Below are 115,343 nucleotides of genomic sequence, written 5' to 3' on the forward strand. Positions count from 1 at the left end.
ACAGCTTGTCGCCGATAAAGAAGGCTGGAGTTTACTGAAGCTAAAGTCTAATGATGGTAAAAAAGGTTACTATGTGAATACTTTTGGTAAAGACGAAGCTTTGCATAAAAAAGGAAGAGATTGGAGTAATGAGTATATCATTATGCTGTTGTCTATGTTTCACGTATCAACGCCGACAATGATTTATAAACATTGGTTAAATGCTTCACTTTATCATTTGATGAACTCGGAAACTGTGCGATATAGTGACTATAAAAATTATTTGGAGAAAATAGCGAAGCAGTTGATTTGCTTTAGATTCCTGAATACGGATAAAGAAAGTAAATTAGATTATAATAAACTGATATATCAATCTGAGGAAATAAATGAAAATTATCCGATTATTGAATATGAAAATTCACAACTAAGTTATAAGACTATCGAAAATAATCTAATTTTTAATTTTTTAGATTATACGATATGGAATAAATTAGACGTAGGCGATGTAGGAGTTAATTTTGAGTTTTCTTTCAGAAGTTCTGTTGAACATTATTTCCCACAAAATCCTATAGGTGGAAACCCTTTGGAAGATGAGAAAGCATTGCACTCATTCGGAAATTTATGCTTAATTAGTCATCAGAAAAACTCAAAACTTAATCATCATTTACCGTCTGCAAAAAAGAATTACTATTCTAAATTGAACAGTAAAAGTGGATTAGCTTATGATAGTTTAAAACAATATGTGATGATGAATGATTATGATGCAGATACTTGGGATGAAGTGAGTATTAAAGACCATCACAAAAAGATGGTTGATAAACTAAATGAATTTATCCAAAATTAAAACAGACAAAAAATGAATTTTCACGATAAACTCGTACTCAACAAATATATGCTGTCGCTTTTTGGGATAGACAGCATCGGCAAAAAAATCATTGGTAAAAAAGGCGTTGAGATTTTTACAGATTTAAAACTTTCTGTGAACGAAGGCTATACCGAAGAAGGAAACACCTTTTATCTGCAAACGCTTATCAGTCATTTGTATGGTTCTGAGCAGTTAACGCCTACAATGTTGCAGACCTATGATGAAAATATTGTACGCTATACCAAACAAATTTCAGAAAGCAGAGAAAAAGTAATCACCTGGAAATATTTTCAGTATCTGTCGCTTTTGTTCACAGAAGTGTATCTCGATAAGTATTTTCAGAATAAAGTAAAATTGCTGGCAGACTTAAATGAATATGTTGCTGAATTTAATTCGAAACTGACGCTCACTGGTACCAGTAAGAAAAAAGATAAAGATGTTTTTACAGCTTCCAAATTTACCTTGGAAAGTCTCAATAAACTGGCATTTTGGAATGCTACAGGTTCTGGGAAAACCCTGTTGATGCAGATTAACATCAAGCAATATTTGCATTACGCCAATCATTACAACCAGCAGCATCAAAACAAAGTGTTGCTCATTACGCCCAACGAAGGTTTAAGCAAACAACATTTGGAAGAATTTGCAAAGTCAGATATTCGGGCTAACAATTTCAGTAAAAACAGTACCGGAATGTTTTCGGGCAAAGAAGTAGAAGTCTTGGAAATTACAAAACTGGCGGAAAACAGTGGCGAAAAAACGGTAGCTGTTGACAGTTTCGAGACTGATAATCTCGTCTTGATTGATGAAGGACACGGTGGAATGAGTGGAGACAGCTGGAAGAAGTATAGAGATAAACTAAGCCAGACAGGTTTTGCCTTTGAGTATTCAGCTACTTTTGGGCAGGCTATCAATGCTGCATCTGGTGCGAAAAAGACAGAGTTCACACAAGAATACGCCAAGAGTATTCTGTTTGATTATTCGTATAAATATTTTTATGAAGATGGATATGGTAAAGATTACCGCATCCTCAATTTAAAAGGCGATGATGAACGTTACCGAAAATTGTATTTGACTGCAAATCTAGTTTCATTTTTTCAGCAACAATTATTGTTCAAAGAACAGAAAACAGCATTACGGGATTTTTTATTGCACAAACCATTGTGGGTTTTTGTAGGAGGAAAAGTAAATGCCGTTCGGAAAGAAGGTGGCAAAGAAGTTTCAGATGTTTTGGAAATCATTTATTTTCTTACCGATTTTTTGAAGAATTCAACGGTCTCGATTCAACAGATTGATGAGGTGGTGAATAACAAAGCTGGATTGGTAGATAAAAACGGCTATCCTATTTTTGAAACATCTTTCAGCTATTTGTTGGAACAAAAATTGGATGTGCGTACCATTTTCAACCAAATCAATGAGTTGGTTTTTAATAATACAACGATTGGCGCTAATTTGTATCTGGACAATCTGAAAGGTGCAGATGGCGAATTGGGTTTACGTGTTGGTGACAGTGACTACTTCGGTGTCATCAACGTCGGCGACGAAAAAACATTGTATCAATTAGCCATTACCAATAGTGTTTTGGGGACAGAGAAAGACTTTTCAGATTCTTTATTCAAGAAAATTAATGAAGATACTTCACCCATCAATTTGTTAATTGGCTCTAAGAAATTCTCAGAAGGCTGGTCTTCGTGGCGAGTATCATCAATGGGATTGATGAATGTGGGCAAAAGTGAAGGCTCGCAAATTATTCAGTTATTTGGCCGAGGCGTGAGATTAAAAGGTTATCAGTTCTCTCTGAAACGTTCTGCCGGTCTGGATGATTATCAAAAACCCGAAACCATTAAACAAATCAAGCCATTACTCAAACACTTGGAAACTCTACAGATTTTTGGTGTAAAAGCCGATTATATGGAGCAGTTTAAACAGTTTTTGGAAGAGGAAGGCTTGCCGGTAAATGACTCATCTTGGATTTCAATTAAAATTCCGACGGAGCAAAAAGAAATTGTAAAACAAAACAAGCTCAAACTAATTGCTGTAAAAGAAAGTGAAAACTTTAAGCGGAATATTTTAGTTCCGTTAGTTTATAACGAGAAACTTTTCGACGGAAATTTGGTGGAGCTCGATTGGTACCCTAAGATTGATATTTTGGAGAAAAAATCTTCCGGTGTGGCATTAACCAAAAACAAAAGTGTTTTAACTAATCAGCATATTTCTCTATTAAATTGGAATACCATTTATTTAGAAATACAGAATTTTAAAGCAGATAAAAGTTATCACAATTTAAGCATTCAATTAGAAGATTTAAAAAAAATACTACAAAATGTTTCTTGGTACAATTTGTATATTCCGGCGCATCATTTAGAATTTTCTAAATATGAGAATGTTTCTATTTGGCAAGAACTATCCATTACTTTGCTAAAAAAATATATTGAGCAATTTTATCTTTTCTATAAAAACGAATTCCATTCAGAGCATATTGAGACTGTTCAGTTAAATGGTTCCGATGAGAATTTTGTGTTGGAATACGATGTCCGCTTGAATTCTGATGAAGATATTGCGCATTTTCAAAATAAAGTGGAGCAATTGAAAAACGAAGTTTTGGATTCAGCATTTTCAAATATTCAAATTGCCAGTGAAGCTTCAGCTTTTGACAACATCCTGCATCTGTACAAGCCATTGATTTATTTAGGTAAAAATTACCAAAATTTCATACAGGTAAGTCCAATTGCTTTGGATGCTTCAGAAAAGCAGTTTTTAGATGATTTAATTATTTACACGGAAAATAATGTTGACAAATTAAAAGAAACAGAAATACACGTTTTAAGAAATCAAAGTAAAAAAGGATTGGGTTTCTTCACCGATGGCAATAACTTTTATCCGGATTTTATTCTCTGGATGTTGAAAGATGGCAAACAGTACATCAAATTTATTGACCCCAAAGGAATTCGAAATTCTAAAGGCATCAATGACCCAAAGATTCAGTTTCATAAAGTCATCAAAGAAAAAATACAACCTCAGGTGATTGCAAACGGGATAGAGTTAGATTCTTACATTGTCTCAAATACATCCTATTTGGAAGTAAACTGGAAAGACCAATTATCTGTTGCTGATTTTAACAGAGTAAATGTTTTGTTTCAGAAAGAGAATGTGGAGGATTATATTGCAATAATATTAAATATGAACTAATGGCTTTATTAGAAAAACAACAAACAGGTATTGCTTGTGAGTATTACGTTGCGGGTGAGCTTTCAAGATTAGGATACAACGTATCGCTCACATTTGGGAGTACAAAAAGCATTGACTTACTTGTAGAAAAAGATGATGCTACTATGGCAATTCAGGTCAAAGGTATTCAACGTACAAAATCCATTTGCTGGAATTTCGATAAGAGAAAAGTTAAACCTAATATTCTGTATGTCTTGGTCAATCTTCACGCTGATAAAATTGACGAAAAACCAGAGTTTTTTGTTCTTACTTCAAAAGAGATGATTGATAATTTTAGAAATACACCATCAAATGGTGAGAAACGTACGTATTTGGATTACAAAAGAATAAAAGACATTTTGGAATTTAAAAACAATTGGCAGAAGATTGACGCTGTATTAAATAGAAAAAGTAGTTTTGCTATTTAAACTCATTTAAAGACGCTAATGAAATTACTGATTATTAAATATAAACTCAGATTCCCATTAGAGATGTTGAAGCATGTTTTGAACTACCAGAAATTTTTGCTTTCTATTTTATTTGGTAAAAGCTTAATCACTTGATTGTTTTAATTCCTAATAACATTATTAATTACTGTTTTAAAAAGAAAAAGTGGCGCTTCTTAGTTTGCTTAAATGAAAAAATATTATTCGTTGCTCTACATACCTCCTTATAGTTTTATAATCCTTGCTGAAGATTTATTTTATAATAGCCAATAATTCAACTTTGCCAGTCTCATCAAATATTTTCCAATCTTCAATCTGACATATAATTTTATCTCTTTGATGAGGACCACGTAGATTGTCAATATCGCTTATGAAGTTCAAATTTTCTAGCTTTGTAATCATTTATAGTTTTTGCTTTTAAATATTTATTTTCCAAAGTTTACAAAAAAAAATCATTCTCATTATTGTTTTTTACTAATGGGTATTTTAGCTTGAAATTACTCGTAAGTCAATTCCTCCTTCCTTCTTTAGATGATTTGATGTAACTCCCAGTAAATTTAAAATTGAAGGTGTTGCAGTTTCTTTAGAAAATCCTGGTTGGACAATATAAATTTGAAATTTCAATTCTTTCTTCCATTTGGCTTCAAATAGTAATTTTTCCAATAATTCTATATCACCCTTTCTAATCCGGGTTTGTCCAATTTTCTGTTTTTTATCTTCTCTTTTTATTAAATGATTAAAGAATTCCACATTATCTTTATATTTCCAAATCAAAGATTTTTGTGTTTGACCGCAAACTTCATAAAAGTTCTTAATTTCACCTGATACTTGACCGCTTTGAGCAAATTTCAAATGATATAAATCTATAACAATTTCATTTTCATTATTTTTAATCGCAACAATATCTGCAATTTCTCCTTTATTATCATCATTAAAAATTAAATCATAATAATTTTCCTGGATTAATTTCTCAATGGAATGAAACTGAATTGAATTGGTATTTAAATTCGAAAATCCCTCAGATTCACTATTTAAATTAACTCCATTCCAATCCCAAGCTTCAATTTTATCTTTTGGAAAATTTAGTATTTGCTCATTGAATTTCACGTAATCATTTCCTTGTAAAAATGCTCCATCGTGAAACCAAAATTTGGGTGGCAGTTCATTGAAAAATTCAGCTACAGAAAAATTTCTTGATCCCATTTTTACATTAGCATCAATAGTAGAAATCTTTACAATACTGAAGCTATATAATTTACTGCCATTCGCAGTTGTTTCACTTAAATTTAATTGAAAAGCAATACTCTCATTTTCAGTGTCTAAAGAGAAGCACAATGCATTGTCATTATCAGGATTAAAAGTGTTGAGCTCCAAGGTTGATAAATCACACTCGATTCCGTTAATTGTGAAAACAACTTTATCTTCGATTGTTTTATAAATTTCGTGATGCCAATCTACTGAAATTGGATAAGCATCTGGTCTCACAGAAATCCTAACTGGTTTTATAGAGTTTTTAAATAAAATATTGTTAGGATCAATTTCATCGTTTGCCAATTTAACAGCAATTCCGTCACACCAATCCAAGAACTGATTTATTGTTCCTCTGGAATATGACCAGATTCTTCCTCTTCTTGAACATCCTATTGAAGTAATATTTCCATCCTCAAACCCAACACCAAAAACATTGTTGTTGATTCCTGACTTTTCTTCAGCCAGAGAAAGTCCTTCTTGTACACCTTTTCCATAATAAGACTGAAAAGTGATATCTTTTCCAAGACCTTTTCTTAGCCCTAAGTTAAAAAGTCGAACCCGGTCAATATTATAAAAAGTTTTGAATACCTCTTCATCTTTTATTAGTACGGAGCTTTCACCAATAACAGCATTTGCTAATTCTTTATAAAGACTTCCTTTATCTGAGGAATGTATAAATAGTAAATTTTTTGATTGCTGCCAGTAAACTATATAAATATCCCATTCAATATTATAAACGTCTTTAAAACTACCCCAATCAACGGGTTTTTTATTTCCTAGAAAAACAATCAATGCCTTTTTCTCTCTATTTAAATCGGAAAATTTATAATCATAATTTTCATAACCTTTTATGCCTTTCTTGAAATTCATTGGATGCCAATCCTCGGTTTGATTTTGATAAACTACGGAGCTAAAGGCTGGACGGACTTCTTGAAATGGAATGAGTGATTCGTCCAAGTGATTAAATCCCGCTAAGAATTCTTGTAGGTTTATCTGTTCTTGGGTAGCTTGTAAACTTAACGCTGGTAATATTGAGTTCCAATTTGATTCTTTAGCATAAAGAAGACTTAATTCATCACTTAAAGTTGGTTGATGAAGATTTGCAATAAAACTTGCCTTACCCAAATTATTATCTTTGTTCGTACGTGTAAACCTACCTGCAAATTGCAAAGTGATTGGTAAGCTTTTTCTTACATCGTGGAATGCTGCAATTTTCAATTCGGGCAAATCAAATCCCTCACCAAGCATATCAACACATACAATAATCTGATGCTGTTTATCTATTATATTTTGTTTAATATTTGATTGCCTTTTTAGATTAGAATATATTTTAACAGGATTTAAGTCTGTATATTGTGAGTATATTTCAAAAACTTCATCTGCACGATATTTATCCTCACACCTAGCCATCAAAATATGTTCATAACCATTGGCTATATCTTCTCTTAATTTATTTACAGCTGTTTCTGCAATTTTTAAGTCTGCAATTTTTTGGTCATATTCTCTTATTGGGATAAAATCAATTTCTTTAAAATAACCTTGTTCCTGTGCTTCTTTTAGTGTGAAATTATAAATGATTTTTCCATCGAGTAATTGCCCGTCATTTCTATACGGTGTTGCTGTAAAAAGAACCACTCTATTTTTATCAAAAGATTTAATGAGTTTATTCCAGCTTTTAGCTTTCGAATGATGTGCTTCATCAACAAATAGATGTGAACACTTTTCAGTCAGTAAGTTTTTCTGCTGAATTGACATTGATGTCAATAAATCCATTGTAGAAACAATTACATTACATTTATCAAAAAACTGATTAAGTTCTTCCTCATTGCTAAAACCAGTATTTAGCATTCCCACTTTTGGATATTTAGCGGAAGTGTTTACAATTGAATTTCCTTCACTATCAAGTTTTTTTAACCAACCTAAATTACAAAATTTTCCAGCTAATTGACCTCTTAGAGCATCAGATGGTACAGTAACTAAAAGCTTACTACATTTATTAGCAATCAAGACAGATAACATTGTTTCCGTTTTACCCGTTCCTGTCGGTAATACGACTGTAGCAATTTCAGTAGCATTTGTTAAATGTCCCAAAATAGAATGAATGGCTCCAATCTGAGGTTTACGCAATCCTATTGAATTGTTTTCAATATCTTCTTCTTTGAAATTGAATGTGTTTTTCCAAGAATTCACTATAGTATCTGATAAATTATCAACATTATCCGGATGCTTCAACCATTTAATAAATTTTATATTTCCATTCTCAACATCAGCTTTGTAAAAGCTTTTTGATAATAGCACAAAATTTTTATCGTCAGGAACATCATTCTTATCTGTAGTGATATAATATTCATTGTAATCCCAATCCTTTAAAATGACTTTTCCTCTTTGAAAAGAAACAATTTCAAATTCTTTATCTGTTTCTTCCTTAATTAAATGAATTATTATATTCTTTTTTGCAGCGTTTCCTATTTTCTCTTCTCTTTGTAGTTTGGGTAATTTTAAATTCATTGCTATTATTAGTTTTGTTAAAAATACTATAATTGAATTATTGGGACAATTATAAAAAAACACTCTCGCTACCAAATATTTAATATGATAATTATGCCAAAATAAGAATAAGTAGTCTCAAATTTTTAAACATCTGGAAAATTAGTTTTTCAAAACGTAATTATTTTACGGTTTCCTGTATAATGTTCTAAAAATTTATAATAAAATCTCCAAAGGAGGCGGTAGGTTTGTAAGTATGAAATGTTGACCATTATATAAGAATTTACGAATTAGGATGGCTAGTTTCCCAGTTCTAATTGGTTTTTTACTAGATTATAGTAATCTGCTTTTCTTTCAACCAAGCTATGATGATTTCCCTGCTCGACAAGCTCTCCGTTTTTCAAGACAATAATTTGGTCTGCATTTTTTACAGTGCTTAATCTGTGAGCTACAATAATTACAGTCTTACCATGGAAAAAAGATTGAAGATTATCGTGGATTATTTTTTCATTTTCAGCATCTAATGCCGAAGTTGCTTCGTCGAAGAAAATAAAAAGGGGGTTTTTATAAACAGCTCTGGCAATTAATATTCTTTGTTTTTGTCCTCCAGATATACCGTTACCAGAAGCTCCAATTTTGGTATTTAAGCCTAAAGGCAATTCTTCAACAAAAGATTTTATATTGGCAGTTTCTAACGCATTATTGAGTTTTTTGTAATCAATTTTCTCATCACTTGTGGCAATATTCCTTTCGATAGTATCTGAAAAAATAAACCCATCCTGCATTACTACACCGCAGTTTTTCCGGAGATCAGTCGGGGAAATTTCATTGATATTTAAGTGATTAAATTTAATCTCACCTTTGACAGGCTCATAAAATTTCAAAAGCATTTTCATCAATGTGGTTTTACCACTTCCACTAGCTCCAACAATAGCGGTAACTTTTCCTTCAGGGATAAAAAGATCAATATCTTTTAAAACATACGGCGATTGCGGACCTTCATATTGAAATGAAACATTCTTGAAATAAATTCCTTTTTCTATACCGTTTTGGTCTGTATATTTTTTGCTTAAAAGTGGAACCTGGTACTCTTGTTCCTCTTCGGGATGATTTTGCACTTCATTTAGTCTGGATAAACTTAATTTTGCATCCTGTAATGATCGGAAAAACGCAATTAATTGATTTACGGGAGAATTCATTTGCCCGATGATATAGGAAACACTAAGCAGTGCCCCCAATGTCATGTGTCCTTTTACAACAAAGGAAGCAGCAAGAAATGTAACAATGATATTCTTTAACTGATTGACAAATTCAAAGCCGGAAATCTGAGCCTGATTAATCCTTAAAATCCTTATATTAAGTGCAAATATTTTTTCCTGAATCTGTTCCCATTTCTGGCGTTTAAAATCTTCAAACTGGTTGAGTTTCATCTCGGAAACGCCATTAATTATTTCATAAATGGATTCCTGATTTTCACTTCTTTGCTGGAAACGAAAATAATCCAGTAATTTCCTTTTTTTCATCCAGAAAACGGCCCACAAAATGGCAGCAATGGTGAATATAATATATACGGACAATATTCTATAATCATAGTACAAAAGAACGACAAAAAAGGCTGAAAATGTTAATAGTGAAAATAGCGTAAAAATACTTTGTGAGGTCAGAAATTGTTCAATTTTTTCATGATCCTGAATCCTTTGGTTAAAATCTCCCATTAGCTTGGTATCAAAGAATTTAATGGGAAGTTTCAAAAGTTTTTTTAAAAAATCTGAAATAATCCTAATATTGATTCTGGTACCTACAACCATCATAATCCAATTACGACAGATATCGAAAATGATATTGCCTATGGAACATGAAAGTTGAGCTAATAAGATATAAGTTATTAGGGAAAAGTTCTTTTTATTAACACCGTCATCTATTAATTTCTGTGTAAGAAAAGGTAAAATTAGTGTTGTAAGCATGCTTAAAAATAAAAGCAGGAACAATTTAAATATCTGTTTTCTGTATGGCTTCAGATAATGTAATAAATGTTCTAGGGTAGGATTTCCTTCTTTGAACTCATTTACATTTTCTTCATAAAATTTTTCTGTAGGCTCTAAAAATAAAGCCACACCCTCTTCTCCATCTGATAACCAATGTTTTACAAACTTTTCTTCTGATAAAGAAATAATACCGTGTCCTGGATCTGCTATTCTATAGGTTATTTTTCCGGTAAGAATATTTTGCGATATTTTGTAAATAACTATAAAATGATTTTGGTTCCAATGAAGAATACATGGTAGAATTTTTTTATCAAAATCCTGTGGTTTCAGCTTTACTGCTATGGTGTTAAAGCCTATTTTATCTGCTGCTTCGCTTATTCCTAACAATGATACACCTTCACGGGTAATAAAGCTTTTATCCCGTAAATATTGTAGCCTGAAGTACTTTCCATAGTATAATGACACCATAGCAAGACATGCAGGACCGCAATCTGTCTGATCATGTTGGGGAATGAACTTCATAAATAGTTAAAATTTCATTATTTGAATTTAATTGCATGATGTTTATAAAATAAATCTATCATATAATAACCAATGTCATCTTCCCATGAACTATCTAAAACATCCAAAAGTGTAATGACCTTTAACGGTTTTCCTATATTGATTAAGTCGATAAATTCTGTTATGCACACATTATTGTTAAATTCGAACTTTACACCTCGTACATAAATCAATAATTTGGATTCATCTATATTTTCCCGATATAAAATTTTAAAAGGTTCCTCAATAATAATTTCCTGTTCATGCTCAATTTTTTCTATATCATAATCAATCGGAAAAGGACTTGTTTTATAGCCACAATTACTGGCTAATGAATATCGAATATCTTTATAGCCCTCTCTCAATATATCTTTATAAGATAATGAATCATATTCTTCAGGAAATCCGATCAGCTTGAGTGTATCTTCTATACCGTCCGTATTTTCTAAATTATTTAAATCCGGATACAAGGGCTCGGAATTTGAAACAAAATACTGTTCCCGTATAGCTTCTGAAAGTTTGTTCAGTATTCTGCTTTTAGAATGATTATAAAACCAAAAAGTTACTGCAATAGATAAATCATTCTGTGTTCCAACATGATATTCACCATGTGGCATAAAATACAAATCCCCTTCTTTAAAACTATATTGAGTAGCATAAGGTAAAAATTTTTCAATATCCATATTGTTGTATTTCATTTCACCGGCGAGTGCTTCATATTTTTTTTGGTCCCATGTGTACATTGTTTTGTCTCCTGGTCCCAGATGAAAATGCAAAACATTTTCTCCTATAGGATCTTGATGAATTCCTAATGGGGTTTTATCATAATTTCCTATAAAAATTGTAAAATTTATGCCTTCCCTTGGAAATCCTGTTTTATCTAACAAAGGCTTTGTTTTTAATGCTATATTTTTTGACAGTTTTACATTAAACTTTTCACCGGAATTAATAATCATTCCAAACTTTTTATTACCAAACATTAGTTTGCTCCATTCTTCAATAGTTTCATTATCAGACGGAGGATTATTATAGATGTCAGTCATTTCACTTTTAGCAAGTTGCTTTCCTTCAACATAAATACGATAGCCGTAATCTGTTGTCCTCAATCTTGCCAAATCTTTTATAATTTGCATAACATACTTTCTAAACAAAACTGTTTCTTCTTTTGCTATACAATTTTTAAAAACTTGAGTTTTTGACATTTTTTCACTTTTTGAAAGAAATGAGTCCCACCATTTATCACCAAAATTATCAGTCATAGTTTGTTATATTTATTAAAATAAATCATTTAAAAAAGGGCAGAATAAATTCTACCCCTTACGATGTGAAGATTTCGCCAGTGGCTATCACGGAGTATGAACATGTTGATGTACATGTACATCTCCATTATCATAATCATTATCTTCATGCATTAGCTTACCGCCTCTAACTTTTATCTGTTCCATAGGAGTTAGTTTTTTAACTCCCAGGAATTCTGCTGCGCTTCTAATTTGCTTTTTTTTCATGTTAATTAGATTTTACTATTGTTATTTCCTGTCTTTATCATCTCGGCATCAGGCTCATCCTTATATTTTTTGAGGAAAAATTTTTCAACCTTTTATTTTTATATTTCCTTTAACAAGTGGGTACGGAATAGCTTTATCTAGTTCAACAGGGTTATAATAAGTTCTTATCTCAATTTGTGTAGATTCAGTAAGGTCATTAAATTCTTCTTTCGCTTTAATTTTCCTTCCATTTATTTCCACATTCCAGTCAGGCTGAAAATCGGTTCGCATTCTCGCATATGGGTCATTAAAAAAATCCAAGTTCAATCTTATCCAGGTTTTATAATTAATTTTTATTGCTTTTAGAATGTAATGAGATTCTATAAATTCATTTGTATTATAGGTGAATGGAAAATTCTGATTTCTTACAAAACTATAGATGAAGTTTTGTTTAGAATCTTCTATAAACAGAATCAACCCGGGAAGTCCTCTAAATTTGTAGGGTCCTTCGGATATCGGGATATCAGCTGTAAACCAGGCAATCCATTTTCTGCCTCCGAAATTTGCTGTTGCCATTTGTATTTTATAATTCGCAATAGTTTTAGTTTCTTTTTGGATCTTCCATTTTATTTCATCATTGGATTCAAAAACATAGTAGAATGGCATCATTCTAATTTGAACATAGTTGAGATTCATATTAATGCCTTTCTTTCTTGCAATTGTCTGACCTGTTTGACTTGTATGCTGATCGTATTGATGGTTTGGTAATTTCCTTAATGAATCGCTTTTGACGAAATCATGCTCATAAAATTTTACATTTTCGGGATTTATATCTAAGACCATTTCTTGAGTAGAATAGTCAGTTTGTGCCGAATCTGATTTATATTTCAATTCGTATATAAACCTATGGGTTTGTGCCATCATATATGTAGAGGCACCTAAAATCAAAATATTCCATACTATCAATATCTTATGCATCATCTTATAAAATTTTAAATACATATTTCTAATTATTCTTACCATTCAATTTTATCCTTTGGAGGAGGATCTTTTTCTTCAACAACAACAACAGGATCTGGATTATCTGTCGAAGATGTAGTTACACTGAAAGAATCTTTTTTTTGTCTTTCAACTATCTTATTGTTAGTTTCAGGAACACTTGTCAGCTCTTCTACTTCTCTGCAACTCACTACTGAAAATAATAGAACAGCCATTATCGTTAATGAGATAAACTTTTTCATAATAATTGTTTTTAAGTTTATCCCGGCACCAGGATTTTTTATAGAATTCTTGGGTAAATGTATATGGCTTGTACATTTCGCACAAAACAAGTAAGTTTCGATTTGGAAATTTTCCAAATTATTACGTGCTAATCTGAAAAATTTCCAAATTGAAACGGGTAATCAATTGATATTATAGCATTTAAATAAATCAGGTATTTATAGTAAAAATTTATTTCTATTATCAATTATGAATGATTTTGTTTACTTTTGGATTATAAAACTAAATGATTGAACAAAAATGTTACTAAAAAAATGGATTTTCGGTCTATTTTGTTTCTTTTTAATTTTTCCTTTCGGAAAAGTTAATGGGCAAAATATATATGAAGAGTTAAGAAATGTATATGATAGCTTTGATAAAAATGATGAAGCGGCTCTGCCGTATGTAAAATGTTATATTCAAAAAGCAAAAAAAGAGAAAAACTTCAGAGAAATAAAACAAGGTTATGAAGATTATTCCTTCTATTCTTCTAATAAAGAATTAAAAATAAAATATGCAGACAGTGCTATTGTTGCTGCTAAAAAGACGGATGATCAAGAATTGATATCAGCTTCTTATTTGTATAAAGGCAGCCTTTATTATTTTTATTACAAAAACTATACAGCTGCTTTGGATGAATATCTGACGGCCTATCAATATTCTCAAAATGGCAATGATGATTACTTAAAATATAAAATCATCTATCAAATAGGCTTGGTAAAAAGCTATCTGGGGTATTATGATGAAGCATTGGTTCATTTCAATGAGTGTATTGCTTACTTTGGACCTAAAACCAAAGAGAAAAATTATCCTACCCAAATCTACAACGATAGCAAAGGCTATTTAAACAGTTTACATCAAGCAATTTTTTGTTATCAGTACCTCAAAGATTACAAAAAGGCGGATTTCCTGATTTCTACCGGATTTCAATTTGTAAGTCTATCCAAAGATTTTCCCTCTGAAAAAGATTATTTTCTGAAGTGCAAAGGCATTTCGGACTATTATCATAAAAATTATAAGACTGCAGTACAAAACCTTAACCATGCACTACCCATCCTACAAAAGAACGATGACATCTATTGGGTTTCCGTTTCTGAATTCTATATCGGGAAAAGCCTTTTAGAATCAGGGAAGGAAGAGTTTGCTATAAAGCAGTTTGAAAAAGTGGATTCGATTTTCAAGAAAAGGAAATTCATTTTTCCTGAACTGCAGGAAAACTACGAATTGCTCATTTTGTATTACCAAAAAAATAAAAATAGCCAAAAGGAATTGGCTTATACCAAAGACTTATTGAAAGTTGATAGTATTCTCAAAAAAGATTTCCCTTATCTATCTTCAAAATTACATAATGGTTATGATGGTCAAATCTTGATAGAAGCTAAAAAGAAGTCGGAAAACCGCAATAAATGGGGATTAGGGACTATCGGACTACTAGTAATTGTGATCATTATATTATCTTTTGGAATATGGAGGTATTATCATAATGAAAAGCTGATAAAACAAAAATACGACGAACTAGAAAAGAAGTTACAAGAAAATAAAAAAGGATCAGCATTCTATGAATGTATACCAGTACAAAATAAATCTATCATAAGTGCAGATGTTTTTGCAGATTTACAAAACAAACTAAAAGATTTTGAAGACCGCAAAGGCTTTAAAGAAAATGGTCTTACGATTGAACAGCTTGCAGAAACTTTCAACACCAACAAGTTTTATCTTTCCCAATACATCAATGATACGAAAGGAGTAAACTTCAGCAGATATATTTCTGTCCTGCGTATTAACTACATTACAGAATTAATGTATAATGTTCCAAAATACCTCCGATTAAATATTCAGGGGTTAGCTGATGAATGTGGGATTGCCTCTAGAACTAATTTTTCTAATCTCTTTCAGGAAATAAACGGTATCCGTCCAACTGATTTCATAAAACAAAGGAAAAAAGAACTGGAAGAAGATGGGAGTGTGTTAGGTGGACACATTTCTACATCTGAACCGTAAATCAATCTTAACTTCTCACTCTGGTCTTTAATTGTTTTCTATGCCGGTATTTCCAGATTGATAATTGTTTTTTCCTTCAAAACGTAACAAATTAAAAAGAATTGTTGTTTCATTTGAATCCTTAAAAATTCCCTCAAAAGCAGAAAAAGCAATGTTATTGTCTTTAGAAACTTTTTGCCCAATTCTACTCAATTGATCCACTAATTGCTGGTGGTTTTCTATTTTTAAATTTGGTTGTAAAAATTTCTCAAACCTGATTGCTTTTTCAATCGTGTTCAAAAACAGAATCGAGATATTTTTTCTTTTCAAAAGCATAAACTCTTGCATTGATCAATAGAATAGAGTTTTGTTTTTGAAGATGTAGTCTCAATGTCTGATCGGGAGATTTATCTAAGCATGAGGAATATGGCAAAATATAAGAATAATGACAAAGGTTCTTACCATTCGATGGACTTTGTCTTAACAGATACTTTATGTGTCCAAATGTACGAAGATACTTGGAGCAGGAAAGAATGGAAAGATACTCCATATTTTGCTCTGGAAGAAAAATTAGTTAGAATTATTGTCTACACCGAATTGTATGCAGAATATTCACATCAATATTATTTACAATTAGAGGAAAGGTGGCGCAAAGAGGCAATCATTAAGCAGCAGGAAATTGAGAAACAAGAGGCAATTGAAAAAGAACAAAAAGAAGTTGAAAAACTAATCCTTACAGCCGAAAACTTTTATAGAGCTCAAAAGATAGAAAGCTTGAAATCTAAAATATTTCCTACTTCCCGATACAAAACTTAGAAAAAATATTCCCCAGCACCTCATCATTGGTTACTTCACCTGATATTTCACCAAGATGCTCTAAAGCATTTCTCAGTTCATAGGCTAAAAGCTCTGTAGAGATCTGGAAGGTGATGGCTTCTTTCACTTTATCAACTGCTTCCAACGATTTACGAAGAGCCTCAAAGTGACGCTGATTGGTCACAACGACATTATTTTCCTGGGACTTCAACTGCTCTACGTAAGAAGACAGTTCATTTTTAAGGTCCTGAATGTTTTGATTTTCTACTGCGGAGATGGTAATGAAATCAAAATCTGCGGAGATCTCTTTTCTGAAAGCAGTTTCAACGGTTTGATATTTTACAGGAGAAACTTCATCAATTTTGGTTGCACAGATGATCAGTTTTAAATCTTCTCGTTGTAATGATCTGATCATGTCAATATCTTCTGAAAAATCTTCAGTAGCAGCATCAGCCAGATACACCAGAATATTAGCCTGATCAACTTTTTCTCTGGCTTTTTTAACCCCGATCGCCTCAATTTCATCTACTGTATCGCGAAGTCCTGCAGTGTCGATCAGACGGAATGCGTGGCCTTTGATATGCAAAACTTCCTCAATCGTATCTCTTGTCGTTCCTGCAATATTGCTTACAATGGCTCTTTCTTCTTTCAGTAAAGAATTCAGTAAAGTCGATTTTCCGGCATTCGGTTTCCCGATGATTGCAACGGCCGTTCCATTTTTGATGGCATTTCCGTATTGGAAACTTTCTATAAGTGAATTTAATTTTAAATCAATTTTATCTAAAAGCAAATTCAACGCTGAACGGTCGGCAAACTCGACGTCTTCTTCTGCAAAATCCAGTTCCAGCTCAATCAGTGAAACGAAGTTCAGCAAATCGGTTCTCAATATTGCTATTTCGTTGGTAATTCCTCCTTTCAGCTGGTTGATCGCTACTTTTCGGGATGCTTCATTTTCTGAGGCAATAACATCTGCAATCGCTTCAGCCTGAGAAAGATCTATTCTTCCATTGATAAACGCACGAAGGGTAAACTCCCCCGCTTTCGCCATTCGTGCTCCGTTTTTAATTAAAGTTTCCAGAATACGCTTACCAATATGTGGAGAGCCGTGAAAAGCAATTTCCACAGAATTTTCTGTAGTAAAACTTTTCGGCGCCAGGAAAATAGACAACATCACTTCATCAATCGCCTCATCTTCATCCATAAAATATCCGTAATGAATCGTGTGCGATTTCTGTTTCTCAAGATTTTTCCCGGGAAAAGATTTCTGAACGACTGATAAGGATTCGTTCCCTGAAACTCTGATAATCCCTAAAGCTCCTACTCCATTGGCCGTAGCCAGTGCACAAATGGTATCGTTATTCATGGTGCAAATTTACGTTTTTTATCGATAATGTCGTTGTTCTGCAGCTATACAGATTGTCTATGATTTTGATATAAAAACAAAACACGAGTTATTCAATCTCTGTCAATTCTTACTTCTGCTTTTGTCCCAATCCTTTTATTTTAGTTAGCCATTGCATACGCTGTTTTTCATCCGAAGTTTTGATAATTCCGACATACGTCACTTTTACCGGTTCCACACCGCAAAATACAAGGGTAGATTTTTTAAGCTGGTTAACACTCGGTCGTCCATAGAGCAAACGATAATACCAACCCGGCTGATCCAGTGTGGTAATGATATGTCCGGTTTTTCCTTTTAAAAGTTTATCCCACCACACTGAATTTTCTCTATATTTAAAAGCTATTCCTGGAAGAAAAAGCCGGTCTATAAAACCTTTGGTACGAGCCGGAAGACCTCCCCACCATACCGGATGAATCCATACCAGATGATCTGCCCACTGGATGATTTCCCAGGCCTTAAGTAAATCCGGTTCCAGTTCCATTCTTTTCTGATAACCAAATTGCAGGTTCGGATCAAACTGCAAATCTGCAATGGTAATTTCCCGTACTTCCGTACCTGATTGCAAAGCACCTTCTTTATATGCTTTTGTGAGTCCAAAATTGAATGAATCTCTATTCGGATGTCCATTAATGATAACAATTTTTTTCATTACTTAATTTTTATGTTGATGGTTTCATATTCATTGAGTGCTGCAAAAAGTGAATCGGAGCGGTGCAGCTGATGGCTAAAATAAATGGCATTTTCAAGATGTCTTTTCATTAATTCTTCGGTATGTAGAACAGCTGATAATGCAGTCAATTCTGCCTGCCCCTTTGTACTCTGCAGACTAATTTTCCTGCTGCCAACTTTCGTTTGTATCACAATTTCAAAAACAGACTGGTCTCCGCTACCACTGGATCCGAAAATCATTCTTCTTTCTTTTAATGATAAGATAGTAAAGATTTTCCAACGCTGAAATGCTCCCAACAGCCACGTTATCAACTTTGAATTATAGGTCATTTTCACACTGACAGTGGGTATTTTCTCAATCTTGTTTAAAATATACAAATCGGGAACATCAAAATTATAAGCAGTCCTTTTTCCTATTCCAAAGGAGTAGTTGAAATATTCGGCATCTAAAAAATGGCGAACCTGTAATGGACTGTTATTCTTGTACATTGAAAAAGGTTTTGCTACATTTTCTGCCATAAAATGAGCTGAACTTTCTCCTGCCAGGTCTTTTACCGAATAATACACGAAAAGTTTAATCTCCTCAATATCTTTCATATGTGGAGTTGATGAAGCCGCCAAACCGCCTACAATACCACCCATCCAGCCCGAACTGAAAACAATCCTGCTGTTAACCGACTGTTTTTTTGCCCATTCATAGGCTTTCATTAAATCGGGAGTTGGTTTGGTAATATCAAGATAATCAATATGATTTTCAATGGCAAAGCGGAGCACATGATCTTCTTTATCATTGACTGACAACACAATAAGATTGATCTTTTTGTCTGTAATGGATTGAAATGTATGAGGCTGATTGACATCGATTACAAGATCGTTTTCCGTTTTTCCAGCTTTTCGGCTTCCGATAAAAATGCTATAATCAGGGTTTCTTGAGGTAAGAATCCGGGAAATTGTTTTTCCCACCATGCCATTACCGCCGATAATTAAAATGTTTGACTGCATCTATTATTTTTTTACAAAACTATAGTGCTGTCCGTAGAATTAACAGGACAAATGTCTAAAAAGAAATTTCTTTCCGGATACGGCTTAAATGCCTTTGGGTAATCCCTAAATAGGATGCCAAATGCTGTAACGGAATATCCTGAATATAATTTGGCTGGTTTTTGAGTAAGGAGGTATAACGCTGTGCGGCGCTGTCTCTCTGCAGCTGAAAAAAACGTTTTTCAAGTTCCAGGTATTCCTGCTCTGCAATCACCTTTAAAAAATATATCCAATTGGGATTGTTGGTTGTTAATTCTTCAATTTTCTCCTTCTTTATCACCAATACTTCAGCATCTGCGATGGCCTGCATGGTTTCCGTACTCGTCCGTCCTGAAATAAATGAGGAATAGGAAGCAATAAGATCATTAGGGAATCTGAAACAGTAGGTCATATCTTTTCCATCACTGGAAATATAGTAGGACCGAAAAATTCCCGACTGAATGAAACCTATCTCTTTACATTTATCGCCTTCCTTCACAAAGTATTCATTTTTGCTTATTTTTTTCATCTCAAAAAGCGTCATACAATGATGAATTTCTTCTTCTGAGAATATATTAAAACTTCGGAAGTACTGAGCTACCATTTTTGTGGATGATTATAATTAAATAGGAATGGATTTCACAAAAATACAAAATACGGATCAGTATTAAAAGTTGGAGATAATATATTTTCATAAGGAATTTTTTAATCAAAAAAAATGGATAAAATTGCTTTGAACAGAAGATTACGACTTTGAAACTCTCGCAGATTAAACTGATCATGCAGATTTTTTTAATATGAGCATCAATTTGATTTGTAAAATCAACAGGAAGAAAATAATATAGCACTTCATACCGTTAACTCATTTACTCTTTACAATGATAAATAAGTAATCTGCTCAATCAGCCTGATCTGCGAGAAATAAATATACATTTTTCATAAAAAAATCACCCCATTGCTGAGATGATTCTAAAACTGCTTTTGAATTTACTAAGTTATATGAAGAAATGAAATGATGTCTTTTTTGTTGATACAAATGTAGGCTCAAAAAATCTCTAATCCTTCAGGGGAAACCCTAAACTTATATCCGTAAAAATACGGTTGTATAATTAACTTTATTGGATATATATGTGCTTGATTAGATATTAGCTCATTGAATTTCAATAAAAAAGCTCCGTAAAAACTTACGGAGCTTAAATTTATCTAACAAATAGGCTGTTAAAGTGGGCTTACCAATTGTAAGAACCATTCTTTAACCTCTCCTTCTAAATGCGGAGCTAATTTTTCTTCACATGTTTTATGATACTGGTTCAGCCATGCAATTTCTTGTTCAGAAAGAATATCTTTTACGATTGTATCTTTAAAGAACGGGCAGAAAGTTAATGTTTCGAAATCATAGAATGTTCCGTGAATTGTTTTTTCTGCTTCTCTTACCGCGATCAGGTTTTCATGACGGATTCCGTAATCTCCTTCCAAGTAATATCCAGGTTCATTGGAACATACCATTCCCGGAAGAAGATCCTGAGGATTCATATCTTTTCTGATATTCTGAGGGCCTTCATGAACGTTCATAAAGCTTCCCACTCCGTGTCCTGTTCCGTGGTTGAAGTCTTTTCCTTCCATCCACAACGGAAGTCTTGCAATGGCATCTAAATGAACTCCTTTGGTTCCTTTTGGAAATTTCACCATCGAAAGACGGATAAGTCCCTGCAATACCAAAGTAGAATTTCTTTTAAAATCATCAGAAACAGCTCCCAACGCAAATGTTCTTGTGATATCCGTCGTTCCTTCCAGATACTGACCTCCTGAATCTACCAGGATGCTTGCATCATTGGTTACTTCCTTACTTCCTTCTTTTTTGGCAGAGTAATGCATAATGGCACCGTTATCTTTATATCCAACGATACTTCCGAAACTTTCGCCTACAAAATTTTCTCCTTCTTCACGGAATCCTCTCAGTTTTTCGCCGATAGAGAATTCATTCATAGGTTCCTTCCCTGCTGCATGATTCAGCCAGTACAGGAATTTCACCATAGCAACGCCGTCGCGCACCATTACTTTTCTGAATCCTTCCAGCTCAGTGTCATTTTTCTGGGCTTTCATTAAATTTCCAGGAACGGCAGCTTTTACAAACTGATTATCAGTCTTTAAAATTTCGAATATTGACTGATTGCTGTTCGGAGAGATCAGGATTTTTTCATTTTTAATTCCTTTCAGATGATTGAAAAATTCCTCATACGGCATCATTTTCACGAAAGAATCATCCATCTGTTTTCTTGCTTCTACTTCCAGTTTATCTAAATCAGTGAATAGAATCGCATCATTTTTAGTAATGACAATATACCCTAAAAATACCGGGTTGCTTTGCACATCACTTCCTCTTAAATTCAGGGTCCAAGCGACATCATCCAGACTTGAAATAATATGTACTGCCACTTCCTGTTCTTCCATTTTCTGACGGATCGCAGAAAGTTTATCAACAACAGATTTTCCTGCTCTTTCTACAGGATGGGCATATATTGGGTTTTTCGATGGTGTTCTTCTGTCTTTCCAGATTTCTTTCAGTAGAGGAATACCTGATAATGTGATATTTTTAGCATCAAATTTAGAAGAAAGAAGCTCCCAGTTTGCATTGGAAGTAGCAATATCATTAACGGCCACTTTCCCATGGGAAGGAATTTCTGAGATGATCCAGTCGATATAATTGGGTGTTCCTTCCATTCCGTCTTTAAAAAGATCGATTCCGGAACCTTCCAGCTCTATCGCAGCCTGAGTATAGTATCTTCCATCAGTCCAAAGGCCTGCTTTATCTTTCGTAACTACTACAAAACCTGCTGATCCTAAAAACCCTGAAAGCCAAGACCTCTCCTGCCATTCTTCGGGTAAATATTCACTCATGTGAGGATCTGAAGAGTATACAATAAAAGCATCAACATTATTTTTCTGCATTTCTTCACGAAGCGCAGCTACTTTTTCCTTTGAAGTCATGTTTCAATTTATTTTAATACCGAAAGTTACAAAAAATTTGATTTTAAATCTCAGCGATACTGTAAATGGAAAAACTTTAAGTTATTTAATAAATACAATTGTTTTTAATCATGAAAAATAGCAATTCGTATTAAAAATACAATGTTTTGGAAAGATTATTGCTAAGCTTACTTATATGGAAAAACAGAATTACAAAAACCACAGGAAATTTTACCCGCCGCATCATTTTATTTTGCTTCCGATATTGATAATTCTGGAAGGGTATGGACTGTATAAAATAGTAAACGATCCGGATCATCAGCTTATCTGGATTCTATTTTCTGTGGTCTTGTTTTTGATATTCTATTTAGCAATCATGCTTAGGCAGCATTATGCACTGGGTAATCAGAACCGTATCGTGCGGCTGGAATTCAAACAGCGTTATTTCGAAATCTTTAATGAAAGGTCTGATGACATTGCTGAAAAATTAAGTTTTTCCCAGATCGCTGCCTTAAGATTTGCCTATGATGATGAATTCAAAGATCTTTTATATAAGGCACTCCATGAAAATATTTCCGGAGACGAAATTAAAAAATCCATCAAAAAATGGCGACCAGACCATCACAGAATTTAAACTAATCAAAAAATAAATTATTATGCAAAAATTAACCTTATACAGTATTTCAATATTAAGTTTATTGTTACTATCAAGTTGTGAAGCAGTAGAGACGGTTTTCAAAGCAGGAATGTGGTGGGGAATTATCGTAGTTTGCGCCATTGTAGTCATACTTTTATTAATATTTTCGAAGGGTAAAAACTCTTAACCATTTTTATGGAGAAGAATGCAGACTTACAGATTATTTCCCGTCTGAAACCTTCAAAAATCGTCAAAATTATGAAGGATCCGGAAGCTTCTGCAAAGGCGGTACATCTTGTATATACCACCGATGCAGAATCAGCCGGTATCACCAGAAAGAAAACAGGAAAGAAATATGCTTATTTCAAGGAAGGTGAAAAGATCAGGGATAAGGAAGAAATCACGCGTATCAACAAGCTGGTTATTCCGCCTGCATGGGAGAACGTGTGGATTTGTGCTTTAGACAACGGCCATCTCCAGGCCACCGGGCTTGACGCCAAAATGCGAAAACAATACCGCTATCATCCGCTGTGGAGCGCTTTAAGAAATCACACCAAGTTTTACAGGATGCTTCAGTTTGGGTATGCACTTCCGGAAATACGCCTGCATCTGGAAAAGGATCTGGCGATAAGAAATTTGGAAAAAAGAAAAATTCTGGCTCTTATTGTGAGTCTGATGCAACGGACCAACATCCGTATCGGAAATAATGCCTACGAAAAGCTTTATGGCTCATTCGGACTTACGACTTTAAAGGATAAGCATGTTCAGATTAACGGACAGAAAATTACCTTTTCTTTTAAAGGTAAAAAAGGCATTATGCATCATATTGACCTGAAGAGTAAAAGGCTGGCAAAACTGGTCCAGAAATGCAGAGAGATTCCGGGAAAGGAACTTTTCCAATATATTGATGAGGATGGAACCCGACATTCTATAGATTCGGGAATGGTGAATGAGTATATCAAAGAGATCAGCGGCGAAGATTTTACGGCTAAAGATTTCCGTACGTGGTCCGGAACAGTGAATGCTTTTATTGCTTTTAAGGAAATCGGATATGCAGAAAATGATACTGAATATAAAAAGAAAGTAAAGGAAGCACTGGAAATAGTGGCTTCCCATCTCGGAAATACGAGCACGGTGTGCAGGAAATATTATGTTCATCCGTTAGTCATCAACCTGTATGAAAATAACACCATCAAAAAGTATTTTGATGAACTGGAACAAATAGAGGAAAATGATGGTAAGGCGGATTTAACCCACGAGGAAAAACTGGTGCTTAAGATTCTTGAAAATGAAAAAATGTAATTCTCTTTTTTCAAACAGCATTACAGTACATCATGCATTACCTCACCATATTGTTTATTATTTAAAAACCGCTGTCTGTATTCTTTAGGCGTAATCCCGGCTACTTTTTTAAAAAGCTGGGTAAAGTGGGAAGCAGTATGGAAATTAAGTTCATACGCAATCTCAGCAATATCTCTACTGGAATGAAGCAACGCTTTGCTGTAGTTGATATCAATTTCATTGATCCATTGTTTCGGAGACTTCTGCGTTACATTTTTTACACATTTATTGAGGTAGTTTTCTGTGACGGATAATTTGTCCGCATAAAAAGCTACCCTTTTTTCTTCAATATGATATTTAAATAAAAGATCTCGGAACTGAAGCGAGAGCTCCATAGAACGGGTTGCCGCTTTATGGGTTCCGTCTAAATCGGTATGAAGCATTTTCACTAAAATAAGATGGAGCATGGTGATAAGAACTTCATTTACGTCCAGGTTATTCAATAAAAACTCCTGTTCCATAATCAGGAGCAGCTGGGTAATGGTTCCATAGGTAAGTGCATCCAGCGTAAGAAAAGGATTCATAAAGAAGATACTGGTTTTATGTTTCGGCAGTTCCTGTTCGGATAAGATGCTGTTTTCATAGGCCAGAAAAAAACCTTCAATATCATCAGATAATTCTAAGGTTGCGGTAATGGTTCCCTGTTTTATAAAAATGACTCCTCCTTTCTCGGCATCATATTCTTCATTTTCCAGATACTGCTTGATATGCCCGTTGGTCACAAAAATGATAAAGTTGAAAGTGGTACGGTATGGAATAACCGGCATCAGGATCCCTTTAAGATAATTTTCGAGCCGATACAACTGGACATCCGCATTATTGGCTAATATTTTCTCCGTAATATTAGGGAGAAATAATTTTTTATACTGAAAATTGGAAAGTACTTCCATATCCTTGGTTGTAAATTATTTAAGGGTTATACAAATTTAAAGTAAACGGGCCAAAGCCCGTTATTATTGATCTTATTTTTGTCTTTAATTTTAGAATTTATAATACACACCCATTTTGATTCCGAAAGGGTTTCCCGGGGTGTAAGTAAGGTCTGTAACAGACTGCTGCTCGTTTCTCAATTGGGTTTCTGTGGCGAACTGGGCTTCATTCCATTGTACATTGAAAAGGTTGTTCACCTGCAGGTTGGCGCCCCATTTCGGACGGTTATAGGAAAGCATCAGATCATTCACAAAATAGGCTTTTGTGCGGATGCTGTTATCTTCAACAGCTGGTCTGGCCCCTAAATAACGGTACTGCAGCCCTAAAGAGAAACCATTCAGAAAATCCCAGTTCACTGATCCGGTGCTGGTAACAACCGGTGCAAGAGGCACGTAATCTTCTCCTTTCTGTTCTTCAACAAATCTTGCGTGAGAATAGTTAATATCTGCATTCAGGTAAAAGTTTTCAATCGGCTGAAAACGGACACCCAGATCAGCACCATAGCGTCTGGATTTTCCGGAAGGTTCTACAACGGCATCGTCACCTACATACACAAATTCCTGCTGTAAAGACATATACCATAATGCAGGGGTAATGATCAGCGATTTCAAAGGATGCAGTCTTACGCCCAGATCTCCGCCTATAGAATACGGCAATGTTTTGTCTCCATTGTTCTGAACGACTACTCTGATATCATTGGAGTGGAATCCCATTCCGGTTTTCAGGAACCACATTACTTTTTCGCTGGTGGCATATGAAAAATTAAGTTTCGGACTTAGTCTTGTCGCTTCTGTTGACTGTCCGGAAGGCAGTTGTTCAGGATCCAGCAGATTATGCATATTAAAAATGAAATGATCGACTCTCAAAGCAGGATTTATCGTCCATTTTCCGGTTTTCCAGATTAGTCCGGAATAGGCATGCAGGTTGGTTTCTGTTCCGTTGACATCAGACAGTTTATCTAACAGCATATCTCTGTGATAGACGTGATTAAGCTGCAACGTATTGATATCATCATTTCTGAAACCTACCCCGGAAATCCAGTCCAGTGTTCCATTTCCAACAGAAAAATTCTTTGTATATTTCATCTCGGTTCCATAGATATTTCTTCCGTCTGTCTGCTGAATCTCGTCGCCGTGGTCTTTATCTTTTAAGTAAAAAGTAAAATCCGAATATAAATTAAAGTTATACTTTGAATACCATCCCATAACATCGATGTGCTCTGAAGGTGAAATGATATGTTTATAATTCATCTGAAGATTGGTATGCGAGGTACTTCCACCTTCTGTGGGGTCTATACTTCCCCATCTTCCAATAATCCCTTCATCTACCGCACGTTCCGGAATCTGCCCGGAAGCATTCCATGAGGAATTGAAAGTGGAAAACTGGATATTAAAATAATCCCGGTCTGTAATCCACTGGTTGTATTTCCCGAAAATATTCACCCGGTTAAAGTTCTGTTTTACATCAAAAGGTCCATCCGAATAATTGTATTCTGCCGCTACATAAGCTCCTTTTCTTCCTGCTGCATCGTTAAGAATATTGAACATCCCCAACACTCTTTTGGAATTGAAAGATCCTCCTTCCAGTTTTACCATGCTGTTTTTCAGTTTGTCATAGGTTTGAAAATCCACGTAGCCTGCGGTATCAAAATCTCCGCGGTCCATATAATAAGCACCTTTCCCAAAGTCGATATTATTAACGGTTTCCGGGATGACAAAATGAAGATCTGAATATCCCTGTCCATGGGCATGTGATACAATATTTACAGGCATTCCGTCTACATTTACGCTTACATCTGTTCCATGATCGGCATCAAAACCTCTCAGAAAAAGCTGTTCTGCTTTTCCTCCTCCTGCATGTTGTGCTATAAATAATCCGGGAACTTTACGAAGCAGATCCTGCGCTGAATTCACCGGAAACTTGTTAAGATCAACTTTGGTAATTGCCGATAAAAATGAACTGTGGCTGATGGCTACTTCAGAGATCTGAAAAGGTTTATGCTGTAAAAAAACAACTTTATTTTTATCCTCATTGTTAGTCACCACCCATTGTATATTTTCATATCCCTGATGGCTGATGACAAGGGTATCCGGGAATGATTTTATAGTAAGTGTTAAAGATCCGTCGGTTCCTGAATGCGCATGGTTGTTTCCATGATCAAACAAAACCAAAGCATCTGCAATAGGAAATTTATCGTCTGCATCTTTAATGATCAGTTGTTTTTCTGATGGTGTTTCCTGAGCTGAAATAAGCCCATTGATAGAAACAGCAAGAACAGCGACCATTATTTTAGTTATTTTCATTGATTTTCTATAGTATGTTTAGAATTATTTTTCTGTTTTAGAAAGAAAAAGTTTTTGAATAAGCAGGGTAATCCACGTTCCTGCTACAAAAGGAAATGTAAGGACTCCCCCTACTTCACTGAGTACGTTATGATCGATTAACATATCATCAATAATCACCGTAATCACTACTGCTAACAGTACCCATATTCCATCGGTTTTTTTAAACCCTGAAAAGACAATAGCAGAAAGTACCGCATTAAATCCGAATAACCCCAGATGGATTTCATCAATGGCCTCCCCGTTCATATGGGAAATATATGCCCCCAATACTGACCCGGCAAGCCCATACAGAGCAGCTGCAGGAGAACTGATGAAAACAGCGATGAAGAAAATAATCCCTGAAAGCACTCCACCCTGGAAAATCACTTCCCCAAAGCCATTGGTGCAGGTTAAAAAGTCATCATAATCTGCCGGTTCTACAGCTGCTGACATCATTTCCGAAGGCGGAATCTGCGTAAAATGGTGCAGTACAAACACACAAACCCAGGTGATGATGATAAAAGGAAAAGTAAATACGGGAATTTTATTTTTAATAAAGAAATGCTGAATCACTGCAGCCAATGCTCCGCCTACGATAATAAGAAGCCATATGACGATGGTAGTCTGAAACACAAAAGACAGGGCAACGCCTACCAGTGCCGCACTGAAGCCGTATAATCCGGCATTAATTTCAGATTGATCGTACTTAAGCATCATTGCGGTATAGGTTCCGGCAACTGTAGATAACAGAACGGCAATACCACCCTGCCAGCTTCCCATAAAAATACCGATCAAAAACAGAAGGCCTGTCCATCTGTTTTCCTGAAGCATAATTTGTCCGATTCCTTTTAAAACATTGTCAATAAAAGGGATTTTGTTGAAAAATTTATCCATGTTATTTTTTGTATAATGTAAAAATGTATAGTGTATTGATGATAGAGAACTAAAAGCCAAGAACCAAAAACTGACAACTGACAACCAACAACTGATAACTTCTCTTACCATCCTAAAAAGACCATTCCTATTCCGCAGACGGTTACCACTGCACCGCTTACGACTCCCATATAACGTTCCAGTTTTTCCGTATTGAATAAAGTTGAATATCCGTAACGACCCAGCAGTACCATTCCAAGCATCGTTACAACTGTCGTGATTGTGAAAGAGGTAACCAGTACCGCGATTTCTGTCATAGAATGTTTAACTCCTGAATAAAACAGCAGCGGAATTAAAGGCTCACTCGGTCCCATTACGAAGATCATAAAAAGAACCAAGGGAGTCACTTTTATTCTTGTCTGAGGCATTACCATTTCAGTGTGATTATGTTCATACACATATACCTCATCACCCATCACGTCAAAATGCTTATGGGGCTTATTCCTGATGGCCTGAACTAATCCGTAGATAAGATAAATTCCACCAACGATCAGCAGTGCCCATCCTGAAAAATTACCTCTCAAATCCTGAAACCAAGAAATTTTATTCAGCTGCCATCCTAAGAAAACGCCTATAAATCCTAATATCAGGGAGCTCATTACGTGTCCGAATCCGCAGATCACCGTTAGCACTGCCGTTCTCATTCCGCTCCAGTTTTTCGATTTTGAAAGAACGATAAACGGCAGATAATGATCCGGTCCGGAAGCCGTATGTATAAAACTTATAGAAACAGCACTTAGCAAAAGTGCCCAAATAGTAGTATCCATTTCTTAAATTATTTTTATTCTAATGCCCAGAGCATCTCCTGAACATACAGGAAAAAGTTATACATAATTTCTCCGCCGTGTCCCAATGCCCGGATGACAAAACCATTGTTTTCCATTGCTGATACCCCGATTTCCATTTCTTCATGATGGGCTTCTACAGCCTTATACATCATTTCTACCAGGTTTGTTTTGTCAATATCATTCTTCGTACTGTAAAAAATAAGCGTTCCCTGATGGGTATATTCCTCCAGATTTCCTATACTGCTGATAGGAATCACTTCCGGCTGTATCAAGACATTATCTTTTATAATCAATTGATCCCCGTGATAGATTTCCATGATGTTTTGAAACCGTTTCAGTTTAAAAACCTCTCCGTAATGCTTTCTTCCGCAGGTAATAATTTCACTGATGATGATCTGACTGTTATTTCCGATATGGATTTTCGCTTTGCTTTTAAAGTTTGAATCTTCATGTGGAACCACCGGATGCGGAACATAGGCAAATGAAGTGTCATCCTGCATGGAGACCGTCATTTCCTGTAAGGCTTTATCCTTCATATTAAACAGCCTTTGATACGACTGCGACTGCAGCTGCAACGAGGATCCTTTTTCCAGAGTAATATCCAGATGGTAATGGTCTCCATCCAGAATTCCCGGGGAAGAGCTCATGATCATCTGGTAGAGTTTGTTGTCATTTTTACGCTGCCCCACAGAAACTACCCGGAACGGCAGCGTTACGTACAGGTCCTTTACATACGATTTCCCTTCTTTGTATCCGGCCGTAATTTTTAAGTGGCTGTCCATTTATCGTACGAGATTCGGTTCTTCACATTCCTCAAGAAGTGCATATTTTTTGATCCATCCGATCACTTTGTCCAGTCCTTCATCCGTTTTCAGGTTGGTGAACACAAAAGGACTTCCCCCTCTCATTCTTCTGGCATCTCTTTCCATGACTTCAAGACTGGCTCCCACGTGAGGCGCAAGATCTATTTTATTAATGATCAATAAATCTGATCTGGTGATTCCGGGACCTCCTTTTCTCGGTATTTTTTCTCCTTCTGCAACATCAATGATAAAAATGCTCACATCTGCAAGATCTGGACTGAAGGTTGCTGATAAATTATCACCGCCGCTTTCAATAAGGATCATTTCAATTTCAGGAAAACGTGCAGCCAGTTCGTCTACAGCTTCGAGGTTCATACTTGCATCTTCACGGATAGCGGTATGAGGGCATCCTCCTGTTTCTACCCCAATGATTCTGTCGTGGGGAAGCAGGCTGTTTTTAGCCATAAATTCTGCATCTTCCTTGGTGTAAATATCATTCGTGATCACTCCAAGATTATATTCCCCAAACATTTTTCTGCTTAACCGCTCCAGTAATGCTGTTTTTCCTGAACCTACAGGTCCGGCTACTCCTATTTTGATATACTTTCTATTTTCCATTTTTTTAAATTTTACATTGTTTCTTTTTGGCTATCCACCCCGATAACTCTTTATTCTTTTCTCTTTTTATCCCTTTTCATTAAGACATATACAGTCTCGAATATAAATTCTCATGCTGCATGCACCGGATATCGAAAGAAGTATTGCAAAGTCCTACCATATCCCTTTCGAGCTCAATGGTTTCCAATACCGTTTTTTCCATCACTGAATACATTGAGAATAAAATATCCTGTCCGTCCAGCTGTCCGAGCGGAACCAGTTTTACAGCATTCGTGATCATTCCCGCTACAGAAGTATAATAAAACCCCAAAAGGGCTTCATGCAAAGGCATCTTCATCAATCCTGCATACATTCCAAATACGATACAGTAGTGGGAACTGGCTTCGCGGTTAGAAACTGCTTTTTCATAGGCTTCCATGAGCGAAAAATTTTCTTTTCTTTTGAAAATTTTAATCAGACGTAATCCTAGCTTCTGGCTTGCCTGGCGGATTTCTCTGGGACATTTCAAGGCATTGCATTCTCTATCGAGTTCCAGCAGTAATGCTAAATTTTCATTTTGTACTGCCTCATAGGCCAGTTTTACAAAAGCTCCGTCATTGTATTTAAGGTTATGCTGAAGCATATTCTCTACAAATTCTTTAGCGGTTACTCTGTCGTGTACAATTTTTTTCTGTACATAGGTTTCTAATCCGTTAGAATGGCTGTATCCTCCTATGGGCAACGTAGGATCCGAAAGATGTAAGAGTCCTGCCAGGAAATTCAAATTCATATTATTCATCTTTTGAGGAAGCCATTTTTAATATTTTAGTAAAAATCGTAGATCCCAAACTTCCGTGTCCATGAGGTTCTACATTGGATTTAAGAAGATTGAGCAGTTTTACATGCTGTCTTTCCGGGGCAAATCCGCTTGCCTCCAGCCATCTGTACATCGGCATTTCAAACGGCAGCAGAACTTTATCTTCCTGAATGAAAAGGGGAATATGTTTGTTTCCTATTTCATAACATACGGTTCCCATTTCCAGCATGGAAGAAGGTGACATCACAATGGCTTCGGTTTCTAAGACATTCACTACGATAAGCTTTTCTTCATTTTCGAAAAGAACATCTCCTTCTCTTAACCTTTGTCCTTCTCTAAGGAATTTAATGGCTATCTCTTCTCCCGATCGGGTCTTTTTCCTTTGAATCCTCTTAGTGCACTCAAACCATTCCAGGTCCAGATAATCAATCATTCTTCCGTTAGCGGGATGCTCTGAAAGTGTACCTATCGTTTCGTTTATAATCATTGGTCAGATTTTTTCTTGAAATTAAAATTCTTGGAAATTCCTACTCCGAATGCAGAACCGCTGATTCCTGCCACATAGGTTTTCGTCCATCCTTCCCCTTTCACTTTGGTCTGAAGCATAGAAAGTTCAGCAAACTTAAATTTCAATGCCCATCCGCCCCCCATAAATATGGCGAATAAAGGATATGCTCTCAATCGGTATCCGTTAAAGTCCTGCATGGAAGCTGACACATCAGATAATTTCTGTCCCCATACATAATGCGCGTCTACCTGCCCTATCAGCGCGAAGTATTTTCCCAAGGAGAATGAGGGACTGTACCAGATTCCGGCTTCATTCTGTTTGTAGACTGTACGGTCATTCACCACATCTCTGGCATAGGCATAATTAACTCCCACCACATCATTATTATTGATAAAATATCCCACCCCTACCGGTACGCCAGCATTGGCACTGGTTCCTACCGAGCTGGTACTGCTCGATGGAGTGTTGGTTTTGGAATAATCAAAGGAGCCGTAGATCATCCACTGTCCTTTAGGTCCGTCGTCAGTATCTTTAAGCCTCATTCCTCCCAGAAACTGGCCATTCATTGAAGCGGAAAACATCAGTAAGGCAGCTGCTGCAAAAGAAAAAACTGTTGTATTAAAATATTTCATTTGATATCTTTTTAGGTAAGAAAGGCCCGGCTGTATTCCGAGCCTTTTTAAAAACTCTATTCTTTAGAAAAGGTAATAGAGCTGTGTTAGAGGAAGTTTTTCTGCCGGCTCACAGGTGATATATTCACCGTCTACGGTTACTTTATAGTTTTCTGCATTGACCTCAATCAACGGTGTTTTATCGTTATGAATAAGGTCTTTTTTAGAAATATTTCTACAGTTTTTGACAGGAAGGATCATTTTATCCAGTTTATAAGACGCAATGGCCCCATTGTCGATAGAAATCTGTGATACAAAAGTGGCACAGGTACCAAATTTTGCTTTTCCATGAGCACCAAACATATTTCTATAGATCACAGGCTGTGGTGTAGGAATAGAAGCATTCGGGTCCCCCATTTTAGCGGCAACTACGAAACCTCCTTTTAAAATCATTTCCGGTTTTACTCCAAATAATGCAGGTTTCCAAATCACTAAATCAGCAATTTTTCCTTCTTCAATAGAACCTACATATTCTGAGATACCATGAGCGATAGCAGGGTTGATCGTATATTTTGCCACATATCTTTTAGCACGGTAGTTATCGTTTTCAGCCCCTTCATCTTCTTTTAACGGACCTCTCTGCTCCTTCATTTTACTTGCTGTCTGCCAGGTTCTGGTTACCACCTCACCAGGTCTTCCCATGGCCTGAGAATCTGAACTCATGATACTGAATACTCCCATATCGTGAAGAATATCTTCAGCCGCGATCGTTTCCGGACGGATACGGGAATCAGCAAATGCCACATCTTCCGGGATATTTTTACTTAAATGATGGCATACCATTAACATATCAAGGTGCTCATCAATCGTATTGATCGTGTAAGGACGTGTAGGATTGGTAGATGCAGGAAGTACATTAGGATACATCGCAGCTTTAATAATGTCCGGTGCATGTCCTCCACCAGCACCTTCTGTATGGAACGTATGGATCACTCTTCCGTTGATCGCTCTCATTGTATCTTCCAGGAAACCTCCTTCATTCAGCGTATCGGTGTGAATCGCCACCTGAACATCATATTTATCAGCTACTTTTAAGGAAGCATCTATCGTTGCCGTGGTTGCTCCCCAGTCTTCATGAATCTTCACCCCTAAAGCTCCTGCTTCTACCTGCTCTTCGATAGGTTCTTCTGCAGAACAGTTTCCTTTTCCGAAGAATCCTAAATTCATTGGATATTCTTCTGCGGCTTCAAGCATTTTCTGGATATTGAAGCTTCCCGGAGTACAGGTTGTTGCATTCGTTCCGTCGTTAGGACCGGTTCCACCACCAATCATAGTGGTAATTCCGCTGTATAGAGACGTATCAATCTGCTGTGGGCAGATGTAGTGAATATGGGTATCAATTCCTCCTGCAGTTACAATGTATCCTTTCCCACCATGTACTTCTGTAGATGCACCGATGATCATGTTCGGAGATACACCGTCCATCGTATCAGGATTTCCTGCTTTTCCGATGCCTACGATTTTCCCGTCTTTAATTCCGATATCTGCTTTTACGATCCCCCAGTGGTCAATAATCGTTGCTCCGGTGATACAAAGATCCAGTACGCCTTCCGCTCTTTTTGCACTTACGTTCTGTCCCATTCCGTCACGGACCGTTTTACCGCCTCCAAATACGGCTTCATCCCCATAATGGGTGAAATCTTTTTCTATTTCAATAATTAATTCGGTGTCTCCCAGACGGATTCTGTCTCCTGCTGTAGGTCCTAATATATTGGCGTATTGTTTTCTGTCTACGTGTAAACTCATCTTAGTGATTTTTAAAATTTAACTGTTCAGCTTTCGCAAGACTTCCTTTTTTCTGTACATCGGAATCTACCTGCCCGTCTACCAGATTATTGAATCCCATTGCTTTTTTATTTCCTCCGATTTCCACAAGTACAACTTCTTTTTCTTCCCCCGGTTCAAAACGCACGGCGGTACTGGCGACAATATTCAGCCTTTTCCCAAATGCTTTTTCACGGTCAAAGCTCATCGCTTTATTCACTTCGAAAAAATGAAAGTGAGAACCTACCTGAATAGGACGGTCGCCTGTGTTTACTACTTTTATGGTGACTGTTTCTCTGCCTTCATTGCAGATAATAGTTCCTTCTTTTACGAAAATTTCTCCTGGTATCATAATAGGATTGGATTTTAACGAATTGGATTATGAACGGTTACCAGCTTGGTTCCGTCCGGAAAAGTTGCTTCGATCTGAACATCATGGATCATATCTGCAACGCCGGGCATTACATCATCTATGGTAAGAATCTGTGCCCCTTCCTGCATAAGCTCTGCTACTTTTTTACCATCTCTGGCGCCTTCCAGCAGAAAGTGGCTGATTAATGCTATGGATTCAGGATAGTTGAGTTTAAGACCTCTGGCCTTTCTTTTAAGAGCAAGCTCGCCTGCCATGTGCAGCATAAGCTTCTCGGTTTCTCTTGGAGTTAAATGCATATTATTTTGTTTAAAGTTGAACATACGTTCTCCTGTCTGCCTTTATTCAAAGGCAAATGGAGGTATTGATAATTGCGTAAAAATGAAAATGGTCGTCCGGATCTGTATTGAATACAAATCACACGAATCCCATCAGGTAAGGAAGAAAAAAATTAACAGGCTATCTGTAAAGAATGATATAAGATATATCGGGGTGCTGCCGTATAGTTGTGATTTCGGATAGCACGGGGCTGTACATAAGAAGAATATACAGTGAAGCAGAAACTGATATATTCCTGAACAATGTGGGAATAATCAAATTTCACTTTTTCAAGGTCATCAGAATCGGAATCAGAGTCATCCTGAATGGCTGACAGCATATCCATTTCAATCGGATTCTGCTGATCCAGTTTTTGTAAATGAATATTTTTCGAAACAGATTCAGAGAAAACCTGAACCGTATGTTTTTTCTGAGCAAACAAACCTGCACATACTGTTGCAAAAAACAGCATGAAGGAGAACAGGGTAATTTTATTTTTAGTGCTCATAATAATGGAGTAAAAGTAGACTAATCCCTAGCCCTCGCCTATCAAAAAGATCACTTAAAATGTTCAAAATCGTGACAAAACGAAATAACCCTAAATGGCTGACCGCTCATCAATCCTTTAAAGAAAGCCATCCAGGGGCTTTGCAAAGTATGACAGACAAACCACTACATTTCTTTATTTAAAAGGTTTTCATGGAAATTTTTCATACTTAATTTTCAAAACAAGAATAAAAAACAGAAAATAATAACTTTTTAATCATAAAAAAGCGCTTGCTTTTAAACATAAAGGAGCCATAAAGTGTATGGAATTAAAAAGAAGCGTATTTTTTCTTTCCTTTAATTATCGTAAATTTGTATACTACATACTTTAAATAAAATAATAAAAATATGTCCAAAGCAATTTCGCAAGTACCATTTGCAGTAAATGAGCCGGTAAATTCTTATGTTCCGGGTTCTCCAGAAGTAAAAAGCCTTATCGCAACCTACAAAAAAATGTGGGCAGAGAAGATAGAAATTCCAATGGTGATCAATGGAAAAGAAGTAAAAACCGGTGATACGGTACAGCTTCAGTCTCCTCAGGACCATCAGCATGACTTCGGATTCTATCACAGAGGAACGATGCAGCATGTAGATGAGGCGATCAATGCAGCATTAGCTGCTAAAAAAGAATGGAATGAACTGGGCTGGGAGCACCGTGCTGCTATTTTCTTAAAAGCGGCAGATCTATTGGCTGGACCTTACAGAGATGTAATCAACGCAGCAACGATGATCGGACAGTCTAAAAATGTACATCAGGCTGAAATTGACGCTGCTTGCGAATTCATAGATTTCCTACGTTTCAATGTAGAATTTATGACGGAAATGTATTCTGAGCAGCCGGTATCTGATGCTGGTATCTGGAACCGTGTAGAGTACAGACCATTGGAAGGATTCTGTTTTGCAGTAACTCCTTTCAACTTTACGGCTATTTCCGGAAACCTTCCTACTTGTATGGCAATGCTTGGAAACGTTGTGGTTTGGAAACCTTCTGACAAGCAGGTATATTCTGCAAAGGTGATCATGGATGTATTAACAGAAGCGGGTCTTCCTGCCGGAGTTATCAATATGATCTTTACAGACGGAAAAGAAACGGCTGAAAAAGTATTGGCTCACCGTGATTTTGCGGGACTTCACTTTACAGGTTCTACAAAAGTTTTCCAGGGAATGTGGAAAATGATTGGAGACAATATTCACAATTACAGAACTTACCCAAGAATCGTTGGAGAAACCGGAGGAAAAGACTTCGTTATTGCTCACCCATCTGCAAATGTAGAAGCGGTAGCAACTGCGTTAGTAAGAGGTTCTTTTGAATATCAGGGACAGAAATGTTCTGCTGCTTCAAGAGCGTATATTCCAAGATCGATCTGGGAAGATGTGAAAAAAGTAATGGAAACTCAGATCAATTCTATTAAAATCGGTTCTCCTGAAGATCCTTCTAACTTTGTGAATGCTGTTATCGACAAAAATTCATTTGAAAAATGTAAAGGGTATATCGACAGAGCTCAAAATTCCAGTGAAGCTAAAGTGGTAATCGGTGGAAAATGCGACGATTCAAAAGGATGGTTCGTAAGCCCTACGGTTATTGAAACAACTAATCCTCAATACGAAAGTATGGTTGAAGAGATTTTCGGCCCTATCTTAAGTTTATATGTTTACGAAGATAAAGACTGGAAAGAAACATTGGCATTAGTAGATTCTTCCTCTCCATATTCATTAACAGGTTCTGTATTTGCACAAGACCGTTATGCCGTAAATGAAGCATTCAAGGCATTAGAAAATGCTTCCGGAAACTTCTATATCAATGATAAACCAACAGGAGCTGTGGTAGGACAGCAGCCTTTCGGTGGTGGAAGAGCATCAGGAACGAATGATAAAGCAGGTTCTAAAATGAACTTACTAAGATGGACATCTGTAAGAAGTATTAAAGAAACTTTTGTTTCTCCAAAAGATTACAAATATCCTTATTTAGGATAATCAATAATAATTATCATAGTATAAGCCCCGGATGTTATTCGGGGCTTTTTCTTTGATTACAGCCACAATTAACAAAATTTAAGCTATTTTATTGATTTTTTGGCAGTTAACAAACCTTATTAGGAATAATTATTGAACTTTATATAGTACACCAAAATAAAATTTGTTATGAAAAAGTTATTGTTATTAACCGCAGGTCTGGGATTACTGGCAGTAAGCTGCGGAACAAAGGAAAGTTCGATGTCATCCGGTAGCACAGATTCAACTGCTGCGAGCAGTAAAACGATGTCTCCTGTAACTACGGATACGACAGCCACAGCGAAAATGAAACCCGATACTTTAAAGGTAGATTCTGTAGCTGCTCCTGCAACCCGATAAAATATAATCTATTAATATGAAATCCACGGATGAAAGTTCTGTGGATTTTTTTTGCAGAATAAACCTTAAACTACTATAAAAACATCAATATTTCTTATATTTGATTACATTAAAAAATTACTATGAAAAAACTATGGATCGGAGCCGTTCTAGGCGTACTTGTTTTAGGAAGCTGTGCTCAGAATAAAGAAAAAAGAGAAGAATTTAAAGATGAACACGATAAAGATTCTTTAAGAAATAAAATGGGAGATTCTGCAGTAGCCAATTCAGAATATGCTCCTACAGACACTATCAAGGCAAATATTAGAAAAGACAGTACAAAAACAAAATAACAAATCCGCAGAAAATTCTGCGGATTTGCACTTAAAAAAACTTGACTGAAAAAACCGGGCAATCATCCCCGATTGTATGGTATAAATCTATTAGCCTGAGCTTATTCGCCCAAATAGATAAATGTATTAACAACTAAATACGCAGACCTGTTGTCTAGTTTCATCCCCTGACCTCCCGTAGGAATAGTAGCTACTCCCGACAATGAATGGGTATGTGCTCCTGTAGTAGACGTCTTGTTAAGCATTCCGACTCCTCCCCATGAGGTAGGAATAGCAGTTCCCTGGTAATGACCGGATCCATTGTTTCCTACACTGGTGCCCCCTACCAAATAACCGCCTTCATCAGCAGTATGAGCATGTGATCCCGCACTTTCTGCAGTACCGCTCACAATACCTATAAGATTAATATCCGGAAGATTGGAACGGGTAATCGATATATGATTACTTCCTCCTTCACTTCCTAAAAGCTCAGCTCCGACTCTTGTCTTTAAAATTCTATCTGTTGCGTCAGGCAGAATTGAAGTAAAACCTAATCCTGATGCAGAATTTTGTGCAGCAGCTGGAAGAGAAGAAATTGATCTTCCGTTAAGCAGATACCAGCCGTTATGATCGGTATCCTGCACAGAGTTTTTAATATCTCCTGCTGTTTGTACATTAAATTTTCTGGGATCTCCCGGCATCATTTTCTGCCAGACATTTCCATCAAAGTAATACAGGCCGGAAGAGGTCAGATTAGCTGTTTTGTTGCTCGCTACATTGACTGGTGCGGTTGCATAGACGATAGTCCCTGCATGACTGTTTACATATTGAGCATCTCCTGCCTTGATCTCATCTCCTGAAAGCCTTGGGGGTAATATTCCCTCAGCTGTGGATCCGTCGGTTCTTTTTGCGACGATATCCAGACTCGTAATTGGATTAGCTGTATTAATTCCCACCTGCCCGGAGACATAGCTTGATAATACAGATGCCAACACGACCGTTAAAGTTGTCTTCATCCGTTTAATTTGTTACTAGTTAAGGTTTCATGGTTGGCATAAAATAATGGCAGATATTTTATACCGGCTAGTAGTTTCTTAGTTTTAGTGTTTAGGTCGGCTCTACAGACCTTATCTCGTGAAAGAAATATTTTCCCAGAAAAATTATACCATACTGCAGTATGATTGTCGTTCTGTAAAGCTGGCGCAAATATATGACAACGACCATATTACCTGAAACAATAGGCTGTCTGTTTTCGGGAAAATGAAAAGAAATAGAGAATTAGAGCAAAAGTTCTATATTGATTTTCGTGAAAATGAGTATATCAATCTCATTGATTATCAGAACTGATATGCTTAATGTAGGCCGATGGAGAAAAATCAGTTACTGCTTTAAAGACGGATGCGAATTTACTATGGGAAGAAAAGCCGCATTCGTCCGCAAGAATGCTGATTTTATACTGTCTGTATTTCTCATCATTAATCAGCTTGTCTACAATATAAGTAATCCTTAGACGATTGATGTAGGTTTTGAAATCTGCATTCTTATGCTGATTGATAACATAGGAAAGATATTTGGTATTGGTATTCAATTCTCCGGCAAGGAATGGCAACGACATATTTTTGCTGTTGTATAGAATTCCTTTTTCAAACTCCTCAAGAAGTTCCAATAATTTGGTTTCTGTTTCAGAGGTCATGATAGGTTCGTTTCTTTTCCTGGTGCTTTCATCATATTTATCATCCATCTCTTCAACGGAAATATTTGAAAATTCATTATCACCAGGTGTCTTTAAAGGCTTTTGATAAGAATCTTGCCCTTGAATCTTGGTTCGGATGATATTTTTAAATTTTGAATGCTGCTTTTTTTGTTTTAATCTGAAAGATATGATCAGGCCAATCAATGCTGCACATAATATAATAATGACTGCATTTTTTGCAATGTTTAGTGGTCCGCTGGTTTCATTCGATTTGAATGGGTTTTCCGCTGTTCCGGCAAATTCCCTGGTTCTTGCAGTGAGTCCATCATAGGCTTTCATATATTTTCCGGCATACAGGGAAGCTTTGTAGTTGTCTCCCGTTCCTTCATAATAATCATTAATATTGGAATACACCGCTTTTTTAAGTCTTAAGCTCCGTGAAGTATCAGCGATACTTTCTGCTTTGTTTAAATAGAGGTCGGCATCTTTCCAGTTTTTCTGTTTTAAACGAATTCCTCCCAATCCGTTATACACCAATCCCAGAGTACATGAACTTTTCTCCTTGAGCAGCTCTTCAGCTTTCCGGTAATAATTTTCAGAAACTTCATAATTGGCAAGTTTAAAATAAACATCGCCTAACAGTTGATAAGACGATGCTCTGGTTTTCTCCTCCCCTTTTATATTTATTTTTTCAAAAGACTGTAAAGAACGTTCGATATACTGCACAGCCTGGGAATAATTCCCGATTTCCATTTCATAATAGGCCATTTCCTGATTCAAAATTCCTGCTAATTCATACTTTTTTGGAATATCAACGATTCGCTGTGCAGTACCCAGACCTATCAGAATATATTTTTTTGACCGTTTATAAAGGCCCACCTGGCGGTATTGTCTGGCTAAAAAGACATCTACATGATCAGACCATTCAGGATTGTTGATCTGGCTGACAAGAGAATTTGCATTTTCTCCAAAACACAGCGACTTTTTCAAATCACCTGCTTTATGGTAAAGTTGTGCGGTAAGCAATAAACTTTTTACTTCGTCTAAAGGATTTTGAGCAGACTTATACAAAGAATCTGCGGTCTTTAACGCTTTGGAAAGGTCTTTATGTGAATCGAAAGTAGAAGTTCTTTCACAGATTTGATCGAAGCGGCTTATCTTCTGAGCAGAAATAGAGACAGCGGTGATCAACAAAAACACAAGTTTCAGCAAACTTTTAGACATAAAAAAATAAATTATTATTTTAATTTTATAATAATTCATCATTTTTCACTGGTGTCTTTTAGTTTTTGCAAAATTACGAATATTTTAGTTTTTATGGTAATATTTTATTAATAATTAATTATTTCAGTGTATAATTAAAATACTTATGGAATTCAATTACAGAGATTCGCATAACAATGAATTATTTTTCATATTCCTTTAGATTTTTCGTAACTATTTTATCTAAGGGACGACTGATGTATTAACATAATTATTACATTTGTAACGAGAAAAAGTATTTATGAAAAAATTAGCAATAATCTCTTCTTTATTTATAGGAATCCTGGCCTTCGCGCAGGGAATTAAATTTGAAGACAGCAATTTTGCCGCTATTCTGGCAAAAGCAAAAAAAGAAAATAAACTGGTATTCATTGATGCCTATGCATCCTGGTGTGGACCGTGTAAACTGATGGTGAAAAATATTTTCCCTCTGAAAACAGTAGGTGATTACTACAATGGCCACTTCATCAATGCAAAAATAGACATGGAGAAAGGAGAAGGAATAGGATTAGCCAAAAAATATAATGTTAAGGCCTTCCCTACTTACCTTTTCATCAACGGAGACGGTGAAGAAGTGCACAGAACTCTTGGATATGTGGAAGAAAATGATTTCATCCAGTTTGCAAAAGATGCAGGAGATCCGAACAAAAGACTTACCTCTTTAAAGCAAAAATTTGAAAACGGTGAAAAAGATCCTGAATTTTTAAAGAACCTTGCAGGACTTACCTTGTATAACGATGCAGAATTTTCCGGAAAAGTATTGGATCGTTATTTTCAGTCCAAAGAAAGTTTAGATCAGGAAGATGTACAAATGTTGCTTGCGGGAACTCAAAGTTCAGACAGCCCTTTGTATCAGGTTTTCAAAGCAAGAAAGCCGGAAGTTGTTAAAGTAATCGGTGATAAGTATGATAAATTTGATAAGAATATCAACCTGAATACGATTCTTAAAAAATCATACAATGCAGATACAAAAACATGGAATGACAATTATTTCATGACTGAATCTCAAAAATTTCTAACTAAAGAAGAAGCGGAAAAAACGCTGAAAAGAGTAAAAGCCAGCAGAGCTTTAAAGGATAAAGATATTGCGACTTACGAGAAGCTTACCTTGGAACTTTATAAAGATTACAGTGCTGCAAGTTCTGAGGAACTGAATTCATTAGCATGGAACTTCTTCGAAAATGTAAACACGAAATCTTCTCTGGAAAAAGCAGTGGCCTGGGCTCAGGAATCTGTAAAAAAAGATCAGAACTATGCCAATACAGATACATTGGCTAATCTTTACAATAAAGTAGGCGATAAGAAGAACGCTAAAATGTGGGCGGAAAAATCTATTGAACTGGCTAAAAGCACAGGTCAGGATTCCGGAGATACGGAGAAATTATTGAAAAGTCTTTAATTATTGACCCTAACAGCACAAAAAGCCGCAGAGATTCAAGAATCTCTGCGGCTTTTTTTATTTATAATTCCGTAAGGTTATTTGCTGTCCTTCCTGTATATTAAATTAAGCCGACTATATATAATTTTACCCCATTGTCATTCTGACGAAGGAAGAATCCCATGATAGCTTAGATTCTTCATTTCACTACGTTACATTCAGAATGACAGAGTCATAATAATAAGATAGCAGGGGTAATGTAAAATTGTATATAATTACCTAAATTAATACTGGAACAATACACTTCCCCAGGTAAATCCGCTTCCAAAAGCAGAAAGAAGAACGAGATCCCCTCTTTTTATTTTACCCAGTTCAATGGCTTCGCTTAAAGCAATAGGAATAGATGCTGCGGTTGTATTTCCGTATTTTTGGATGTTATTGTGGATCTTTTCGTCCGGAAGTCCGAATTTCTGCTGCACAAACTGGGCAATTCTTAAATTCGCCTGATGCGGAATGAACATATCAAGATCTTCAATCGTTTTTCCGGCTTTATCTAACGCTTCCTGCATGGTTTCAGGGAATCTTGTTACCGCATGTTTGAATACGAAGTTTCCATTCATAATAGGATATACTTCTTTATTGGTCACATTTTCAGGTTCTTTTCTCATCCTGTCGCTCCAGCCGTATTTAGATCCAGGGAACTGCGTACACAGTTCGTCTGCATATTTCCCTTCAGAATGCATGTTAACGGCTAAAATATCGCCTGCATTTTCATCTTCCGTTGCAGAAAGGATGATTGCTCCTGCCCCATCCCCAAAGATGACAGAAACTCCCCTTCCTTCATCAGAAAAATCCAATCCAAAAGAGTGGACTTCCGCTCCAACAACTAAAATATTTTTATACGTTCCTGATTTGATAAAGGCATTGGCAACGCTCACTGCATAGACAAAACCGGAACACTGGTTTCTTACATCTAAAGCACCAATGGTATCGCAGCCCAGCATATCCTGAAGCAATACTCCACATCCTGGAAAGTAATAGTCCGGAGAAAGGGTAGCAAAAACAATATAATCTATGTCTTTAGGAGTTAAACCTGCACTTTGTAAAGCTTTTTCAGAGGCCCTGAAACCTAAATATGCTGTAGTTTCCTGCGCATCATTTCTGTTTTTCCGGTGTCTTCTTTCCTTAATACCCGTTCGCTCCGTAATCCATTCATCATTAGTGGTCATTAATTCTGCTAAATCATCGTTCGTAACAACATTATCCGGCACATGAAATCCGATTCCTTTTATTGCACTTTTAATCATATAGTTTTTTAATTTTGACAAAGATAAAATTATTTAAAACATAGCATTTCAAAATATTAGTATTTTTACTTTATGCCGATCGACACTATATACAGAGATTCCCATTGCGAATGGGTAGACGTAGAATCCCCTACAACAGAGGATTTGAAATTCCTTCATGAAAGATATGAAATCAACAATCTTATGCTGGAAGATACTTTAGATCCCAACCACCTTCCCAAATATGAAGAAGACGGAGGGGTAAAGTTCTTTCTTCTTCGCGAAAGTACTGAACTGGAAAGGAAAAATCTGAATACCATCAGCGATATCAGTACCAAAATTGGGATTTTTCTGGTGGATAAAACCATTATTACCATCCACAGGATGAAAACCCGCAGCATTGCGGAAACCAAGAAACAGCTTTCTGCCATAGACAAAGATACCGCTGCTGAAAAAATTGCTTTGATGATTGCCCTGCTTATTATGAAAAGTTTCGATGACGAAGCCATAAGCTTAATGGAAACCATGGATAATATAGAAAACGAAATTTTCCTGAAAAACACCAATCATACCACTCAGATCCGAAGATTATACAAATTAAAAAGAAAGTCCGGGCTTAATTCCCGTGTTCTGACCATTTCTACGGATGCGGTGGACAAATTTAAACTTCTGGGACTTCAGGATTCTGAAGTAGTAGATTTAAAAGATAAACACAAAGATGTTGTCGCTGATTTCGATCATTTAAACCTGCAGATCACCAACCTTATTTCGATGTTCCTGGCCCTCTCTGATCAGAAAGCCAACCAGGTAATGAAAGTACTGGCCATTTATTCAGTTTACTTTTTACCAATCACCTTTATTGCGGGAGTCTATGGAATGAATTTCGATAATATGCCGGAACTGCATCATAAAAGCGGATATTTCCTCACGTTAGGTTTCATGGCGCTTATTGTGGTTTGTACCTTTATTTATGCAAGAAGGAAGCAGTGGTAGGTGGGATTTTAGATGTCAGACATCAGATATCAGATATTAGACGATAGAGAATGAGGAACAAAGAACAAAGAACAAAGAACAAAGAACAAAGAGAGAAGACCTAAACACTAAACACCCAGAACCAAACACTAAAAACCAACAACTGACAACCAATAAATCTGATCCATGAAAACTGATATTCTTACTAAAATTCTGGCGGAAGATGTCCTGTCCAAAGCCTCCAAAGATAAGTTGGAAGCCTTGCATGAGAATATTTCGCTCAAAGAGTTTTCTGATCTTTTAGACCGCCACGGAAACCAGTATGTAGAATTTGTACAGGAAGGTGGCGGAGTCTGGGGAAGTGCCCTGGTAGGGTATCTTTATGGTTTGGAAATGTTTGGCATCCGTTTTCTGAAAGTAGCCGGAACCAGTGCAGGAGCGATCAATACCATGTTGATTGCTGCCTGCAAAACAAAAGAAGAGGCCAAAAGTGAAGTGATCAAAGATGTTCTTTTCAAGCTGAATTTCGCTGATTTTATGGATGGCAAAGCTTATGTAAGAACAACGCTTCATTCTATGCTTAACAATAAAAATTTCCTGAAAATCAATGCTGTTATATTAGCGGTCATCATGATTATTCTGGTTATTATTCCCTTTGCGACTCCTTCAAAAACGACGTTGGAGGCGAAGTTACTTTTTCTGATTCCGCTGATCCCGGCTATTATTGCTTTTTTCTGCCTGAAAAAGTTCTACACTGATTTTAGGAAACAAAACAGCGGCCTTAACCCGGGAGATGTTCTTTTAAATACTATGAAAGACATTTTGGATGACTTTGGCGTAAAAACGGTTGCGAGTCTCAACGAAAAATTTATCCAAAAAGAATATGACCTCAACCTCAATTACCGTTATGGAAACGGGCACGAATATTATACGCTGGCTTTGGCCGGTATAGAAAAAATCAAAGCTGCGAATCTGGAACATATTGATGTGACCCGCTACAAAATATTCTATGAAAGTGCTGTGAATAATGATTATTATAAAAACAATCCTTTCTATCAGCTAAAATCAGAATATATTGTCATTACCACCGATATCAATGCCAAAATAAAGGTTGAGCTTCCTACGATGGCCAATTTATACTGGTCTGAAGAAGAATTGAAACACATCAGCCCGGCAGAATTTGTACGCACTTCGATATCGGTTCCTTTCTTTTTTGAACCTTTCCAGAAGAGGATCGATAAAGACGACAATTCGGTGAAGTATGCCTGGAAATTCTGGATGAATACAAAACCGGAAGACATCTACCCTGCCGGAGTTTTTATAGATGGCGGCAGTATTTCGAATTTTCCGATCGACCTTTTTCATGCAAGTGATGTTTTTTATCCGAGATTACCTTTGTTTGGAATACAATTAACCAGTGATTCTGAAATCAGTGCTGAAAAAATCAAAACCAGTGAACAAATCATGAAAACACCGTTTTCCTACGCGGGGAATATCATCAGTACGCTGAAAGGCTTTAATGATAAATCGTTCCTGACCAAACATAGCTTTTACCAATTGTTCAGTATACAAACAGTTAACTGCGGAACAAGCAACTGGCTGAATTTTTTCATGAAAAGAGAAGAAAAAGAAGATCTTTTCAACAGGGGATTTCAGGCAGCTCTGGATTTCCTTAATCAATTCGACTGGGAAAAGTACAAATATGAACGCATGATGCTTTCAATGAAGGAGAAAAAAATATTGAAGGAAGCGGATACGCCTACTGTAGGATAAGGAATTTTGAGTATTTTTAACGCTTCAAAATCCGTGAAAATGAAAAAAATAACCATCCTAGCATTTCTCATAGTATTTACATTTTTATCTGCTCAGGAAAAAACCATAAAAGAATTCAGGAAGGATTTCGAAAAAGCAATAGGAACAAATTTTACTGAAGAACAGCTTAATACATTATTCAGGGATTATCCTCTTATTTTAACGCCACATATTGATACTACACAATTAATTTCAGCATTAGAAGGAAATAATCCAAGTGATTATTCTATCCTTAATTTTAAAGAAGATCCTCTTTATACACAAAATATTGACCGTCTGCTGAAATCTCAAAATCAAAACCAAAGGATTTTTTCTTATTTGTTGGTTGCTTCTACTCAGGATCATTCCAAAGAGCAGCTGCTGTTGGAAAAAATTAAAACAGAAAATACGCCCGGCACTCTTCTATGGTCCGGGATGGCTTTGTTGAGTTTACAAACCAATCATACAGATGAGCTATTCGATTTTCTGGTAAAAAATGAAGATTTTGGTGATGCACATATGCTTCCTATGTATTTTAAACTTAACAAAGATTCTTTGCAAAGCACAGCTTATAAAAAAATTGACAGTAATGATGATAAGTCTAAAATATTAGCGGTACAAATTTTATCCTTAACCGGGAATAATCCTAAAACAGAAGAGTTGGTAAGAAATGCTGTAAAAAACTGGGATATTAACCTTAAGGGATATGCCATTTATACATTGGGGGAACTTCAACTGCCTCATGTTCTCCCATTGGTTCAACCCCTATTACAAAATCAAAAAGTTAGAAATATTTCTTTACGAGCACTAGCCAACAGCCCCACAAAAGAAGACAGAGCATATATTGCTTCAGCGGTCAGTACTAATAAAGCATTTGATGAAGATATGATGAATGCTCTTTTTCAATCTAAAAATATAGAAAATATCAAACTTTGGCTTTCGGTAATACAAATAAAAAATCCGCCGAAAGATTATTATTTTTCTGTCTCCAGCCAACCGCTGATTGCAAGTGATGAAGTGCTTAAAGACCTTCACAATGCCCTCCGAAATATAAAGAATAAGAGTGTTCTGGCGGAATTGGTAAGAGCCTTGCAGGAAAGGAATGATGATGAAAGTGTACACATCATGCTTGATCTATTAAAAAACCCCAGTTCAACAGTCAGATATTGGACTGCTGAAACCCTACAGGATAACCCCAATTCTATTCTTACTACCAAAGAAAATAAGAAACTGATAAAAAAAGGATTGGAAGATGGGAACTCTGTTGATTAAAAAATTAAACATATTAAACCAATGAACTGGATTATCCGAAGTACAAAAACACTAAAATTCCATACTAACTTAAAGGAAACGGTACAACCCATCTGGAATGATCTTACTGATTATGACTGGGTTTTAACAGACCTTGAATATATGCCCAATGGAAACAAAATCCCAATTGATTACGAGCATGATTATTTCTTATTACCTCATAAACAGTTTGAAATCCTTTATCAATCAGAAATTCAAATTATTTGGGGCATTATTTCGGCTATTCCCAAGAATACCAATTTAGATTTTAGTATTATTTCAACTCTTTCGGCTGAAGATAAAACTGCATGGAAAAGTAATGAGTATTTAATTCAAGAATCTTTTTTAGAAATTATTGCATTTGACAGTGGATATACCATTCTAAAATTTAAAGATGAAAATCTGTCTAATCAATTCAAAGAATATTTTAAAGAACAGGCTATAGATTTACAAAAATTCACTTGACAAATATGATCATCAGAAATGAAATCTCTACATAAATACTTTTTTTACACCGGAATCGCTATGATTCCTATTTCTGTTATTATGTTTTTAACAGCAATAGGGATGTTTACGGCAACAGGAGATTTCAATCCTATTATCGTCAAGCTTGCAGAGCTTTGCTTAATTTTGTATCTGCCTTTTTTCATACTGGGCATTCTCTTTACCATCACTGGAATGACAATTTACCTGGTTAATAAAAAAGATTAATGATTATCTGTTATGAGCGGTTACATAGAATTATATAAGATTGACAAAAAAAGAATAAAAGACAGACTGTATCATGAACTGACCAACCACAGCCTGCCTTATATTTATAGAGAAGGTATTAACAGATTTTTAGGAACTTTCCAGCATTTTATGGATACGCATAACAATACATATGACTACCACTATGCGTCCTATGAAAAAATTACTGAAAAGCTCCGGACAGAAGATTTCATTCTTGAATACTATGAGGTGAAAGTAATTTTAGATTGGCTGACCTGGTATTATGAAAGTGAATATGAAACTCATGAAACATTTCTGGATGATCACGGATTAATTTCCATCGGAACCTTGAATACCCGGTACGAACTTCCTATATTCTATTCAATCGGATATAAAGGTTTAACTGAATTTTATTTTCCACAGGAAAAAAAAGATCCGCTATGGAATGGCAGAAACTTTCCGATGCATCCCGAAGAACTAGTTCTCATCATCGACTATCTGCTTTTACTCTGCATCAAAATAGCTGAAATTACCGAAGATCCTGATCTTGATACCATCCACTATGACTGTAAAGAAAGTGAGCTCAAAAAAAATCTCATGCTGGATGCCAGCACCACTCAGCACCTTACCTCCTACTTGGAACAAAAACAAAGCGGGATTGAAGATCCTGAAATGGAACATCTCATGAACGGCGGCTACGAATATTACCATTATATCCTGTTCACGTTAAAACAAGACCTGGGTAATGATCAGGATCTGATTTATAAAAATGACCGCTATTAATGCTATAAAGCGTCTATGAAATCCAGATATTCCGGAACACTTTTTTCTATCCACTCTTCGGAAGAATCTGTTTCAATTCCGTAGTAGACAAAAGGTTGCTTATAATCGGCTTTGATATAATCAAAAGTCAGTTCAAAGGGCCTTGTCAATTCTTCCATTGTGTATTTATATTTTCCGGATTCGCTGTACCCTTTTTCATCTATTCCCGCTGTTATGGCCAGCGATATTTTCTTTCCGCCTGCTTTGTAGCCGCTTTTACTTCCATAAGCCCAGCCATACAGCAATACCTCATCAAACCATTTTTTCAGCAACGGCGGACTGCTGAACCAGTAAAAAGGAAACTGGAAGATGATGTTGTCATATGATTCTATAAGTTCCTGCTCTTTTTTTACATCTATTTTTTCATCGGGATACGCTTCATACAATTGATGTACCGTATATTTTTCAGGGTATTTATTTAATTCTTCTATCCATCTTTTATTGATTAGAGAATTCTCCATATGAGGATGGACTGCTATTACTAATGTCTTCATTCTTTTAAATTTCTACTGCAAAAATAATTCATGTAACCTACATTTCGTACATTAGTGCCCCATTGTATGGTACTATAAAAAAGGTAAGTAATGACTAAAATAAAAGAAACCTCAACCAATTTTGCCAATAAAAAAGCCCTTGCTGATGAATGTCCTGAGCTCTACGCATCCCATATTATCGGCGGACAGTGGTCTCTTGCGATCTGCTGCTATTTAATTAACGGAAAAATGCGGTTTGGTGAGCTTAGAAAGAAAATCCCAACGATTACAGAAAGAATGCTTACCCTGCAGCTCCGTAAACTGGAAGACAATAAAATCGTGACCAGAACTGTTTTCGCAGAAGTCCCACCCCGCGTTGAATATGAATTGACCTCTATTGGTTACAGGCTTCAGCCTATTATTGAAACGCTGGAAAAATGGGGAAATGAGCATAAGGAGATGATGAATGAGGAGAAATAAGTTTTAAAATAAGTCTTCCATGATACAGCATAATTTAATCACTATACTTGTGAGAACAAGGCGGATTATAGCCTTGTTTTTCTGTCTTCTGCCTCCTTCATTTGTTTGGGGCCAAACCATAAATGAATATGATAAAATCCTAAAAATTGATAACCTCGCTTTCCATGAGTACGAAGTCAGAATCTATAAAAAAACTGCTACATCAACAGGATTAGAACTATTTAGATTATATCAGGATTCCAATGACACCTGGAAATCAGACCTTTTTACAACAATTGCATCAAGAGAGAATCAGGATAAACTTAAAATAAGAATTAGAAAATCTAAATTAAATTCATTAAAAAATATGGAATTAATCTGGATGTCAATTCTTGATACCCAGATTCTACATCTTCCAAAGTGGGAAAGTTTTAAGTACAAATTACAAAAGAGAAATAAAAATTATCAGATAGAGGACGGTGAAATTGTATCTACAACAAGCAATGCAATGATCATGGATGGTGTAACTTATTATGTGAAAATTAAGGCTGGCAAGACAGAAAATGAATTTGAATATGATAATCCTGAATCTTATCTGAAAATGTATCCAACTGTTGATGAGCTGCTTTCATGGAAAGAATTAATAGATTTGATAAAAAATGAATTTAATATTTCTATATAAAAAGAAAGAAACTGTTGAACAGCTTCACTACAAAATATTAACAAGTTTAAAGAGAATTTAAGGAATAAAACACAAGCTTTGCATTAAAAAACAGTAGTTTTGTAAAGATGTCGAGAATGAATATCCATATAAAAACCTATAAAGCTATCGTAACGATACTGGTTTTGGCATTTTCATTATCTCCGTGCTCTGTTAAAAGAGATCTGCTTGGTATTTTTGATATCCAGCATCTCAGCACTTTAAATAAAGTAAAAGCAACGGCTTCTTCAAGGGTGAACTGCGAAGTTTCTACTCAGATTTCCACCCCAAAAGTTTCCACTTCAAAAACAGTCCTTAAACTGAAAAACACCGGATTTGTTTTTCATGCATCTTCCATAGTGAAGGTTTCAGAGGAGGAAAAAATTAACTACAATCATTATTCCGGGTACACCACAGGCAACAGCCCGCCTAAATATATTTTATTTAAAAGGTTGAAATTAAATCTGGTTTAGATCATTCAAAATCATTTTTAAAATCAATCATTTACCGTAAAATATCAATTTCAATGAAACATACAACAACAGATCGGGCTTCTGATCTGGCCGGCTTATATACTTTATCGATCCGAATGGTGATCGGATGGACTTATTTTTCAGCGTTCTGGCGGAGGCTCGTACTCGAAAACAAATTAACCCCTGACGAAAGCGGATATATTGGAGAGAAATTCAACCATTTTCTTCCCAACGCATTAGGTATCAAACCCATTATAGAATATCTTGTCACCCATCCGGATGCCTTACAACGATCCATGATGACCTTTACCATTATCGAAGCTGTCGTAGGATTATGCATTATTCTGGGACTTATTACCAGGTTAATGAGTATTGGGATTTTCAGTCTTGCATTGGGAATCCTGTTGGGTTCTGGCTGGCTGGGAACAACCTGCGTGGACGAATGGCAGATCGGTGTTCTGGGAATCGCGGGTGGATTTGTGCTTTTTCTTACGGGAAGCGGACCTTACTCACTGGATTATTATTTTATGAAAAACAATAAGAGTTTCACTCATAAAAAATGGTTCTCATGGCTTGGATCAGGTCTTCTCCCGATTTGGAAACCTAAGGTTTTCGTATTAGCCGGAACCATTATTATTTTCGGGCTTACACTTTTTACCAACCAATATTTCCATGGCGGAGTTTGGGGAACCCTGCATAATAAATCTGTAAAACCAAAGCTTGAAATCTCTGCTATTTCTCTTAATGATTCAACACTAACATTTGAGGTGTACAGAACAGAAGGCGCGGATGTTTACGGATCTTTCCTGATCGGAATTCAGGTATTGGACAAAAATGGAGATACTATAGAAGAAATCAACCAGGAGAAGCTTTCAACATTTCCGAAAGAGCATATTCACAATCATTATGTTGCCAAAGTAAAGCCCGGGAAGCACAGCATGATTATTCCATTGGGAGCTAAAGCGGATATTACGCTCAACCTTAATCATCCTGAAACCGCTAATAGCTTGAAACTGATCGATATCAGCGGTATTGAATGGACTACAGAAATCCATCCTGAATAAGGCCTTTTTAAACAAGTAAGCGGAAAAATAAGCAATGCTCCGGTTCCATTCTTAGTCTGAAAGATACTGAATGGTGCCGGAGCATCTTTGTTATATATTTTTGTACGAAAGTAAAAGATTTACATTCGGTTCCACATTGGATCATGCTTCAGCACGTCTTCATAGACAGGACAGTTTTCGTCGTGGCATCCTTTTAGAAATCCTATACTCATCAGAAATTCGTTAACGATTTCTCCACCTGTAAATTTGAAAGTTTTCTTAAATAATTTCATCCATTCCGGGAGTGTCATGGGATGGTGGTGTTCCAGCCATTTTTCAAAAGATCCAAACTCTTTCTGCAATTCCAGGATTGTTTTGGCATTTTCAATGGCAGCATTTACTTTCAGTTTATTTCTGATGATTCCTGAATCATTCAGAAGTCTTTCCCGGTCTTCTTCTGTGTAAGCGGCAATGGTATCAATGCTAAAATTGTCATATGCCTTTCTAAAGCTTTCTTCTTTTTTAAGGATCGTTTCCCAGCTCAATCCTGCCTGATTGATCTCCATAATCAGTCTTCCAAACAACTCATTGTCATTATGAATTGGAAAACCATAATGGTTGTCGTGGTAATTTTTATGGAGTTCCTTTCTGCTTTCAGGCTGCATTCCTTGTATTGCTGAACAATAGCTCATTTCTGTAAATTTTCTGTTTTTAATTAAAAAATATGGTCTGTAAAAGTATACCTTCCATATACTTATGAAGTGGTATCACTTTCAATATCATTAACAAAAATAGAGTTATATTTAAATAAGTACCGAATTAAATAAATATATTTTCCACAGGGATCTTTTATCTATTTGAATGCAAATAAAATAGTCCCACTGATAATCAGCACAGCACCGATTACCGTTTTCAATGTTAAAGATTCTTTGAAAAAAAGCACTGATAAAATGATGGCAATGGCTACGCTTAATTTATCTACCGCAGCCACTTGTGATATTTTCCCGATTTGTAACGCTTTAAAATAAAATAACCACGATAACCCGGTAGCAATTCCTGACAACACAAGAAAAATGATATTCGTTTTTGATAATGAACTTATCTGTTTAGCTTCCCCATTAATGAATACAATACTCCAAACAAGTACAAGAATGATAATGGTTCTAATACCGGTTGCAAGATTAGAGTTGATGTTGCCGGACACTCCCATTTTGGCAAAAACAGCGGTAAACGCAGCAAATAATGCCGATAATAATGCATAATAGAACCACATATTTTTAATTTAAAATTGATTAAAATGTTTTCACAAAACCTATTCCTACACTCTTATTCTGGTAAAACGGCATGACCATCATTGCTGTGTTTTTGTTTTTACCGCCCAACATCGTATTGATTTTAGGATACAGCCAATACGCTAGTTCTGTTGAAAGAATTCCGAAACCCGCTCCTGCTACCACATCTCCTACCCAATGTTTATCATTTAACATTCTGTAAACTCCTGTGAACACTGCAAGTGAGTATCCTGAAATTCCCAGCCAAAAATTAGTATCCTTGTACTCACGGAACATAAACTGGGCAGACGCAAAGGCTATCGCAGTATGGCCTGAAGGAAAGGATAAGTTATTGGATTGATCGGGTCTTTCTTCTTTCACCATATGCTTTAAAGGAATGGTAATGGCAGATGTAATAAGCATTGAAGTGCCATAAATGATACTTCTTTCTTTGAAATTATGTTTCCCCTGAACCCCCGCAGCATTTAAGCCATACACCAAAATAGCAGGAGCAAATTGTGTATAATTATCCAACTTGATATGGTCGGGTTTATGTTCATTAATTTCATCTCTGGTGGAAAAGTTAATCTGTTTGAGCTTTTTCACCGATAAACTAGCAACTCCATACCCAATAAATGCAGCAGGAATGATTAAGCTTTTATAATTTAAATGACTTTTTTCTGTATTTAATTCTGTGATGCTGTCTTGTTTTGGCTCCTGAACCTGAATGGTATCATTGCTTGTCTGTGCAGTCATTCTTCCGCAAAATAAAATGAATACGAAAAGATGGAATGCTGTTTTTTTAGTGAATTTCGACATCTTAATAAGTACTTAATTGGTTTTAAAATTTATTCGGAACAGTTCATTAATTGGATATTCACTTCTTTAAACTTTGTAAGAACTTTTTGACCATAGTCTGTATAATATTCATGATCCTTAAAGAAATTGCAATTCTTTTTCAGCCATTCTTCGTTAGTATAGATCAATCCTAAATATTTTTCAAATTCTTGTCTTAATCCTTTTTCATACTTTGAATAATTCGGTCTCGTCAAATGATATAAATCTGCGTCACACAGCACTTTTTCTAATAAAGAAAAAGGTTTTGGAGGATATTTTGTAGACTCAATACAGTTTACAACAGATTCAATAAAATTTTGTTCGCACCCATAATTTTCCAGAAAAGTTTTTGCTATTTTTTCACTTTCCTCTTCATGACCTATGTATGTATTCACATACCCACAGTCATGAAACCATGCAGCAACCTGTACGATAAGCATTTCCTCTTCCGAGAGGTTACTTTTCACCCCGATTTCCTGTACCGCTCCCACAACTTCATACGTATGTCCAATACAGTGAAAAGAAAGATGCTCCGAAAGATTTTCAGAAAGAAATACGATCACATAACTTCTTACAGCTTCTATTATATTTTTCATGATTTTCAATCTCCTTTTTGAACTATTACCCTTTAATTGGTTTTACAATATTCCGTTATGATTTAGAAGAAATTTTGAATTTTTGGTTCTGAGAAATAAATTTTTACTTTTTATTTGATTTAAAATCAGCATTTTATTTACCCGTTTTCACAGCAAGAACCTGAAAAGTTCCTTCCTTGATTTTTGGCCTTCCCCGGCTGTCTTTTTCTTTATCATCAAAATCGGCTGTTGGTAAATACAAATCGTGTGTTGAGCTGTCTAAAGCAATTGTACGAGCTCCTTTTTTAGTCGAAATATTTTTGAGTGCTATAAACTGATTCGCATTTTTCTCCTGAATAACAGAGATATTTCCTTCTCCGTTTGAAGTGTAAACTGTATTGGTTTTATCATCGAAAACGGCACCGTCACAACCGTCTCCGATAGGAATTTTCTTAACCAGTTTTCCTGTTTCGGAATCTAAAATCACCAGCATTTTGTCGCAGGTGCTGAAAAGTCTGTTCGTTTTTGTATCAATCGCAAGGCCGGAAGGACCTTCTTCTTTATTCAAACTCCAATGATTTGTTACCGTAAAATTTTTGGCATCAATCACAACAATTTCATTTTTATCTTCAATATTGACGAAGATTTTTCCTTTTCCGTTGCTTACGGCAGTTTCGGGTTTTCCACCCACATCGATGGTATTTACAACTGCATTATTTTTGGGGTCAATGACACTTATATTATTAGTTTTCCCGTTGCAGACAATCAATTTTTCAGAAAAAGTTTCATAGAAAATAGCATCGGGATTTTGTCCAACCGGGATTTCAGCTGTAACCTGATTTGTTTTAACATCAAAGACCTTTACAGAATTTAATTTCCCGCAAGTAATGAATCCATTCGTAGAATTTGGGGTAAATGAGATGCCGTGAACGCCTGTTGTTCCTGCAATTTCTCCAAGATTTTCACCTGTCGTTTTATTTAAAATATTGACCTTAGTTCCGTGGCTTACATACAGTAAATTGTTTGTCGGATTTACAGTTAAATAATCCCAGCCGTCGCTGTTTCCACCGATTTTGAAAGTTGTAATAGTATTTGCAGCGACAGTTTTCTGAGCTGAAACATTGAGTGAAAGGCATAAAAATACGCTTGCAATGATGAACGATTTTGTTTTCATTTTAATGATTTATTGATTGTTTATTTCTTCTTGTTTTAAATTGATTTTGTTGAGCAATGTTGGCAAAACAATGAGTAAAAGCGGCAATGCAACGATGAATCCGCCGATAACAGCAATCGCCAAAGGTTGATGCATTTGTGCTCCCGTTCCTATTCCCAATGCTAAAGGCATTAAGGCGATAATAGCTCCCAAAGCAGTCATTAATTTCGGTCGAAGTCTTGTACTAATGGCGTAAATAACGGCTTCTTCTTTGGTTTTTGTCGCTAAGCTTTCGTGGAATTGCAGATACGTGAAAATGGCGTTTTCGCCAATGATTCCGACCATCATAATGAGTCCGGTATAACTTCCGACATTTAATGGTGTGTTGGTTAAATACAGTAATAAAATACCTCCTGAAAGTCCCAGAACTGATACAAATAAGATAATAAGCGCCACCAAAACGTTCCTAAACAGAAACAGCATCACAGAAAAAACCAATAAGCTGGAAACCACCAAAATAATCAGTAATTCTTTAAAAGATTGCTGCTGTTCCGCATAGGCACCGCCATAAACCACAGAATATCCGCTCGGCAGTTTTATTTTCTGACTAATCTGATTCTGAATTTCCTGAATCGTTCCACCTAAATTTCCGTTATCCAGTCTTGCGGTTATAATGCCTAACGTCTGTAAATCTTCTCTGTTAACTTCGGCAGAACCGGTTACAACACTTACACTTGCAAATTCGCTCAAAGGTTTCAAAGTTCCGTTCGGCAAAGCAATCATACTGTTGTTGATGTCACTTAAAGACTGATTGCTTTTTTCGTTGTACAATAATCTTATCGGCGTATATTGAACGTTATCGAAGATGTTTCCGGCAACATTTCCATCCAAATTTGCCTGTAACTGATTCTGAAAATCAGGCAAAGAAATATTGTATTGCGCTAGAACAGGTAATTTCGGAGTCACAACCATTGATGGTCCTGCAATCACAATTCCGTCAAAAACATCGGCTGTACCATTGACTTTTTCTACAATTGCAGCAATTTTCCGAGAATAATCTTCAATGACTTTCTGGTCTGTCCCGAAAACTTTAATTTCAATCGGCTGAACGCTGCTCATCAAATCTCCCAACATATCGGTAATCACCTGTCCGAAATCTACGGTTAATGGCAATCCTGAAGCATCGATTCTTGCACGGATATCGTCGGTAACTTCATTCGTGGTTTTGCTTCTGTTTTTCTTTAACTGAATTAAATAATCTCCCCGGTTCGGTTCTGTAATGAAGAATCCCATCTGAGTTCCGGTTCTTCGGCTGTACGTCTGAACTTCGGGCGTGGAAGTGATAATTTTCTCGACTTCTTTCAATTCTCTGTCGGTTTCTTCGAGTGAAGTTCCCGGAGGAGAATTGTAGTCTAAAACAATACTTCCTTCATCCATATCGGGTAAAAATCCGGTACTAATATTGGGTAAAATGATTGCTGTTAAAATAATCAACACTACAATAAAAGCATAACTGAATAATGGTTTTCTGATAAAAAATCCCACCCATTTTCTTTCCTTTACATCGTGATGCTGAAGATTTTTTTCTTTTTTCTTGCCTGATGATAGCAGTAAATAAACGATTGGTAATAAGATCCAGGTTGCAAAAAATGAACAGATTAACGTGATAATCATCGTGTCGGTCATTACTTTAAAATAAGCTCCCGCAACGCCGCTCATCAGCATAAAAGGCAAGAAAATCACAATCGTACTGAGTGACGAACCTATCATTGCTTTTAATAAATAATTAATCGCTTTTTGTACCAATGTTTTTGAAGATTCTTCGGGATGCTCTTCGTGAGTTCTATGGATTTGTTCGACGACGACAATTGCGTCATCGATAATTAATCCTATGGCGGCGGCAATTGCTCCCAGCGTCATAATATTAAACGTCTGTCCCATCGTATAGAGAACAAGCATCGTAAGACTTAACGTAATCGGAATTGTTATTAAAATAACCGCACTCGCCTTCCAAGAACGAAGAAAAATAATTGCGACGATAATCGCCAAAACCAATCCGAACCACAAAGCATCGGTAACACTTTTAATGGAATCATTCACAAAATCTGCCTGAACGTAATACGGTTTTAAGACAATATCTTTCGGCAACGTTTTTTGCAACTCGGCAATTTTTGCTTCCATTGCTTTGCTTAAATCCACCACATTTGCGTTGGGTTGCTGTATCACTGCAATCAGGATACTTTCCTGTCCGTTGGCATTGACTTTTATATATTGTTTGGCATTATGAACATTGATTTGGGCAATATCACTCAACAAAACGATTCGGTTTCCGTTATTGCTTACAACAAGGTTTTTAAGCTGACCTTCATTACGAATCTGAGCATCCGTAAGCGTTAAATAGAGATATCTGAAATCTGAAGAATAGCCATTAGATTTAATGAAATTCGTAGTATTAATTGCCTGTTCCACCGAAGCTGGCGTAATTCCCAATCTCGCCATCATCGCCTGATTCATCACGACACGGAACTCCTTGTCCTGTCCACCGATAATTCGTACTTCACTTACACCGGCAACTTGTGAAAGAAATGGTTTGATCGTGTACAGCGCCAATTGTTTCAGCTCAATCGGGTCTTTTGAAGTTGAATTCAGCGAATATCCCATGACCGGAAGAATCGACGGATTCATTTTTTCAACAGAAATATTGATATCTGGTGGTAATTGATTTCGAACTTCATTCACACTGCTTTCTATCTGTTGTTTGGCTAAATCGACATTCACATTCCAATCCATAAAGGCGGAAATTTCACAGCTTCCTCGGCTCGTTGTGCTTTTTAAAACCTGTAAATCGGGAACTCTTTTTACGGCATCTTCCAACACTTTGGTCACACCGACTGTCATCTGGTTTACAGGTTGTTGTCCTGCATCAGCAATGATTTTTATTTTCGGAAAAGTAATCTGCGGAAATAAAGCCGACTGAATTTTGGTATAGGAATAAATCCCACCCGCCAGTATAAGGAAAATTAAGACCAGCAAAGGACTTTTATAGGTTACAAAAAATGACTTTTTCATTTGTAGTTATATATTTTTTAAAATTGCCAAATGGAATTCGCCAAAGTAAGTTTTGTTATAAATCGACGAGATTTCAATGGCTTATTTCATCAAATTAAGGTTTTTGTATTTTCACAGTTGCCGTATCGTTCAATCCAAAATTTCCTGAGACAATTACCCTGTCTTTTGTTGTCAATTTCCCCGATTTTATCTGAATATATTTATCTGTTTCTAAGCCTTTTGTAATGTCGGTTTTTACGGCTGTTGTATCATTGATTAATTTCATTACCCAAAAAGAAGACTGGGTTTCGTCGCTCACAACCGCCATTTTAGGAACAGAAAGTCCATAAGCGGAAGTTTTGGAAAAGCTAACCGTACCAATCAGATTTTCAGGAATATTGTTATTGGAAACTTGTAAAAGCACTTTCACAGTCTGTGAAATGGCATCAACAGAAGGCATTACTTTTGCAATTCTTCCCTGCAAAACCGTATTGTCGGGTAAGGTAATAGGTAAAGAACCTTTATTTTTTATAATTTGGAGATATTCATAAGGTACATCGACTACAAAACCGAAACTGCTTGCGTCGGTAATCGTTGCCAGAACTTCCCCGTCCTGAACATAATCTCCGATTTGATGATTCAGCATTGCAACATAGCCTGTTGCAGGACTTGTCACCGTTGTTGCTCCGTTGAAACGGAAGGATTTATCTAATTTATTGATGGTATTTCCCAACGCTCTTGCTTCTTTGGTCTGCAATCCGAAAAGTACAGCGCCTTTACCAACACGGTCTGCCAATTTGATGGTCATTTTTGTGATATAACCGTTGCTGTTGGCTTTTACATCAGATTTTAACAAATAAGTTGCCGTTGCATTCAGCGTGATCATATTGTTGAGTTGAGCTGTATCAGAAGGATAGGCAACCGTAACCAATGTTTTGGGTTTTGCATCTGTAGGAGGTGCATCTGTAAGAGCCGCTTCACTCGTTTTATTACAACTGAAAACAACAAGGGAGAATATGATGAGGGTGATTATTTTTTTCATAATTATTGAATGATTAAATATTGCAATTGGTTTTTCAGGTTGAATAAAGTCGTATTATACTGAATGATATTTCCTTTTAAATTCAATAAATTATTAATGGACAGAATAAAATCCACCATTCTTACATCGCCTGTCGGAAGCTGTTTGGCATTAGCTTCCGCCAAAGTTTTGGCATAAGTCGTTTGTTCGTTTGCAGTGTTGATGATCTGATTATATTGCTCAATCTGATTATTGATTTGAAGAATCTGCTGCTGATATTGTCTTTGGGTCTGCTCAAGATATTTTTGGCGGGTTTGCAGCGATAATTGATTTTGCTGTAATAACATTTTTTTCTGATGACCATCATAAATCGGAATGGTAACACCAACTCCTACACTCAATCCAAAATTTTTATACGGAGTTGTTGTAAACGAAGACTGATAACCGCTGTCTGAAAATGCTGTTATTTTTGGTTTGTAATCGTATTGGATGATTTTGGCGTCGTTAGCTAATTTTAAACTATCTGCCTGAAAAGCTTTTGTGTACATACTTTCGTCAAAAGAAACAGGAGTAAGAGTCTCCTTAAATGAAGGAGCTTCAACAGGTTCAAAAGTGTCATCTACTATTCCCGACAGGTAATTGAGTAAAGCATAATTATTCTGCCAATCGGCTTTTTGTTGTTGTAATGTGAGTTCGTTTTGTTGAAGGGTAACTTTAAAAGTAAGATAATCCGTTTGTTTGAAAACAGCAGCTTGAGTTAATTTTTTCAACACAATATCTTCCTGATTCAATAAATGAATAATTTCTTTACTTACATTATACTGTTGTTGGCTCGCATAAGTCGCAATATATTGGTCTGTAATCTGTTTATTAAGTGTTTGAAGACTGATGTTTTTCTGGGCTAAAACCTGTGAAATACTTGCATTAATACCTGTAAGACGAGTATTCAGATTATTACGGCTGATGAATTCTTTGGCAACTCTTACACCTGCAAAAAGTGATTGTCCGTTTGTCAGCGCGCTGTCGTATCCCCAACCTTTACTATTGGGAGAATATCCCGCAGTTCCTTCTCCTGTAATAATGAATCCGTAAGTTGCTCTTAGTTTTAAACTGTCAATACGATTTGATAGTACCTGATTATTGAAATCATTTAAAGCAGGGCTGTTCGTTTTTGCCGTTTCAAGGAAATAAGACAATGTATTTTTTGATTGAGCATTTGTCTTTAAAAAGCCAAAAATTAAAAACAATAAACCACGAATGAGATATGTACGAAAAGTAACCATATTCTGTAAATTATATGCTAAAGATGAGACCTGATTCTGTAGAAATTCTGAATTACTGCATCTCAATTTTTGTGAGCTGATTATTTTTGTAACAGTAAAACTCATAGCTTGGTTTTTTCCTGAAAACAAAGACTTTTTCGATATAAATGATATTGTATTCTTTTTTAAGTTGGTTGTATTTTTCTTTAAGATGAAGCGGCAATTCCTCAGAATTAATTGCTCTTTCTATTTCCAGACCGTCATCAAAAGTATATTCCAAAACTAAATCCGTATTTCTCCAGGAAATCACAGATTCTTTTTTGACATTATTCTGAACCGACGCAAAAGCAATTTTGTCCTGTTTAATAATTTTATCAGAAGTTCCTACCAACAAAGTAATTCCGGAAACGACCATCGCTCCGTACGATGGTTAATGAAAAAGGAACCACGGAACTTGGTAATAATAGATTTAATATCAGGATTAAGATAAGGCTTGCTCCACCTCCATAAATCGCACTTATCCAAAAAGCTACAATTGTTCCAGAGAACAAAAGGACAATTTTTAAGATCATGTTCTAAATAAAAAGGTTACACTTCATTGTATTTTCCGTACAAAAGTGCAACCTGATTTAGAAGAAATTTTGAATGATCAATTTTTACTTTCAGAAATACTCCTATCATTTTTAACGTAGAAATAGCCCATGATCAATACGCATAAAATCCCTAAGATAAACCCGCCCAACACATCAGTAAACCAATGCGCTCCGAGATAAACCCTGGAAACTGCGCCGAAGAAAATCATAGAAAGACAGGTAGTAATGAGGAATATTCTGATCTTGTAGGATATCTTTTTTAAGTGAAGAATAATCAAGATTAATGATCCGAAAAATACGGTATAAAATAAAACATGCCCACTGGGAAAACTCTGGTATTTGGTATCTTCCAAAAGAATCACCAAATCTTTGGAGGGACGTGGTCTGTTGATCAGCATTTTAAAAGCTAACCCTAAAATCCCGGAAAGAAGTGTTGAAACAACCAGCACAGCTTCTTTTTTATATCCCCGTATCAGAAAGAAAAGTGAAGTTATTCCCACCATTACAATGGATACGGGTGTTCTGCCAAACCAACTTATCCAAATCATGATGGTATTAAGAATCGGCGTTTGTTTTTCCTGTATTTCTTCTGAAATATGAATATCTAAATATTTCGGGGGTATAAGGAGCACAAAAAAGCTTAACACGATGAATGCTATTAAAAGTGTGGCAAGTGCGGAACGGAATAAAAGCCTTTCATTGGTCTGAAGAAATGTAATTAATTTCATAGGTACATCATTATTCTTACTGTAATTTATTAATTCTGAATGATGGTAAACTTAGTTTCCCTGTGAAGCCTCATTCAGATAATCATTGCTGATATCTTTTTCTTTTTTAAAGTCCATTTTTCCAAATTTGTAGCTGAAACTGATCCCAAAAGATCGAAGCGGCAGCTGACGTACTGAATAGGAGCTGTAATCATTGGTATTAACAGTCGTTACCTGTTTGATATATTGATTAAACGGATTCGTTGCGGTAAAACCAATACTTGCTTTTTTATTCCAGAACTGTTTTCTCGCGGCAATACTGTAAGTAATGGACTGCGGATTTTTACCCTGAATATTTTTCGCCGCAGAATTATAATTTCCAAAAGCTTCCACGATAAAATCTTTTGGAAACTGGTAATTTATATTTAAGTTTAACCGGTAGCGCATCCCCATATCCAGATTTCCAACATAAATATCACTTACAATGTACCGGTGGAAAATCATCATATTCCCGCGTATATTCAATTTATTATTCAGTAAAGGAATGGAACCGGACACGATACCTCCGGAATTGTATTCTTTTCCTATATTTTGTCTGGTGGTCAGGGATACGTTTGCATACTCCGTACCATTTACGGTGTAGACCGGATAAAAAGTGGTTATTTGCTTTAAATCCTGGCTGTTGATCCGCTCTGTAAGGGTTAATGAAACTGTTGCCCCACTGGTGAAATTTTTAGTATATCCCAATTCCATATTATCTCCTATTTCCGGTTTTAATCTTGGATTTCCGGTGGTAATGTTATGTGGATCACTGAAGTTTAAAAATGGATTTACTTCAGAATATTCGGGTCTTTCGACTCTTCTTGTATAGGCCAATTTCAGGGTTTGTCCTTTATCAAATTGATGAGATAAGATTAAGGAAGGCACCAACAAACTGTAAGAAGGTATACTGGTATTCTGGAAATCGATCTTTACGGTGGTGTATTCGTAACGCGCACCTGCCCTTACATCCAGCCAATTGAATAATTTCAGTGAGGAGGAAAAATAGGCTGCGTAAATTCCCATATCATATTTCAAACGGTACGACTGAAAAGGATCTGCTGCATATTGTTCTGACAAAGCATCTAAAACACTCACATCAGTTGTATTCGTAATATGCTGAAGAATGGTTTTTGCCCCCATTTCAAGGGTAACATTTTCATTGACCGGCTGTACATAATCTATTGATAAGGTATGACTGGTATCCGTTCCCGGATTGCTTCCCGAAATCCCGCTGTAAGGTGATGATGCACCCGATACACTCTGCGTCTGCAAATAATTACTTTTTGGGGAACCATAGCTTACCAAATAATCTGCTGTGAGCTCCTGCCCTTCTTTTTTAAAAGTTTTTCTGTAGCTGATATTTCCGTCAATGGAATGTACAGAAGACCGGTTATCAGAATTTCTGTAACCAATAATCGACTGCTCACCTCCATTAGAAAAATCCGTGATATATTGCTCCTGATTGATCAAACCGATGCTTTTATTAGCAAAATCATTGTAAGAAACTGAGCCGCTTACTATATTGGTTTTATTAATTGACCATTCAAATCCTAAACCGGTACGGTAACCATGTCTTTGAAAATCGGTGTAGCCGTCCTGTAATAAACGGGTTTGTGATGAAGGATCATGGGAAATTCTGTCCTGAGATGAAGGGGTTCGGGATTTCAATTGGGCATTTCCACTGAAAAAAGTATTCAGACTGAAATTATTATTTCTGAAATTCAGGTTAACGGAACCAGTTTCAAAACGTGTCCCTACAGATGCATTTACTGTTCCGTTGATGCCTTTCACTTTGCTTTCATTCAGAATGATATTAATAACACCTCCTGTTCCCTGCGCATCATATTTTGCTCCGGGACTGGTGACCGCTTCAATACTTTTAATTTGACTCGCAGGAATGGAAGCCAGCGCGTCGGCAAGGCTGTTTCCAAATATGCTTGAAGGTTTTCCGTTGATCAGAAACCGTACATTAGGATTTCCCTGTAATTCTACATTTCCGTCGGCATCAACAGTTACTTGCGGTACTTTTTTTAAGACATCAATTGCAGCTCCATTTTGAGACGTCAAATCATTGGCTACATTGTAAACTATTTTATCAATTTTATTTTCCACCACTGCTTTTTTAGCAACAATAGTAACTCCTTCCAATGCTTTAATTTTATTTCCTGCTAAGGAGTCAGCTGCTTTACCATTGAGTGTTCCTGAGTCTGTAATTTGTGCATTCACTAACAGGGTAGCTAGCAAAGCCAAAAGAATTGATAATTGTTTCACCGTGATTATTATTAAGCCACAAAAATGGGCCTCAATTCTGAATTAATTTTGAATTGTAGGTCGATCAGCAGAGATCATATATTAATTATTTGTAAACCGATATATGAAAAAAAGCTGATTCTGTTCATCAACCTTTCTTATTATTTTCAATATGTATTCAATTTACGATTTAAAATTCTTGTTGTTTTTAAAAACAGTCTGAAATAATAGTCCAATACAACATCCGGAAACAATCCCCACCACTGCACCGCCGAGAATATCAAACGGATAATGAACTCCATTATATATTCTGCTGTATGATACCAGCAAAGCCCAAATCAGCAATATTATTTTCAATCCGTTGTATTTAGTGGGCAACAGCAGGAAAAGAAAGGTAAGCAAACCAAATGCATTGGCACTGTGGGAGGAAACAAAGCCATAAGATCCACCTGGCCCGGCTTTGCTTAAATGAATCAGTGGAATTAGTGATTGCCTATGAGACGGGCGTAAACGCAAAACAGTATTTTTAATCAAACCTGAAGCGATCCTGTCGGATAAAGTAATGGTGATCCCGATGGCCAACAGAACATAAACACTCGCCTTTTTATAAATTTTAATTAAAAAAAATAACAAAAGAGCATAAAAAGGGACCCAAAACCATTTATCGCTTGCCCAATACATAATAATATCAAACACAGCATTGTGTTTTCCATTGATATAAAGAAAAAACTCTGTGTCCCACTGATTTAAACGGTCAATAAATGATTTCATCGGATCATGATTTTAATTCCACCATAATAAAAGTATGAATATTAAATGGTTACTGAAAAAATATGTAACTGATTTTCAAATTTATAGTAAATGGTCCAGTGATGAAATTTGCATATCTCACTGATAATGGCCAGTCCCAAACCGCTTCCGCTGTTATCCGACGACAGTTTCGAAAATCTTTTGAACAGCAGATCTGTATTCAGCTGTTCTGTTCCGGAATTGGCGACTTCAAACACGGAATCTGTTAATTTCACTGAAATAGATCCATCGCATGACGTATGCCGGATGGCATTTAAGATCAGATTATTGATCAGAACTTCTGTTAAACTGCTGTTTCCGTTTACCTGAATATCGGATGTTATATATTCATGAACGGTAATATTCTTTTGATCAAAATGTTCCTGTACCGTTTCCATGCTTTGCCGGAGTAATGTATCAAACCGAATGGTTTCCGAATTATCAAATTGATTATTATCAATTTTCGCCAGCAGCAAAAGGTTTTTATTGATTCTTGCACTTCTGGTTAAAGCCTTATTCATTTCCTCAGCAATCCGGTATTGTTTTTCGGTAAGATCTTCAGTCTGTAATAAAATATCGAGTTTGTTTTTAAGAATTGCCAAAGGAGTCTGCAGTTCATGGGAAGCATTTTCGGTAAATTCTTTTTGCGTTTTGTATACGGAAACGGTATGTTCTATTAAGGTTTGTAAAGATTGGTTAAGCTCTTCAAATTCTGTAACATCCGTTGTGGCAAACTCAATTTTAGTCTGGTTATTAAGATTAAATGTTTTAAGGCTGTCTAAGGTATTCCGGAAAGGTCTCCAGATGGAAGCCGAAAGTTTTTTGTTTAAAAACAGCAGCCCGATTACAATAAGGATAAAGAAGAAAATCGTTATCATGGCAATGGCAGCAACGGTTTCCTGAGATTCTTCTATATTGGTTTCAACAGTAAAAAGATAAGGAACATGATGAATATAGATAATTTTCTTTAAACATCTGTACCGTTCTATTTCCGGCTTGGAGCCAAATGTTTTCTGTTTTTCAACGGTAAAAAACTGATCTCCTTTTAAACTATTGGCCGGCATTTTTTCAATATCCGTTCCAGGTTGAATCTGATTCCAGAGTGCGATGCTTTTTTCCAGTTCCTGATCAGAAAGTTTCAGATGATTGAATTCATACGCTGTTTTTTCTGTGATCGTTACATTGTGCTCATCCAGCTCACCTTTCCAAATCGTATCCACCACCACATAATATACGGGAATACTAATGGCCAAAATAATAAGGACATAGATGATAAATGGCTTGGTGGTTTTACTTAAAAGCGGCTTCAATTTAGTTGGCGAGTGTTGGTTTTTTGGTGTTTAGTTTTTAGTGTTTGGTTATGGGATGCTAATTTATGATGTTGTTATAATTTTTATACTGTTTTTTTGTGTTTTTTGCATAGCTGCTGTTATTTTATTGGAAATTACCATTTATTGGTGCTTATTTGCTGTCTATCGTATTTTGGAAGTTAAAATTTCATACTTAGAAAAAAGTATTCATTCCATCACTCTCAACCCATCAACTATAAGCTAAACACCAAAAACTAAAAACTAAACAACATCAACAGTCAACCAAAAACCATCAACCACTCCCCTTCACTTCCCACTTATATCCCGTTCCATATACCGTTTTCAGATAATGGTCACAGCCGGCATCATAGAGTTTTTTCTTGAGATTTTTTACGTGGGCATATACAAAATCGTGGTTATCCAGCATATCGGCAAAATCGCCGGAAAGATGTTCTGCTAATGTACTTTTAGAGATCACTTTGTTTCTATTACCCACAAAATAAATCAACAGGTCAAATTCTTTTTTGGTGAGCACAATAGTCTGATTGTTAATAGTCACAGTCTTCGCCAGGAGATCAATCTGCAGTTCATTTTGTTTGACCACATTAGAGTTGTTAAACTGTTTTCTGCGAATGATAGAATAAATCCTTGCCATTAGCTCCGAGAGGTGAAAAGGTTTCGTAAGATAGTCATCAGCACCTAATTGTAGGCCGTTAATCTTATCATCCAAAGCATTTTTAGCTGAAATAATAATAACTCCGTCCTGCTTATTCTGTTTTTTTAATTCTTCTAAAATGGTAAGTCCATTTCCGTCCGGAAGCATGATGTCTAGTAGAATGCAGTCATATTCGTACGTTTCAATTTTATCCATCGCTTCTTTGAAAGTCGGTGCAAACTCGCACAAATAATTTTCTCCTGAAAGATATTCAGAAATGCTTTTGGCCAGTTCGGTTTCGTCTTCAATAATCAGGATTTTCATCAGTTTAATGCTATTGTATTTAAATTCTGATGAAACATGAATGTTTCATTCTGCTAATGTATTGATTCAATTTTGAAGAAATTTTGAATTAAAATATAAAGAAGCTCAAAAGTTTCTTCATCATCATCGTTATTCGTATTCAACAAAACAAATATATTGAATTAACCTCTATGATTGACAGTCGATTATCTGTAATGATTTATTTAGTAAGAAAATAGATACGCGAATAATAAATATTCATTTATCAAGATGAATTTATCCTGATTGTACTTTATTTTTGAAAAGATTGCTTAAATGCGTTCGGGGTAAGTGTCGTCTTCTTTTTAAATAATTTACTGAAAGACTGTGGATGCTCGAAACCCAGCTGATAGGCCGTTTCAGCCACCGAAAGTTGAGATTCAGACAGATATTCTTTCGCTTTTTCAATCAGTTTATCATGAATGTGATGCTGTGCATTCTGCCCGGTGTGATGCCTGAGCATATCGCTAAGATATCTTGGAGTGAGATTTAACTGCGAAGCAACGTATTCTACTGTAGGCAGCCCCTCTACTCCTTTTTCTTTATCGAAAAAAGCATTCAGAGTATCTTCCAGTTTAGAAAGCAGATCATTATTTACGGCTTTTCTTGTGATAAACTGTCTGTTATAAAAACGGTTGCTGTAGGTAAGCAGCAGTTCGATCTGAGAAATCACAACATCCTGGCTGAAAGGATCTATTCTTTCGTTCAGTTCATTCTGGATATTTTCAAAAATAGTCAGAATACTATTTTTTTCTTTTTCCGAAAGATACAGAGCTTCTGCTGCGGAATATGAGAAGAATCCGTATTTTTTTATTTTTGCCAGTAAAGGATAAGATCTTAAAAAATCCGGGTGGATGTGTAATGACATCCCGTCATGAGCTGCTTCTTCGTAATCAACCTTTAAGACCTGTCCCGGTGCAATGAAAGACATTCCGCCTTCCTGAAAATCATAATATCCCTGTCCGTATCTGATCTTTCCATTGAATTTTGTTTTAAAGGATATTTTATAAAAATCAGTTTTCATTCCATGCTCAAAGCTAGCCGGATTAAAACGGATTTCTCCATAATCCATAATACTGATGAGGGGATGCTGCGGCACAGGTTTCCCCATCGCTTCATGAAGTGCTGATAATGAACGGAAATGAAGAGGCAGTTTTGGCATTTTCATAGAACAAAGATAAGATGGATTGGTGAGAATTATTGAATTCGTATGTAATAATGAATGAGAATAAAGTATTGTTAGCGTTCCTGTTACAATAAAAATTGAGATTTTATTTTCTGTACATGTCTTTCTGCGCCTATTGTATTCCGCTCTTTGTATAAAGCAACAGCATCTTTACCGGCTACATACCTCAGCTGATCTTTTCCGTCTGTGGCTGCCTGATAGATTACTTCAGCAATGATTTCCGGTTTCGAATAATCTGCAATTTTCTCCGGGCTGTATCCTTCCTGAACCTTTTCCATTAAACGGCTGTAGCCTTCATGTTGGGCTCCATCCAGAGAACGTCCTGCAAAATCAGTCTGAATTCCTCCCGGTGCCACAACCTTCACTCTAACCCCAAACTCTGCCAGCTCATATCCCATACATTCTGAGAAGCCGTCTACCGCAAATTTTGTTGCACTGTAAATCGAACAGGTAGGAAATCCAATGAGTCCAAAACTGGAAGTAATATTGATGAGCACCCCTTCTTTTCTTTGTCTGAAATAGGGCGTAAAAGCTTTGGTAATGCGGATAACTCCCATAAGATTGGTTTCGATCTGCTTTTTAATCTGTTCATCGGTAAAAGCTTCCAGTGGTCCAATCAATCCGTATCCGGCATTATTAAGAACCACATCCACTTCATTTTCCGCCAAAACCTGAGCAATGGTGTCTTCCAGTTCTTTCGGGTCTGTGACATCCAGCCTAAGTACCGAAACATTTTTTAATTGGGTTAATTCAGTTTCCGATTCAGGATCTCTCATAGTGGCAATAACGTTCCATCCTTTACTGTGGAATAATTTTGCTGTTGTCTTTCCCAATCCTGATGATGCGCCTGTAATAAAAATTGTTTTTTGCATTGTATGATATTGTATACTGCAAAATTGCTGAGAACCCGGGATTTAAAAGTAGCCAAATTGAGTGTGTTTGTAGTTATTTTGACGGAACATCTTAAATGAGTAGTTTTGGCAAAACAAAAATCAGCATGAAAGTCCTATTATTTCTTTGCACTATAATCTTCAATGTTCTTGGCGCACAAACCATATACTCTAAAGACTATGGAAACAAAGAAAATCCTCCTGTGATCTTTATCCATGGTGGACCTGGTGGAAATTCCACTTTATTTGAGTCTACTGCAGCGCAGCAATTAGCAGACAAAGGATTTTATGTCATTGTATATGACAGGCGCGGTGAAGGGCGCTCGAAAGATGAAAATGCTACCATGACTTTTAAAGAAAGTTTTGAAGATCTTTTACAGCTGTATCAAAAATACCAGATAAAAAAAGCAACGATTTTAAGTCACAGTTTTGGAGGAATTATGGCTACGCTTTTTACCCATCAATATCCGGAAAAAGTACACGCTCTCATCCTCGCCGGAGCTTTATTTTCCCAGCAGGAAACCTATGATCATATTTTGAAACAGGCTAAAGAACGGTTTAAAAATGATTCTTCAAAGTTCCAGCAGGTTGCAGAGACTGAAAAATTAAACAAAAATTCTGCTGCTTACAGGAAGAGATGCTATGAAACCGCAAGTGACATGAATCTTTTCACCATGCCTCATCCTACAACGAAAAGTAAGCAGTTAAGGGCTGTGTATGAAGCAAGTGATCTGTATAAAAACAATTACAGAAATCCCGATTCTCCTATTAAATTTTATCAAAACGAAACTCAGAACAACCTGGATAATAAAGGAATTTTAAAGAGTATCAAAAAGAAAGGAATTCCCATTTTTGCTGTGTATGGGAAAGACGATGGGATCTTTTCCAGGAAACAATTAAATGACATGAAAAATATAACGGGAAAAGAAAATTTCAAAATCATAGACAATTGTTCCCATTATCTTTTTGCTGATCAACAGAAGGAATTTTTAACATTCATAACCTATGTTTTGAAATAAGGTATTGGAAATTCTAGTATTCAATAATCTTGTGGAATGTTTCTTTATATCCTTCGCCCCAGTTTTTCATCGCATACAAAACTTCCAGCAGACTTTCTCCTCCTGAAGTAAGAGAATATTCAGATTTTGGAGGTATAACATTGTAAATTTTCTTAGTGATTATCCCATGAAATTCCAATTCGGAGAGCTGCTGATTCAAAACTCTTGCAGAGGCCTGCGGGATGGATTTATGCAGTTCAGAAGGGCGTTTCATCCCTTTATTGATGTTCGCCAACAAATTAGCTTTCCATTTTCCACCTATCACTTCTATGGCAATGTTTAAACCACAGCTCAGGTCTTTAGGGATCTTTTTTTCATACATTATATCATCTTTTGAATCACAAATATAATTATAAATGTATCTTCTCGGGCACATCAAAGGAATTAGATGGCAAGATTACTGCTTGCTCTTATGTATAGGGATAAAATTATCCTATACTGATAATTTTCGCTATCATTGCTTATCCGGCTCTATTATTGAATCTTTATATTTTATAATTAACAATATGAATCAACCTCTTAGCCGCTTTACAAAAGCATTGTTCCTCTTTGTGATCATCGATTTTTTACTGTTCTTCATTCTGGAAGCTATTTTTTGGATGAAGCCGTTGGTGTATACTATACTCCTTGATATGTTCAACAATCCGCCTGCTGATCTGAGTTATTCTATGCATGCTTTGGTCCTGAAAAAGCTTTTTATCAATCAGGGTTTCTATAATTTGTTTTTAGCTTTAGGAGGAATTGCAGGACTTCGTTATTTATCTAAAAACACGGCAGTAGGTTATGCATTAATTGCATTGGTATGCTTTTCAGCGGTAGGAGCAGGAATTGTATTGGCTGTAACTTCAAAAGCCTACATTTTGGCCTTTCTTCAAGCGGTACCGGCTGCCATTGTTCTATTGCAGGTCTATCCTTTATTTAAAAATGAACTAAATGTGTAAATTATTTCACAAAAAAACCTCCGAAAAGTATCGGAGGTTTTGATTTATTTCAATATGATTTAGTGTACACCACTTAAATCTATTTTTTCTTTGCTTTTTCTTTCTTTTACTAATAAGATAAACGGAATACATACTAAGAAAGCAATCCCTAAGTAAAGGAACACATCCATATAAGATAACACCGTCGCCTGTTTTGTTACTGTAAGATCAAGCATTTTATAAGCAGCATTCATAGCGGCATCGGGAGTCATTCCTTTGGCCATAAAGCTTGCTTTTAATCCAGCCAATCTTTGCTGGACATCAAAGTCATTGGAATCTAAATGGGATACCAGGTTAACTCTGTATTTCTGGCTGGCATTCGCAATAAATGTGGTGATGGCCGCAATCCCGAAAGATCCTCCCAACTGTCTCATCATCCCTGTAAATGCTGCTCCCTGACCAATTTCCTGGCCTTTTAAAGTGCTTAATGATAATGAGGTAATCGGAATAAACAATAATCCTAATCCGGCTCCTCTTACCATCAGCATCCAGAAGAAGGCCTCTTTACCGGTGTCCGGAGTTAAAATTTTATATCCCCAGAAACTATAAATAAAGAAGGTAAACAATCCCAGAGACACCAGGATCTGCTGTTTTACCCCTTTCGAAAGCAGTTTACCAATAATAGGCATCATGAAAGCTGTTGTTAATGCAGCCGGAATCATCAGTGCACCTGATTCTAATGCTGTCCACCCCAAAATACTCTGAGTATATAAAGGAACGATAAACGTTGAACCGTACAATCCAAATCCTAACACAAAGGACATGACCGTTCCGATTCTTAAGTTACTGTTTTTTAAAACTCTTAGCTCTACAATCGGATACTTGAAAGTAAGTTCTCTCCAGAGGAATAATATAAATCCTAAAACGGCTGATACTGTAAATAATACAATCCATCCACTTGCAAACCAGTCTTCTTCGTGTCCTCTTTCTAAGATATACTGTAATGAACCTACTGTAACGGCCAATAAAGCAATTCCTAACCAGTCTACGTCTGAAGCTTTGCGTTTGTCAGCATATTTCGGACTTTTTATAAACTGTAATGTCATTAACGTTGCTGCAATTCCAATTGGAATATTGATATAGAAAATATAAGGCCAGCTAAAATTATCAACAATGTATCCTCCTAACGGCGGACCTAATGTAGGACCGATAATTACTCCCAGACCATAAATAGCCTGAGCCATACTTCTTTTTTCAATCGGATATGATTCTGTAATGATGGTTTGCGAAGTTACCAACAAGGCTCCCCCTCCAATCCCCTGACACAATCTGAAAAATACCAGTTCCCAAATATTATCGGCATTTCCGCATAAAAATGAAAATACGGTAAAAATGATAATAGAAGCGGCAAAGTAATTTCTTCGTCCAAACTGCTGAGAAAGCCAGCTCGTCATCGGTACAACAATTACGTTACCGATGGCATAAGCAGTAATCACCCAGCCTACCTCGGAAAGTGTAGATCCCAGGTTACCTTTCATCTCGTTCAGGGCAACGTTCACAATCGTGGAATCCACAATTTCAAGCAAAGCACAAAGGATCGCTGTAATCGTAATGATCACCCTCCGTGCTCCATATTCTACTAATGAATCTTGCATAGTTTGTTTTAATGTAAAATGTATTAACGTACAATGTATTAACGTACAATGTATTAATGATTGATTTAAAGATTAGCGGACTAAGAATCAAACGATTTTATCATCCAATATCATAAATACGTAATACATTAATACTTGAATACATATTTCTTATTTAAGCGAAACTTCAGCTTTCACATTCATTCCTGTTCTCAGTCTTTTAGCAATACTTGGATCCAGTTTTACAAAGTCTATTTTCACAGGAAGTCTTTGTACTACTTTCACGAAGTTACCACTCGCATTATCCGGAGGAAGAATAGAGAATGTAGAACCTGTAGCCGGAGAGAATGAGCTTACCACTCCATCAAATTCCGTATCAGGGAAAGCATCGATCTCAATCTTCACTTTCTGTCCTTCAACCATTTTATCAACCTGAGTTTCTTTAAAATTAGCAACTACCCATTTTTGGTCATTCTTCACTAAGCTGAATAACTGAGATCCCGCCTGTAAATACTGTCCTGCCTGGATTGAAACTTTACCCACAAATCCGTCTTCCGGAGCAAGAACAACTGTGTAAGAAAGATTCAGTTTTGCATTTTCCACATCTACTTCTCTCTGTTTAGCTACTGAACCTGCAACGCTGATCTGTTGAGAACTTGCCGCTGTCTGAGAAGAAGCTACATTGGTTTGTTGAGCAATCTGATTTCTCTGATCCACTAAAACTTGTAATTGTCTGTCCGCAGATTGTTTTGCTGCCAACGCCTGCTCATATTGTTGTTCTGTAATAGAATGATCCTTTACCAGAATAGAATATCTTTTTAAATCCTGATTGGTTTTCCAAACATTTACTTTCGCTGCTTCTATTTGTGCATTCGCTGTTGTTACCGCTGCTTCTGAAGTATTAATATTCTTTGAAGTTGCAGTTGTAGTCGCCTGTGCGTTAGAAATATTGCTTTTTGCAGTAGCTAACGCTGCTTCAGCCTGTACCAAAGCCATTTTTTGGTCTCTGTTATCCAGAATTACCAAAGTATCTCCTTTCTTTACCGACTGATTATCTTTTACTTTTACCTGCGTTACATATCCTGAAACTCTGGAAATCACAGGACTCATATTGGAAGCAATCTGCGCATCATCCGTTTCTTCATGGCCCTGTCCGTAAGAGTATGTTCTGTAACCATAAATTCCTCCCACTACTATGACAACTGCTAAAATTATTGGGAAAACCAAACTTTTTTTCTTCTTAGGTTCAGTTGTTACTGGTATATTATTATTTTCCATTTTTGGTCTTAATCTTATTTAATTGTTAAAGTTCCTGTAGTTTGTAATAGTTTTCTGTAGGCCAGCGCTGCATCTGCTTTCGCATTGATAACACCTACATTAGCTGAAATCTGAGCTGCATCTGCATCCAAAAGTTCAGTCATGGTTGCCAGCCCGTTATCATATTTATTTTTAGTAATTCTGTAATTTTCATTAGCCTGTTCAGCAGATTTTTCGAAAACGGCGATTCTCTTTTTAGAATAATCAGTGTTTTGATATTCTCTGTTGACGTCCAGTTTAATGTTATCATTTAGTAACTCATTGGTAGCAGACAATTGCATTTCTCTTGCTTTTGACTGTTTCAGTGATGAGTTTTCTTTCCAGATATTGGATAAGTTATACGATATCCCAACCCCTACATTCACCGCATTGTATACGGTAAGGAACTTGGGAATATCTGCTGCTACATATCCGCCTGTAAATGCAATGGAAGGAAGGTTTTCCGCTTTTGCTGCTTTACTTCCCAACTCCGCGGCTTTTCTCTGCTGATCTAAAGCCTGTAAATCCTTACGGTTTTCTCTGGCTTCATTCACATAGTAATCAACAGCTTTTACATCCTGGCTTTCGTCGATATAATTTTGGTCAACTTCAATCTCTGTATTATCAGGTAATCCTAACAATAGATCCATATTGATATTGGCAATGTTATAATTATTCTTGGCATCCAGCAATTGTAATTCAATGTTGGAAGTCTGAAGATTTGCTTTTAAACGGTCATTTCTTGCAATAACTCCGTTGTTTTCAAGCTTAAGAAAAGTTTCATCTCTTTTTTGGGAAGCCGTAAGGTTTTCTTCTAAAACTTTAATCGACTGATTGGCCTTAAAGAGATTATTATAAGCCTGAGCAACGTTGTAAGCAATGGCAATTTTATCATTTTCAGTGCTTAATTTTGATGCCTCCACCAAATATTTTGCAGACTGAATGCCATATTTAATTCTTCCACCGCTGTAAATGGGCACACTAAGATTCACAGATCCGTACGCAACCTGATGAACATCCGGACCTCCTGCTCCGGAAACTCCCGGAAGTTTTATATCAACCGTTGGTTTTATGGGAAGATACATATAGCTTCCTGAAACTTTCAATTCCGGCAGCTGTCTGTTCTTCGCTTCCAAAAGATCAGCCGTAGCCTCTTCTATTTTGGCGGCGTCAATCTTAAGATTCTTGCTGTTTTGAATTCCCAGCTGTACCGCTTCATCGAGGCTGAGCTGTTTTTTCTCCTGAGCATGTATGTTAGCCATTCCTAATAATAGGGATAATGCAATAACTGAGTTATTAATTCTCTTCATAACCTAAAAGGTCTTTTAGTATATATTTTATATGTTTATTAAGTTCTGTGTAATACTTTTCTTCAAAGATGTCCTCTTCTTCAGTATCGTTAAGGAATTCTTTGTACATTTCTTTTGCATTAGATGCATAAAATAAGGTTCCGCTAACGGTTGCATGAAGAAGATAAATAGGAGGATTTTTTGTGAAAATTCCTTTCTTCAATCCACTTTCAAGAATTTGTGAGTACATGGAGATAAAACCCATTTTTGTCTGCTTCAGAAAAGCTACAATCTTTGGATTATCGGTGTAAAGCTGCTCGCGCTGCATGATTCTGTAAAAACATTTGTGATGTCTTACTCTTCCTGCAAACTGATCAACTATTTTTACTATTTTTTCCCATTCATTCATATCGGTTCGTTCCAAAATATCTTTTGAAAAGAACTGCCCTTCAGCAATTCTGTATTCAACCAATTTTTCATATAACTTCTCTTTGGAGCCGAAATAATAAGAAATCATAGAAATATTTACGTTCGCCGCTTTTGAAATCTCACGGGTAGAGGTTCCATCAAATCCTTTTTCAGCAAAAAGCTTTTCGGCAGCGAATAATATATTTTCTTCTTTTGAAACCATATCATCTATTTTAAGGGCGCAAATTTACATAAGATTTTCACAAAATCAAACGTTTGATTGATAATTTAATTATTTTTTAATATTAAAAGTCATAAGCACCTGGAATTATTACAGTTAGAATCTTTAAAAAATTTAATAATTGGTCTAAAAAATTATTTTTTTTAACATTTTTTATAAAAATATTCATACCAAATTCTACTTCGGAAGAATAAAAATTAAGAAATTATTATTTGAGAAAAATAAAACTGTACAATCATCAAAAAATATGAAGCAAGGACAAATAGATACTAAAAAAGTAATGAAATGATCTTAACAACTAATAAAAGTACCAATAAACAGCATTTTCATGAATGATAAAAATAATTCATCTACCCTACTCTCATAACCTTTAATAAACAGGGCTATTGCAGAGATTTCTCTGAAAGGGAAACGGTACGCACAATTTCATATAAATATAGAAAATAATACGATATTAAAAATGAAGATATAATAGATTTATTATGAATTTTTATGAATATGCCTGGAAAGTTTAATTCCAAGATCGGTCCAGATTATTTTAGGGTTTCCATTTCGGGTCAAATGCAGATCCGCCATATTGATTTCCTCTAAAATACTTTCAATATTTGCTCCGCTGATAAATTTTGAAAATCCGGTCCAGTTGAAGCCGTTGGCATCTATCCTTTTATATACTAAAGGTTCAGACTGATAATTCTGCAAAAGGGCCAATCTGAAGATTTCAGAGCAGTAATTGAGAAAATTCTTTTGTTTTTCTCTGTTCCACCCTGCAATTTCTCTTGCCCACATAATAATGCTTTTAAGAAACTGTGGTTTCTTTTTTACCATAAAAGCATCGCGAACCCATTGTACAAAAAGCTTTTCAAATTCATCGGTTTTGTTTCCAGTCTGTAAAAGTTTTATGGCATCATTCAGATTTCCCTGAGCTTCATGCACAATTTCTCTTGCTTTCTCTTCTGAAACAGAAAAACTTTTTTTCAGGTAATTTTCCAGATCTTCGTCATGTATTCTTGGAACTTCCACCACCTGCGTTCTCGATAGAATGGTGGGAAGGATATCGTTGGTACTTTCAGCAGTAAGAAGAATCACTGTTTTGGCAGGCGGTTCTTCCAGGAATTTCAGGAATTTGTTTGAGGCAGCGATATTCATTTTATCGGCTCTCCAGACAATGAGAATTTTGGTTCCGCCTTCGTAGCTTTTCAATGAAAATTTCTGATTCTGGTCATCCACTTCATCCGCAGAAATAAAAAGCTGCTTATTTTCGGAATCTAAAAAGGCAGTCCAGTCATCGTAGCTTGCATAAGGTGAAGCTAAAATCATTTCTCTGAATTCTTCGAACTTGTTTTTGCTTAAAGAATTTTTGTTATCGGTATACACGGGAAAACTGAAATGTAAATCCAGGTGATTTAAATGTTCCACTTTAGAAGCGGCATGCTCATTTTCCCGGCTGAAAATTTCTTTGGCATAGGCCAGCACCATAGGTAAGGTTCCATATCCTTCCTTTCCCACAAAAAGCTGGGCATGGCTCACTCTGTTTTCAGTGATGCTGTCCCTAAGAAGTTTTTTCAGATTTTCCTGTCCGGCGATATTCTCCCAATTCATGTTTCAAAGATAAAGAAATTTGCGAAAGGTGTAATTTGTGAGTGGATGAATTTTTATTCACCATTGAATAGTCCATCAATAAATCTCATGCAAAGACAGATATTAAGTAATAAGATGATATTTCCGGTTGTTATTTTTGAGGTAACGGTGTTTTATATCTTGTTTTATTCTTAAAAAAAGGGATAAATAAATGAATTAACCACTGAAAAGTCACTACTTATAGCCCTTAACAAACTTTAACCTCAGGAAATTTTTACAATTCATTAATATTTAAGATATTTGCGCATTATTTTAAAAATAAAGAATGAAAAAAATCTTTGTACTATCATTCATATCAGTTGGATATTTCCTAAATGCACAGAGTTTGAGCAACTCTCCCTATGCAACATATGGAATTGGAGATGTAAAATATGATAATACGATTGAAACTACCTCTATGGGAGGTATATCAACTGCCTTTATAAGTGACTTCACAAGTAGTTTCAATTTTGCCAACCCTGCAAATAATGCAAATTTCGAGCTTACCAGTATAAGGCTGGAGGCTACCAACGAAAACAATTATTTCAAAACCAACTATAATGATACAAAGTCTACCAAACATTCTACGTATCTTTCTAATATTGCGATAGCATTTCCTCTGTCACCAAAAGTGAAAATGGGGCTTTCTTATCAGCCATACAGTTCAAAAAGCTATGAGTTACAAAATTCTCAAACACTTGCTGACGGAACGGTATTACAAAATAAATTTACCGGAAGCGGAACACTGAATACAGCACAGGTTGCGGTTTCTTATAAAGTAAGTCAGGAGTTTTCTGTAGGAGCAAGAGCCAATCTTTACTTCGGAAATCTTTATGACATTAATGAATTCAGTGCTACAAACTCTGAGTTTATTAACGGATATGAAACGAAGAACAGTATCAAAAATTTTAATTTCACACTAGGAACCAACTATCAGCATCTTAATACACGTACTGACAAGAAATTGACAGTAGGAGCAACGGCTACTTTTGGAAATACAAGTAATATGACCACTGATTATAAAAACAGTACGTATTACTATACAGACACCGGATTAACTGTAAAAGCTAACGAAACGATTATAGAGCAAAAGAGCACAAGTTCTAAAAACCTTCTTCCGCTACAGGCCTCTTTAGGGGTGGGTTATGGAAGTGAGAATCATTGGTTCTTCTCTGGACAATTGGATTACAAGAAAGGAGAAGACATCTCTTATTTTGGAAAAACTATTGATTTCCAGGATTCATACAGAATTTCTGCCGGAGGATGGTATCTTCCTAACTATAACAACTTCAGAAATTATTTTTCAAGAGTAATTTATAGATACGGAGCTTTCTATGAAAGAGGAAACCTTAAACTGGATGGCACCAGCATTAATAAATTCGGTATTTCCGGAGGGGTGATGCTTCCATTCAAAACCAGCAGTATCACCAGAATGAGCGGTCTTGAATTAGGATTAGAAGTTGGTAAAAGAGGAACTCTTAAAAACAACCTGATCAACCAGAATTTCATCAACCTGCGAATCGGCTTCAATTTTGCTGACAAGTGGTTCAGAAAGACCCTGTATAACTAAAATGAATTTTTTCAACAAAATATCTTATAAAAATATAGCATGCCTTTTTAGTTGTGCTATATTTTTTATATTGACATCCTGTGAAGAAGACCTTACGAAAGCCAACGGAAACAAAAGCAAAAACTTCCCTTCGCAAATCATCAATAATGCAGACATTGTACAACGCGATTCAGGCTTTGTAAGCTTAAAAGCTAAAGCAGCAATCATCGAAAAATACGAGTTGATAGACAGCCCATATATCGTGGCAAGAAAAGGAATCAATATTGAATTCTTCGATAAAAAAAAGCCTAAAACGCCAGGTAAAATCACGGCAAAATATGCCCGGATTTTTGAGTACAAAAAGTTTTACGAAGCAAAAGGAGATGTAAGAATCACTACTAATGAAGGCCAGCGGTTTGCCATGCAGAGTATTTACTGGGATCAGAAAAAGAGAAGAATTTACACAAAAGATACGGTATATGTTACCATGGAAGACGGATCTACCCTGGTAGGAGCCAACGGCATGACTGCAAAAGATGATTTCTCTGAATATACGTTCTACAACAGCTCAGGAGACGTGAGTTCCAAAAGGTTAAAAACCCCTCAATAATATGATGATGCAGGCTATAGGATTGATGTCCGGAACAAGCCTTGACGGCCTGGATATCTGCTATGCGAATTTTGAAAAACAGGATCACTGGACATTTCAGATTTTAAAAGCAGAAACGATACCATATCCTAAAGACTGGGAAAGCAGGCTTAGAAATTCCATTCATCTTTCGCCGGAAGAATTACTGGAACTTCATTCAGAATATGGATTTTACTTAGGACAAAAGGTCAATGAATTTATCCAAAAACACCAGCTTGGAAAGATTGATCTGATAGCTTCCCACGGCCATACCGTTTTTCATCAGCCTCAAAAAAAGTTTACTCTTCAGATCGGAGATGGCAGGGCCATCAGAATTGAAACAGGACTTCCCGTGATCTACGATTTCAGAAGCCAGGATGTATTGATGGGCGGCAACGGTGCTCCCTTGGTACCCATTGGCGATCAGCTGCTGTTCTCGCAATATGACGCTTGTCTGAACTTAGGCGGATTTTCTAATATCTCGTTACAATCGAAAGGCCAGAGAATTGCCTTTGACATTGCTCCTGTTAATATTGTACTGAACAAACTTGCTCAAAAATTCAATAAAAATTTTGATGAAAACGGGGATTCTGCAAGACAAGGCAAAGTACATCAGGAATTGTTAACTCAGCTTAATGCTCTGGAATTTTACCAACAGCCACACCCGAAATCTTTGGGTGTTGAATGGTGTAATGAATCCATTTTTCCTTTATTGGAAGATATAGAGATTGTAGATCTGCTTGCCACATTTACTGAACATATAGCTTTTCAAATTTCTAAAGTTATTGATGAAAACAATATCAAAAACATACTCTTCACAGGAGGAGGCACTTACAATACTTTTCTTGTCGAAAAAATACGGGAAAGAACAACCGCAGAAATCATCATTCCAGATACAGAGATTATTGATTACAAAGAAGCGCTGATCTTTGCTTTTATGGGTGTTTTAAGGGCACGTCATGAAATTAATATACTCGCATCTGCGACAGGCTGTTCAGCCGATCACTCATCAGGAGTTATAGCATAAAAAAACCTTCAAAGTTTGAAGGTTTTCTTTTTATTTATAAGCTTCGATCTTATCTGTCAATGTATTGATAAAATTTTGCAGCGGTTTTTCAACCATCATTTTGATAAATGGATTGAATTTTCCTTCAAAAAGCATCTGAACTTCCGTCTGGTTTTCGCTGATCGGGTTTAGAGTTGCTGTTAATGAAAAGTCCAAACTGGAACTTGCTGACTTTAAAACAGCTTTCTGGTCATCCACTTCATCAATTTTCAAAGCGATTTCCGGCATTCCCTGAAGCCCGAATTTAAAGCCGTCTTCTCTTGTTTCAAACTTCTGAAGACCATCCGGCATAAAACCTTTGTAGTTTTCAGGTGTTTTTAGCAATTCTGACAACTCTTTGGATGATTTATTAACAATAATTTTTCGTCCTTCTAAATTCATTTTTTATTTTTGTATTTAAATTCTTAATTCTTACAAATGTATAAAGTTTTTGTCAACGAAAAAAAATTATTACTATCTAAGCATCCTGAAGAACTTGAAAAAAAGCTCAGCTATGAAAGTTTTTCAACTTTAGAGATTGCATTAGATCTTTTAGAAAACACTTCGGTAAAAGAGCTGAATGTCTTTGGAGAGAATATTGATGAGATCTGGAAAGAGTTTCAAAGCCTTTTCAGAATAATAGAAGCCGCGGGAGGAATCGTCAACAACCCTGAAGGTGACATCCTTTTCATCAAAAGATTAGGGAAATGGGATCTTCCGAAAGGTAAAATGGAAAAAGGGGAATCCAGAGAAGAATCTGCTGTAAGAGAAATTGAGGAAGAAACGGGCTTAAAGGATGTAGAACTGGTAAAACCTATCAATACAACCTACCACATTTATGTGGAAAGAAATGGGGAGAAAATCCTTAAATGTACCCATTGGTTTGAAATGAACTTCAATGGAGAAGATACTTCAAAACCTCAAATTGAAGAGGGAATCACAGAAGTAGCCTGGAAAAATACTGCACAGATTGAAAATGAAGTTTTCCCAAGCACTTTTAAGAATATCAAATTAATTATAAAAGAATTCTGGAGTTTAAAAACTGCTCAATAAGGTGAGTTTGGTGTAAAGAAATTAAGATGAGGATAGCGGGAGAGGTTTGGAAGCTGTTATCGAACCAATTTCTAACGGTTAACCGTAGAATTGATCAAACAAGCCTAAAAATAATACAACTGTCTTTAATGATGTTAAGAGTATAAATAACTTCCCTATTCCAACTTCAGGCTTCATAACCTTATTAAAAACCTTATCCTGAAGTTAAATAAAATCCACAGCTTTTTCTAATGCAATCCCTCTTGAAGCTTTCAACAGTACATTTTCGGAGTGGATGGTATGAGTTTTTAAATATTCAATTAATTCAGCAGTGGTTTCAAAAGAAAGTACAGAAGAACCCGTTGCTTTGAAGTATTTTCCTACCGTAATAATTTCCTCAAAGCCTAAGCTATGAGCAAGATTCAGGATATCTTTATGCTCTTTTTCGCTCTCTTCTCCCAGCTCCAACATATCACCAATGATGATGGTTTTCCGGCCTTCAAAAGTGATGAAATTATTCAATGAAGCAGCCATAGAGCTCGGATTTGCATTATACGTATCTAAAACAAGTGTTTTATCTTCTCTTTTCTCAACCTGTGAACGCATGTTGGTTGGCGTATAGTTTTCCACTGCATTCTTAATTTTCTCAAAATCGATTCCGAAATGCAGGCCAAGACTTACCGCTGCACAAAGGTTGGTAAAGTTATATTCACCGGTTAAATGAGTAAGTACTTCCCTACCCTGATACCGGAGTCCTACAAAATGTTCTTTTGAAAAGGATTCGAAATTATAGTCTGAAGTTTCTTTTCCAAAGGTGATCTTCGGCTCATAATTCACCGTTTTTTCTGTCTGTATCGGATCGTTTTCATTGACTAAAATAGTACGATGATTAGCTTTCAGATAATCATAGAGTTCAGACTTTCCTTTGATAACTCCTTCAAAGCCTCCAAAACCTTCCAGATGTGCTTTCCCAAAATTGGTAATATATCCGAAATCAGGTTGTGAAAGAGTACAAAGAAGTTCAATTTCTTTCTGATGATTGGCTCCCATTTCTATAACAGCCATTTCATGTTCCGGTTTAATAGACAAGAGGGTTAATGGGACTCCAATATGATTATTGAGATTTCCATAGGTATACTGTACATTGAAAACAGATGAAAGAGCAGCATGGATCAGCTCTTTGGTGGTCGTTTTCCCATTGCTTCCGGTAAGACCGATCACAGGAATCTTCAGGTGATTTCTGTGATGTACAGCCAGCTGCTGCAAAAAGTCTAAGGTAGAAGGAACATAGAAAATATTTTTATCTGTATTTTCAAATTCAATCTGCTCGACAATCACAGCTAAAGCACCAGCATCGATAGATGTTTCGGCTAAAGTTGCAGCATTGAAGCTCTCACCTGAGAAAGCAAAGAAAATATCATTCTTTCCTACTTTTCTGCTGTCGATCGTCACTTTATTTGACTGTAAAAACAAAGGATAAAACTGTTCTATATTCATGGACCAAAAATAAAAAACCTTCCGGTAATCCGGAAGGTTTTTTGTAAGTATTTTTTGATAAATATCATCTTCTCGTTCTAGCTTTATCGCTAACCCTAGCATCTTGGGCAACACGGAATCCAACCCATCCGAAAGCTCTGCCTTGACTTTTATATCTTCTTTGTCCCGGGTCTAGCCAATATGCTGTATCCTGCCAAGAACCTCCTTTTACAACTCTAACGTCATTAGACATTGCAGAAGTTCTGTCTTTGGTATCTTTTTGTAATTTTACTCTACCAGCTGCATCTACAATAAATCTTTTCTGAGGAGCGTTATACATATCGTATCCTGCTGCAGAATCTCCTTCTTTGAAGTATTCTAAAGAAGACTGCTTATCACCGTCTCTATAGTTTCTGTAGTCAGCAATGGTTTGTCTTTCATATTGTCCAGGCAATCCTTTGTATACTAATCTACCGTCAGCTAAAGTATCATATTTGATCGTTCCTTCGTCAATCATTTTGTAAGTTCCGTCACCGTTTCTTACAATAGCCTGAGGCATATTACCTCTGTAATAATTGAAGTCACTGAAATCTTCGTCGATAATAGGTCTGTATACGTCAGCTGTCCATTCAGACACGTTTCCGTACATACCATATATTCCTAAATCATTAGAAGGATATTGTCTAACATCCGAAGTCTGAGCAGATCCGTCGTTTTTCCATCCGGCAATACCAGAATAGTCACCTTTCCCCATTTTGAAGTTTTCAAGGAACATTCCTTTATCTCTTCCTTTGGTACCTCTTAATCTTTCGATTTCAGGTTTTTTACCTTGGTATTGGTTGTACTCTCTGTTTTTAGCCATTCCTAACGCTGCAAATTCCCATTCTACTTCTGTTGGAAGTCTGAATTTCTGAACCATTGCAGAATTTGGGGCTCTGTTAGCTGCAAGAAGTCTTTGGTTTGTAGTTTTCAAACCAGTTTTTTGCTGCATTCTCTGCTCGTTTATATAGCCCTGCATTTCCGGATCATTCGATTTGAATTTATCCATGTTGAATGCTGTTCCACCTTGATTATTAGATTCGTTGATGTACAAATCTTTAGCAATAATTCCAGACTGCATCAACGCTTTTTCATTGGCTCTGTCTGTCAACCATTCACAATATCTGTTTGCCTGTGTCCAAGATACTCCTACTACTGGATAGTAATCGAATTCAGGAGAACGCAGATAAGTTTCGTTGTAATCGTTTCTAGATAATTTGTTGTCCCATAATAAGGTATCCGGCAGAGCACCGTTATAGATTTCCTTAAAGCTGGGATCGCTTGGAGGGAATACATACTTCAACCATGTAAGGTATTCGCGGTATTCGTAGTTAGTAATTTCTGTTTCTCCGATAAAGAATGAACTTACCTGCATTCTGCGAGGGCTGTTATTCCAATCGTGCATGACATCATCTTTCACTAATCCCATTGTAAAAGTTCCACCTTCTACATATACCATCCCCGGCCAACCTTTTTGCTTTTGTTGCTTTCCTGCAAAAAACCAACCCTGTTTTTCGTTTGGCTTCCAACCCGTCTTACTGACAAATTTTTTGGTACCGCCTCCTTTGCTGGTTCCTGACCCGCCACAGCTGGTTAATGCAAGTGTAGAACTTAATGCTATTAATGAAAACAACTTTAGTTTTTTCATAGTCGATATAAATATTTTCAAAGTACAAAGAAAAAATAAATTATTCAATAAATCAAGTAAAGATTGATTTTTTTGAAAAACGTTAACAAATTAATTTTATTGTATCGCAATTTAATTATAAAATTTTCATTTATTTTGTAATTTAGCAATTTCAATACTAAACATGAGACAAAAAATTACGCTTTTACTTCTAATCGCTTTTGTATCAATACTTTGGGGCCAAAAAAGAACCATTGAATGGGACGGCTCCAAAATTCAAGACTTTGGCGACACAAAATTGAATCTTCCCAATTTTAAAAATGAAGGTTTTTCGTTCAGCCAAAATAACATTTTTATAATAACTAAACAAAAAATAGGGGAAAAGCAGCTAAAAGTTTCAAATCTTTCATGGGAAGGCGTTTCCAATAAAGATTTATTTGAATTAACTAAAGACCGACTCCCCGATTATGATGTTGCCGACATTACCTATTATTATTTTGAAGGAGAAAGGTATGCCAGCATCAGCGTCGCTTTATTTAAAAATACAAAGGGGCGAGTTCAGAGGCTCTCATCATTTGACGTTACTGAAACTTCAGCTTCCAATATGATTGGAAATGCAAATAAAGTAGGAGCGACAACAAATCCCCTTTCGGCCGGGAATTTTTACAAAATAAAAGTTGACAAATCCGGGGTATTTAAAATTACCGCTCAGTTTTTGAAAGACAACGGGATAAATCCTTCTTCTGTAAATCCTAAAAACTTCAGAATCTATGGAAACGGAGGAATCATGCTTCCAGAATATAATCAGGACACAAGATATAGCGCCCTTCAGGAAAATGCAATCCAAGTCGTGGGTGAAGATGACGGCGTATGGAATGACGGCGACTATGCTCTCTTCTATGCACAAGGTCCTAATGGCTATAATCTCTACGACACTTCGAACGGAAACGGCTTTAAAAGAATAGATACCCGAAACGACAGAAGTAACAACCTCAAAAATATATATGAAGACTTTTCTTATTATTATATTAATTTTGACAAAGGTGCTGGCAAAAGGGTTCAGAATATTGACGGAAATCTTCCGAACACGCTGATCACGCGATATGACGATTACCAGGTTATCAACAATGATCAAAAAAACTTACTGAAAGTGGGAAGAATCTGGGTAGAAGACGCTCCTTTTACAACGGATAAAACAGTAACATTTACGACCAACTCTCCTATCCAGTCTTCTGATGTTATACGATACAGAACACAGGCAATAGGTTACAAGGCTCAGCAAAATACCCTTCAATTCAAAATCAATAACCAGAATACATCTACATTAACGGTACCTGCTAATACTTCAGATTATGCATTTGATTTTTATCAGATGAGATATGACGGAACAGTATCCAACCTTAATGGCAATCAGATTACATTCAATTACAGCCCTTCTATTTCGGTGAATCCGAACGGAACATTCTATATTGATTATCTTGAAGTACAGTATAAAGAAAATCTTACCTTCAATGGATCACAGATGAATTTCAGAGATTTTTCTCTGTTGAGCGGATCTAATACCAATTACGGGTTCAGTATTTCTAATGCTGCCAATGTAGAACAGGTATGGGACGTTACTGACATTACGAATGCCAACCGAAGAGTAAATAAGGCCGGTGCAGGAAATTTCAATTTCGCTTATATTGCTGCTGATCCGAGTTTCAACAATGAGTTTGTTGCTTTCAGAGCGGATGCAGCCTATAGCCCTCAGTTTGTAGAAAGAATTGGAAATCAAAACCTTTCTGCGTTGCAAAATATAGATTATCTGATCCTTACGGTTCCTGAAATGATGGGGCAGGCACAAAGGCTGGCCAACTATCATCAGACAAAAGATAATTATGCGGTAGAGATCGTAGACATCAGTAAAGTATATAATGAATTTGGAAGCGGAAGCAGAGACCTTACTGCGGTAAGAGATTTTGTAACCAAACTGAATGGTTCAGGAAGACTTAAATATGTATTTATTTTAGGAGATGCATCATTCGATTATAAGAATAGAATAGCCAACAACTCCAATATCGTTTCCAGTTATCAAAGTGAGCATTCTGCAGATTATGTGAGCTCATTTGTAACGGATGACTATATCGTAATGACTAAACCGCAGACTGCATCATCTATTGAAAACAATCTTCCGGACCTTCCGATAGGAAGAATTCCGGCAGCCAATGGTACCGAAGCAGCCAATATGATTGATAAAACTCTTGCTTACTACAATTCAATGTCCGGACAATCTACTCCATTTGGAGAATGGCGTATGAAACTTGATTTCGTAGTGGATGATGATAAAGAAGACGGAGGACCTTTCCATGATGTGATGAACGCTACGCTTTCTAACGTTTTTGAGCTTCCGGGTCAGCAGGATCTGAAAGAATATAATGTAAGGAAATTATATCTGGATGCTTTTCCAGCACAAAGTACATCTGGAGGACAAAGATACCCTCAGGTAAACCAGGCTATTTCCAATGATATCGGAAACAGTCTTTATATTTTCTATTTCGGACATGGAGGAATTAACGGTTGGGCTCAGGAAAGAGTGCTGACAAGTACAGAAATTCAGAATTCCAACAACTTCTCTAATGTATACAGCAGATTCCCTTTTGTATCAACAATAACCTGTGAATTTACTTTATGGGATGAACCGGGAACTTCTTCTGCAGGAGAGCAGTTTATTAAGCTTAAACAAGGAGGACCTGCTGCAATGATTACTTCAAGCCGTGCGATTGGAGTTAACTACGGACGTAATTTCACGGATATTTACACTAAAAACATATTCAAATTAGTTAATGATGATTTCGAATCTTTAGGAAATGCTCAATTAAATGCTAAAAAACAAAAAGCTGCAGATATCAATCACCTGAAGGTTAACCTTCTTGGAGATCCTGCAATGAAATTAAGCAGACCTCAGAGATTACTAATCATCGATAATATTGACACTCCGGTTCCTGGATTGATCAGAGGTCTTGATTTTGTGAAAATTAAAGGACATATCAACAATACAAACGGAACATTGAACAATACCTTCAACGGAAGGGTTTCTATCAACATTTTTGATAAGAGACTTAATAAAAATACATTGAATAATGATGGAGGTCTAACTCCTATTCTACAGTACACTGAAGAAGGAAGCGCCATTGTAAAAGCTTCCGGAACAGCTGTAAATGGAGTATTTACAGTAGAATTTTATGTTCCTAAAGACATCAACTATGCTGTAGGACAAGGAAGAATACTTGGATATGCCGATAATAAAGTAATTGATGTATTCAACAATCAGGCTGTACAGGTAGGTGATATTAATCCTAACGGAATCAATGATAATGAACCGCCAAAAGTAAAGCTGTATATGAACAATACCAACTTTGCAGATGGAGGAATTACCAACCAAAACCCAATGCTGCTTGCCTGTGTTACCGATGATACCGGAATAAATTCTACAGGATCTGGTGTAGGCCATGATATTACAGTATATTTGGACGGGCAGATCATTAACACGGTTGTTTTGAATGACTTCTATGCTTCCGGAGAAGGAAACGGATGTTTAAGTCCGAGTTTGGCAGACTATCAAAAAGGAAATGTAACCTACCCTTTCAGAAATCTGGCGGTTGGGCAACATCAGTTAACATTTAAAGTTTGGGACATAAACAATAATTCAACAACTGCTACGTTAAACTTTGAAGTTAAGGATGAAGCTGATCAGCATTTGACAATCAACAGACCGCTGAACTGGCCTAACCCTTTTACCAACAAGACCTACATCCAGTTTGAGCATAATTGTGATGATATCTTGAATGTAAATGTTCAAATCTATACCATAACAGGAAAATTAGTAAGAACATTATCTCAGCCGGTAGTTGCAGAACCCTTCCTACAGGGCTTTAGAACGCCACGTCAAGCAATTGAATGGGACGGAAGAGATGATTTTGGGGCAACAGTAGCAAAAGGTACGTATATTTTTAAGATATTTGCAAAAAGTCAAAATCAAGAAAAATGCAAAGGAAGTGCTACAGCTGTAGAAAAAATGGTACTTTTGAAATAATTAAATAATACATAGATAATAATATTAATAAAAAACTGATAATATATAAAAGACAACATATGAATTTAACTACTAAGCTGCTTTTAGGATTTGGTTTAAGTGCTGGTTTTTTAGGCTTTTCGCAAGACTTAAGTAAAATAAATCCAGTATTGACCGGAGCTCCCTTCCTTAGAATCGCACCAGATGCCAGATCTGGAGGTATGGGGGATCAAGGGGTGGTAAGCTCTCCTGATGCATTTTCACAATTCTGGAACGCGGCGAAATACCCTTTTAGCAAAACAAGTTCTTCTGTCGGTTTAAGTTTTACTCCTTATATGAGTAAGCTTACCAGTGATACATATTTAATGTATGCAGCATTCCATAAGTTCTTAGGTCAGGATGAAAGATCTACGATCTCTGCGAGTATCTATTATTTCAATATGGGACAGGTAGACCTGACCCAGTTGGTAGGTTCGGAAGTAACTTCAATGGGTACATCTAAACCAAACGAATTCTCTATTGACGTTGCTTATGCCCTGAAGCTTTCTGATTCTTACTCCATGGCGGTAACCGGTAGATTCATTCGTTCGGATTTGGCCGGTGGTTTCAACACAGATACGACGCTTAAACCTGCGAATTCATTTGCAGTAGATGTATCAGGATACTACTCTTCTCCAAAATTCTCAAGCTTTGGAGGGTATGACGGTAAAGTAAACGCAGGTCTTGCTATTCAGAACTTAGGTCCTAAATTAGATTACACAGGAAATGAAGAATCCAGATCTTATCTACCTACCATGGCTAGATTGGGTATTGGATATGATATGTATTTAGATGATATGAACAAAATCGGATTGTCGGTTGAAGGTTCTAAAATCTTAGTACCTGGTTCAGAATTTGTTGGAATGGATCCTAATACAAGACAGCCTATTTATAAGGTACCGAATGTAGGACCAATCCAGGGGATTACAAAATCATTCAAAAATCCAAACAGTATCATGTATAGTGGTGCTTTGGAATATTCTTATGACAATGCTTTTGCAGTAAGAACCGGTTATTTCCACGAAAGTGAAGAACAAGGGGCAAGACAGTTTGCAACTGCAGGTATTGGTTTGAAATACCGTTCTTTCGGACTTGATATTTCTTACCTTATTAATATGTCCAAAATTAATACTGCTTTAGATAACACCCTTCGTTTCGGTTTAACCTGGAACATCGGAGATGAAACTTCTAATGTAGATTATTAAAATATCTATACTTTAAATCAAAAGCCTCATTTTCATGAGGCTTTTTTTGTGCATGGTAATTTGCTTAATTCGTCATAAACACAACATCCCAAACTCACTATTCACTTTCGAAGTAAAATTCACCATTTACATTCCAACGGCAAATAGTACAACCCTTCTTACTTAATTCGTCACAAACACAACTTCCAAATTCACTATTTACTTTCGAAGCAAAATTCACCATTCACATTCCACAGGCAAATAGTACAACTTTCCATACCCAATCTGTCATAAAAACAACCTTCCCAATCAACAGCCGCCGTGTATTAAAAAAATATAATATTTAAGTTTATAAAAGTCTCCTTTTTATGGGGCTTTTTTGTTCTCAATGGTTATTTTTGTAAGATGAACTATTCTGCGGAGCTCAAAAAATTTGTTACCAGCCAGTATGTGTATTCTGCTATCAGAATTACACTGGCTACCGTTCTGCCGTGTTTGGTTCTCGCCCACTTTGGAATTTTAAAGGAATATTTCCTATTTCCTCTCGGTACCAGCTTTGTCGCTCTTACCGACCAGCCGGGACCTTTTATCCGAAGAAGAAATGCACTGACATTTGCTATCTTCTGTTTTGTGGTGGTAGCTCTCATTGCCAGTTTGGTCATGACCATCAAGATTCTTGTCCTGATGGAAATTATTGTCTTCGGAATGTTCTTTTCACTGATAGGAGTTTACGGACAAAGGTTGGCTGCTGTAGGATCTTTATCACTTGTTGTTTTGGCGATTTTCATCGACGGGCATCTCACCGGAAGTAATATTTTCAAAAGTTTACTGATTTTTGCTTCGGGCTGTATTTGGTTTTTGCTGATATTCCTTATTGTGACGACTATTCAGCCTTATAAGCTGGCCAGCCAGATGATTGGAGAAAACTACCTTCAGTTAGCTGAATTTTTAAAAATCAAAGCTAATTATTATCAAAAAAATCCGGACTTCGATAAGCTGACGATTCAGGTTATCGCCAAGCAGGTAGGTATAAAAAATCTTCAGGAAGAAACCAGAGAAACGGTTTTCAAAACAAGAACCATCGTGAATGAATCTACGACAACCAGCAGATTGCTGATGTTGATGTTTTTGAATTCAATGGACTTGCACGAGAAGCTGATGACCTCGGAAAGTGATTACCAGAAACTGCAGCAGAGTTTTGAAGACAGTACGATTTTGGTAAAAATTCATGATTATCTGAATTTACTTTCAGAAGAAATTACCAATATCGGGATCTCGCTTCAGATCGGAACCCGGGCAAAACCCATGTTTAATCTTGAGCTTGAACAGAAGAATCTGAATGCTGATTATTTCGAACTGAGAAGTAAGCAGCTGACTCCTGATAATCTGGAGAACTTTATGATCCTGCGACAGATCTTAATGCGTATCAATGAAATTACCAAAGAGATCAATGAGATCTATAAAGTATTTTCACAAAACGTAAAGCTGGCAAAAAGTTTATCTACAGGATTGGATTTGAAAAAATTCATGCCTAATGAGGAAAAACTTAATTTTAAAGTATTGAGAAATAACATTTCTCTTTCTTCCTCCCATTTCCGCCATGCTTTAAGAATTACCATAGCCTTATTATTGGGGTATCTTTTTTCATTATTCCAGTTCTTTGCCATTGGTCATACGTACTGGATTTTGATTACCACCGTTGCAATTTTGAAGCCCGCCTACTCTATTACCAAGCAGCGGAACCTGCTTCGTTTGTACGGAACAATCGCCGGAGCTACCATTGCCTATGTAATACTGCATTTTGTACACTTCAATGCAGTATTATTTGTAACGCTCCTACTCAGCATGATCCTTTGTTTCAGTCTTCTGAAAGGCAGATACTTCTGGGCTGTTTTATTTATGACGATCTATGTCTTTATGAGTTTTAATTTCCTGAGCCCAGGAAAGATTGATGTGATTTTTAAAGACAGAATTCTGGATACTGTGATTGCAGGAATTATTGCATTCCTGGTTTCCTATATTGTCCTTCCGGTTTGGGAACACACCCAGAATCTGGATTTAATGAAAAAATCTGCGGCAAGCAACCTCATCTATTTTCAGAGTGTGATCTCCAAATTCCTTACTGAGGATTTTGATCTTGAAGATTATAAAGTGAAGCGTAAAAATGCGATTATTTCTCTCGCGAACCTTTCCGATAATTTCCAAAGGATGATCTCTGATCCGAAAAATCAGCAGAAAAAGCTGGAGGTGGTTCATCAGTTTGTGGCTACTTCCCATTTGATTACAGCTTATACGGCTTCTCTTTCGCAGTATTCAAAGAACAATGAACAGTATCCGGAAATCGATGCCGAAAGCTGGAGCAGAAAAATTGAAGCGGAAATGCAGCAAACCTCTGCCCTCCTCAACGGCGAGAAAATGAGCGAAACCTTAAAAATGGAAAGCCGCATTGAACCGGAAGATTCCTCGATTGATGATCTGATGATGAAAAGGAGAAATGAAATTGAAGAAAATGAAATCGTAGACCGCAGAGATCCTGATAAAATTTCCCATCTCACGGAACTGAAAAACATTCATGATATCCTGGAACTGATCTATGACGTGGCCAAAGAGCAGAGAAAAGTAATCGAAAAATACAAAACTGAAACGGCTACTCCTCCACAATCGTAAAGCAATAGTCGTCGAAAAATTCGACCCTTGCCTTCAATTCATCGGAAAACTGCTCATCATATACTCTGCAGCTTATTTTATGAAGATGTTTTAACTCAAAAGGCTTTACTTCATAATTTTTCTTCAGTGACCAGTATTTTGAATGGTGAATCTTGTACATACTCTCTTTTACACTCCATATAATAGTATAAAAAGTATCTGCTTTATCTTCCGGAATAAAACCCCTCTCATTTTCATAGGTGAATTTATCAATGACTCTTAATATCTTGGGATTAAATTTTTCAACATCAATCCCTATTTTATTTTTTGAAACGGCAATAGCCGCAAAGGGAAAGGAATGGGTAATGGAGATTTCTGCATCCATAGGAGAAAGGAACGGCTCTCTTTCTTTGTATAAAATTTTCGAATCGGGTTTCAGGCTTTTTAAAAGCTTACGTACCATCAGTACTTCCAATAGTTTTTTGGGATGATAATCTTTTACTTTTTCAGCATTTTCAGGCTCTAAAAGGGTATGAATATCTAAATCTTCGGTTTCATCGTATTTCCATACGAGGATCGTGGCATTGTCATCTGAAAAATCGCGATAAAGAGGCATGGACTAATTTATTCAGTAAAAATAGTGAAAAGATAATTATCCTGATTGGGTATTCGGTACTTTGAAAGTATGTAACCGTTCCTTGTAAAATTTCCCGTAATATGATTATCTAAAATACCGGGTTTTCCCCTATGTTGGGAATTAAAACTAATCTTTACATTTACCCACAAATTTCCGGAGCTCATGAGAAATACGATTTGAGCTTTGTAAAATATCACCTCGTGGTGATAACGAAAATTTGATTATATTTAACTGTTTAAAAACACAACTGATCAATGAGAAAAAAAATTATTCTCAGGCTGCTCTTACTGACAGTCTTTATGGCCCTATTGTGGTCATGCCGAAGTGAGGATCTCCTTCAGGAGGAAAATCCTGCCGGATCGTCCACCAACCTTAGCTCCGCCAAATATGCTTCCAAAAGCTTATGGAAAGAAGATGAGCTATACATTGGAAAAGTACAGGAAGTTTTCCTGAAGCATGCCAACCTGGAACGATTCAGTACTACATACGGTGAATTGTCTTGGAACTATGCCATGTCTTTCGGGCAGTTTGGCGAAAAGTATCTTCTTGTTCCTATAGTAAAAGATAACAAGGTAACACTTATGATGGAAGCTGTAAGGATAGGAAGCAAAGTATACTTCTATGAAAAAAGAGATGAAGATCTTCTGACTTTCTTCCAGCACGTTATGTATTCTAAAATAATCGGCTACAGAGAGGATATCGGCGAAACTGAAGCCAAAGCAAAATATGTATGCTCTACCAGAACCATTATAATAGGCTGCCTCAATGGTGCTACAGATTGTGAACCGGTAAGCTATTCAAGCATGGTCTGCGAATGGAAAGAAAGCGGTGGCGGGACACCCCCGAAGACTTTAGACCCTCTAGGTGATCCATTTATTGGTGGCGGTGGTGATGGTGGATGGGATTATCCTGATCCGCCGGAGGAGACACCTTGCGAAAAGGCAATCGCAAATAATTTAAAGACAAAAAAATTATTAAATGACACAAAAATAGCTTCTGCCGAAACACAATTGACAGCTACTCTCAATACTGATACTAATGAAAAATCTTTTTCATTTGGAAAAGATGCAGATGGGAATTATGACACCACTCCTGTAAAAACCTCAACTGCGGGAAACCAAGCAGGGATTTCAATAACCAGCAGTACGCTGACTATAGAAGGAGGCGCACATACCCACACAACAGATTTATTTAACTGCTTCTCTACAGGAGATATCTACTCGCTTCAGGGTGCTAATGTTATCAATGAAAACTTCAAAACTTTATTTGTATTTGCAGATGGTGGGGTCGCATATGCTTTAACAATAACTGATCCTTCTAAATATGCTGCTTTTGTTGCTTCTTATTCTGCAGGAGATCATCTGGATATGGCAACATCGGGATGGAAGAAAAGTTCTCCAATGTATAATGTTTTTAAAAATGTAATGGGACAATTTCTAAGCCAAGGATTATCAGAAGATGATGCTTTAGCTTATGCTACTGCATTAATTTTGAATAAATATGATACAGGGGCTACTTTAAGTCAAAAAGATGCTTCAGGAAATTTTAATTCTATATTTGTAAATGAAACCACAATTAATGCGAATGTAGCAGGAACTTTCATCCCTATTAACATTTATAACCAAACAACTGACTGTAATTTAAATTAAGTACACTATGAAAAATAAAATATTAACATTAATACTGTTACTGAGCTTTAGTACCATATATGCTCAATTAGATACACTTAATTATCTGAAACAATTTGAAGCTAACAAGGCAAATTATACAGGACAGCCTCTTTCTAAACTACTAAATGATATGACACAGATACAGCCTAAAACTGCTTGGTCCTTTTCAATGGGAAGAAAAAAAACGATATCTACAGATACAAGGTTTAATTTTTGTGAAAAAGAACTAAGTTTTCATAATACTATTACTTTATTAATAGAATGGCAAGATCCCATCCCCAGAGATCAGACTAAATATTATGAACAAAAAAATGGTTTTTATTTTACCAATGAAGAAAGATCCTTTTACGGAAATAAAATTGTAAAAGATATATTGGTTTCTCGCTAATGAAATAGGCAATTCTTATTTAAAAACAGGTGATGAATAATAAAATCTCAGTATTAATACTGCTGTTGAGCTTTAGTATAATGTATGCTCAGTTAGATACTTTGAATTACCTAAAACAATTTGAAGTAAATAAAGCAAATTATATAAACAAGCCCTTGTCTATACTGCTAAATGATATGACACAGATACAGCCCAAAACAGCATGGTCTGCTTCAATGGGAAGAAAGAAAATAATATCAGCAGATACTAGGTTTAAATTTGCTGAAAAAGAACTAAGTTTTCGTCATACAGTTACTTTACTAATAGAATGGCAAGACCCCATCCCAAGAGATCAGACCAAATATTATGAACAAAAAAATGGATTTTATTTCACCAATGAAGAAAGGTCTTTTTATGGAAATAAAATCGTAAAGGATATATTGGTTTATCGCTAATGAAGAGATATTGGAATGTTATAGATAAAAATGAATAATATCGTAATTAAAAGCAGGTCTATTTTAGCCTGCTTTTAATAGTAACCGAATTATAATTTTAGCTCTATATATTTAAAGCTAATACATTACTATGATGAAAATACTAAATCTAACACTCATTTTCCTTTTGACTTTTATAAGCGTTATTTCCTGTAAAGCACAACAGACTTATCCATTAAATACTTTTATGGAAGATATACCGCAGGGAGGATATGTAAAAGACCTGAATAATGAGCTCCCTCCTTATGTTGGAACGTATAAGGCTTATGATCAGGGAAACGAAATTACATTATTTATTACAAAAGAAGATAATAGACCTACAAATGTAGTTGATAAGCAATTTTACCAGGATGCCTTAGTCATAAAATATATTGTTAAAAACCGATCAAATCAAATTCTACAGGATACTCAGAATATCTCTAATCCAAATATATATATATTTACAGTTATAGAACCCGGCCAGCAAAAAATACAATAATTTTGTATTATTCTGGTACTAATTGTGGCGTTGGATGGGGAGATATTTACTTGAAGAAAATAAATGATACCCAAATTTTCTGGATATACAGAGCACAGTCAATGGTCATCACGGAGCAAAATTGCCCGGGAAATCCTGACAGAACGGTATATCTTCCAGACACTAAAGACCTAATTTTCACGAAACAGTAAAAGTTATAAACATAATAAAGATGTTCCACAATCATTACCGAATACTATAATCCTGACAAAACAATAAAATAAAAGGTTTTTTCTAAAAAATGAAACAGCCATTTTATATTATTGATCAAAAATTTATTCTAAAGCACGATGAAAATGAAATTTTTATTTTTACTATTTATTTCCCAGTTCGGATATTCTCAAATTTGGGTAAACTCATTAGATGATGCAAAGGCTGTTGCAAAAACTTCCAATAAATTTATTTTAATCGATTTTAATGCATCATGGTGTGAGCCCTGTAAAAAGATGGATAGAGAATTTTTTCATAATACAAAATATAAACCCACATTGGATAAATTTATTTTTGTATCCATCGATGTTGATCATAACACAGACCTTGCACAATATTATAGTATAAGGAAACTACCTAATCTAAAGCTTGTTGATTTTAATGGAGGCGTGATATATGAAACTACAGGCTTTGATAACTCTGAAGACTCCAATGCCGAGTTTGCCGGATTTCCTGAAAGTTCAGGAGATTTATATGAAAAACTAAATTTCAAGGACAAAAAGAAACCCACAGATGAAGAGTTTTTGAATGTAGCAACATCGTATCAGGTACTTTTACAAAAATCTAAAAATGCAGCAAGAAAACAGTTTCTAAAAAACAGTAATAACTTTTTTGATAAATGCATAAAAAGTACATCCAACACAAACTACAAGGAAATTTCAGAATTGGGAAAATTATTTAACCTTGCCCTTACTGATTCCGGGGATAAGGTCATTAAAAAGCTGGATATTTCTAAAATTTCAAATGAAAATAAATCCTATGCGTATTATATTCTGGCAAAAGCCAACTACACAGAAGAGAATAAAGATGAGGCAGAAAAAAATATTCTTGAAATTGAAAAGTTTAACAATGAAGAGTGGATTTCGGCCGGAAAGGTACTTAAGACAAAATATGACCAGATAGCAAATAAAAAATAGATTCAAAAAAAAGCTTCTTAATAATCTTGTTCAAAAATTCGATGAACGAATAAAGATTAGTTTTACCAAGGCCAGGCAGAGGCAATGCTGAATCATATTATCCTGACAAAAGAATAAGATAAAATGAAAGAATCTGCCTCGGTTATGAGGCAGATTCTTTCATTTATTTCGACTGATGATTCACATCATTTCTATGTTCCATAATCTCTAAATTTTCATCTACAAAATAGGCACTTCCAAATCCGTTGACATACGAACCTTTGGTCGGCTGCAAAGCAATCAAGATAAAATCCTTCATTTCCGCAATCACATCCACTACTTTTCCATGGGTCTCTTTTAAATGAGTAACTACTGTATTCCACGTTTCAGAATCTCTTTCAATCTGGGAAGTTGTTGCTTCGATCGTTAAACGTTCACGGGCGTAAATTTGTTTTGTAGCAGATTCATCTTCAATAAACATTATGGAAGTTTTTCTTCCTTCAGCCAGATTCTTGGTGTGTCTTGCCATAAAAGATACCAGAATATAGAATGTGTTTTCTACCTGTACAAAAGGAGCATAACTGGAATTGGGATTTCCTTCTGCATCCAACGTAGCCAGAATGATACTTTTGGTATTGGCGATCAGTTCTTTCACTTTAGGTGCAATAGGTTTTGCTTTTTTCTGAGCTTCGTCCTGGGTATTTGTATGATTCATCGTATATTATTTATGAAGACAAAAATACATTATTTAGATTAAATAAAAATAACAAAACACCCTGTATAATCTCATCAACAGAACTTGAGGTACCGTTTTTATATCTTAATTATTAATTGTAATTTTGTAGCTTATTATCAACCGAATTTAAATTGATTCATCACATATGAGTACTACAACGCAATATGTTCCTTATAAAGTTAAGGATATTTCCCTGGCAGAATGGGGAAGAAAAGAAATTACTCTTGCTGAGGCAGAAATGCCTGGTTTGATGTCTATTCGTGAAGAATATGGTCCATCTCAGCCTTTAAAAGGAGCAAGAATTGCCGGATGTCTTCACATGACGATCCAAACGGCTGTGCTTATCGAAACATTGGTAGCGCTGGGTGCTGAAGTTACCTGGTCTTCTTGTAATATTTTCTCTACACAAGATCATGCTGCGGCTGCTATTGCTGCTGCAGGAATTCCTGTTTATGCCTGGAAAGGTTTAAACGAAGAAGAATTCGATTGGTGTATTGAGCAGACTTTATTCTTTGGTGAAGACAGAAAACCATTGAATATGATCCTTGATGACGGTGGAGATTTAACCAACATGGTTTTTGACAAATACCCTGAATTCACTAAGGATATTAAAGGGCTTTCTGAAGAAACAACTACCGGAGTACACAGATTGTACGAAAGAATGAAGAACGGAACTTTGGTAATGCCTGCAATCAACGTTAATGATTCAGTAACTAAATCTAAATTCGACAACAAATACGGATGTAAGGAATCTGCAGTAGATGCTGTAAGAAGAGCGACAGACTTAATGTTGGCTGGAAAAAGAGTGGTAGTTTGCGGATACGGAGACGTAGGTAAAGGTACTGCTGCTTCTTTCAGAGGAGCGGGTTCTATCGTTACTGTTACTGAAATTGATCCTATTTGTGCGCTTCAGGCTGCAATGGACGGTTACGAAGTAAAAAGACTGGATACTGTGGTGGATAACGCAGATATCATCATCACAACAACCGGTAACTTTAATATCGTAAGAGGAGAACATTTCCTTAAAATGAAAGATAAAGCGGTAGTTTGTAACATCGGTCACTTCGACAACGAAATCGATATGGCATGGTTAAACAAAAACTACGGTTCTACAAAATCTGAAGTGAAGCCGCAGGTAGACATCTATACCATTGAAGGTAAAGAAGTAATCATCCTTGCAGAAGGAAGATTGGTAAACTTAGGTTGCGCAACAGGACACCCAAGTTTTGTAATGTCTAACTCTTTCTCTAACCAGACGTTGGCACAGATCGAATTATGGACTAATTCTGCAGCATACGGAAACGAAGTATATATGCTACCAAAACATTTAGATGAAAAAGTAGCCGCTTTACACCTTAAAAAATTAAGCGTAGAATTGGAGATTCTTTCTCCTCAGCAAGCTGAATACATCGGTGTTGACGTAAAAGGGCCATTCAAGCCTGAGTACTACAGATACTAAAAAAGGTATCCTGAGCTTGTCGAAGGATCTCAAAATATAGAAACTCTCCAACTTTTGGAGAGTTTTTTATTTTCAGGACTAGTCAACCAATCAATTAAAAAATTGACAAGTAACGCAAATTGACCATTCACCATTTAGCATTTACTTTTTTAACCACCCCGTCAAAAATTCATTCTGAATTTTCGCCACCCCTCCAAAGGATGGGAATTGTATTACCGTATTTTCCCTAGGTTCAGTTATATAAAAAATCGATATATTTGGCCCTTTAACAAAAACATTTAATTAATGAAAAAACAAAGAGTATCGAACGCGTTCATCGCAGCATCCTGGGTAGCGTTGGGCGCAGGAATGATCGGTTTTATTGTCGGTCTTGTAAGAGCTGAAATGCTGCTTAACGAAAAAGGATATTATTTTACCATTCTGCTGTACGGCTTATTTGCTGTTGTTTCTTTACAGAAAGCAGTCCGTGATAAATTGGAAAATATTCAGGTAACCGATATTTATTATGGGATCTGCTGGTTTGCTACCCTTTCTTCCATCGTATTATTAGCGATCGGACTTTGGAATGCAACCATCCTTCCCAGTGAAAAAGGTTTTTATGCATTTGCGTTCTTGTTAGCACTTTTTGGAGCTATTGCCGTCCAAAAAAATACAAGGGATAATATGATGCAGGAATAATACAAGACTCTCCAAATTTGGAGAGTTTTTTTATGCAGATTCTTTCTTCCCCCTTAAAACCACAGTATCATTTCGTTCAGTTCATCTTTATAAATTCAATAAAATATTAATAAAAACAAGGTTTTACCATACAATTCATTATTATTTGCATAATTTTATTTATTTATCTATATTTATTTCCCAAAATATTGATTTATGATTAAAAAACTACTAACCTTTTCTTTATTAATTTTTTACTCCAAATTAAAGCCCAAAATGAGTTTATCACCCTGTGGAAACCTTACCTAACATCCACTCCAATTACAGTAAATGCTCCTTCGCAGGCAGGCTCCAATGAAATCTGGTTTCCAGGAATCGGTGAGAACTACACCATAATTTGGGAAGAGGCCAACTACCCTCAGCATAACGGTATATTAACGAATGTAACCTCCACAAAACAGGTATTGATCAATTTCGGAAATGCACTCAATCCAGACCCGGCCAATACCACCTACATCGTGAAAGCAAGTAACGGAAACGGCATATTCAGGCAGGTCCGTTTTGCAACAGGAAATACCATACCTGGTGGAACGACAATAACTTCCTGGGAATATAATGGAAGTCCTGATAAAATTCTTGAAATCCGACAATGGGGAAATATTCAATGGAATTCTATGCATGCCGCATTTTCAGGCTGCCTGTCTTTACAGCTTACGGCAACAGATTCTCCCAACCTCTCCAATGTAAATGATGCATCGTATATGTTTCACAATATTTCTGAATTTCATGGAAGTCCATCAATGGCCAACTGGAATACTTCATCCATCAAAAATTTCAAGCATATTTTTGGACATTATGGAGGGCAGCCACTACTCGATACTTTTAATGCACCTATCGGATCCTGGAATACCTCATCTGCTGAAGATATGAGCTATATGTTTTACGGAAGAAGACAGTTCAATCAAAATCTGAACAGCTGGAATATTTCAAATGTATCCGACCTCAGTTATATGTTTGCAGAAACCAATATGTTTAATCAGCCTCTGGATAACTGGAATACTACAAAGGTACAAAACATGACTTTCCTGTTTCATACTAACCCGAATTTTAACCAGCCAATCAACAGTTGGAAAATTTCCAATGCAACCAATATCTCGCATATGTTTCATGGATGTGTGGCCTTCAACCAGTCGCTTTCTTCCTGGGATACTACAAAAGTAACTGATATTAATTCCATGTTTACAGGAGCTACGAGTTTTAATCAGAATTTAGGTTCCTGGAATCTTCCTGCCTTAACTAATGCCATGGTTTCTTTAACCAATTCCGGATTAAACTGTGAGAATTACAGCAAAACTATTTCAGGCTGGGCACAAAATCCTAATACAGCCTCAAATATCAATTTAGGACCTCTGGTTCCTCTGATGTATTCTGCAGATGTAAGTGATAAAAGAAATATTCTGATTAATAAAGGCTGGACCTTTACTAATGATGTGATAGGAGAATGCCGTATGCTGGGAGTTTCTGAAAGCAGTATGAAAAATCAAGCTTCCATCTCTCCCAATCCTGCTCAGGATTATATTTACATCAACAATATACCTTCTAAGAAAAGTTATGTGATCATTGATGCTTCCGGCAGAATGGTAGCCAAAGATGTCTTTACAAAAGATGCTGTTAACGTAGAATATTTAACTCCGGGAAATTATATACTGCAAGTCATTTCAAAAGAAAATATTCAATCTTTTAAATTCATTAAAAAATAAGCATTAAAAACAATAACCCAAACAAAACTAATATGTTTCGAAAACTTTCAATCCTTATTCTTTTTGGATTTTTATTTCAATCTGTAAGTGCACAGGGAGAATTTATTACCATTTGGAAGCCCGGTAATACATCACCACCTGTGAGTGCTCCTTCAGCTACAACCAATACTCAAATATGGTTTCCCGGTATCGGCGAAAATTATACGATTGACTGGGAAGAAGTGGGTTATCCGCAGCATTCCGGTAGTATTCAAAATATCACCTCTACCCTGCAGGTTCTGATTGATTTCGGAGCCCCATGGCATCCTAATCCCGCAGCAGCAACTTACAGGGTGAAAGTAAGTAATGGAAATGGAATATTCAGACAGATACAATTTGGAATCCCTAATCTGATCATGGCCAACGGAGTTGTAATGACATGGACGTTATTTGGCAGTACAGAAAAACTTACCGCTATTGAACAGTGGGGAAATATTCATTGGGCCTCTATGAATGCAGCATTCGCTGAGTGTAAAAATATGCAGCTGACGGCAACAGATGCCCCTGATCTCTCAGTTGTTACCGATGCTTCCTACATGTTCCATAATGCTTATCAATTTTCCGGAAATTCTTCTATGGCTTCCTGGAATACTTCTGCTGTTAAAAATTTCAAATCAATGTTTGGATTTTCAACAAGCAATGTCAGCACACAGCCTGATTTTTTCAACCCTCCTATCGGCTCATGGGATACTTCTTCTGCTGAAAATATGAGTTATATGTTCAATGAAAGAAAAGCTTTCAACCAGAATATCAACAGCTGGAATGTTTCCAATGTAACCAATATGTCATATATGTTTGCGGCCTGCGATTCGTATAACCAGCCCATGGATCAATGGGATGTTTCTAAGGTGAAAGATATTTCTTATATGTTTCATTTCATTGCTGGTTTTAATCAGCCTCTGGATGCATGGAATACTTCAAGTGTCATTAACATGGAGCACATATTCCACGGTCTTACGGCTTTCAACCAGCCTCTCAATACTTGGAATGTAAGTAATGTCACCAATATGGATACTTCTTTCTCCAATGCTGCGAGTTTTAATCAGCCTCTGGACAGCTGGGATACCCGCAAAGTAACCAATATGTTATCTTTATTTTCAGATGCATCAAGCTTTAACCAATCCCTTGCAACCTGGAATATAAAAGCTCTCACCACTTCGCTGCTGATGATTTACCACACCGGGCTGGACTGTACCAACTACAGCAAAACATTGAAAGGATGGGCAGAGAATTCTGAAACGCCTAATAATATTTTATTGGGGCCGCTTGCTCCGTTTCTCTATTCTCCCGACGTTTCTTCATGGCGGAATATACTGATTGCGAAAGGATGGTCACTCAGCGGCGACAATATCGGAGAATGCAGCTTGTTGAGGGTTTCTGAAAGCAACCCATCATTTACTGCGGCCATTTATCCCAATCCTGCACATGATCTTATTTATATCAAAAATGTTCCTGCTGTAAAAAGCTATGTGATTGTGGATGCATCTGGCAGAGTGATAGCCAAAGACAGCCTGACAAAAGATATCATCAATATACAAGCATTAGCTCCCGGAAATTATATTTTGCAGATCATCTCCAAAGATAAAATACAGTCTTTAAAATTTATCAAACACTAGAAGCAGAGAAAGAAGAATAAAAAGTAAAGAACGAAACACTAAATACAAAAACTAAAAAAACCAACATGTTCCAAAAACTTTCAATACTCATTCTTTTCGGATTGCTATTTCAGTCTGTAAAAGCACAGAATGAGTTTATTACTATATGGAAACCTGGTAATACTTCACCACCCGTTAATGCGCCTACACAAACAAACACTAGCCAAATATGGTTTCCCGGTGTAGGAGAAAATTACACCATTGCTTGGGAGGAAGTAGGATATCCGCAACATTCCGGTATTATGCAGAATGTGACCTCTACTCTACAAATCCTTATTGATTTCGGAACACCATTGAATCTCACTCCTACAGCAGCAACCTACAGACTGAAAGTAAGCAATGGGAATGGAAGTTTCAGGCACCTGAAATTCGGAATTCCAAATAATGTAGTTCTTTCCGGGGTCGTATTGTCGTGGACTTTATATGGAAGTGCAGAAAAAATACTTGATATTGAACAATGGGGAGATATCCATTGGGACTCCATGAATGCTGCATTTGTTGAGTGTAAAAATTTGCAGATGAGCGCAACGGATATTCCTGATCTCTCCGGTGTTCTGGATACTTCTTATATGTTCCACAATGCTATGAAATTCTATGGAAACTCTTCAATGGCCTTCTGGAATACCTCTGCGGTTAAAAACTTCAGATCCATGTTCGCATATGGAGCAAACAATTTTACTGTCCCGCCGGATTTCTTCAATCCTCCTATCGGCTCATGGAATACTTCGTCTGCAGAAAATCTAAGTTTTATGTTTAACAGCAGAAAATCATTCAACCAAAACCTGAATAGCTGGAATGTATCGAATGTGAAAAACTTTTCATTCATGTTTGCTTCGTGCGATTCCTTCAACCAGCCTGTAGACCAATGGGATGTTTCCAATGCAATAGACATATCCTATATATTTCATTATATCCCCACTTTTAACCAGCCGCTCAGTACATGGAACACTTCCAATGTTGTTAATATGGAGCATATATTTCACGGAGACGCAGCCTTCAACCAGCCTCTGGAAACCTGGGATGTAAGCAATGTCACCAATATGGATACGTCTTTCGACAGTGCTACCAGTTTCAACCAGCCCTTGAATACCTGGGATACGCAAAAAGTAACCAATATGATGTCTTTATTTTCGAATGCATCAAGTTTTAACCAATCTTTGGAAACGTGGAACCTGAAATCTTTAACGTCACCACTATGGATGATTTCCCAGAGCGGACTGGATTGTAACAACTACAGCCAAACGCTGAAGGGATGGGCACAGAATCAGGAAACACCTAACAACCTTATGCTGGGACCACTCTCCCCCTATGTATATTCCCTTGATATTTCTATGTGGAGAAATATCCTGATCAGCAAAGGATGGACCTTCATTGGTGATAATATCGGAGAATGCAGGATGCTTGGAGTTTCTGATGTATCTTCTGCCAATGCTCCTACTATATTTCCCAATCCGGCAGAGCATTTTATATATATCAAAAACATCACAGATGTCAAAAGCTATATAATTCTGGATGCATCGGGCAGAATGATAGCTAAAGATTCTTTGACAAAAGATATGATTAACGTAGAGAGGTTAACTCCCGGGAATTATTTCTTACAGATTATTACCAAAGATAAAATTCATACGTTGAAATTGATAAAAAAGTAAATAAAAATATAGCCCCACTGAAATAGCGGGGCTTTATTTTGTAATTAGTTATCATATTGATTAGGATGTTGTGCTTTGATAGCATCCACAGTTCCCAATACTTTATCTTTTAAGGTATCCTGATATTTCTGAAGTTTTTCTGCGACTTCAGGGTTTCCGCTTCCTAAAATTTTAGCTGCCAGGATTCCCGCATTCAACGCTCCGTTTAAAGCTACTGTAGCTACCGGAATACCTCCGGGCATTTGAAGAATAGATAATACCGAATCCCAACCGTCAATAGAATTACTTGACAAAATCGGAACTCCGATCACAGGCAATGTTGTACAGCTTGCCACCATTCCTGGAAGGTGTGCAGCGCCACCTGCTCCTGCAACAATTACTTTCAGACCTCTTTGCTGTGCCGTCTTGGCATAGTCGAACATTCTTTCCGGTGTTCTGTGGGCCGAAACTACGGTTAATTCATACGGAATATCCATACTTTTCAGAAAATTAGCTGCCTGTTCCATGATCGGCAGATCGCTCTGGCTGCCCATAATAATTCCTACCATCTTCAATTTTTATTAGATGTTCAAAGATAAAGAATTTTAACATTGTAAAAGGGTGAATTGTCCATAGTGAATTCATTTCATTATCAATTTATAATCCCAATCCATTCACTTGTGAACCAAAATTCACCATTAACCATTCACAAAGTTCCTTCTGTTTCCATCCAAATTAATCAAACTGTATCCATCCCGATCATTTCAGAATAAATATATTTGCCAGTTACTTCATCCTATATTTTGAAAGATTACAAACTTATTTTTGCGGTGATTACCGTTGCTCTCGTTTGGGGAACAACCTTTCTGGCAATCCGTGTTGCGGTGGAAACGATTCCTGCATGGTTTGTAGCAGGAATACGGCAGTTTTTAGCCTCCATCATTATGCTTATCGTACTGTTGTCACGAAAAGAATTCAAATGGATTGGCTGGAAAAATCTTGGATATCAGATTGTTTTTTCCACATTAATGCTCATTGTCGCCAATGGAATGACTACGGTAGCTGAGGAAAGTGTATCAAGCAGTGTCGCTTCACTCATCAGTGCTTCCTCTCCTATTTTGGTGTTTCTGGGAAGCGTAGCGATTGGCTTGCAGAAATTCAGCTTTAAAGCTTTAACCGGAGTTTTGATGTGTTTCAGTGGTATTCTTTTTATTTTTTGGGACGGACTGCAGGATTTAGCTAATCCCGATTACAGAATGGGAATTATCTTTTTATTCTGTGCCATTACCGGATGGGCTTCAGGAACTATCTTCACCAAAAAATTAAATATCCAAAGCGGAAATATCTCCCTGAATTTATTTTACCAGTTCTTATTCGCGGGAATCATTCAGATTATTTTTGCTTTTATCTTTTCAGAAAGCTATCATTTTGAAAGCTGGACGCTGAAAAGTATTTGTGCTATGCTGTATCTGGCTGTTTTCGGTTCTGTAGCGGCTTTTTTTGCTTTTCATTACGCATTAACCAAGATTTCTCCGGTGCAGGTTTCTATCCTTGCTTATTTTAATACGATTATCGCTATATTTTTAGGCTGGCTGATTATGGATGAAAAAATCTCTGTAAAATTTATCATGGCTGCCGTTTTAATTATCTGTGGGGTTTTTATCATCAATTATAAACCTGAAATGTTTAAAAGACAGAAAATTGAGTGATAGGTAATGAAAAATAAAGGAAAACAAATTCCTGTTTTATATGTCGTGATTTCCATTGTTTAAAGTACTTTTCCTGTATACAGCTATTTTCCCATCTCCCTTTTTTTTCCTATATTGTTTACGCCAACATCTACAATATGCTAAAAAATACATTTTTTATCCTTTTTACGGTGTCTTTCCTTTTAATAAGCTGTGATTACAAAGAAAAGGAAAAAAGCCTGATAGAAAGAGAGAAACAATTGCTCGAAAAAGAAAAATTATTTGCCAATAAAGAATCTGAATACCGCTCTTTATTAAAAATGAAGGACAGTATTTTTGCAAAAAAAGATTCTGTGACCATTACACTCTGGCCTACTGAAGTTTCCGGTCCGTGGACGGGTAAAGTAATCTGTACGGAATCCAACTGCAGCGATTATGTCATCGGCGATCAGCGTACGGATCTTTGGGAGTTCGACAGTGATTCTACCCACCTGACAACGAAAATCATCAACAATAATAATCTGGTAAGACTCTACTCCGGCAAGTTTGAGAATAATGAGATCAGACTTAATTTCAAAACTGATTCTACAGCCAAGAAAAATGTCGAGATGAACGTTCTTCTCAATGAAATTTCCGCCAACAAGATCAAGGGTACGAGAACGATCATGACCGATAATGGTTGTACCGCAAAATTCTCTGTTGAATTAGTACGTCCCACCAAATAAACACTTATGATTTTACTGAGTATACATAACCTGACTTTTCCCATAGAAGATCCGGTACTGAAATTTTTATTGGTACTGATTATCATTCTTGCAGCCCCTCTTTTACTGAATAAGATTAAAGTTCCGCATTTATTGGGTCTTATTATTGCCGGTGCCGTCATAGGTCCGAATGGTTTTAATGTTCTCTCGAGAGACAGCAGTATTGTAGTAACTGGAACTACTGGGCTGCTTTACATCATGTTTCTGGCAGGCCTGGAAATTGATATGGGAGACTTTAAAAAGAATAAATGGAAAAGCCTTACTTTCGGAATTTACACTTTTACCGTGCCTTTTGTTCTGGGATATCTGGGAGGATACTATCTGCTGCATTTTTCAATGCTTACCTCTATCCTTTTTGCCAGTCTTTTTTCTTCCCATACCTTGATTGCCTATCCATTAGTGAGCAAATTGGGAATTGCAAAAAACAAGGCCGTTAATATTACCGTTGGAGGCACCATGATTACGGATATTCTCGCACTATTGGTGCTTGCTGTCATCGTGGGAATGTCACAAGGAGATGTGGGTACAGAATTCTGGGTTAAACTTTCGGTTTCGTTTGTTGTTTTTGCCTTAATTGTGCTGATTGTATTTCCCATTATAGGACGATGGTTTTTCAAAAAAGTGGATGATAAAATCTCACAGTACATTTTTGTACTGGTGATGATCTATCTTGCTGCGATGCTGGCAGAACTCGCAGGAGTTGAAGCTATTATTGGGGCATTTTTCGCAGGATTAGCGCTGAACAGACTGATTCCGCACACCTCATCGCTGATGAACAGGGTAGAATTTGTGGGAAATGCTATTTTTATTCCGTTCTTCCTGATCAGTGTAGGAATGCTGATTGATTTTAAGGTCTTTTTTGAAAGCTGGGAAACATTGGAAGTGGCTGGTATCATGCTCGTAGCTTCGATTGGGGGGAAATATTTATCGGCAGTTGCCACTCAAAAAACATTCAGACTTTCTAAAGAGGAAGGAAAGCTTATTTTTGGATTAAGCTCTGCTTCGGCAGCCGCTACCCTAGCCTCCGTCATGGTCGGTTATAATATCATTCTTTCTGAAACTGAAACAGGAGAACCGGTAAGATTATTAAATGAACATGTCCTGAACGGCAGTATTCTGCTGATCCTTGTTTCATGTACGATTTCGTCGTTTATTTCAATGGCCAGCGCCCAAAAGATTGCAGACAGCGACAATGAAGATACCGTTTCCGGAAACAGTCATGAAGAAGAAAATATCCTATTGGCCATCAACCACGAAGAAACGGTGGACAGGATGATCAATCTGGGAATTCTGATAAAGGCCCATTCTAATACAGAAAATTTCTTTGCCCTGAATGTCATTAATGAAGATAAAAATGAATCTTCCGTAAAGAATGCAGAAAAACTGCTTCACCTGGCAGCAGATGCGGCAGCAGCGGCAGATGTTAAGTTACAGCCTCTTAAAAGATATGACAACGATGTGATCAACGGGGTTAATAATGTTATCAAAGAGCAGAAAATTACTGACCTCATCATCGGAATTGAAAATGAAAAAGGCTTTTCTCAATCTTTTGTATACAACCTGTATAACGGCTATCTTCAGAATGATGATGTCAACATATTGGTGTATCATGCTGCTCAGCCCGTGTCTACCATAAAAAAATATGCGGTAATGCTGCCTGAAAATGCCCATAAGGAAGCCGGATTTTTCCATGCACTGCTAAGAGTATGGAATATTGCAAGAAACTCAGGTGCCACATTGGTTTTTTATGCCCCGGAAAACATTCTGGACATCCTTCAGAAGATCATTAAAAAGGCAAACATAGAAGCTGAATTCATCATTATGAGTACATGGAGCGATGGTGAGAAAACTGCAGCCCAGCTGAAAGAAGATGAAGCATTAATTCTCTTCATGGCCAAACGCGGCATGCAGTCGTACATCCCAAGGATGAGGCTGATCCCGGAATTGTTGAATAGAAATTTAAACAGCAATAATTATCTTTTAATTTTTCCGTTCTCAGAATATGATAAAAACAGTCCTGAAATTCGTGCAGTGGGCAATCATGGAGATTTTATGGAAATCGGGAAGATCATCCAGAAGGTTTTTAAATAGATGACGGACGATAGATTTCAGATGTTAGATGTTAGATGTTACTGCTAAACTGGGGATTATAGTTTTGTAATGTAAAAACTACAGTTAAATATTATTCGAATTAAAAAATTCATACCATGAGTATCAGAATTGTAATCTTACTTTTGTTTGGTATTATTGTATTTTCATGTAAAAAAGAAAAAGCGCCCACTCCTAAAAATGTTGATGTACCCATACAAAATGATACGGTGAAAACTGCCGTTGCAGAAAAAAAGATAGATTCTGCCAGCGGTAAAGAAGAGGTTCAGTATACTGAAAAAAAAGAAGAAGAAACAACCGATCTTTATCCTGTGAATTTCAAAAAATTCCCGGCAGATGATGTTACATTGACTAAAAGGGCAACGCTGGATTTTTCAAGCAATGAAAGTGCAAAATATTTTAAAACAAGAATTACAGAAGCATATGCTTCAAATCGTATAGATTTTGCCAGTTATTATATCAGTGTCATCTTTGGCTGTGGGGCAAGCTGCATTGCAGGATTTATCATGGATGTTCGTGACGGGAAAATCTATGACCTTCCTCTGGGAGAAGAAAATTCCTGTTTGTTTGCTGAAGACAGAGCGTTATTCAAGCCACAAAGCAGATTATTTATTTCAGGCGTCTGTAAAGAGTCTCCCGAGGACGAAAGAGTGTATTACAAAGCATTTGTATGGAATGAAGATCATAAAATTTTTGAAAAAGCAGATGAAAAGGATCTGTTGAAATAACATCTACTTGCTTACATGGAAGATTCCTTACTACTGCAAATAGAGTAAAATATTATTTAAAATTTTAAGTTCTATACAACATTATTATGAATACAAAATATATACTTCCTGTCATGGCTTTATTTATTTTTTATGGCTGCCATAAAAATCAGATTCAGGATGGAAGAGGTAAAGAAATTTCAGAAAAAAAGAAAATAGAAAAACCCAAATATGGGAAAATTTTCTTTGATTATGATCAGATAGATTATTACAGCATTGATATTGAAGAAGAAAAAATAAAGGAACTGGATGATAACAGGAATCATTCAAAAGCTGATCAATATAAATACGACGTTCTTATAGACGAAACTCCCACTACCCTACAGGATCTTGATTTTTTAAACTATCTAACCGCAGCAGGATTTTCAAAAAAAGAAATTCCCAGTACTGAATTTGATAAAATCAATACAATATTTATTGAAAAAAATATAACTGATGGATATATCATGGGATGTATTCCATTTTTCAGGGATATCTTAGTTTTTAAGAAAAAGAACAAAGTCATTGGAATCGCAAAAATATGTTTCAACTGTCACCAATATCGAATTATCGGAACAAATGCAGATACCAAAAATTTTGGAATGGGTGATGATTATGAGAAACTTGGAGCTATTTTAGACCTTCTTAAAAAAAATAAATCAGAACATTAATTTATGAAAAAGACAATAATCATTATATCATCACTCCTGTTACTGATCGTTATCAGTTTCACCATTTATTGGAATCTTCCTATTACGGTGACCAGAAGTTCAGATATTCAATTCGGAAATGGACTGATTCAACATATTGAAACCTACCGGAAAATCAATAAAAAACTTCCTGAGAATAACGACTGGAAAACTCTGGATCAATTGGGTTTCAAAAAAGTAGAATTGGGAACACAACCAGATTACAAAACCGACAACAACGGCAACTATGAATTAGTCTATCTTGATTCTTTCGACGGCCCTTACTTGGTATGGAATTCGAAAGAAAAAAACTGGAGTATCGATTTTCCCAAAATATATAAATAGGATAAAGTGTTCTTTTTTAACAATGTCAGGAAATTTGAAACTGAAATGAAGAATCTAATCGATGAACGAGATTCCTCCTCCGTCGGAATGACATCATATTAATATTCTTAAAAGCATTATACAGAAAAGAGCTGTAACACATCATTACAGCTCTTTTTTATGGTATTGGTAAGCGATTAAGCAATCACTCTTACCATTGATTTTACTTTTACCAGCTTTTCCATCAATTCTTCTCTTGAATCTGCAAGCACATTGATATGGCCCATCTTTCTTCCGGGTTTGGTTTCTGTTTTTCCGTATAAATGAATGTATGTTTCAGGAAGCTTCAGTACCTTTTCCATCCCTTCATAGATTACTTTTCCGGCATACCCTTCTGCTCCTACTAAATTCAGCATTCCGCTATACGTTATCGCATCTGTATCCGCTAAAGGCAGATTCTTTACCACACGGTACATTTGCTCAAACTGTGAATTGGTATTCCCTTCCTGACTTTGATGTCCTGAGTTATGTAGCCTTGGTGCTGTTTCATTCACCCAGACTTTACCCATCTTATCTAAGAACAGCTCAATGGCAAAAAGACCAGGAGAATTAACTACGTTTAAGAACTTTTCTGTAATTGCATCAATCTGTTGCTGAACATTTTCGGTAAGTAGAACCGGGCACACATTAAAGTCAAGCAGATTAAGTTTTGGATCGGCAACCATTTCTGTCACCGGAAAAATATTAGTTTCTCCAGCTTCATTTTTGGCAACGATCACAGAAAGTTCTTTATCAATATCTACAAGGCTTTCAATAACCGAAGCTTCCTTCCATAGATGTTGATAATCATCTTCTGTTGTAATCACCTGCACACCTTTGCCATCATAACCGCCTGTATTCATTTTCTGAACAAAAGGCAGAGGCATCATGATTTTTTCATCACTATTCCAAACCACCTGGAATTCAGGACTTGGAATATCATGAGTTTTATAGAATTCTTTTTGAAGAATCTTCTGCTGGATGGTTTTGATAATCCCTGCATTGGGAACAACTTTTACACCTTGTTTTTCAAGTTCGGCTAAAGCATCAGCATTAACATGTTCTATTTCTATAGTTACCACGTCTTTATCTTTTCCGAAGTTTAATACCGTTTCATAGTCATTGAAATTTCCCTGGGTAAAGTTGGAAATGGTATGGCAAGGCGCATCAGAAGCCGGATCCAGTGTATAAAACTCATCATCATACTTCAGTGCTTCCTGTATCAGCATTCTTCCCAGTTGTCCGCCTCCTAAAATTCCTATTTTCATTTTCTTTTTTTATTAGATTTTACTTTCAATTACTTAGACTTTATCAATTTTCAGATATCCTAATCCCATTGGGTTTTCCTGATGTTCCGCATCAGATTTTTTCAAAATAATGGAATATTTTTCTTTCATTTTTTCAGGAAGGATATCGTTTACAGGAAAAATATCATCGATATCTACTCCATGCTTATCATCAATATGACTTACTGCTCCTTCAAAACCCATTGTTTTATAAAACTCAGTAGTTTTTGCTCTTTTAATGATTTCTCCCATCGAAGTTCCTACCATCAGATGCTGCTCATGAAACTCTTCAAAAAAACCTCTTTTATATCCTCCCAAATTAAGAAAGTACAACTGATCTTCTAATTTCTGTTCTGTTTTTTCAACAATTTCCACAGCATATCCGTCTGCAAACTGAACTTCCTGCCAACAGTCGATATGGATTTTTCCATCTGCTTCTTTCCAGAATTCTTTCATATCCGGAACAAGGTATTTCAGGCTTTCTGCAATTCCAAAAAATACATCATGCTGTTCGATATTCCTGCCTTTAGGGGTTGCACCC

Annotated in this window: 106 protein-coding genes (2 of these 106 only partly in view); 46 read left to right on the forward strand and 60 right to left on the reverse strand. The window is 36.3% G+C overall.

Translation table 11 applies throughout. The features are described 5' to 3' along the window. The 3 genes in view from SB679_RS10955 to SB679_RS10965 are tightly spaced (at most 12 nt apart) and all read left to right on the forward strand, a layout consistent with a single transcriptional unit that may run on beyond the window. On the forward strand, positions 1 to 823 hold the 3' portion of the coding sequence (locus SB679_RS10955) for a DUF262 domain-containing protein (RefSeq protein WP_410702310.1). It extends 1,139 nt beyond the left edge of the window; 823 of the gene's 1,962 nt are visible here — the last part of the coding sequence; its start codon lies off the left edge, out of view; its stop codon occupies positions 821 to 823. Between the two features lie 12 nt (positions 824 to 835). Beyond that, entirely contained in the window at positions 836 to 4,030 is a 3,195-nt protein-coding gene (locus SB679_RS10960; RefSeq protein ID WP_410702311.1) for a DEAD/DEAH box helicase family protein, read from the forward strand. Further along, on the forward strand, positions 4,030 to 4,476 hold the full coding sequence (locus SB679_RS10965; RefSeq protein WP_410702312.1) for a hypothetical protein: 447 nt from the start codon (positions 4,030 to 4,032) through the stop codon (positions 4,474 to 4,476). The genes SB679_RS10960 and SB679_RS10965 overlap by 1 nt, the downstream gene beginning before the upstream one ends. Before the next feature lie 270 nt (positions 4,477 to 4,746). Here SB679_RS10965 and SB679_RS10970 read toward each other — a convergent pair whose 3' ends face one another. The 7 genes from SB679_RS10970 to SB679_RS11000 form a co-directional block, all read right to left on the reverse strand. Beyond that, positions 4,747 to 4,896, reverse strand: a complete 150-nt coding sequence (locus SB679_RS10970) for a hypothetical protein (RefSeq protein WP_410702313.1) — start codon at positions 4,894 to 4,896, stop codon at positions 4,747 to 4,749. Between the two features lie 84 nt (positions 4,897 to 4,980). Further along, positions 4,981 to 8,253: a DEAD/DEAH box helicase gene (locus SB679_RS10975; protein ID WP_410702314.1), complete on the reverse strand. Its 3,273-nt coding sequence runs from the start codon at positions 8,251 to 8,253 to the stop codon at positions 4,981 to 4,983. A gap of 278 nt (positions 8,254 to 8,531) precedes the next feature. Next, positions 8,532 to 10,739, reverse strand: a complete 2,208-nt coding sequence (locus SB679_RS10980; RefSeq protein ID WP_410702316.1) for a peptidase domain-containing ABC transporter — start codon at positions 10,737 to 10,739, stop codon at positions 8,532 to 8,534. A gap of 17 nt (positions 10,740 to 10,756) precedes the next feature. Beyond that, positions 10,757 to 12,016, reverse strand: coding sequence for a hypothetical protein (locus SB679_RS10985; RefSeq protein ID WP_410702318.1), 1,260 nt, complete (start codon positions 12,014 to 12,016; stop codon positions 10,757 to 10,759). 87 nt (positions 12,017 to 12,103) lie between these two features. Continuing rightward, positions 12,104 to 12,262 carry a hypothetical protein gene (locus SB679_RS10990; RefSeq protein WP_410702320.1) on the reverse strand — a complete coding sequence of 53 codons (159 nt, stop codon included), beginning with the start codon at positions 12,260 to 12,262 and terminating at the stop codon, positions 12,104 to 12,106. Positions 12,263 to 12,346: 84 nt separating this feature from the next. Continuing rightward, positions 12,347 to 13,222 carry a GLPGLI family protein gene (locus SB679_RS10995; RefSeq protein WP_410702322.1) on the reverse strand — a complete coding sequence of 292 codons (876 nt, stop codon included), beginning with the start codon at positions 13,220 to 13,222 and terminating at the stop codon, positions 12,347 to 12,349. 35 nt (positions 13,223 to 13,257) lie between these two features. Continuing rightward, positions 13,258 to 13,482, reverse strand: a complete 225-nt coding sequence (locus tag SB679_RS11000; RefSeq protein WP_410702324.1) for a hypothetical protein — start codon at positions 13,480 to 13,482, stop codon at positions 13,258 to 13,260. 280 nt (positions 13,483 to 13,762) lie between these two features. Here SB679_RS11000 and SB679_RS11005 point away from each other — a divergent pair, with 280 nt between their 5' ends. After that, positions 13,763 to 15,502 carry a helix-turn-helix domain-containing protein gene (locus SB679_RS11005; protein WP_410702326.1) on the forward strand — a complete coding sequence of 580 codons (1,740 nt, stop codon included), beginning with the start codon at positions 13,763 to 13,765 and terminating at the stop codon, positions 15,500 to 15,502. Between the two features lie 27 nt (positions 15,503 to 15,529). Here the strand turns inward: SB679_RS11005 and SB679_RS11010 are convergent, their stop codons facing one another. Next, positions 15,530 to 15,781, reverse strand: a complete 252-nt coding sequence (locus tag SB679_RS11010; RefSeq protein ID WP_410702328.1) for a hypothetical protein — start codon at positions 15,779 to 15,781, stop codon at positions 15,530 to 15,532. Between the two features lie 126 nt (positions 15,782 to 15,907). Here SB679_RS11010 and SB679_RS11015 point away from each other — a divergent pair, with 126 nt between their 5' ends. Then, positions 15,908 to 16,297 (forward strand): hypothetical protein, encoded by a 390-nt coding sequence (locus SB679_RS11015; RefSeq protein WP_410702330.1) that lies wholly within the window; start codon positions 15,908 to 15,910, stop codon positions 16,295 to 16,297. Here SB679_RS11015 and mnmE read toward each other — a convergent pair. The 5 genes from mnmE to SB679_RS11040 form a co-directional block, all read right to left on the reverse strand. Further along, complete coding sequence (gene mnmE, locus SB679_RS11020) at positions 16,275 to 17,660, reverse strand: tRNA uridine-5-carboxymethylaminomethyl(34) synthesis GTPase MnmE (RefSeq protein ID WP_410702332.1); 1,386 nt, start codon at positions 17,658 to 17,660, stop codon at positions 16,275 to 16,277. The two genes, SB679_RS11015 and mnmE, sit on opposite strands and share 23 nt — an antisense overlap. A gap of 109 nt (positions 17,661 to 17,769) precedes the next feature. Then, positions 17,770 to 18,348 carry an NAD(P)H-dependent oxidoreductase gene (locus tag SB679_RS11025; protein ID WP_410702334.1) on the reverse strand — a complete coding sequence of 193 codons (579 nt, stop codon included), beginning with the start codon at positions 18,346 to 18,348 and terminating at the stop codon, positions 17,770 to 17,772. Next, on the reverse strand, positions 18,348 to 19,370 hold the full coding sequence (locus SB679_RS11030) for a saccharopine dehydrogenase (RefSeq protein WP_410702336.1): 1,023 nt from the start codon (positions 19,368 to 19,370) through the stop codon (positions 18,348 to 18,350). The genes SB679_RS11025 and SB679_RS11030 overlap by 1 nt, the downstream gene beginning before the upstream one ends. A gap of 55 nt (positions 19,371 to 19,425) precedes the next feature. Next, positions 19,426 to 19,992 carry a Crp/Fnr family transcriptional regulator gene (locus tag SB679_RS11035; RefSeq protein ID WP_410702338.1) on the reverse strand — a complete coding sequence of 189 codons (567 nt, stop codon included), beginning with the start codon at positions 19,990 to 19,992 and terminating at the stop codon, positions 19,426 to 19,428. A 614-nt stretch (positions 19,993 to 20,606) separates the two neighbouring features. Next, the gene (locus SB679_RS11040; protein WP_410702340.1) at positions 20,607 to 22,376 is read right to left on the reverse strand and encodes an aminopeptidase P family protein; all 1,770 of its coding nucleotides are present in this window, start codon (positions 22,374 to 22,376) and stop codon (positions 20,607 to 20,609) included. Positions 22,377 to 22,551: 175 nt separating this feature from the next. Here SB679_RS11040 and SB679_RS11045 point away from each other — a divergent pair, with 175 nt between their 5' ends. Both SB679_RS11045 and SB679_RS11050 read left to right on the forward strand, forming a co-directional pair. Further along, on the forward strand, positions 22,552 to 22,989 hold the full coding sequence (locus SB679_RS11045; protein WP_410702342.1) for a DUF6526 family protein: 438 nt from the start codon (positions 22,552 to 22,554) through the stop codon (positions 22,987 to 22,989). 198 nt (positions 22,990 to 23,187) lie between these two features. After that, a complete protein-coding gene (locus tag SB679_RS11050) occupies positions 23,188 to 24,294 on the forward strand; it encodes a DNA topoisomerase IB (RefSeq protein WP_410702344.1) in 1,107 nt (368 codons plus the stop codon). A 20-nt stretch (positions 24,295 to 24,314) separates the two neighbouring features. Here the strand turns inward: SB679_RS11050 and SB679_RS11055 are convergent, their stop codons facing one another. The 13 genes from SB679_RS11055 to SB679_RS11115 form a co-directional block, all read right to left on the reverse strand. Further along, positions 24,315 to 25,223: a helix-turn-helix domain-containing protein gene (locus SB679_RS11055; protein ID WP_410702346.1), complete on the reverse strand. Its 909-nt coding sequence runs from the start codon at positions 25,221 to 25,223 to the stop codon at positions 24,315 to 24,317. Positions 25,224 to 25,313: 90 nt separating this feature from the next. After that, a complete protein-coding gene (locus SB679_RS11060) occupies positions 25,314 to 27,566 on the reverse strand; it encodes a TonB-dependent receptor (RefSeq protein ID WP_410702347.1) in 2,253 nt (750 codons plus the stop codon). A 24-nt stretch (positions 27,567 to 27,590) separates the two neighbouring features. Beyond that, complete coding sequence (locus SB679_RS11065) at positions 27,591 to 28,481, reverse strand: urea transporter (protein WP_410702349.1); 891 nt, start codon at positions 28,479 to 28,481, stop codon at positions 27,591 to 27,593. 104 nt (positions 28,482 to 28,585) lie between these two features. After that, positions 28,586 to 29,287, reverse strand: a complete 702-nt coding sequence (locus SB679_RS11070; RefSeq protein ID WP_410702351.1) for a hypothetical protein — start codon at positions 29,285 to 29,287, stop codon at positions 28,586 to 28,588. 14 nt (positions 29,288 to 29,301) lie between these two features. Beyond that, positions 29,302 to 30,090 carry an urease accessory protein UreD gene (locus SB679_RS11075; RefSeq protein WP_410702352.1) on the reverse strand — a complete coding sequence of 263 codons (789 nt, stop codon included), beginning with the start codon at positions 30,088 to 30,090 and terminating at the stop codon, positions 29,302 to 29,304. After that, positions 30,091 to 30,729 (reverse strand): urease accessory protein UreG, encoded by a 639-nt coding sequence (ureG, locus tag SB679_RS11080; RefSeq protein WP_034713971.1) that lies wholly within the window; start codon positions 30,727 to 30,729, stop codon positions 30,091 to 30,093. It abuts the gene before it with no gap. Positions 30,730 to 30,808: 79 nt separating this feature from the next. Then, on the reverse strand, positions 30,809 to 31,498 hold the full coding sequence (locus SB679_RS11085) for an urease accessory protein UreF (protein WP_410702353.1): 690 nt from the start codon (positions 31,496 to 31,498) through the stop codon (positions 30,809 to 30,811). Position 31,499: 1 nt separating this feature from the next. Then, positions 31,500 to 32,012 carry an urease accessory protein UreE gene (gene ureE / locus SB679_RS11090; protein WP_410702354.1) on the reverse strand — a complete coding sequence of 171 codons (513 nt, stop codon included), beginning with the start codon at positions 32,010 to 32,012 and terminating at the stop codon, positions 31,500 to 31,502. Continuing rightward, positions 32,009 to 32,665, reverse strand: a complete 657-nt coding sequence (locus SB679_RS11095) for a hypothetical protein (protein ID WP_410702355.1) — start codon at positions 32,663 to 32,665, stop codon at positions 32,009 to 32,011. Before SB679_RS11095 ends, ureE begins: the two co-directional genes overlap by 4 nt. Before the next feature lie 63 nt (positions 32,666 to 32,728). Further along, positions 32,729 to 34,450, reverse strand: a complete 1,722-nt coding sequence (gene ureC / locus SB679_RS11100; RefSeq protein ID WP_410702357.1) for an urease subunit alpha — start codon at positions 34,448 to 34,450, stop codon at positions 32,729 to 32,731. A 1-nt stretch (position 34,451) separates the two neighbouring features. After that, on the reverse strand, positions 34,452 to 34,820 hold the full coding sequence (gene ureB, locus SB679_RS11105; protein ID WP_410702358.1) for an urease subunit beta: 369 nt from the start codon (positions 34,818 to 34,820) through the stop codon (positions 34,452 to 34,454). 14 nt (positions 34,821 to 34,834) lie between these two features. After that, positions 34,835 to 35,137: an urease subunit gamma gene (ureA, locus tag SB679_RS11110; RefSeq protein ID WP_034714126.1), complete on the reverse strand. Its 303-nt coding sequence runs from the start codon at positions 35,135 to 35,137 to the stop codon at positions 34,835 to 34,837. A gap of 152 nt (positions 35,138 to 35,289) precedes the next feature. After that, positions 35,290 to 35,664 (reverse strand): hypothetical protein, encoded by a 375-nt coding sequence (locus SB679_RS11115; protein ID WP_410702360.1) that lies wholly within the window; start codon positions 35,662 to 35,664, stop codon positions 35,290 to 35,292. 386 nt (positions 35,665 to 36,050) lie between these two features. On the opposite strand from SB679_RS11115, the gene pruA reads away from it, so the two are divergent. The 3 genes from pruA to SB679_RS11130 all read left to right on the forward strand — a co-directional run bounded on the left by pruA (position 36,051) and on the right by SB679_RS11130 (position 38,386). Further along, the gene (gene pruA, locus SB679_RS11120) at positions 36,051 to 37,676 is read left to right on the forward strand and encodes an L-glutamate gamma-semialdehyde dehydrogenase (RefSeq protein ID WP_034713984.1); all 1,626 of its coding nucleotides are present in this window, start codon (positions 36,051 to 36,053) and stop codon (positions 37,674 to 37,676) included. Between the two features lie 168 nt (positions 37,677 to 37,844). After that, positions 37,845 to 38,054 carry a cytochrome C551 gene (locus tag SB679_RS11125; protein ID WP_410702361.1) on the forward strand — a complete coding sequence of 70 codons (210 nt, stop codon included), beginning with the start codon at positions 37,845 to 37,847 and terminating at the stop codon, positions 38,052 to 38,054. Positions 38,055 to 38,176: 122 nt separating this feature from the next. Further along, the gene (locus tag SB679_RS11130; RefSeq protein ID WP_317741479.1) at positions 38,177 to 38,386 is read left to right on the forward strand and encodes a hypothetical protein; all 210 of its coding nucleotides are present in this window, start codon (positions 38,177 to 38,179) and stop codon (positions 38,384 to 38,386) included. A gap of 101 nt (positions 38,387 to 38,487) precedes the next feature. On the opposite strand, the gene SB679_RS11135 is transcribed toward SB679_RS11130, so the two are convergent. Both SB679_RS11135 and SB679_RS11140 read right to left on the reverse strand, forming a co-directional pair. Beyond that, positions 38,488 to 39,381, reverse strand: a complete 894-nt coding sequence (locus SB679_RS11135; RefSeq protein ID WP_410702363.1) for a hypothetical protein — start codon at positions 39,379 to 39,381, stop codon at positions 38,488 to 38,490. A 311-nt stretch (positions 39,382 to 39,692) separates the two neighbouring features. Beyond that, entirely contained in the window at positions 39,693 to 41,282 is a 1,590-nt protein-coding gene (locus tag SB679_RS11140; protein ID WP_410702364.1) for a tetratricopeptide repeat protein, read from the reverse strand. A 280-nt stretch (positions 41,283 to 41,562) separates the two neighbouring features. On the opposite strand from SB679_RS11140, the gene SB679_RS11145 reads away from it, so the two are divergent. Next, on the forward strand, positions 41,563 to 42,720 hold the full coding sequence (locus tag SB679_RS11145; protein WP_410702366.1) for a thioredoxin family protein: 1,158 nt from the start codon (positions 41,563 to 41,565) through the stop codon (positions 42,718 to 42,720). Positions 42,721 to 42,983: 263 nt separating this feature from the next. Here the strand turns inward: SB679_RS11145 and SB679_RS11150 are convergent, their stop codons facing one another. Continuing rightward, positions 42,984 to 44,006, reverse strand: a complete 1,023-nt coding sequence (locus SB679_RS11150) for a 3-oxoacyl-ACP synthase III family protein (protein WP_410702367.1) — start codon at positions 44,004 to 44,006, stop codon at positions 42,984 to 42,986. A gap of 72 nt (positions 44,007 to 44,078) precedes the next feature. Between SB679_RS11150 and SB679_RS11155 the strand changes: the two genes are divergently transcribed. The 6 genes from SB679_RS11155 (at position 44,079) to SB679_RS11180 (ending at position 49,532) form a co-directional block, all read left to right on the forward strand. Further along, positions 44,079 to 44,978 carry a CorA family divalent cation transporter gene (locus tag SB679_RS11155; RefSeq protein ID WP_410702368.1) on the forward strand — a complete coding sequence of 300 codons (900 nt, stop codon included), beginning with the start codon at positions 44,079 to 44,081 and terminating at the stop codon, positions 44,976 to 44,978. A 165-nt stretch (positions 44,979 to 45,143) separates the two neighbouring features. Continuing rightward, positions 45,144 to 46,730, forward strand: a complete 1,587-nt coding sequence (locus SB679_RS11160) for a patatin-like phospholipase family protein (RefSeq protein WP_410702370.1) — start codon at positions 45,144 to 45,146, stop codon at positions 46,728 to 46,730. 39 nt (positions 46,731 to 46,769) lie between these two features. Next, positions 46,770 to 48,020 carry a HEAT repeat domain-containing protein gene (locus tag SB679_RS11165; protein ID WP_410702371.1) on the forward strand — a complete coding sequence of 417 codons (1,251 nt, stop codon included), beginning with the start codon at positions 46,770 to 46,772 and terminating at the stop codon, positions 48,018 to 48,020. Between the two features lie 21 nt (positions 48,021 to 48,041). Beyond that, positions 48,042 to 48,503 (forward strand): hypothetical protein, encoded by a 462-nt coding sequence (locus tag SB679_RS11170; protein WP_410702372.1) that lies wholly within the window; start codon positions 48,042 to 48,044, stop codon positions 48,501 to 48,503. Between the two features lie 18 nt (positions 48,504 to 48,521). After that, positions 48,522 to 48,749 carry a hypothetical protein gene (locus SB679_RS11175; RefSeq protein WP_410702374.1) on the forward strand — a complete coding sequence of 76 codons (228 nt, stop codon included), beginning with the start codon at positions 48,522 to 48,524 and terminating at the stop codon, positions 48,747 to 48,749. 12 nt (positions 48,750 to 48,761) lie between these two features. Then, on the forward strand, positions 48,762 to 49,532 hold the full coding sequence (locus SB679_RS11180) for a hypothetical protein (RefSeq protein WP_410702375.1): 771 nt from the start codon (positions 48,762 to 48,764) through the stop codon (positions 49,530 to 49,532). A 2-nt stretch (positions 49,533 to 49,534) separates the two neighbouring features. Here the strand turns inward: SB679_RS11180 and SB679_RS11185 are convergent, their stop codons facing one another. Beyond that, positions 49,535 to 50,065, reverse strand: a complete 531-nt coding sequence (locus tag SB679_RS11185; protein WP_410702376.1) for an NAD(P)H-dependent oxidoreductase — start codon at positions 50,063 to 50,065, stop codon at positions 49,535 to 49,537. A 90-nt stretch (positions 50,066 to 50,155) separates the two neighbouring features. Between SB679_RS11185 and SB679_RS11190 the strand changes: the two genes are divergently transcribed. The 4 genes from SB679_RS11190 (at position 50,156) to SB679_RS11205 (ending at position 52,740) form a co-directional block, all read left to right on the forward strand. Continuing rightward, entirely contained in the window at positions 50,156 to 50,524 is a 369-nt protein-coding gene (locus SB679_RS11190; protein ID WP_410702378.1) for a winged helix-turn-helix transcriptional regulator, read from the forward strand. A gap of 19 nt (positions 50,525 to 50,543) precedes the next feature. Further along, positions 50,544 to 51,185, forward strand: a complete 642-nt coding sequence (locus tag SB679_RS11195) for a hypothetical protein (RefSeq protein ID WP_410702379.1) — start codon at positions 50,544 to 50,546, stop codon at positions 51,183 to 51,185. Between the two features lie 116 nt (positions 51,186 to 51,301). Next, positions 51,302 to 51,676, forward strand: coding sequence for a hypothetical protein (locus SB679_RS11200; RefSeq protein ID WP_410702381.1), 375 nt, complete (start codon positions 51,302 to 51,304; stop codon positions 51,674 to 51,676). A gap of 53 nt (positions 51,677 to 51,729) precedes the next feature. After that, positions 51,730 to 52,740 carry a TQO small subunit DoxD gene (locus SB679_RS11205; protein WP_410702382.1) on the forward strand — a complete coding sequence of 337 codons (1,011 nt, stop codon included), beginning with the start codon at positions 51,730 to 51,732 and terminating at the stop codon, positions 52,738 to 52,740. A 119-nt stretch (positions 52,741 to 52,859) separates the two neighbouring features. On the opposite strand, the gene SB679_RS11210 is transcribed toward SB679_RS11205, so the two are convergent. The 16 genes from SB679_RS11210 to SB679_RS11285 form a co-directional block, all read right to left on the reverse strand. Continuing rightward, positions 52,860 to 53,411: a DNA-3-methyladenine glycosylase I gene (locus tag SB679_RS11210; RefSeq protein ID WP_410702384.1), complete on the reverse strand. Its 552-nt coding sequence runs from the start codon at positions 53,409 to 53,411 to the stop codon at positions 52,860 to 52,862. A 161-nt stretch (positions 53,412 to 53,572) separates the two neighbouring features. After that, positions 53,573 to 53,992, reverse strand: a complete 420-nt coding sequence (locus SB679_RS11215) for an EamA family transporter (RefSeq protein ID WP_410702385.1) — start codon at positions 53,990 to 53,992, stop codon at positions 53,573 to 53,575. 19 nt (positions 53,993 to 54,011) lie between these two features. Further along, complete coding sequence (locus SB679_RS11220) at positions 54,012 to 54,809, reverse strand: phosphatase PAP2 family protein (RefSeq protein ID WP_410702386.1); 798 nt, start codon at positions 54,807 to 54,809, stop codon at positions 54,012 to 54,014. A 29-nt stretch (positions 54,810 to 54,838) separates the two neighbouring features. After that, on the reverse strand, positions 54,839 to 55,423 hold the full coding sequence (locus SB679_RS11225; RefSeq protein WP_410702387.1) for an HD domain-containing protein: 585 nt from the start codon (positions 55,421 to 55,423) through the stop codon (positions 54,839 to 54,841). 133 nt (positions 55,424 to 55,556) lie between these two features. After that, positions 55,557 to 56,576: a YncE family protein gene (locus SB679_RS11230; protein WP_410702388.1), complete on the reverse strand. Its 1,020-nt coding sequence runs from the start codon at positions 56,574 to 56,576 to the stop codon at positions 55,557 to 55,559. Positions 56,577 to 56,585: 9 nt separating this feature from the next. Next, the gene (locus SB679_RS11235; RefSeq protein ID WP_410702389.1) at positions 56,586 to 59,624 is read right to left on the reverse strand and encodes an efflux RND transporter permease subunit; all 3,039 of its coding nucleotides are present in this window, start codon (positions 59,622 to 59,624) and stop codon (positions 56,586 to 56,588) included. Between the two features lie 94 nt (positions 59,625 to 59,718). Next, positions 59,719 to 60,645, reverse strand: coding sequence for an efflux RND transporter periplasmic adaptor subunit (locus SB679_RS11240; protein WP_410702390.1), 927 nt, complete (start codon positions 60,643 to 60,645; stop codon positions 59,719 to 59,721). 2 nt (positions 60,646 to 60,647) lie between these two features. Then, the gene (locus SB679_RS11245; protein WP_410702391.1) at positions 60,648 to 61,820 is read right to left on the reverse strand and encodes a TolC family protein; all 1,173 of its coding nucleotides are present in this window, start codon (positions 61,818 to 61,820) and stop codon (positions 60,648 to 60,650) included. Between the two features lie 139 nt (positions 61,821 to 61,959). Beyond that, positions 61,960 to 62,301 (reverse strand): hypothetical protein, encoded by a 342-nt coding sequence (locus tag SB679_RS11250; RefSeq protein ID WP_410702392.1) that lies wholly within the window; start codon positions 62,299 to 62,301, stop codon positions 61,960 to 61,962. Positions 62,302 to 62,535: 234 nt separating this feature from the next. Continuing rightward, complete coding sequence (locus SB679_RS11255; RefSeq protein ID WP_410702393.1) at positions 62,536 to 63,207, reverse strand: phosphatase PAP2 family protein; 672 nt, start codon at positions 63,205 to 63,207, stop codon at positions 62,536 to 62,538. A gap of 51 nt (positions 63,208 to 63,258) precedes the next feature. Next, positions 63,259 to 65,499: a TonB-dependent receptor domain-containing protein gene (locus tag SB679_RS11260; protein WP_410702394.1), complete on the reverse strand. Its 2,241-nt coding sequence runs from the start codon at positions 65,497 to 65,499 to the stop codon at positions 63,259 to 63,261. Between the two features lie 162 nt (positions 65,500 to 65,661). Beyond that, entirely contained in the window at positions 65,662 to 66,249 is a 588-nt protein-coding gene (locus SB679_RS11265; protein ID WP_410702395.1) for a phosphatase PAP2 family protein, read from the reverse strand. Positions 66,250 to 66,290: 41 nt separating this feature from the next. Then, complete coding sequence (locus SB679_RS11270; RefSeq protein WP_410702396.1) at positions 66,291 to 67,577, reverse strand: sensor histidine kinase; 1,287 nt, start codon at positions 67,575 to 67,577, stop codon at positions 66,291 to 66,293. Positions 67,578 to 67,869: 292 nt separating this feature from the next. Beyond that, positions 67,870 to 68,556 (reverse strand): response regulator transcription factor, encoded by a 687-nt coding sequence (locus SB679_RS11275; RefSeq protein ID WP_410702397.1) that lies wholly within the window; start codon positions 68,554 to 68,556, stop codon positions 67,870 to 67,872. A gap of 271 nt (positions 68,557 to 68,827) precedes the next feature. Beyond that, positions 68,828 to 69,742, reverse strand: a complete 915-nt coding sequence (locus tag SB679_RS11280) for a helix-turn-helix domain-containing protein (protein ID WP_410702398.1) — start codon at positions 69,740 to 69,742, stop codon at positions 68,828 to 68,830. 83 nt (positions 69,743 to 69,825) lie between these two features. Then, positions 69,826 to 70,632 (reverse strand): SDR family oxidoreductase, encoded by an 807-nt coding sequence (locus SB679_RS11285; protein WP_410702399.1) that lies wholly within the window; start codon positions 70,630 to 70,632, stop codon positions 69,826 to 69,828. Between the two features lie 125 nt (positions 70,633 to 70,757). Here SB679_RS11285 and SB679_RS11290 point away from each other — a divergent pair, with 125 nt between their 5' ends. Continuing rightward, positions 70,758 to 71,669 (forward strand): alpha/beta hydrolase, encoded by a 912-nt coding sequence (locus SB679_RS11290; protein WP_410702400.1) that lies wholly within the window; start codon positions 70,758 to 70,760, stop codon positions 71,667 to 71,669. A gap of 13 nt (positions 71,670 to 71,682) precedes the next feature. Here the strand turns inward: SB679_RS11290 and SB679_RS11295 are convergent, their stop codons facing one another. Continuing rightward, a complete protein-coding gene (locus tag SB679_RS11295; protein ID WP_410702402.1) occupies positions 71,683 to 72,030 on the reverse strand; it encodes a winged helix-turn-helix transcriptional regulator in 348 nt (115 codons plus the stop codon). Between the two features lie 184 nt (positions 72,031 to 72,214). On the opposite strand from SB679_RS11295, the gene SB679_RS11300 reads away from it, so the two are divergent. After that, positions 72,215 to 72,649 (forward strand): DUF1304 family protein, encoded by a 435-nt coding sequence (locus tag SB679_RS11300; protein WP_410702403.1) that lies wholly within the window; start codon positions 72,215 to 72,217, stop codon positions 72,647 to 72,649. A gap of 59 nt (positions 72,650 to 72,708) precedes the next feature. Here the strand turns inward: SB679_RS11300 and SB679_RS11305 are convergent, their stop codons facing one another. The 5 genes from SB679_RS11305 to SB679_RS11325 all read right to left on the reverse strand — a co-directional run bounded on the left by SB679_RS11305 (position 72,709) and on the right by SB679_RS11325 (position 79,095). Next, on the reverse strand, positions 72,709 to 74,283 hold the full coding sequence (locus SB679_RS11305) for a DHA2 family efflux MFS transporter permease subunit (protein WP_410702405.1): 1,575 nt from the start codon (positions 74,281 to 74,283) through the stop codon (positions 72,709 to 72,711). Positions 74,284 to 74,433: 150 nt separating this feature from the next. After that, the gene (locus SB679_RS11310; RefSeq protein ID WP_410702406.1) at positions 74,434 to 75,540 is read right to left on the reverse strand and encodes an HlyD family secretion protein; all 1,107 of its coding nucleotides are present in this window, start codon (positions 75,538 to 75,540) and stop codon (positions 74,434 to 74,436) included. A 14-nt stretch (positions 75,541 to 75,554) separates the two neighbouring features. Continuing rightward, positions 75,555 to 76,868, reverse strand: a complete 1,314-nt coding sequence (locus SB679_RS11315) for a TolC family protein (protein WP_410702407.1) — start codon at positions 76,866 to 76,868, stop codon at positions 75,555 to 75,557. Next, on the reverse strand, positions 76,855 to 77,478 hold the full coding sequence (locus SB679_RS11320) for a TetR/AcrR family transcriptional regulator (protein ID WP_410702408.1): 624 nt from the start codon (positions 77,476 to 77,478) through the stop codon (positions 76,855 to 76,857). Before SB679_RS11320 ends, SB679_RS11315 begins: the two co-directional genes overlap by 14 nt. A gap of 498 nt (positions 77,479 to 77,976) precedes the next feature. Next, positions 77,977 to 79,095, reverse strand: a complete 1,119-nt coding sequence (locus tag SB679_RS11325) for an ATP-binding protein (protein ID WP_410702409.1) — start codon at positions 79,093 to 79,095, stop codon at positions 77,977 to 77,979. 304 nt (positions 79,096 to 79,399) lie between these two features. Between SB679_RS11325 and SB679_RS11330 the strand changes: the two genes are divergently transcribed. The 3 genes from SB679_RS11330 to SB679_RS11340 are packed head-to-tail and all read left to right on the forward strand — an operon-like array spanning position 79,400 to position 82,317. Further along, positions 79,400 to 80,683 carry a hypothetical protein gene (locus tag SB679_RS11330; RefSeq protein ID WP_410702410.1) on the forward strand — a complete coding sequence of 428 codons (1,284 nt, stop codon included), beginning with the start codon at positions 79,400 to 79,402 and terminating at the stop codon, positions 80,681 to 80,683. Between the two features lies 1 nt (position 80,684). Further along, positions 80,685 to 81,272, forward strand: coding sequence for an LPS export ABC transporter periplasmic protein LptC (gene lptC / locus SB679_RS11335; protein ID WP_410702411.1), 588 nt, complete (start codon positions 80,685 to 80,687; stop codon positions 81,270 to 81,272). Between the two features lies 1 nt (position 81,273). Then, entirely contained in the window at positions 81,274 to 82,317 is a 1,044-nt protein-coding gene (locus tag SB679_RS11340) for an anhydro-N-acetylmuramic acid kinase (RefSeq protein ID WP_410702412.1), read from the forward strand. Positions 82,318 to 82,347: 30 nt separating this feature from the next. On the opposite strand, the gene SB679_RS11345 is transcribed toward SB679_RS11340, so the two are convergent. Beyond that, positions 82,348 to 82,737 (reverse strand): hypothetical protein, encoded by a 390-nt coding sequence (locus tag SB679_RS11345; protein ID WP_034714056.1) that lies wholly within the window; start codon positions 82,735 to 82,737, stop codon positions 82,348 to 82,350. 36 nt (positions 82,738 to 82,773) lie between these two features. On the opposite strand from SB679_RS11345, the gene SB679_RS11350 reads away from it, so the two are divergent. After that, positions 82,774 to 83,388, forward strand: coding sequence for an NUDIX hydrolase (locus tag SB679_RS11350; RefSeq protein ID WP_034714058.1), 615 nt, complete (start codon positions 82,774 to 82,776; stop codon positions 83,386 to 83,388). 204 nt (positions 83,389 to 83,592) lie between these two features. Here the strand turns inward: SB679_RS11350 and SB679_RS11355 are convergent, their stop codons facing one another. Both SB679_RS11355 and gldJ read right to left on the reverse strand, forming a co-directional pair. After that, complete coding sequence (locus SB679_RS11355) at positions 83,593 to 84,864, reverse strand: UDP-N-acetylmuramoyl-tripeptide--D-alanyl-D-alanine ligase (RefSeq protein WP_410702413.1); 1,272 nt, start codon at positions 84,862 to 84,864, stop codon at positions 83,593 to 83,595. A 64-nt stretch (positions 84,865 to 84,928) separates the two neighbouring features. Further along, the gene (gene gldJ, locus SB679_RS11360; RefSeq protein ID WP_410702414.1) at positions 84,929 to 86,530 is read right to left on the reverse strand and encodes a gliding motility lipoprotein GldJ; all 1,602 of its coding nucleotides are present in this window, start codon (positions 86,528 to 86,530) and stop codon (positions 84,929 to 84,931) included. Positions 86,531 to 86,693: 163 nt separating this feature from the next. Between gldJ and porU the strand changes: the two genes are divergently transcribed. The 3 genes from porU (at position 86,694) to SB679_RS11375 (ending at position 94,453) form a co-directional block, all read left to right on the forward strand. After that, positions 86,694 to 90,584, forward strand: a complete 3,891-nt coding sequence (gene porU, locus SB679_RS11365) for a type IX secretion system sortase PorU (RefSeq protein ID WP_410702415.1) — start codon at positions 86,694 to 86,696, stop codon at positions 90,582 to 90,584. A 59-nt stretch (positions 90,585 to 90,643) separates the two neighbouring features. Then, positions 90,644 to 91,807, forward strand: a complete 1,164-nt coding sequence (gene porV / locus SB679_RS11370) for a type IX secretion system outer membrane channel protein PorV (protein ID WP_034710266.1) — start codon at positions 90,644 to 90,646, stop codon at positions 91,805 to 91,807. 384 nt (positions 91,808 to 92,191) lie between these two features. After that, positions 92,192 to 94,453 carry an FUSC family membrane protein gene (locus SB679_RS11375; RefSeq protein WP_410702416.1) on the forward strand — a complete coding sequence of 754 codons (2,262 nt, stop codon included), beginning with the start codon at positions 92,192 to 92,194 and terminating at the stop codon, positions 94,451 to 94,453. On the opposite strand, the gene SB679_RS11380 is transcribed toward SB679_RS11375, so the two are convergent. Beyond that, positions 94,434 to 95,048 (reverse strand): 4'-phosphopantetheinyl transferase superfamily protein, encoded by a 615-nt coding sequence (locus SB679_RS11380; protein WP_410702417.1) that lies wholly within the window; start codon positions 95,046 to 95,048, stop codon positions 94,434 to 94,436. The genes SB679_RS11375 and SB679_RS11380 overlap by 20 nt on opposite strands. A gap of 275 nt (positions 95,049 to 95,323) precedes the next feature. Here SB679_RS11380 and SB679_RS11385 point away from each other — a divergent pair, with 275 nt between their 5' ends. From SB679_RS11385 to SB679_RS11405, 5 genes are all read left to right on the forward strand, one after another. After that, positions 95,324 to 96,718 carry a hypothetical protein gene (locus SB679_RS11385; protein ID WP_410702418.1) on the forward strand — a complete coding sequence of 465 codons (1,395 nt, stop codon included), beginning with the start codon at positions 95,324 to 95,326 and terminating at the stop codon, positions 96,716 to 96,718. Between the two features lie 7 nt (positions 96,719 to 96,725). Next, complete coding sequence (locus tag SB679_RS11390) at positions 96,726 to 97,127, forward strand: hypothetical protein (RefSeq protein ID WP_410702419.1); 402 nt, start codon at positions 96,726 to 96,728, stop codon at positions 97,125 to 97,127. A 32-nt stretch (positions 97,128 to 97,159) separates the two neighbouring features. Continuing rightward, positions 97,160 to 97,561: a hypothetical protein gene (locus SB679_RS11395; RefSeq protein ID WP_410702420.1), complete on the forward strand. Its 402-nt coding sequence runs from the start codon at positions 97,160 to 97,162 to the stop codon at positions 97,559 to 97,561. A gap of 130 nt (positions 97,562 to 97,691) precedes the next feature. Further along, the gene (locus SB679_RS11400; protein WP_410702421.1) at positions 97,692 to 98,078 is read left to right on the forward strand and encodes a DUF6705 family protein; all 387 of its coding nucleotides are present in this window, start codon (positions 97,692 to 97,694) and stop codon (positions 98,076 to 98,078) included. Positions 98,079 to 98,413: 335 nt separating this feature from the next. Then, positions 98,414 to 99,244: a thioredoxin family protein gene (locus SB679_RS11405; RefSeq protein WP_410702422.1), complete on the forward strand. Its 831-nt coding sequence runs from the start codon at positions 98,414 to 98,416 to the stop codon at positions 99,242 to 99,244. A gap of 163 nt (positions 99,245 to 99,407) precedes the next feature. Here SB679_RS11405 and SB679_RS11410 read toward each other — a convergent pair whose 3' ends face one another. Beyond that, positions 99,408 to 99,938, reverse strand: a complete 531-nt coding sequence (locus SB679_RS11410) for a pyridoxamine 5'-phosphate oxidase family protein (protein WP_410702423.1) — start codon at positions 99,936 to 99,938, stop codon at positions 99,408 to 99,410. 166 nt (positions 99,939 to 100,104) lie between these two features. Here SB679_RS11410 and ahcY point away from each other — a divergent pair, with 166 nt between their 5' ends. The 5 genes from ahcY to SB679_RS11435 all read left to right on the forward strand — a co-directional run bounded on the left by ahcY (position 100,105) and on the right by SB679_RS11435 (position 107,178). Beyond that, positions 100,105 to 101,418 (forward strand): adenosylhomocysteinase, encoded by a 1,314-nt coding sequence (gene ahcY / locus SB679_RS11415; RefSeq protein WP_410702424.1) that lies wholly within the window; start codon positions 100,105 to 100,107, stop codon positions 101,416 to 101,418. 285 nt (positions 101,419 to 101,703) lie between these two features. Further along, entirely contained in the window at positions 101,704 to 102,096 is a 393-nt protein-coding gene (gene yiaA, locus SB679_RS11420; RefSeq protein WP_410702425.1) for an inner membrane protein YiaA, read from the forward strand. Between the two features lie 443 nt (positions 102,097 to 102,539). Continuing rightward, on the forward strand, positions 102,540 to 103,835 hold the full coding sequence (locus SB679_RS11425) for a BspA family leucine-rich repeat surface protein (RefSeq protein ID WP_410702427.1): 1,296 nt from the start codon (positions 102,540 to 102,542) through the stop codon (positions 103,833 to 103,835). A gap of 32 nt (positions 103,836 to 103,867) precedes the next feature. Next, positions 103,868 to 105,490 (forward strand): BspA family leucine-rich repeat surface protein, encoded by a 1,623-nt coding sequence (locus SB679_RS11430; protein ID WP_410702428.1) that lies wholly within the window; start codon positions 103,868 to 103,870, stop codon positions 105,488 to 105,490. Between the two features lie 65 nt (positions 105,491 to 105,555). Next, positions 105,556 to 107,178, forward strand: a complete 1,623-nt coding sequence (locus tag SB679_RS11435) for a BspA family leucine-rich repeat surface protein (protein WP_410702429.1) — start codon at positions 105,556 to 105,558, stop codon at positions 107,176 to 107,178. Positions 107,179 to 107,222: 44 nt separating this feature from the next. Here the strand turns inward: SB679_RS11435 and purE are convergent, their stop codons facing one another. Continuing rightward, positions 107,223 to 107,726: a 5-(carboxyamino)imidazole ribonucleotide mutase gene (gene purE, locus SB679_RS11440; protein WP_410702430.1), complete on the reverse strand. Its 504-nt coding sequence runs from the start codon at positions 107,724 to 107,726 to the stop codon at positions 107,223 to 107,225. A 234-nt stretch (positions 107,727 to 107,960) separates the two neighbouring features. On the opposite strand from purE, the gene SB679_RS11445 reads away from it, so the two are divergent. From SB679_RS11445 to SB679_RS11470, 6 genes are all read left to right on the forward strand, one after another. Next, positions 107,961 to 108,866, forward strand: a complete 906-nt coding sequence (locus SB679_RS11445) for a DMT family transporter (protein WP_410702504.1) — start codon at positions 107,961 to 107,963, stop codon at positions 108,864 to 108,866. 137 nt (positions 108,867 to 109,003) lie between these two features. After that, positions 109,004 to 109,570 carry a hypothetical protein gene (locus SB679_RS11450; RefSeq protein WP_410702431.1) on the forward strand — a complete coding sequence of 189 codons (567 nt, stop codon included), beginning with the start codon at positions 109,004 to 109,006 and terminating at the stop codon, positions 109,568 to 109,570. A 6-nt stretch (positions 109,571 to 109,576) separates the two neighbouring features. After that, positions 109,577 to 111,700, forward strand: a complete 2,124-nt coding sequence (locus SB679_RS11455) for a cation:proton antiporter (RefSeq protein WP_410702432.1) — start codon at positions 109,577 to 109,579, stop codon at positions 111,698 to 111,700. A 116-nt stretch (positions 111,701 to 111,816) separates the two neighbouring features. After that, positions 111,817 to 112,446: a hypothetical protein gene (locus SB679_RS11460; RefSeq protein ID WP_410702433.1), complete on the forward strand. Its 630-nt coding sequence runs from the start codon at positions 111,817 to 111,819 to the stop codon at positions 112,444 to 112,446. A gap of 86 nt (positions 112,447 to 112,532) precedes the next feature. Next, positions 112,533 to 113,135, forward strand: coding sequence for a hypothetical protein (locus SB679_RS11465; RefSeq protein WP_410702434.1), 603 nt, complete (start codon positions 112,533 to 112,535; stop codon positions 113,133 to 113,135). A 3-nt stretch (positions 113,136 to 113,138) separates the two neighbouring features. Further along, on the forward strand, positions 113,139 to 113,498 hold the full coding sequence (locus SB679_RS11470) for a hypothetical protein (protein WP_410702436.1): 360 nt from the start codon (positions 113,139 to 113,141) through the stop codon (positions 113,496 to 113,498). Between the two features lie 176 nt (positions 113,499 to 113,674). On the opposite strand, the gene SB679_RS11475 is transcribed toward SB679_RS11470, so the two are convergent. Together SB679_RS11475 and SB679_RS11480 are read right to left on the reverse strand one after the other, a co-directional pair. Further along, positions 113,675 to 114,784, reverse strand: coding sequence for a 5-(carboxyamino)imidazole ribonucleotide synthase (locus tag SB679_RS11475; protein WP_317741525.1), 1,110 nt, complete (start codon positions 114,782 to 114,784; stop codon positions 113,675 to 113,677). A 33-nt stretch (positions 114,785 to 114,817) separates the two neighbouring features. After that, positions 114,818 to 115,343, reverse strand: partial view of a DUF1543 domain-containing protein gene (locus tag SB679_RS11480; RefSeq protein WP_410702437.1) — the 3' portion only. The gene runs 23 nt beyond the window's last position; only the last 526 of its 549 coding nucleotides appear in the window; the start codon falls outside the window, past its right edge — the gene reads right to left on this strand; it ends in the stop codon at positions 114,818 to 114,820.

The organism is Chryseobacterium sp. SIMBA_029, from assembly GCF_046535275.1.
Classification (GTDB): Bacteria; Bacteroidota; Bacteroidia; order Flavobacteriales; family Weeksellaceae; genus Chryseobacterium.

Coding starts and splice junctions, on each gene's coding strand:
- SB679_RS11125 (WP_410702361.1), top strand. CDS start 37,845: ATGAAAAAGTTATTGTTATTAACCGCAGGTCTGGGATTACTGGCAGTA.
- SB679_RS11405 (WP_410702422.1), top strand. CDS start 98,414: ATGAAATTTTTATTTTTACTATTTATTTCCCAGTTCGGATATTCTCAA.
- SB679_RS11200 (WP_410702381.1), top strand. CDS start 51,302: ATGAATATCCATATAAAAACCTATAAAGCTATCGTAACGATACTGGTT.
- SB679_RS11170 (WP_410702372.1), top strand. CDS start 48,042: ATGAACTGGATTATCCGAAGTACAAAAACACTAAAATTCCATACTAAC.
- SB679_RS11085 (WP_410702353.1), bottom strand. CDS start 31,498: ATGAATTTGAATTTCCTGGCAGGACTCTTACATCTTTCGGATCCTACG.
- porU (WP_410702415.1), top strand. CDS start 86,694: ATGAGACAAAAAATTACGCTTTTACTTCTAATCGCTTTTGTATCAATA.
- lptC (WP_410702411.1), top strand. CDS start 80,685: ATGAATTTTTTCAACAAAATATCTTATAAAAATATAGCATGCCTTTTT.
- SB679_RS11310 (WP_410702406.1), bottom strand. CDS start 75,540: ATGGAAAATAATAATATACCAGTAACAACTGAACCTAAGAAGAAAAAA.
- SB679_RS11350 (WP_034714058.1), top strand. CDS start 82,774: ATGTATAAAGTTTTTGTCAACGAAAAAAAATTATTACTATCTAAGCAT.
- SB679_RS11060 (WP_410702347.1), bottom strand. CDS start 27,566: ATGAAAATAACTAAAATAATGGTCGCTGTTCTTGCTGTTTCTATCAAT.
- SB679_RS11275 (WP_410702397.1), bottom strand. CDS start 68,556: ATGAAAATCCTGATTATTGAAGACGAAACCGAACTGGCCAAAAGCATT.
- porV (WP_034710266.1), top strand. CDS start 90,644: ATGAATTTAACTACTAAGCTGCTTTTAGGATTTGGTTTAAGTGCTGGT.
- SB679_RS11380 (WP_410702417.1), bottom strand. CDS start 95,048: ATGCCTCTTTATCGCGATTTTTCAGATGACAATGCCACGATCCTCGTA.
- gldJ (WP_410702414.1), bottom strand. CDS start 86,530: ATGAAAAAACTAAAGTTGTTTTCATTAATAGCATTAAGTTCTACACTT.
- SB679_RS11175 (WP_410702374.1), top strand. CDS start 48,522: ATGAAATCTCTACATAAATACTTTTTTTACACCGGAATCGCTATGATT.
- SB679_RS11025 (WP_410702334.1), bottom strand. CDS start 18,348: ATGAAAAAAATTGTTATCATTAATGGACATCCGAATAGAGATTCATTC.
- SB679_RS11375 (WP_410702416.1), top strand. CDS start 92,192: ATGAACTATTCTGCGGAGCTCAAAAAATTTGTTACCAGCCAGTATGTG.
- SB679_RS11300 (WP_410702403.1), top strand. CDS start 72,215: ATGAATCAACCTCTTAGCCGCTTTACAAAAGCATTGTTCCTCTTTGTG.
- SB679_RS11215 (WP_410702385.1), bottom strand. CDS start 53,992: ATGTGGTTCTATTATGCATTATTATCGGCATTATTTGCTGCGTTTACC.
- SB679_RS11265 (WP_410702395.1), bottom strand. CDS start 66,249: ATGAAATCATTTATTGACCGTTTAAATCAGTGGGACACAGAGTTTTTT.
- SB679_RS10985 (WP_410702318.1), bottom strand. CDS start 12,016: ATGACTGATAATTTTGGTGATAAATGGTGGGACTCATTTCTTTCAAAA.
- SB679_RS11320 (WP_410702408.1), bottom strand. CDS start 77,478: ATGGTTTCAAAAGAAGAAAATATATTATTCGCTGCCGAAAAGCTTTTT.
- SB679_RS10980 (WP_410702316.1), bottom strand. CDS start 10,739: ATGAAGTTCATTCCCCAACATGATCAGACAGATTGCGGTCCTGCATGT.
- SB679_RS11165 (WP_410702371.1), top strand. CDS start 46,770: ATGAAAAAAATAACCATCCTAGCATTTCTCATAGTATTTACATTTTTA.
- SB679_RS11470 (WP_410702436.1), top strand. CDS start 113,139: ATGAAAAAGACAATAATCATTATATCATCACTCCTGTTACTGATCGTT.
- SB679_RS11135 (WP_410702363.1), bottom strand. CDS start 39,381: ATGAAGACAACTTTAACGGTCGTGTTGGCATCTGTATTATCAAGCTAT.
- SB679_RS11450 (WP_410702431.1), top strand. CDS start 109,004: ATGCTAAAAAATACATTTTTTATCCTTTTTACGGTGTCTTTCCTTTTA.
- SB679_RS10970 (WP_410702313.1), bottom strand. CDS start 4,896: ATGATTACAAAGCTAGAAAATTTGAACTTCATAAGCGATATTGACAAT.
- SB679_RS11325 (WP_410702409.1), bottom strand. CDS start 79,095: ATGAATTGGGAGAATATCGCCGGACAGGAAAATCTGAAAAAACTTCTT.
- SB679_RS11035 (WP_410702338.1), bottom strand. CDS start 19,992: ATGGTAGCTCAGTACTTCCGAAGTTTTAATATATTCTCAGAAGAAGAA.
- ahcY (WP_410702424.1), top strand. CDS start 100,105: ATGAGTACTACAACGCAATATGTTCCTTATAAAGTTAAGGATATTTCC.
- SB679_RS11250 (WP_410702392.1), bottom strand. CDS start 62,301: ATGGTCGTTTCCGGAATTACTTTGTTGGTAGGAACTTCTGATAAAATT.
- SB679_RS11210 (WP_410702384.1), bottom strand. CDS start 53,411: ATGAGCTATTGTTCAGCAATACAAGGAATGCAGCCTGAAAGCAGAAAG.
- SB679_RS11240 (WP_410702390.1), bottom strand. CDS start 60,645: ATGAAAAAAATAATCACCCTCATCATATTCTCCCTTGTTGTTTTCAGT.
- SB679_RS11475 (WP_317741525.1), bottom strand. CDS start 114,784: ATGAAAATAGGAATTTTAGGAGGCGGACAACTGGGAAGAATGCTGATA.
- SB679_RS11160 (WP_410702370.1), top strand. CDS start 45,144: ATGAAAACTGATATTCTTACTAAAATTCTGGCGGAAGATGTCCTGTCC.
- SB679_RS11070 (WP_410702351.1), bottom strand. CDS start 29,287: ATGGATACTACTATTTGGGCACTTTTGCTAAGTGCTGTTTCTATAAGT.
- purE (WP_410702430.1), bottom strand. CDS start 107,726: ATGGTAGGAATTATTATGGGCAGCCAGAGCGATCTGCCGATCATGGAA.
- SB679_RS11030 (WP_410702336.1), bottom strand. CDS start 19,370: ATGCAGTCAAACATTTTAATTATCGGCGGTAATGGCATGGTGGGAAAA.
- ureC (WP_410702357.1), bottom strand. CDS start 34,450: ATGAGTTTACACGTAGACAGAAAACAATACGCCAATATATTAGGACCT.
- SB679_RS11315 (WP_410702407.1), bottom strand. CDS start 76,868: ATGAAGAGAATTAATAACTCAGTTATTGCATTATCCCTATTATTAGGA.
- SB679_RS11225 (WP_410702387.1), bottom strand. CDS start 55,423: ATGAAAAATATAATAGAAGCTGTAAGAAGTTATGTGATCGTATTTCTT.
- SB679_RS11305 (WP_410702405.1), bottom strand. CDS start 74,283: ATGCAAGATTCATTAGTAGAATATGGAGCACGGAGGGTGATCATTACG.
- pruA (WP_034713984.1), top strand. CDS start 36,051: ATGTCCAAAGCAATTTCGCAAGTACCATTTGCAGTAAATGAGCCGGTA.
- SB679_RS11435 (WP_410702429.1), top strand. CDS start 105,556: ATGTTCCAAAAACTTTCAATACTCATTCTTTTCGGATTGCTATTTCAG.
- SB679_RS11395 (WP_410702420.1), top strand. CDS start 97,160: ATGAATAATAAAATCTCAGTATTAATACTGCTGTTGAGCTTTAGTATA.
- ureB (WP_410702358.1), bottom strand. CDS start 34,820: ATGATACCAGGAGAAATTTTCGTAAAAGAAGGAACTATTATCTGCAAT.
- SB679_RS11015 (WP_410702330.1), top strand. CDS start 15,908: ATGGCAAAATATAAGAATAATGACAAAGGTTCTTACCATTCGATGGAC.
- SB679_RS11185 (WP_410702376.1), bottom strand. CDS start 50,065: ATGAAGACATTAGTAATAGCAGTCCATCCTCATATGGAGAATTCTCTA.
- SB679_RS11155 (WP_410702368.1), top strand. CDS start 44,079: ATGCCGATCGACACTATATACAGAGATTCCCATTGCGAATGGGTAGAC.
- SB679_RS10960 (WP_410702311.1), top strand. CDS start 836: ATGAATTTTCACGATAAACTCGTACTCAACAAATATATGCTGTCGCTT.
- SB679_RS11290 (WP_410702400.1), top strand. CDS start 70,758: ATGAAAGTCCTATTATTTCTTTGCACTATAATCTTCAATGTTCTTGGC.
- SB679_RS11400 (WP_410702421.1), top strand. CDS start 97,692: ATGATGAAAATACTAAATCTAACACTCATTTTCCTTTTGACTTTTATA.
- ureG (WP_034713971.1), bottom strand. CDS start 30,729: ATGGAAAATAGAAAGTATATCAAAATAGGAGTAGCCGGACCTGTAGGT.
- SB679_RS11130 (WP_317741479.1), top strand. CDS start 38,177: ATGAAAAAACTATGGATCGGAGCCGTTCTAGGCGTACTTGTTTTAGGA.
- SB679_RS11040 (WP_410702340.1), bottom strand. CDS start 22,376: ATGACTTCAAAGGAAAAAGTAGCTGCGCTTCGTGAAGAAATGCAGAAA.
- SB679_RS11235 (WP_410702389.1), bottom strand. CDS start 59,624: ATGAAAAAGTCATTTTTTGTAACCTATAAAAGTCCTTTGCTGGTCTTA.
- SB679_RS11460 (WP_410702433.1), top strand. CDS start 111,817: ATGAGTATCAGAATTGTAATCTTACTTTTGTTTGGTATTATTGTATTT.
- SB679_RS11410 (WP_410702423.1), bottom strand. CDS start 99,938: ATGAATCATACAAATACCCAGGACGAAGCTCAGAAAAAAGCAAAACCT.
- mnmE (WP_410702332.1), bottom strand. CDS start 17,660: ATGAATAACGATACCATTTGTGCACTGGCTACGGCCAATGGAGTAGGA.
- SB679_RS10975 (WP_410702314.1), bottom strand. CDS start 8,253: ATGAATTTAAAATTACCCAAACTACAAAGAGAAGAGAAAATAGGAAAC.
- SB679_RS11145 (WP_410702366.1), top strand. CDS start 41,563: ATGAAAAAATTAGCAATAATCTCTTCTTTATTTATAGGAATCCTGGCC.
- SB679_RS11280 (WP_410702398.1), bottom strand. CDS start 69,742: ATGAAAATGCCAAAACTGCCTCTTCATTTCCGTTCATTATCAGCACTT.
- SB679_RS10990 (WP_410702320.1), bottom strand. CDS start 12,262: ATGAAAAAAAAGCAAATTAGAAGCGCAGCAGAATTCCTGGGAGTTAAA.
- SB679_RS11000 (WP_410702324.1), bottom strand. CDS start 13,482: ATGAAAAAGTTTATCTCATTAACGATAATGGCTGTTCTATTATTTTCA.
- SB679_RS11385 (WP_410702418.1), top strand. CDS start 95,324: ATGAGAAAAAAAATTATTCTCAGGCTGCTCTTACTGACAGTCTTTATG.
- SB679_RS11330 (WP_410702410.1), top strand. CDS start 79,400: ATGAAAAAAATCTTTGTACTATCATTCATATCAGTTGGATATTTCCTA.
- SB679_RS11345 (WP_034714056.1), bottom strand. CDS start 82,737: ATGAATTTAGAAGGACGAAAAATTATTGTTAATAAATCATCCAAAGAG.
- SB679_RS11205 (WP_410702382.1), top strand. CDS start 51,730: ATGAAACATACAACAACAGATCGGGCTTCTGATCTGGCCGGCTTATAT.
- SB679_RS11465 (WP_410702434.1), top strand. CDS start 112,533: ATGAATACAAAATATATACTTCCTGTCATGGCTTTATTTATTTTTTAT.
- SB679_RS11285 (WP_410702399.1), bottom strand. CDS start 70,632: ATGCAAAAAACAATTTTTATTACAGGCGCATCATCAGGATTGGGAAAG.
- SB679_RS11115 (WP_410702360.1), bottom strand. CDS start 35,664: ATGAGCACTAAAAATAAAATTACCCTGTTCTCCTTCATGCTGTTTTTT.
- SB679_RS11045 (WP_410702342.1), top strand. CDS start 22,552: ATGGAAAAACAGAATTACAAAAACCACAGGAAATTTTACCCGCCGCAT.
- SB679_RS11455 (WP_410702432.1), top strand. CDS start 109,577: ATGATTTTACTGAGTATACATAACCTGACTTTTCCCATAGAAGATCCG.
- SB679_RS11390 (WP_410702419.1), top strand. CDS start 96,726: ATGAAAAATAAAATATTAACATTAATACTGTTACTGAGCTTTAGTACC.
- SB679_RS10995 (WP_410702322.1), bottom strand. CDS start 13,222: ATGATGCATAAGATATTGATAGTATGGAATATTTTGATTTTAGGTGCC.
- SB679_RS11065 (WP_410702349.1), bottom strand. CDS start 28,481: ATGGATAAATTTTTCAACAAAATCCCTTTTATTGACAATGTTTTAAAA.
- SB679_RS11340 (WP_410702412.1), top strand. CDS start 81,274: ATGATGATGCAGGCTATAGGATTGATGTCCGGAACAAGCCTTGACGGC.
- SB679_RS11095 (WP_410702355.1), bottom strand. CDS start 32,665: ATGAAATATTTTAATACAACAGTTTTTTCTTTTGCAGCAGCTGCCTTA.
- ureE (WP_410702354.1), bottom strand. CDS start 32,012: ATGATTATAAACGAAACGATAGGTACACTTTCAGAGCATCCCGCTAAC.
- SB679_RS11230 (WP_410702388.1), bottom strand. CDS start 56,576: ATGAAAACAAAATCGTTCATCATTGCAAGCGTATTTTTATGCCTTTCA.
- ureA (WP_034714126.1), bottom strand. CDS start 35,137: ATGCATTTAACTCCAAGAGAAACCGAGAAGCTTATGCTGCACATGGCA.
- SB679_RS11255 (WP_410702393.1), bottom strand. CDS start 63,207: ATGAAATTAATTACATTTCTTCAGACCAATGAAAGGCTTTTATTCCGT.
- SB679_RS11355 (WP_410702413.1), bottom strand. CDS start 84,864: ATGAATATAGAACAGTTTTATCCTTTGTTTTTACAGTCAAATAAAGTG.
- SB679_RS11150 (WP_410702367.1), bottom strand. CDS start 44,006: ATGATTAAAAGTGCAATAAAAGGAATCGGATTTCATGTGCCGGATAAT.
- SB679_RS11140 (WP_410702364.1), bottom strand. CDS start 41,282: ATGTCTAAAAGTTTGCTGAAACTTGTGTTTTTGTTGATCACCGCTGTC.
- SB679_RS11195 (WP_410702379.1), top strand. CDS start 50,544: ATGATACAGCATAATTTAATCACTATACTTGTGAGAACAAGGCGGATT.
- SB679_RS11050 (WP_410702344.1), top strand. CDS start 23,188: ATGGAGAAGAATGCAGACTTACAGATTATTTCCCGTCTGAAACCTTCA.
- SB679_RS11190 (WP_410702378.1), top strand. CDS start 50,156: ATGACTAAAATAAAAGAAACCTCAACCAATTTTGCCAATAAAAAAGCC.
- SB679_RS11055 (WP_410702346.1), bottom strand. CDS start 25,223: ATGGAAGTACTTTCCAATTTTCAGTATAAAAAATTATTTCTCCCTAAT.
- SB679_RS10965 (WP_410702312.1), top strand. CDS start 4,030: ATGGCTTTATTAGAAAAACAACAAACAGGTATTGCTTGTGAGTATTAC.
- SB679_RS11005 (WP_410702326.1), top strand. CDS start 13,763: ATGTTACTAAAAAAATGGATTTTCGGTCTATTTTGTTTCTTTTTAATT.
- SB679_RS11180 (WP_410702375.1), top strand. CDS start 48,762: ATGAGCGGTTACATAGAATTATATAAGATTGACAAAAAAAGAATAAAA.
- yiaA (WP_410702425.1), top strand. CDS start 101,704: ATGAAAAAACAAAGAGTATCGAACGCGTTCATCGCAGCATCCTGGGTA.
- SB679_RS11430 (WP_410702428.1), top strand. CDS start 103,868: ATGTTTCGAAAACTTTCAATCCTTATTCTTTTTGGATTTTTATTTCAA.
- SB679_RS11075 (WP_410702352.1), bottom strand. CDS start 30,090: ATGGACAGCCACTTAAAAATTACGGCCGGATACAAAGAAGGGAAATCG.
- SB679_RS11295 (WP_410702402.1), bottom strand. CDS start 72,030: ATGTATGAAAAAAAGATCCCTAAAGACCTGAGCTGTGGTTTAAACATT.
- SB679_RS11220 (WP_410702386.1), bottom strand. CDS start 54,809: ATGTCGAAATTCACTAAAAAAACAGCATTCCATCTTTTCGTATTCATT.